The organism is Nocardia sp. NBC_01730 (genome assembly GCF_035920445.1).
In the GTDB taxonomy this organism is placed as follows: Bacteria; Actinomycetota; Actinomycetes; order Mycobacteriales; family Mycobacteriaceae; genus Nocardia.
This window is the reverse complement of record NZ_CP109162.1, coordinates 2766968-2880206: the sequence shown is the minus strand read 5'-3', so window position 1 is coordinate 2880206 and position 113239 is coordinate 2766968. Positions and strand designations below refer to the sequence as shown.

Genomic DNA, 113239 nt, shown 5'->3' with positions numbered 1-113239 from the left:
ATTCCGGGTCGGTGCCAGAGGGGCGCGAGCGAGAACATGTGGCCAGGGCTGCGGAACAGTTGCGGGCACGAGTAACCTTCTCCGATGTCGCCGAAGCGGGGACGGCCCGGCATCACCCCGGAAAGCTCGCCGCCGCACTGGATCAAGTGATCCGGCAACCTCGGCCGCAAATGGCAGGGCTTCGAGTCGAGGGACGGCACATGGGTCAGGATGTGCGTTCCGGGTTGGGTGGAAAGGAGCGCGTCCCGTGGCGATGACAGCCGATGTGAAAGATGAGCTGAGTAGGCTCGTAGTGTCGCAAGTGAGTTCCCGCAGGGCGGAGTTGTCCGCGCTGCTGCGCTTTGCCGGCGGCCTACACATCGTCGGCGGCCGGGTGATCGTCGAGGCCGAGGTGGACATGGGCTCCATCGCGCGCAGGCTGCGCCGGGAGATCTTCGAGCTCTACGGCTACGGCTCCGACGTGCATGTGCTCGGCGCGGGTGGTCTGCGCAAGACCTCACGGTATGTGGTGCGCGTGTCCAAGGAGGGCGAGGCGCTGGCCAGGCAGACCGGCCTGCTCGACGTGCGCGGTCGTCCTGTGCGTGGTCTGCCCGCGCAGGTGGTCGGCGGCAGCATCGCCGACGCCGAAGCCGCTTGGCGCGGAGCGTTTCTCGCGCACGGTTCGCTCACCGAACCGGGGCGTTCCTCGGCGCTGGAGGTCAGCTGCCCGGGGCCGGAGGCGGCGCTGGCGCTGGTCGGTGCCGCCCGGCGGCTCGGGATCGCGGCGAAGGCGCGCGAGGTGCGCGGCACCGACCGCGTCGTGGTGCGCGACGGCGAGGCGATCGGCGCGCTACTGACCAGGATGGGCGCGCATGGCACCCGGATGGTCTGGGAGGAGCGCAGGTTGCGCCGCGAGGTCCGCGCTACCGCGAACCGGCTGGCCAACTTCGACGACGCCAACTTGCGCCGCTCGGCGCGGGCCGCGGTCGCCGCGGCGGCCAGGGTGGAACGCGCGCTGGATATCCTCAGCGACGATGTGCCCGACCATCTCGCCGCCGCGGGCAAACTTCGCGTGCAGCACCGCCAGGCGTCGCTGGAGGAACTCGGCCAGCTCGCCGAACCGCCGATGACGAAAGACGCCGTTGCGGGCCGCATTCGGCGCCTGCTATCGATGGCCGACCGGCGCGCCAAAGAGCTCGGCGTGCCCGACACCGAATCAGCCGTCACGGCCGAGTTGCTCGACGACGCCTGAGCCCGCTGTCCCGGCGGCCATCCGCCGGGACAGCGCGGTTCTGACCAGGCATCCCGTCCGCACGAATGCCAGGTGCGTGTCGGTGAGGTAACGGCTGGGCATTAGGGTGAGTAGGGCATCGGAATGATCCGCCTGAAAGCTGAGGAGCGATAACGTGACTGTCCGGGTAGGCATCAACGGCTTCGGCCGTATCGGACGAAACTTCTTCCGGGCGGTGGAGGCGCAGAAGGCGCTCGGCACCACCGACATCGAGATCGTCGCGGTCAACGACCTCACCGACAACGCGACGCTCGCGACCCTGCTCAAGTACGACTCGATCCTCGGCCGGTTGCCGCAGGATGTCTCGCTCGACGGCGACGACACCATCGTGGTGGGCGACCAGCGGATCAAGGCGCTGGCCATCAAGGAAGGGCCCGCGGCGCTGCCGTGGGGCGATCTGGGCGTCGACGTGGTCGTCGAGTCCACCGGCATCTTCACCGATGCCACCAAGGCCAAGGGCCACCTCGCCGCCGGAGCGAAGAAGGTCGTGATCTCCGCCCCCGCCAAGGGCGAGGACATCACCATCGTGATGGGTGTCAACGACGACAAGTACGACGGCAGCCAGAACATAATCTCGAACGCCTCGTGCACCACCAACTGCCTCGGCCCGCTGGCCAAGGTGCTCAACGACGAGTTCGGCATCGAGCGCGGCCTGATGACGACGATTCATGCCTACACCCAGGACCAGAACCTGCAGGACGGCCCGCACAGCGACCTGCGTCGCGCCCGCGCCGCCGCGCTGAACATCGTGCCCACCGGCACCGGCGCAGCCAAAGCGATCGGCCTGGTGCTGCCCGAACTGCAGGGCAAGCTGGACGGCTACGCGCTGCGCGTGCCGGTTCCGACGGGTTCGGTCACCGACCTGACCGCCACCCTGCGCAAGTCCGCCACAATCGACGAGGTCAACGCCGCGTACCGGGCCGCCGCCGAGGGCCCGCTGAAGGGCATTCTGAAGTACAACACGGACCCGATCGTCTCCAGCGACATCGTCACCGACCCGGCGTCATCGATCTATGACGCGCCGCTCACCAAGGTGATCGACAACCAGGTGAAGGTCGTCTCCTGGTACGACAACGAGTGGGGCTACTCCAACCGTCTCGCCGATCTCATCGGCCTCGTCGGCAAGTCGCTCTGACGCGTATGGCTGTCAAGACACTCGCGGACCTGCTCGAAGAGGGTGTCGAGGGTCGGGGCGTGCTCGTGCGCTCCGATCTGAACGTCCCCCTCGACGACAACGGAAAGATCACCGATCCCGGCCGGATCGTCGCCTCGGTGCCGACTATCGAGGCCCTGGTGGCGGCGGGCGCCAAGGTCGTGGTGACCGCCCATCTCGGCCGCCCGAAGGGCGAGCCGGACCCGAAGCTGTCGCTGGCGCCGGTGGCCGCCAAGCTCGCCGAGGAGCTGGGCCGCAATGTCCAGCTGGCCGGTGACGTCGTGGGCCAGGACGCGCTCGCGCGGTCCGAGGGCCTCACCGACGGCGACGTGCTGCTGCTGGAGAACATCCGCTTCGACCCGCGCGAGACCAGCAAGGACGACGCTGAGCGCGGCAAGCTCGCCGCAGCGCTGGTCGAGCTGGTGGGCGATGACGGCGCGTTCGTCTCCGACGGCTTCGGTGTCGTGCACCGCAAGCAGGCATCGGTGTACGACGTGGCGAAGCTGCTGCCGCATTACGCGGGCACGCTGGTCGCCGCCGAGGTCGACATACTGGCCAGGCTGAGCGAGAATCCGGACCGGCCGTACGCGGTCGTGCTCGGCGGGTCCAAGGTCTCCGACAAGCTGGCCGTCATCGAGGCGCTGGCGCCGAAGGTCGACACCCTGGTGATCGGCGGCGGCATGTGCTTCACCTTCCTTGCCGCACAGGGTCTTTCGGTAGGCTCCTCGCTGCTGCAGGAGGAGATGGTGGACACCTGCAAGAACCTGCTCGAGCAGTACGCCGACGTCATCCACCTGCCGCGGGACATCGTGGTGGCCGACGCGTTCGCCGCCGACGCCGAGTCGAAGGTCGTGCCGGCACATGAGATCCCGGACGGCTGGATCGGTCTGGACGTTGGCCCGGAGTCGGTGGAGCGTTTCGCCGCGCTCCTGACCGAGGCGAGGACCGTCTTCTGGAACGGCCCGATGGGCGTGTTCGAGTTCGAGAAGTTCGCCGCGGGAACCCGCGGGGTCGCCGAGGCGATCGTGACCGCCACCGGCAAGGGCGCGTTCAGCGTAGTCGGCGGTGGCGACTCGGCCGCGGCCGTACGCGCGCTCGGGCTCCCGGAGGACGGCTTCTCGCATATCTCCACCGGCGGCGGCGCCTCGTTGGAATACCTGGAGGGCAAAGAACTCCCTGGCATCGCGGTGTTGGAGGACTGAGCATGGCACGCAAACCACTCATCGCCGGCAACTGGAAGATGAACCTCAACCACCTCGAGGCCATCGCTCTGGTGCAGAAGATCGCGTTCGCGCTGCCGGAGAAGTACTTCGACAAGGTAGATGTGGCGGTGATCCCGCCGTTCACCGACATCCGCAGCGTGCAAACGCTGGTCGACGGGGACAAGCTCCTGCTCACCTACGGCGCGCAGGATGTCTCGGTGCACGAATCGGGCGCCTACACCGGAGAGATCAGCGCGGCCATGCTCGCCAAGCTGGGCTGCGCCTTCGCCGTGGTCGGCCATTCGGAGCGGCGGCAGTACCACAACGAGGACGACGCCCTCGTGCTCGGCAAGACGAAGCAGGCGCTGAAGCACGGGATCACCCCGATCGTGTGCATCGGCGAGGGCCTGAACATCCGCGAGGCGCAGACGCACGTCGAGTACAACCTCGAGCAGCTGCGCGGTTCGCTGAAAGGCCTGACGGCGGAGCAGATCTCGAAGATCGTCATCGCCTACGAGCCGGTGTGGGCGATCGGCACCGGCAAGGTCGCCACCCCCGCCGACGCGCAGGAGGTCTGCGGCGCGATTCGCGGGGAGCTGGCGCGGCTGGCCTCGCCAGAGGTCGCCGCGGCGGTCCGCGTTCTCTACGGCGGCTCGGTGAACGCCAAGAACGTCGGAGAGTTGGTCGCCCAGACCGACATCGACGGCGCCTTGGTCGGCGGCGCGTCGCTCAAGGGCGACGAGTTCGCCACCCTCTCCGCGATCGCCGCGGGCGGCCCCCTGCCCTGATCTCGTCGAGGAACAACGCGCGACAGCCCGGTATCGCTCCTGCGATACCGGGCTGGTCGGGTTCTCGCAGACAGACAACCGCTACGAGTGGTCGACAGCGTGACCCGATGACGATGCGCGCGGCGATCTGGCTGGAGTCGGCCGGTCGGGTGGTCATGGAGATCTTCTTCGCGCCGCAGGGGGAGTAGGAACAGATCGCCGATCGCGTGGTGCTCACCCGGCAGAAGTAGGAGCTACCGGCGCTTACTGTGCGTGCAGCGTGAGACCGCTGCCGTTCTCGTTGCGCAGGGTCAGGGTGTCGGCGTCCACCGTGGCGGTGGTCTTGCCGTCCAACGCTTTCAGGACCGCCTGTTCGACCTCCATCACCTCCGGGGAGCACAGTATTTTGGTGGTGGCGATCCGGAATGTGATCTCCGAGCCCGACACGTGGGCGCTGCCGGTCATGCGATTACACCCTGTCCAGCCGGAGACGCCACTGTCCGCGGCGATGGTGAGGGCCGGTTTCGTCTCGTCGATGGTTTGCGAGCGGATTTGGGCATCAGGGGTGATGAGCGCGGTGACGAGCCACGGTGTCCCCTGCACGGGCTTGTCGGGTCGAGCGACTTTCTTGTCGATCATGGTGACGGTGCGGTTGTCGCTGTGCAGGGTGAGCTTCGCGTCGTCGAGCCGCCAGCTGGGGTCGGAATTCAGCAGGCCGCTGAGCCACTCGTCGGCGCCCTGACGATCGCCGCCGCAGGCCATCAAGGTGCCGGCCAGGCCGGAGACGCGCACGGTGTGGTCGTCGAGTGAGACCGCGCCGGTGTACTTGTTGCAGCCCGCGTCGGCGGAGACGCGGCCGTCGGTGAAGGTGACCGTGAGCGGGCCGCCGCCAGGGATCGGCGTCCCCTCGACACCGGTGGAGAGAAAGGTGCGGCCGATCGGGCTCGGCTCGTCGGAGCTCTTGTCCGGGCCGCCGCTCGAGCATGCCGCGACCGCGCTGAGGGCGAGCAGGACCGCCGGACCGAGTCGCGCGAAGTGTGCCGCCATGGGGCGATGCTACCGACGACGCGGATCCCAGCCCGGCTGTTCACCGGTTGCCGGCGTGCCAAGCGCAGCATCGAAGAGCTGGCAAGTATTAGTATCTGTTCCGTGCACCGATGCTTCCCGATCACACCGCCGCCCACCTCCTGAGCGAGGTGTAGGTTTCCGGCGCGCCACCGGCAGGTGAGCGCGCTTATCGCATCGCTGTGCACCTCGCTTCCGCGACCACCTTCCCCCTCTCGTCGCAGGAGCGCGATCCTTCATGTCCACATCTGTGTCCACGGTCGGCCGTTCTGGGCTGGTCTACCTCGTCGGCGCCGGAATGCTTTGGGGCACCGGCGGTTTGCTCGGCACGCTGTTGTACCAGGCCACCGGCCTTTCCCCCGTTTCGGTAGCCACCTGCCGACTCGCCGTCGGCGGGCTGCTGTTAGTGGCGCTGCTGGCCACCACGAGGCGGCCCTGGCCACGAAACCCGTTGGCGTGGCGCAGAGTCGGCGCGGTCGCCGTGCTCGCGGCGACCTTTCAGGCGGCCTATTTCGGCGCTGTCGCGGCCTCCTCGGTCAGCCTGGCCACTCTGATCACCATCGGCATGTCGCCGGTGGTCGTCGCTGTGCTGGAACACCTCACCGGAAGGAACGCGGTGGACGGGCGTCGCGCCGTCACGATCGGCATCGCCCTGTGCGGTCTTGCGTTGCTGGTCGGTCTTCCCTCCGGTGGGGTCAGCGCGGGCGGCTTGCTTGCGGGCGCGGCGCTGGCGTCGGCGGCCGCGGCGGCGTTCGCGGCGGTCACCGTGATCAACGCGGTGCCGGTGCCGGGACTCGACGCGATGACCACTACGGGTCTCGGGTTCACCGGCGGCGCGCTGCTACTTGCCCCGCTCGCCGCGACTTCCGGCCTGGCGTTCGATCCGACGGCAGGCAGTATCGCGCTGGTCCTGGTGCTGGGTCTGGTGCCGACCGCGGTCGCGTACACGCTCTACTTCCGCGGGCTGTCGAACGCGGGGCCGGGGATCGCCGCGGTCCTCGCCCTGCTCGAACCGCTGACCGGCGCGGTGCTTGCCGCGGTGGTGCTCGGCGAACGGCTCACGGCGTCGGGGCTGGCAGGCGCCGCGCTGCTCGTCGTGGCGCTGCTCCGCGCCGCCACGCCCTCGCGGTCGACGGCGCGGGTTCCGGACACGGCGACGGGTCGGCGCTGGTCACGAGACTAAGCTTCGGCGAGTGAACGCTGCCGCAACGACTGCTCCAGGCTCTACCTGGGCGCCGATGCGTTCGCCGGTATACCGCGCGCTGTGGATCGCCCAGCTGGTGTCGAATCTCGGCACCTGGATGCAGACCGTCGGGGCGCAGTGGATCCTGGTCGACCAACCCAACGCCGCGGCGTTGGTGTCGTTCGTACAGACCGCCATCACGCTGCCGGTGATGCTGCTGGCTATCCCATCCGGGGTGATCGCCGACCTGGTGGATCGGCGCAGACTGCTGCTCGGCGCGCAGTCCACGATGGCGGTGCTCGCGACGATTCTCGCGGTCTCGACCGCGACTGGGCACACCACCCCGGGCGTGCTGTTGACCTTGTTGTTCCTGCTGGGCTGTGGGCAGGCGCTGACCGCGCCCGCGTGGCAGGCGATTCAGCCGGAACTGGTGTCGCGTGAGCAGATCCCGGCCGCCGCGGCGCTGGGCAGCATGAACATCAACATCGGAAGGGCGGTCGGCCCCGCGCTGGCCGGTGTGCTGGTCTCGCTGTCCGGGCCGACGCTGGTGTTCGCACTGAACGCGGTGTCGTTCGGCGGGATCGTCGCGGTCCTCACCGTCTGGCGCAGGCCGGCGAAGGATCGGCGACTGCCCACCGAACGTCCGCTCGCGGCGTTGCAGGCGGGCACCAGGTTCATCCGCGCCGCACCCGCGATCCGCCGGGTGCTGCTGCGCTCGATCCTGTTCATCGCGCCGGCCAGCGCGGTGTGGGCGCTGCTCCCGGTGATCGCGCGGGATCGGCTCGGGCTATCGTCCTCCGGCTACGGCCTGATGCTCGGCGCACTCGGGCTGGGCGCGGTGTTGGGTGCCGCCGCGTTGTCGCGACTGCGGAGTCTGCTGACTCCGACGCAGCGGCTGACCACGGCTGCGATCCTGTTCGGCCTCGCGACCGCGGGCACAGCGCTGCTGCGCGTGCTGCCCGCGGTGCTGGTGCTGCTGATCTTCGCCGGGCTTGCGTGGTTGCTGGCGATGTCCACGATGAACTCGACCATGCAGCTGCTTTTGCCCGCGTGGGTGCGTGCGCGCGGGCTCTCGGTGTACTTGCTGGTTTTCATGGGCGGTCAGGCGATGGGCTCGCTGGTCTGGGGCCTGGTCGCCAACGCGCTCGGGTCGGTGTCGGCACTGCTGTGGGCCGCGGCGCTCCTCGCGGTCTGTGCGCTGAGCACCCCGTGGTTACCGATTCGGCACAACGCCGAGGAGCTGGATCTGACCCCGGCGGCGTTCTGGCCGGAACCGCAGCTGGTCGTCGAACCCGATCCCGCCGACGGCCCGGTGCTGATCCTGCGCAGCTACGACGTGCCGCAGGAGAACGTCGAGGAATTCCTGGCCGCCATGGTTTTCGTCGGCCGGTCCAGGCAGCGCACCGGAGCTATGGAATGGCGTCTCTACCGTGACGTCGGGGTGCTCGACCGCTATGTGGAAGCGTTCGTCGTGCGGTCCTGGGCCGAGCACATGCACCAGCACCAGGTCCGGCTCACCGCACGGGACCAGCTGCGCGAGCAGGCCGTCGCGAAATTCACCACCGGTGACGACGACCAGGTCACCCACCTGGTCGCCGTCGACGCGCGCTAGCAGTACCGGCGGCGACGCGGCCGAGCGGTCCTGATTCGGTGGGATTCCGCCGACCGCATACACTGTCCGGCATGCGGATGTTCCTGGATATCCTCCTGATCATCACCAGCGTGCTGCTGGTGCTGCTGGTGCTGCTGCACCGCGCCAAGGGTGGAGGTTTGTCCAGCCTGTTCGGCGGCGGCGTGCAGTCCAGCCTGTCCGGCTCGACCGTCGTGGAGAAGAACCTCGACCGCATCACCATCTTCACCGGGGCGATCTGGCTCATCGCCATTCTCGGCATCGGCCTGGAGATCAAGTTCGCCTGACCAGGCCGGTCACCACATGTCGCCGCGGCGGATTCAGTCGATGCGGGGAACGCGTCCGTCGATGTCGGTGAAGCCGTAGACCACGGCGAGATCCGCCACCTGCCAGGGCAATCCGGTGCGTGCGCGTCGCCCGGCGTCGGTGGCCAGTGCGACGACCGCGCGGCCCGGGAAGCGGGGCGTCTCCGCCTCGGCGAGGTCGAACGTCCCTTCGCCGGGCAAGGTGACCAGTCGCTGCCCGGTTGCGTCGGCCGGAACCATCTGCAGCAGTTCGGTGTCCACGATCCCGGGCCACACCGAGACGACCGTCACGTCGGTGCCCGCGAGATTGTGCGCCATGTCGGCGGTGAGCCGGTCGAGCGCGGTCTTCGCTACGCCGTATACGGCATTGTGCATATACCTGCGTGCGCCCGGGGAGGAGATGTTGACGATCAACCCGCCCGACTCGATCAGCAGCGGCGCGGCGAAGAAGCTTGCCACGTAATGTGATCGGACGCCCACGTCGAAGCTCTCATCCCACGCCGCGGGCGGCACCTCCCAGAACGGCTTGCCGAGCCAGCGTGCCGCGGCAGGGGAGTTGTAGACGTTGTTCACCAGCACGTCCAGCCGGCCGTGCTCGGTGCGGATCCGCTCGAACAGCCGCTCGACCGCGTCATCGTCCCGGTGGTCACAGACGAACGGAATCCCGACCCCGCCCGCCGCGTCGATCTCGGCGGCGGTTTCGTGCACGGTGCCCGGTATGCGCCCCTTCGTCGCCGAGCGCCCGGTGACGAACACCGTCGCGCCCGCAGCGCCCAATTCCAGCGCGATGCCCTTGCCTATGCCGCGGCTGGCGCCGGTGACTACCGCGATCTTGCCTTCGAGCCCGTCGGGTATTCCGCTCACGGTCCAGGAACATTACCGCGAAACCAGAACGCGTTCTATGTTTTGGAGGCCGGAGTGGAGTTGACTCATCGGTTCGTGACGACCCACGGCATCCGGATACACGTCGCCGAGCAGGGGGAGGGCGAGTCGGTGATCTTCTGCCACGGCTTCCCGCACACCTGGTACATCTGGCACCGCCAGCTGCCCGCGGTCGCCGCGGCGGGCTATCGCGCCATCGCGCCGGACCTGCGCGGCTACGGGCAGACCGAGGTCCCCGCCGAACTCGAGGCATACACGAATCGTGCGGTGTGCGAGGACCTGCTGGGTTTGCTCGACGACCTCGGCGCCGAGCAGGCGGTGTTCGTCGGACTGGACTTCGGCGCCGCGCTGGTGTGGGAGCTGGCGCTGCGGGCACCGGAGCGGGTGCGCGGCATCATCGTCCTGAACAACCCGTTCGCACCGCGTCCACCGCGAGCGCCCTCACAGCTGTGGGCGAAGGCGGCCGCGCGACACTTCCTGCACCTGGACTACTTTCAGGCACCAGGCGTCGCCGACGCGGAGCTCGGCGCGCGTCCGCGCGAATTCCTTGCCCGCGTGTACCACGCCCTCAGCGCCGACTACCACTACCTGGACACCTGGCGTTTCCCGGCAGCAGGCAACGGCTACCTCGACGTGCTTCCCACAGCCCCCGCACTGCCGTGGCGGTGGCTGGGCGAGGACGAATTGGAGACTCTGGCACAGGATTTCGAGCGCACCGGGTTCACCGGCGGATTGAACTGGTACCGAAGCCTGGATCGCAACTGGGAACTGACGGCCGACTACGCGGGAGCGAAGGTCACCGTCCCGGCTTACTTCCTGTACGGCGATCGCGACCCCGACATGGAAGGCTTCAGCGGCCGAGACCCGCTGACGACCATGCGTGAGCACGTCCCCGACCTGCGTGAAGTGACCGAGATCGCGAACGCGGGCCACCTGGTGCAGCTGGAACGCGCCGAGGAGGTCAACAGGCTGATCACCGGCTATCTGCGCCACCTCGTCGCGCACCCGTCCGGCATCCCGGCCTGAGTCGAAACACCTTCGCACGGAGGGCCGTTCATTGTCGGTGACCACCGCTAGTGTCTCCTGAATGAGCTATTGCCTGAGCATCTATGTCGTCGAACTGGACCGGATCAAGGGCGCCATCGGGTCCAGGGACGACAAGCTCCGGCGCATGATCGGCGGCCGGTTCAAGGCCCAGCTGACCCACGACGACGACTGGTTCGCTGAGGAGATCGCGAACGGCGCACCCACCCGCTACGACGCGGTGCGCGCCGTCATCGGGGGCGGCCCTTTCGACCCGTCATACGGGTTCCAATACGGCTATGCCTACCAAACGATCTGCCAGTTCTACGGCAGGTTCGTGGACAACCGGTACTTCTCCGCGTTCCGCGGTCGCTGGCTCGATCACATCGATGACGGGCTGGCCACGCTCGGCATCAAGGCGATCAGCGTCCGCGCCTTCATGTACCACTCGCTGCCACCCGCACTGCCCCAGCCCGACGACCTGCCCGGCTACGGCGAATGGACCCCTGAGCAATGTGCTGAAGCCCTGGTCCAGTGGGAATCGACCACGCCACCACAGCGCGAAGAGATCGACCACGAGGTGCTGGCCGCCATCGAATCCTGTATCGCATGGATCAGGGAGGCCCAGGCCCGCCCCGGTTGGGGTATCGCCGGGTTCTTCTTCTGAGCAGTGATCTACTGGTATTCCGCGGTCAGCTTCGGGTAGTCGGACCAGCAGGGCAGGGGCTGGTAGTCGAGGTAGGCCGTGAGGCGGTCGAGCAGATACTGCCAGCGGGGGCCGATGGCGCCGACGTCGGCGGGGCAGACGTGGCGGCGGGTCAGTTCGACGGTGGTGACCACGCCGACCTGGTTCATATGGACCTCGAGCAGGCAACCGTCGATGTGTACGACCAATTCGTGCGGTGCCTGGCAGTGGTCGACGCGCACTGCGATCGGACCGGAGACCGGGCCGTCGAGCGGTTCGATGGTGAGGTTGCCGTTGCCGCCGGTGACGGCGCCGAGCCAGCGGGTGAGCTGGCCGCGCTCGGTAGCCGCCGACCACACCTCGAGCACCGGCTTGCGGAAGGATCGCAGATAGTGCAGGAGCACCAGATCGCCGTCCGTTGTGTGCTCGTGCTCCGGCCGTACCTCGCCGAGCATGGACATCGTGGTCATCGCCGTGCCCTTCCGCTACTGGTCACCGTCACTATCACTGTATTTCCACTATTCCCCCGTCGAATCGAATTCCCGGGAACCCCGCGCTCCGGCGTGCCGCGGGCCCGCGTGGGTTACCTCGCCGAGGAGTTCGCCCGCCGCGGTCTCGATCTTGGTCTCGTCGAGCAGCACCGTGTCGGCAGCCGGTCCCAGCGGGACGAAACTGTCCTCGCTGGTGACCCGTGCGACGCGCCCCTCGAAACCCGCGTCGATCAGAGCGGCGCACACCGCCTCAGACACGCCGCCGCTGTGGCGGGTTTCGTCCGCGACCAGGACACGGCCGGTCGCGAGTGCGTGCTGGAGCAGATCGTCCACCGGCAGCGGCGCGAGCCAGCGCAGGTCGAGCACGCGTGCGCGGAGGCCGCGCTGGGCCAAGCGGTGCGCGACGCGCAGGCTCATCGGCACGCCGTTTGCGAAGCTGACGAGGGTCAGGTCGGCGCCGTCGCCGTAGACGCGGGCCCGGCCGATCTCGACGTGCTCGGCGGGCGTCGCGCGTGCGAGCCAGCCGTCGTCGCCGGGCCGGTGCAGGTCGCGGGTGTGATAAAGCGCGATGGGCTCCAGGTACAGACATACCCTGCCGTCCACCCTGGCCGCGGAAACACAAGTGCGCAGCATGGCCGCGGCGTCGTCGGCGCGGGAGGGGGACGCGATGATCAAGCCGGGGATGTCGCGCAGCGCCGCGATCGAGTTGTCGTTGTGAAAGTGGCCGCCGAAGCCCTTCTGGTAGGCGTACCCGGCGATCCGGACCACCATCGGGTTCCGGTAGCGGCCATCGGAGAAGAACGACAGCGTGGCCGCTTCGCCACGCAGCTGGTCGGCGGCGTTGTGCACGTAGGCGAGGTACTGGATCTCCGGGATCGGCACGAATCCGGCCAGTCCCGCGCCGAGCGCGGTGCCGAGGACGCTCTGCTCGTCCAGCAGGGTGTCGAACACGCGGCGCGCACCGAATGTCTTCTGCAACCCCTTCGTCACGCCGTACACCCCGCCTTTGCGGCCGACATCCTCCCCGAAGACGAGCACGTCTCGATCGCGGGCCAGCAGATCCGCGAGCGTGTGATTGATCGCTTGGGCGAGGGTTGTCGGATTGTCCGGCGGCGTCGCTCTGTTCGCACCAAGCTGTGCTGCGGCGCTACCCGGTGATTCTCGGCTGGGTTCCGCGCCGGCCGGGAGTGCGTTGATCCGGAGCACATCGGCGCGCACCAGCGCGGTGCGGGACGCTCCGATCGGGGCGGTCACCGCCTCGGCGGAGGTGAGTTTCGGCTCACGCCAGACGAGTTCGGCCATCGCGGTCACCCGGTGGCCCAGGTCGTGGTACCGCTCGAGGATCTCGGCGGGCGTCGCCACACCGGCGGCGATCAGCAGCCGCGCCGTCGCCGGCACCGGATCGAGCAGCAGGTCGGCGGCGATGTCCGCGGGGCGGCGGTAGGCCGCTTCGACGTCCGAACCCGCGTGGCCCAGCAAGCGAACGGTCCGCAGCCGCAGGAACGCGGGCGTGCGGCGGTCCCGAACCCACTGCGCGGCGGCGGCTCCGGCCGTCAGTGCGTCGCGCGCGTCGCATCCGTCCGCGCTGAAAAACGCCAGGCCGGGCCGATCGCCGTACGCTTGCTCGATCCAGTCCGGCGGCGTCGGCACGCTGATCCCGATACCGTTGTCCTCGCAGACGAACAGGATCGGCATCGAAATCCCTTGGTGTGCGGTGTGTATCGCGGCGTTGATCGCGCCCGCCGCCGTGGAGTGGTTCGCCGATGCGTCACCGAAACTGCACAGCACCACCGAATCCGGCGGCCACTGTGCGGACACGCCGAGCCGAGCCGCACGGTCGATCGCGAACGCCAGCCCGACCGCGCGCGGAAGGTGCGAGGCGATCGTGGAGGTCTGCGGGATGACGTTCGCCGCCGCGCTGCCGAAGACCTTGTGCCGCCCACCGGAAATCGGATCCGCCGCCGCGGCGACCACACCGAGCAACACGTCCCGGATCGGGTCGAGGCCGCGCACCTGGCGGGCCCGGTGCACGAAGAATGCCCCAGACCGGTAATGCAGCAGGGCGGGATCGGTGACCCGCAGGACAGCGGCCAGCGCCGCATTGCCTTCGTGACCAGAGGACCCGATGCTGTAGTAGCCGCGCCGGGCACTGCCGAGCCGGCGTGCCGCTAGGTCGAGATGTCTGCTCGTCGCCTGCGATTCGAACAGCGCGAGGCACGCCTCACCCGTGATCGCGCTGCCCGGCTCGATCGACTGACTCGCCGGGCGCTTCGGCTGCGGGGTGAGCGCCGAGATCGCGGTGCGAAACCGCTCGTCCAGATCCACTGCCTGATCGGTCATCGAAAGATCATCCCGTAGAACTCCGCCGGTCGGCCGACTTACGGTCAGCGCAACGCTGCCGCGGCGTCCTGATCCAGCAGCCACGTGGTGGAGTCGGTACCCATGGCGCCCGCTGCCGGAATGTCCACCGGATCCGCACCGGCGATGGCGGCGGCGACCGCCTCGGCCTTGGCCGCGCCGCCCACCACCAGCACCACGTGGCGGGCGCGGCGGATGGCGGGCAGGGTCAGGGTCACCCGGACCGGCGGCGGCTTCGGCGAATCCGTCACGGCGACAACGAGTTCGTGCTCCGCACGCACCGCGTCGGTGTGGGGGAACAGCGAGTTCACGTGGCCTTCTCCGCCCATACCGAGCAAATGCAGGTCGAACGCTCCGTGCTCGGCGAGATAGGCATGCACGGCCGCGGAGTACTCGGCGGCGGCCTCGACCGGGTCGGGGTATTCACCGTCGGAGGATGCCACCGGATGCACCCGCGCCGAGTCCAGCGGCACGTGGTCGAGCAGTACTTGCCTGGCCTGTAGATCGTTGCGCTCCGGATCGCCGGTGGGGACGAAACGCTCGTCGCCCCAGAACACGTCGAGCCGGGACCAGTCGATATCGCCGGGCGTCTTGCGCACTTGTTCGAGCAGTCCGATTCCGGTCCCGCCGCCGGTCAGCACCACCGACGCGGAGCCGCGCTCGGCTTGGGCCGCGACGACGATCGCGACAAATCGTGCCGCCGCGGCGGCGACCAGCGCGTCGGCGTCGAGATGGACCTCGACGGTGTCACTGGGGAATTCCGAATCGGTGTGGTCACTCATAGCTCACCTTCTCGATTCCGGCCAGGGCCTCCGCGTAGATATCGTCGGCATCCAGCCTGCGTAGTTCCTCGGCGAGGCAGTCGCGAGTCTCCCTGCGCGCCAGTGCGATCCGCTGATCCGGGTCGCCGGTGCGGGTGACCGTCGCGGTGCGGCCGGTCTGCGGCCGCTCGATCGCGAAGTCGACCGACGGGCGGTGTACTTCCACGCGCAGCGCGCCCGAGCGGCGGCGAACCGGGCAGCCGAGCCGGGCGGCCAGCCAGCCTGCCAGCATGTCCAGTGCGGGTTCGTTGCGTAGCCCGGACACCGTCACCGACTCCACCGGTTGGAACGGCGGTTCGTCCAACGCGGCGGCCAGCAGCGCGCGCCAGTAGGTGATCCGGCTCCAGGCCAGGTCGGTGTCGCCGCTCGCGTAGGAGGCGAGTCGCTTCTTGATCGTCGCCTGCGGGTCGGCCGCGAACGTGGCGTCGGTGATGCGCCGGGTCGCCAGACGACCCACCGCGTCCCTGGACGGGAACTCCGGTGCGCCGCGCGGCCACCAGGCGACCACCGGCGTGTCCGGCAGCAGGAACGGGATGACGACGCTGTTCTCGTGGTTGACCAGATCACCTTGCAGCCGAAGCACTATCACCTCCGCCGCGCCCGCGTCGCCGCCAACGCGGATCTGCGCGTCCAGTCGGGTCGCGGCCTCCCGGTCGCCGCGCGCGAGCACCACGACGCGACAGGGATGCTCGCGGCTGGCGTCGTTCGCGGCGTCGATCGCGTCTTCGGCCTCGGAGCTGTCCAGCGTGCACACCACCAGGGTGAGCACCCGGCCCATGGTGATCACGCCGTTGCTCTCGCGTAGCTGCACCAAGCGTTTTGTGACCTCGCCGGTCGTGGTCTCCGGCATGTCGATGATCACGGTCGCCGCCATTCGCGCCCGGTGCGGGCGAGTATCTCGTCGGCGGAGGGGGGACCCCAGGTGCCCGCTTCGTACGGCTCCGGTTTGCCTTCGGTCGCCCAGCGCTCGAGCGCCGGATCCAGAATGCGCCAGGACAATTCGACCTCCGCGTTCACCGGGAACAGCGACGGCACCCCGAGCAGCACGTCGAGGATCAGGCGCTCGTAGGCCTCGGGGGAGGACTCGGTGAACGCCTCGCCGTAGCTGAAGTCCATGTTGACGTCACGTACTTCCATGCCGGAGCCTGGCACCTTCGAGCCGAACCGCATGGTGATGCCTTCGTCCGGCTGTACCCGGATGACCAGCGCGTTCTGCCCCAGTTCCTCGGTCATGGTCTGATCGAACGGCAAGTGCGGCGCCCGCTTGAAGATCACCGCGATCTCGGACACCCTGCGGCCCAGCCGTTTTCCGGTGCGCAGGTAGAACGGGACGCTTGCCCAGCGGCGGGTGTCGACCTCGAGGGTGATCGCGGCATAGGTCTCGGTGCGCGACTGCGGGTCGAACCCTTCCTCGTCCAGCAAGCCCACCACGTGCTCGCCGCCCTGCCAGCCCTCTGCGTACTGGCCGCGCGCGGTGGTCTCGTCCAGCGGCTCGACGAGCTTGGTCGCCGAAAGCACTTTGATCTTCTCGGTCTGCAGTTGCTTGGGTTCGAAGCTGATCGGCTCCTCCATGGCGGTGAGCGCGAGCAGCTGCAGCAAATGGTTCTGGATCACGTCGCGCGCAGCGCCGATGCCGTCGTAATAGCCTGCGCGCCCGCCCAATCCGATGTCCTCGGCCATGGTGATCTGCACGTGGTCGACGTAGTTGGCATTCCAGATCGGGTCGAACAGCTGGTTGGCGAAGCGCAGTGCCAGGATGTTCTGCACCGTCTCCTTGCCGAGATAGTGGTCGATGCGGAACACCGTCTCTTCCGGGAATACCCGGTTGACCAGCGCGTTGAGTTCCTGGGCGCTTTCCAGGTCATGCCCGAAAGGCTTCTCGATCACCACGCGCCGCCACGGTTTGCGGCCCGTGTCGTCGGTGCCGGTCGGCTGTGCCATCCCGTATTCGGAGAGCTGATCGAGCACGACGGGGAACATGTTCGGCGGAATCGACAGGTAGAAGGCGTGATTGCCGCCGGTACCGCGCTCCTTGTCCAGAGTGGCCAGGGTGTCGGCGAGGACGGCGAACGCCGCGTCGTCATCGAAGCTGCCCTGCACGAATCGGATCCCCTCGGCGAGCTGGTCCCAGACCTCCTGACGGAAAGGGGTGCGCGCGTGCGACCGCACCGCGTCGAGGACGACCGCGGCGAAGTCCTCGTCCGTGTAGTCACGGCGGGCGAAGCCGACCAAGGCGAAGCCCGGGGGTAGCAGCCCCCGGTTCGCCAAGTCGTAGATGGCCGGCATCAGTTTCTTCCGGGACAGATCACCGGTGACGCCGAAGATCACCATGCTGCACGGCCCCGCGATGCGCGGGAGTCGTTTGTCCCGCTTGTCGCGGAGCGGGTTCTTCCAGGCGATCGCCGCTGGTTTTCCCGTGGATGCTGTACCAGCCATCGGTCAGCTGTTTCCGGACACGTCAGTTCCGGAGGCGGTGGCCGAGTTCAACTCTTCGGCCGTGGCGGACAGCAGCTCCTGCCAGGACTTCTCGAACTTGTCCACGCCTTCGCGCTCGAGCACCGCGAACACGTCGGCCAGGTCGATGCCGATCGCGACCAGCTTGTCGAAGACCTCCTCGGCCTCCGCGGCGGTGCCGCTGACGGTGTCGCCGCGGATCTCGCCGTGGTCGGCGACAGCCTCCATGGTCTTCTCCGGCAGGGTGTTCACCGTGTTCGGCGCCACCAGTTCGGTGACGTACATGGTGTCGGAGTAGTCCGGGTTCTTCACGCCGGTCGAAGCCCACAGCGGCCGCTGGCGATTCGCGCCGGACGCGGCCAGGTCCGTGTAGGTGGAGGTGCGCTTGCCGCCGTCGAATACGTTCTGGTACTCGGAGTAGGCCAGACGCGCGTTGGCGATGCCGGCCTTGCCGCGCAGCGCGAGCGCCTCGTCGGCGCCGATCACCTCCAGCCGCTTGTCGATCTCGGTGTCCACCCGGGACACGAAGAACGAGGCGACCGAATGGATCTTCGCCGGATCGTGCCCGGCGATCTTGGCCTTCCGCACGCCGTCCAGGTACGCGCCCATCACGGAGCGGTAGCGCTGGACCGAGAAGATCAGCGTGACGTTCACGCTGATTCCCTCCGCGATCACGGCCGTAATCGCGGGCAGGCCCGCCTCGGTGGCCGGGATCTTGATGAACAGGTTGGGCCGGTCGACGATCTTCCACAGCTCGACGGCCTGGGCGGTGGTCTTCTCCGCGTCGAACGCCAGCCGGGGATCGACCTCGATGGAGACCCGGCCGTCGACGCCGCCGGTCGCCTCGTACACCGGGGCGAAGACATCGCAGGCGGCGCGCACATCGTCGGTGGTGATGGTCCGGACCGCGGCGTCGGCGTCCGCGCCTTGGGCGGCGAGCTCTTTCACCTGGCCGTCGTAGGAGTGCCCCTGGCTCAGCGCACCCTGAAAAATCGTCGGGTTGGTGGTGACCCCGACGACGCCGCGGGTGGCGATCAGTTCCGCCAGATTGCCGGACTGGATCCGGTCCCTGGACAGATCGTCGAGCCACACGGAGACGCCTGCCGCGGAGAGGGCGGCGAGATTGTCATTCTGTGCCATGAGCGCTTATCCCTTCACGTTCTCGAGCGTGCGCTGCGCTGCGGCAACGACGGCTTGCGGAGTGAAACCGAATTCGCGGAACAGGGTCTTGTAGTCGGCGGAAGCGCCGAAGTGCTCGATCGATACGATCTCGCCCGCGTCACCGGCGAACCGGTACCACGGCATCGCGATACCGGCCTCGACGACGACACGAGCGGCGACCGCGGGCGGGAGCACCTCGTCCCGGTAAGCCTTGTCCTGTGCGTCGAACCACTCCACACACGGCATCGACACAACGCGGGTTGCGATGCCCTGCTCCTCCAGCGTAGTGCGGGCGGCGACGGCGAGTTGGAGCTCCGAACCGGTAGCGATCAGGATCACCCGGGGCGTGCCGGTGGACGCCTCGGCCAGGATGTAGCCGCCCTTCGATACGCCCTCGTAGCTGGTGCCCTCCTGGATCGGCAGATCCTGGCGGGTCAGCGCCAGCCCCGACGGGCCGTCCTGATGCGGCGGCTCGGAGACCGAGAAGTGCGAGGCGTGCTCGCTGCTGTCGCGCTCGAGGATGGTGCGCCAGGCGTATGTGGTCTCGTTGGCGTCACCGGGGCGGACCACGTTCAGGCCGGGGATGGCGCGCAGCGCGGCCAGATGCTCGATCGGCTGGTGCGTCGGGCCGTCCTCGCCGAGGCCGATGGAGTCATGGGTCCACACGTAGATCGCGGGCACCCGCATCAGCGCGGCCAGGCGCACCGCAGGACGCATGTAGTCGCTGAACACCAGGAAAGTGCCGCCGTAGGGGCGGGTCGGGCCGTGCAGGGCGATGCCGTTGAGGATCGAGCCCATCGCGTGCTCGCGGACACCGAAGTGCAGGGTGCGGCCGTACGGGTCGGCCTTCCACATGCCGGTCGAGATCGACTCCGGTCCGAAGCTGGGCTGGTCGGGCATGGTGGTGTTGTTGGACTCGGCGAGGTCGGCCGAACCGCCCCACAGCTCAGGCAGCACCGACGCGAGCGCGGCGAGGACCTTGCCGGAGGCCTTGCGGGTGGCCATGCCCTTCGGATCCGCTTCGTAGGTCGGCAGATTCGCGGCCCAGCCCTCGGGCAGGCGCCGCTCGGCGAGGCGATCGAACAGCGCTTTGTTCTCCGGATGCGCCGCAGCCCACGCGTCGAACGACCGCTGCCATTCCTGGTGGGCCTCCTGACCGCGCTCGACAGCCTTGCGGGTGTGCGCGATGACCGCATCGTCCACCTGGAAGCTCTGCTCCGGGTCGAAGCCGAGGATCTTCTTGGTAGCGGCCACCTCGTCGGCGCCCAGGGCGGCGCCGTGTGCTGCCCCGGTGTTCATCTTCCCCGGCGCCGGGTAGCCGATGATGGTACGCAACACGATGATCGAGGGTTTGCCGGTCTCGGCCTTGGCGGCGGCCAGTGCGGCCTCGATCGCGACGACGTCCTCGCCGCCCTCGACCACCTGCACGTGCCAGCCGTAGGCCTCGTAGCGCTTCGCGACGTCCTCGGTGAAGGCGATGGTGGTGTCGTCCTCGATGGAGATCCGGTTGTCGTCGTAGACCACGACGAGATTGCCGAGCTGCTGGGTGCCCGCGAGCGACGACGCCTCCGAGGTGACGCCTTCCTCGAGGTCACCGTCCGAGGCGACCACGTAGATGAAGTGGTCGAACGGGCTGGTGCCGGGCGCGGCGTCCGGGTCGAACAGGCCGCGCTCGCGCCGCGCCGCCATCGCCATGCCGACTGCCGAGGCCAGGCCTTGGCCGAGTGGGCCGGTAGTGATCTCGACGCCGTCGGTGTGGCGGAACTCCGGGTGACCGGGGGTGAGCGAGCCCCACTTGCGAAGGTTCTCCAGGTCGTCCAGTTCCAGACCGAAACCGGCCAGGTAGAGCTGGATGTACTGAGTCAGGCTGGAGTGGCCGCAGGAGAGCACGAACCGGTCCCGGCCCACCCAGCTGGGATCGCTGGGGTCTTGACGCATGACGCGCTGGTAGAGCGTGTATGCCAGCGGCGCCAGGCTCATCGCCGTGCCGGGATGACCGTTCCCGGTGTTCTGCACCGCGTCGGCGGCCAGGACCCGGATGGTGTCGACGGCCTTGGTGTCCAGATCCGTCCAGTCGTCCGGGTGGTTCGGCTGAGTGAGGGCGCGGATGTCGTCTGTGACTGACACGACCGAGGTTCTCCTGACATTGGTTTCGTCGACGGCGGTGGGTTTCTGACGGCGATGAACGCACGGCAGCGATGGCGTGCATACCGGTTTACCCAACTACCCTAGATGTGCTGCTTGACCGGCACAGCGGTAACCCGTGTTTAACGGCGGCTGTGTCCGAGGGCCGCGACGGCGGGCCGGGCCGCGAATGGCACTCATCGGACTCGTGGTGCAGAGTGGCCTCGAATGGGAGCGGTCGGGACCGCGTGCGAGGACCGGTCTGATCGGTCACGTTTCGGCAAGGGTGCGCGGGGGCGCGGGGAGAGAAGGGGGCGGCGGGGGTCTACCATCCTTTGTAGTAGTAGTCGCGCCGCACCGGGTCGGAGGGGGCGCCGGGGCGGACGGAAGTCCGGCACCGGCGCATCCGTACCGCCGGGATGGACGTGCTGCTGGTCCAGGCCGGAGGCGATGCACAGCGTGCGAGGAGAGACAGTGCGGATTGGGCAACAGCCGGGTGGCGATGGCGCACACGGCTCGTCCGCGACGGCGCTGGCCGATCGGTTCACGGGTCCCGGTCTACCGTCTCGACTCGTGCGGCGGGTGTTGGCGTACATCGCGCTGACGAAGCCGCGCGTCATCGAACTGCTGCTGGTCGCAACGATTCCCACCATGCTGCTCGCCGATCGTGGCACGGTCGACCTCCGGTTGATCGTGGTCACGCTGTTCGGCGGATGGATGGGCGCCGCGAGCGCGAACACGCTGAACTGTGTCGCCGACGCCGACATCGACAAGGTGATGAAGCGGACCGCCAAACGTCCGCTGGCCAGGGACGCGGTGCCGACCAGGAACGCCTTCGTGTTCGGTGTGCTGCTCGGCGTCGGTTCGTTCGCCTGGCTGTGGTGGCAGGCCAACCTGCTCAGCGGCTTGCTCGTGGTCGCGACGATCCTCTTCTATGTCTTCGTGTACACGCTCGGCCTCAAGCGCCGCACCGCGCAGAACGTGGTCTGGGGCGGCGCGGCGGGCTGCATGCCCGCGCTGGTCGGCTGGTCGGCAGTCACCGGCGGCATCGGCTGGCCGGCCCTCGCGCTGTTCGGTGTCATCTTCTTCTGGACACCGCCGCACACCTGGGCGCTGGCCATGCGCTACAAAGAGGACTACCGCGCGGCAGGCGTGCCGATGCTGCCGGTGGTGGCCACCGAACGGACCGTCACCAAGCAGATCGTCATCTACACCTGGCTGACCGTGCTCACCACCCTGGCCCTAGTGTCGGCGACCGGTGTGGTGTACGCAGCCGTGGCCCTGATGGCCGGAGCGTGGTTCCTGCTCATGGCCCACCAGTTGTACGCGGGCGTACGGCGCGGCGAATCGGTGAAGCCGCTGCGGCTGTTCCTGCAGTCGAACAACTACTTGGCCGTGGTGTTCTGCGGCCTCGCGGTGGACTCGGTGCTCGGCTGGGACACCATCGGCAGCTTCTTCAGCTGATCGCGCCCACGTAGCCGTCCGGCCGGATGAGGACACGGGTGCCTTCGGACGCGGCGTAGGCCGTGTGCGCGTGCCCCTCGACATCCACCACGTGCGGTCCCGCCACCGGCATCCCAGGGCGAACCACCGCGTACGCGTCCGGCCCGGCCGGGGCGGTGCTGCCGAACGACAGCAGCGTCGCGTGCGGTCCGCGGAACAGGTCGAACAGCCGGACCGGTCGTCCCGCTTCGTCTTTCAGCGGCGCGTCCGGTGCGCGATCGCCTGCCGCCAGCGGCTCGCGCGCGGCCCGATCGCGGTAGCTGATATCCAGCTGCTGGGTCTCCGGTCCGCGCCGCATCGCGTCCTCGTCGCCGTCGACCAGCTTGTCCAACAGTTCCGAGCTCAGACCGAGTACCCGGGCGGCCACCGTCCTTCGCTCGGATTCATAGCTGTCCAACGGTGCGTCGTCACCTGCGAGGGCGGCGGCCAGCTTCCAGCCGAGGTTGTAGGCGTCCTGGATGCCGGTGTTCATCCCCTGTCCTCCGGTGGGCGGGTGCGCGTGCGCGGCGTCACCTGCCAGAAAGACGCGGCCGTCGCGGAACCGCTTGGCCAGTCGGACATTCGGCCGCCACACCGTAACCCAGCTGAGCTCGGTGAGGGTGATGTCGTCGCGTCCGTAGTAGCGGTCCATGTACTTCTGAAGCAGTGCGAGGCTCGCCTGCGCGTCGCCGGTCGAGGGGGCGGCGAACTGGAACTGGCGCCCACCGGGCACCGGCGACAGGGCGATGCCCTCCATCGGCCGGTCGGCGGTGGCGAACCAGTAACCGAACTCGTGGTCGAGTGCGTCGGCCCGCACGTCGCCGAGCAGCATCTGGATCGACTCGTCGGTATTGCCTTCGAACGGAATGCCCAACGTCTTGCGCACAGTGCTCCTACCGCCGTCGGCACCGACCAGGTAGGCGGCGCGCACGGTCTCGCGTGCGCCGTCGCGCTCCAGCGTCGCCGTGACGGCGCACGCGTCCTGGTCGAAGGCGACCAGCGTGGTGCCGAGTTCGACGTGCACGCCGAATTCGGCGAGCCGATCGCGCAGGATGCCCTCGGTCCCGGACTGGCCGAGCACCCACGGATTCGGGTAGGGGGCGGTGGGCGTCGGCTCGATCGGCTCCCACATCCTGCGCTCGGTGACGAACTCGCCGTCGAGGTGGACGCGCATCGCGGGTATCGGCATCCCGGCCGCGCGCACCGCGTCGAGCACGCCCAGGTCGTCGAACACCTCCAGCGTGCGCGGCTGGATGCCGTCGCCGCGGGAACCGGCGAAGAACGTCGCGGCCTTGTCGATGATCCGGACCGGGATGTTCCGGCGAGCGAGGTCGAGAGCGAGAGTGAGGCCGGTGGGGCCGGCGCCCGCGACGAGGACGAGTCGAGTCATGGATACTCCCAGTGAAATTAAATTCAGTGAATGAGTTTTCAGTATGAGAGTTGGTACGTTTCCGTGTCAAGGAGGTGGTGCGGGTGTCCCTGAGCCGCAAGGAGAAGTCGGCCGAGACCGAGCAGGCGCTGAAGGCCGCCGCGCTGCGGCTGTTCGCCGAGCGCGGCTATCTGAACACCAAGATCACCGACATCACGACGACCGCGGGCCGGGCGGCGGGGTCGTTCTACAACCACTTCGCCAGCAAGGAAGAACTGCTTCAAGCGCTACTGAGCGACCTGGCCGCGGTGGGTGACGAGCGCGCGGAGAAGCCCGACCACAACCCGGACTTCAGCGACCCGGAGGCGGTGCGCTACCACGTCGCCGGGTATTGGGGCTTCGCGCGGGAACATGCGGCGGTGCTGCGCGCGGTGAATCAGGCGGCCTTGGTCAACGACGACTTCGCCCGCATGGTCGCACGGTTCGGCAGTCAGCAGCGCACGGACATCATCGACCACGTGGCAGGCTTCGCTGCCGAAGGATTACGGCTGCCGAGCACGCCCGACGCCAGTCTGGCGATGATGTTCCTGCTCACCCAGAGCCTGCTGGTCGCGGTCGAGGACGGCACCGTCGACCTGACCGACGAACAGGCGGTGAACGGCCTGACTCGCTTCGTCTACCGCGGACTCACCGGGCGAGATTACTGATCGGCGGTGGGCAATCAGCGACTTGCCCACCGCCGCAATGCTTTCCGACCGCGGCTCAAGGGAGCAGAACGATGGAACCCGTGGTCTTGCGGCCCTCCAGGTCGCGATGGGCCCGCTCGGCGTCGGCGAGTGGGTAGGTGGCGCCGATTCGGATGTTCAGCGAGCCGTCGGCGATGGCGCCGAGTACATCGCCCGCGCGCCAGGTCAATTCGGCGCGGTCGCGGATGTAGTGCGCGAGGGTCGGGCGAGTGACGAACAGCGAACCGGCCGGGCCGAGTCGTTGCAAGTCGAATGGCGGCACGGGGCCGCTCGCGGCGCCGAACAGGGCGAGCGTGCCGCGGACGCGCAGCGAGGCCAGGCTCGACTCGAAGGTTGCCGCACCGACGCCGTCGTATACCGCGGCCACGCCGACGCCGTCGGTGAGCTTGCGTACCTGGTCGGCGAGATCGTCGCCGTAGCGCAGCACCTCGGCGGCGCCCGCCGTGCGGGAGAGGGTCTCTTTGTCGTCGGAGGACACCGTCGTGATCACCCGGATGCCGCGTGCCGTGGCCAGCTGGGTCAGGATCAGCCCGACACCGCCCGCGCCGGCATGCACCAGAACGGTTTCCCCTGGCTCCGGCTGGTAGATCGACTCGAGCAGGTAGTGCGCTGTCATGCCCTGCAGCAGCGCCGAGGCGGCAACCGGAGCCTCGACTCCGTCCGGCACCGCGATGGCGACGGCGGCGTTCACCGCCACCTTCTGCGCGTAGCTGCCCGGCGCGGCCGCCCACGCGACCCGGTCGCCGACCGCGAACTCGGACACGTTCGCGCCGATCCCGGTGACGACGCCGGTGCCCTCGGCGCCCGGGATGTACGGGACGTCCTGCGGGTAGCGTCCGGTGCGGAGGTAGGTGTCGATGAAATTGACGCCGATCGCCTGCGTGTCGACCAGCAGCTGGTCCGGCGCGATGCGTGGATCGGGGACGTCCACGTACTTCAGGACCTCGGGACCACCGTGTTCGGAAACCTGAATGGCGTGCATGAGTTTTAGTTGTACACCCGAACGGCTGGACTGCTTTCTACCGGTCGGTAAACTCCGTTGCCATGAGTACTCGAGCCGCCACGGCCCCAGCGAAGATGTCGGGTGCCCTCGTGGAGTCCGTCAAGGGATTCGTTGCCGATCACGGCGGTTCCGCCACGGCCGTGCTCCAGCCCCTCGGGCGCATCGGCGTCCGCGTCACCCTGGTAGGTGCCGACGGCGTTCTCGGTGACCGGGTCGTCGCCGACCTGGACACCGCCAAGGAGCTTGTCGGCTTCGTCGACGGCCTGACCGAATCCGACGAATGGGATCGCGAGCTCACTTCGGTCGTCACCCCGCGTCGAGGCCACTGGGCCGAGATGGCGGGCTGGGTCGCCCGACAGACCCGTTTCCCCAAGGCTCGCAACGAGGACTGAGCGGTGCACAATCGAGTTATGCGGCTGTCCGGCCGGATCGGCGCAGTGTTGGTAGCCGGCTGGGCAGCCCTTGTCGCCTCGGTGATTCCGGCGGCCGCGCAGGAGCTGTCGAATGCCTTGCGCGCCTGCACGCCCGGGGACTATCCGCCATATTCCGTCGGTGACGGTCCGGATGGTTACCGTGGCGTCGACGTCGATCTCGCGGAGGAATTCGCGGCCGTGCTCGGCCGCCCGATCGAGTTCGTGCCGGTGACGTGGGCGACGCTGAAAACGGATTTCGCCGAGCTCCACTGCGATGTCGCGGTCGGCGGCATCTCCGATCAGCCGTCCCGTCGCGAATTCGCCGACTTCTCGATCACCTACGGCACCGACGGCAAGACGCCGATCACGCGCCGTTCGAGCGGCACCGACTACTCGACGATCGAGCAGATCAACCGTCCCGGTGTCCGAGTGATCGCGAATCGCGGTGGCACGAACGAGGAATTCGCGCGCAAGAACTTCCCGGACGCGCAGCTCGCCCTGTGGCCCGACAACCTGACGATCTTCGGCGAGATCGAGCAGGGCCGTGCCGACGTGTTCGTTACCGACTCGGTCGAGGGCCGCTACCGCGTGCGTCAGCACCCGGACCTGCAAGTGCTGCACCCGGAGGCGCCGTTCGACTCGTTCGGCAAGGTGCTCTTGGTCCGCAAGAACGACCCGCTCTTGGCCGCCGCGCTCAATGCCTGGTTGGCGACACAACTCGCGACCGGCTCGCTTGACCGGCTATTCGACGAGTGGATCGGGCCGAACGCCTCCGCCGGCTGAGGGATCCGCCGCCGCGGGTCGGAGACTTCAGAGCCGTCACGTTTCGCTGTTGCAACCAACACGCCGAATCCGAGCTGGGTAAGGCTGGGATGTCGCGGTCGGCGACGGGTCGATCCCGAACAGTGGCCTCTGGCGCGGCGGAAGTGGAGGAAGGCATCTCGCGCGAAGCGATCCGGAGTATGCCTGCCGCTGGCGCGCTGGCGAGGACGACGCCGGCGGCCAGGGTGCGGGCGTGATGGTAGCTGTGGCGAAGTGCCTCAGCTCCATGCGCACCGATGCTGTCTGGCGTATCGCAACGAGGTCACCGGCAAAATCCCAGCATCGGACGCCTCGGAGGCGAACAGAAGGGCGGGGTGCGGCTGTCTGGCTGAAGGGGCTTGCGTAAATCGCCCGAGATCTTACACTCAATTAGTGTGCCGTCATTCAGCGGCACAATGAGCAAGTGTACGTACTTGCGGCGGTTGGTTCGGACAGCCCGCTCCCGTCGAACGGATTCATATGGCAGCGAAACCATCGGACTGGTCATTCGAGCGCAAAGGCACCGAGTGGGTCACCGACGAGGAACGCAGGGAAAAGCCGCGTGCTCTGTTCTGGCCATGGGCTGCCACGAGCTGCAACGTGATCCTGGTGTCGTTCGGTCCGTATGTGACTGCGCTCGGCCTCGACTGGCACCTTGCGGCGCTGGCCGCGGCAGTGGGCGCGGTCTTTTCCTTCGGCCTGCTCGGCCTGGTGTCGCTGGCCGGGCAGCAGGGCGGAGCGGTGACGATGGTGGCAGGCCGCGCGGCATTCGGGTTCCACGGCAACAAGATCCCGACCTTGCTCAGCTACCTTGCGTTGGTGGGTTGGGAGACGTTCTCGGCGGTCTTGGCGGCCCTCGCGGCGCGCACCGTGGCGCATCGCCTCGATCCGGACATGGATACCGATCCGGTCATGGTCGTCACTCTGGTCATGGTCATCCTGGTGACCACGGTGGTCGGAATCTACGGCTGCCACGTGATCTTGCGGATCCAGAAGTGGTTTGCCCTCATATTCGCCGGGCTGTCGGTCGGCTACTTCGTGCTGACGCTACCCAACATCTCCTTTGCGGTACATGGCCAGGCGAGCGTGGGTGCGTTCGCAGGCGGTGTCATGCTGGTCGCCAATGCGCTCGGCCTGAGCTGGATCAATTGCGCGGCCGACTACACCCGATACCTTCCTCGTGAGTCCAGTAAACGCGCACTGGTCGGCTGGACCACGCTTGGCGGTACCGCACCTGCCATCGTTCTGATGGGGTTCGGGACGTTGTTGGCCGCAGGGAACCCGGACGTCGCGGAGCAGGCCGCGACCGATCCGGTGAGTGCCCTGTCGGCCCACTTGCCCACCTGGTTCCTGGTGCCGTATCTGGCCCTGGCGTTGGTGGGGTTCGTGTCCGGTTCCATTATCGGTCTGTACTCCTCAGGGCTCGCACTGCAAACGTTGGGCGTCCGGATCCCTCGGCATTTCACCGTGTTGGTCGATGCGGTTCTGATCGCCGCCGCGGGCGGGTATGTGGCCTTCGCCGCGCCGGGCTTCTTTGCGCCATTTCAGGCGTTCCTCACCACGACCGGGGTGGTGATGGCCGCCTGGACGGGCGTGTACGTCGTCGACATATGGCAACGCCGTCGTCTGGGGTACGACCGGGTGGCTCTCTACAGCCTGGTCGGCGGCTATGGCCGGGTGAACATCGCCGGGGTCGGCTGCCTGATCGTTGCGACGATTGTCGGCCTCGGCCTGGTCACCTCCCCCGATTCGCATATCGGCCCGCTACTGGGCTACCTGTTCACGCCGGCGGCCCGCGCGGGAAGCCTGGGCAGCAGCAACCTCGGTGTGTTCGTCGCCCTCGTCCTCGCGACCGTGGGGTACGCGGCATTTCACCGGGTGCGCCCGCTCTCGCCGACCCCGAACGCGCCCGAGCAGCCGAAGATCGTGCGACGGAGCAGGTCCGAGTCACAGCCTCATCAGCTCCGGCCAGGTGACCGAGTAGGCGCGGATGGGGTCGGTGTGCTTCCGGATGGTCACGCCCTGGCTGTTGTCGGCCAGGCCGAGGCGGGTATCGACCTTGCTGATCGGCTGAACGATAGCGAACGCCGAGCGCAGCACCAGCTCGTCGCCGTTGACATGGGGGATGGTGGTGGCGGAGTGGATGATATGCCGAAATAGCCGAACCCGGGCTCGGGCCGACGCCAACCCGCCGCGCCCGATCGCTTCGACTACGGGGCGAGTGGATTATTTCGGGTGACGATCAGGGGGTCGGTGGGGGTGAAGGGGAGATCAGGGAGTTCGTCGAGGGTGATGCCGAATGTCGCGGCGAGGACTTTGCGGGAGTAGGCGCTCATCGAGGCGCGGTAGCCGATGTCGGCGGGTGTCGGTTGGTCGAAAAATATCAACAGGTGAATTCGGGGTGAGTCGACGACCTCGATGTGGTGGGGGTAGGCGCGGGGGATGAAGTACACCTCCCCTTCCTGCACGGTGTAGGTGTCCAACGTCCCGTCCGGATCCATGATCGTCATACGCGCGGAACCTTGGTGGACGTAGCCCATTTCGGCGGTGATGGGATGCCAATGTGGTTCGCGCATGCCGTCTTCCCGGACTCGCAGCGAGTACATCGAGATGTCGTGCAGTGCCGGCCAGAACTGTTCGCGGGCGGTGCGCGCGGAGCCGACCGGCGAGTCCACCGTCGTCGGCATCGCTTCGAGGGCGAAGTGGTGTGGGTCGCCGAAATGGGCGGCAGACGGGATGTCGGGATCGCCGTCGCGTTGCGCGATGAGCCTGGCGGTGGTGCTGCGCCGGATCTTGGTGAAGTCCGCGGCAGACAGGTCGTAGGTATTGCCGAGCACGGAGTCGGTCATCGCACCGAGGGCAGCGCTGAATCCGAAGTCCTCGGGTCGTTCATGGCGGAACGCCAGGATGAATTCCGCGTCGGTGTCGCCGATGTTCTCGACGTGGTGCAGGGCGCCGGAATCGATGTGGAACATTTCCCCGGCGCTCACCAGGAACGAGGCGAAGTTACTGCCGTTGTCCAGTACCGATACCAACGCTTGCCCGGCGGTGCAGTAGGTGAGTTCGGTGGCATTGGCGTGCCAGTGCGGTTCGCGAATCGCGCCGGGCGCCAGCGTGAGTCGTTTGATCGAGAGCCCACTGAGGATCGGAAAACTGTCGGCGGTGAGTCTGGTCAGCGAACCGAGTTCGCTGCGGTAGACCTCTTCGCCCTTCAGCAGCGACGCGACATGGATCGACGGATTGCACACGGTCCCTCCTTGCTCGCGGGTTCGAGATCGTTCTGGTTCGATTCTGCGCGCCCGGGCTCCCCAGTAGAGCGTGTTGGCGCCATCAGTGCGCCGGGACCACGAACCGTTGCGCTTGTCGGGCAGCGCTGACCGTTCGTGAAATCTGCGAGATAGCCTTGTCGACGTGCACGCCGGAGCCGATTCGATGGCAGCTCCGAGTTCGTGACCTAGTGTGATATCGAGCGAGTCGGTCCGTCGCACGAAGTCTTCAGCGCCTCGATTGCGAGAGGCAAGGTCCTGTTCCGGGTGGTATAGGAGAGCAGTAGCGACGTCCAGCCTGGCCGATGAGCAACCGGCACCGAATCCGTTCGGCTACCTGCTCCGCCACGCGACGACCGTATACAGAGGGTCTACACGATGTACGTTCGGATTTCGCGGTCTGCACGATCGTGGCCGCGCAATCAGTCCAGGAGCGGGGCGCCGATTACCACGCGGTCACCGGACTGCCCGGGCTGCCGAACGAGTGCTTGTTCCGCGAACCGTGCGGGAGCGCGCGAGATCAGGCTTCGTCCGAGCGATTCCGCAGCTGGTCGATCGCCCAGTACATCAGCCCGCCGGCCCCGATGAGGTAGAGGACACTCGCAACGACCACCATGATGCCGTAATCCGATGCCCAGTGGGGGATTTCGACCACCGCGGCCAGCGCGGTGACCACCATCATCACGCCGAGGACCAGCGCGACCGGTGCGAGTAGCGCGAGGTCCGGGTCGCGCTGTCCGGGGTGTAGATTTTGGCTCATAACAATGGCCTCCAGTTGGGAGTTCTACTGTTCGCGGCAGATGACCATGGGTCGCGGCGAGTGGTGCAGCAGGTTCTGACTGGTCGAGCCGACCAGTAGCCCGGTGAGACGGTTGTGCCCGCGGCTGCCGGTCAGCACCAATTGCGCGTTCTCGGCGTGCTCGAGCAGTGCCTGCGCGGGCAAGCTCTTCTGGACCACCTTGGTGACCGCGACGTCCGGATACTTCTCGCTCCATCCGGCCATGCGCTCGGACAGCAGTTCCTTCTCCCGCTGGGCGAGGGTGGTCGTGGCGTCGGGTACCGGAGTCCACTGCAGCAGGTCCGGGTCGTTCCAGGCGTGCAACGCGATCACCCCGACGTCGAGCGCCGAGGCCAACTCGAATGCCTCGCCGATCGCGGCGGAGCTGCCCGGGCTGCCGTCCACGCCGACCAGCACAGGCCGCCGATCCGGCAGCGGATTGTTGGTCTTTCCGCGCCATATGGCCACGGGGCAGGTCGCCTTGTTCGCGACCATGAGCGCGGTGGACCCGAGGAGGAGCGTGCTGAACCGGTCGCTGACGTTCGCGGCCAGCACGACCATGCTTGCGGCCGCGCTGCGTTCGATCAGTTTGCGTGCGGGAATGCCGGCTTCGACGATCTGCTGAATCTCCACCCGCGGTTGATCGCCGCGTACGGCCGCGAATGCCTCTTCGACCTTGCGCTGCGCCGCGGCGCGTAGTTCGGGAAGCAGATCGGTCTCCGCCAACGCCGCCGCGGTCACCGGATGGTCGAGCGCGGGAGCGACCCCGAGCAGCACCAGCGGGACACGCTGACGGGCCGCGAGGTCGCCTGCCCAGCGTGCTGCAGCCAGTGCCGTGGCGGTGCCGTCGACTCCGACGACGATCGACCGGTGGTCGGCTGGCGTGCTCATCTGTTCTCCGGTTGATCGTTTCGACTGGGTGCCCTTTCACACTGGCAGCCGGAAACTGCGGACAACGGGGTCGCCGGACACCGATGCCAAGTACTTAAGTCACAATTCGGACTTATCTCGCAAACCGGGCGATGGCTCGCAGGACGGCGGTGCGCATGGCCGGGCTGCCGGTATGTCCGGAATTCTCGATGACCTGGAGCTCCGCGTCGGGCCACGCCTCGGCGAGCTGCCAGGCGGTGTACAGCGGGCCGCTCAGGTCGAGTCTGCCGTGGATCAAGACGCCGGGGATTCCCGCCAGCCGATGTGCCTCGCGCAGCAGTTGCCCGTCCTCGAGCCAGGCGGCGTTGGCGAAGTAATGCGTGCAGATCCGCACGAAGGCCAGCTGCGCCGCGTCCGGTTTGGCGCTGTATTGTCCTGGGCTGCCGAGGTTTTCGTGCGCGATCACGGCGTCCTCCCAGGCGCACCACCGCCGCGCCGCCAAATCGCGTGTCGCAGGGTCGGGGCTTTCGAGCAGACGACGATAGGCTTCGACGAGATCGCCGCCGCGGTCGGTGACGGGCACGCCGTCGCGGAAGGTCTCCCACTCCTCGGGCAGCAGCCGCGCGACCCCGCGATAGAGCCAGTCGATCTCTGCGGGTCTGGTCATCGTGACGCCGACTAGCACGATCCCGCTGACCCGCTCCGGGTGACGCTCGGCGTAGGCGAGGATCAGCGTGGAGCCCCAGGAGCCGCCATAGAGCAGCCATCGGTCGATCCCGAGGTGCTCGCGCAGCCGTTCCATGTCGGTGATCAGATGGTCGGTGGTGTTGTCCGCCATGTCGACCGCTGGGTCGGAGGCATGCGGCAGGCTTTCCCCGCAGCCGCGCTGGTCGAACAAGACGATCCGGTAGATGTCCGGGTCGAACGACTTGCGTGCGCCGCGCCGTCCCCCGCCGCCGGGACCGCCGTGCACGACCAGCGCCGGTCTGCCGGTCGGGTTGCCGCTTGTCTCCCAGTAGATCCGGTGGCCTTCACCGACGACGAGCAGTCCGTGGTCGTAGGGCTCGATGTCGGGAAATGGCTCGGGGGCTTCGGTTTTCGGCTCAGGCGTCGGCACGTACGACCACGGTACCCGCGGCGGGCGGTCAGGCCGCCTGTGTCGCAGTATTCGGTACCGGCGCTCCGACCCGTTCCCTGGTGCGCAGCGAGGCCCACAGTGCGGCGGTCGCGGCGGTGCAGGCCGCAGCTCCGCCGACGTGCACGACGACCAAGGCCGCGGGAACGTCGGTGAAGTACTGCACCACGCCGACCAGCGCCTGCGACCAGACCAGCGCGAGCAGCGCGAACAGGCGGGTGCGTACCGCGGGCGTGATGCCGACCGCGAACAGGCCGAATGCCAGGCCGACCAGCAGCGCGAGATACCCGACCAGCAACTGCGAGTGCAGGTGCACCAGCGTGACGATCTCGATCTGCAGACGCTCGACGGGACGCTCGATGCTCTTGTCGCCCGCGTGCGGCCCCGCCGCGGTCACCATGGTGCCCGCGATGAGCACGGCGCTCAGCGCGACACCGCTGAGCCCGGTGAGCCAGCGCAGCGGCGCGGGCGCCCGTACGGTGTCGATGCCGTCGTCGGGTTCGCCGATCTTCGCGTACAACACCACCGCGAGCCACACCATCACCATGGACGCGAGCAGGTGCATCGAGACCGTCCACCACAGCAGGCCCGTGCGCACCGTGATGCCGCCGATGATCGCCTGCACGACCGTGCCGCCGGGCATCAGCCACGCGTATACGAGCACTTCGCGGCGGCGGCGCGCACGGGTCACCGCGAGCACCACCAGCGCGGCGCACAGCGTGACGGCGAAAGTGAGCAGCCGGTTGGAGAACTCGACGGCCTGGTGGACGGCCGAAACCTCCGAGACCGCGACCGGGGTGAAACTGCCCGGGAAGCACTGCGGCCAAGTCGGGCAGCCGAGGCCGGACGCGGTGACCCGGACGACGGCGCCGGTGACCGAGATACCTGCCTGGGAGAGGATGACCGCGACCGCGGTCAGGCGCTGCACCCGCAGCGAGGGCAGCGGCAGCTTGTCGACGAGTCGAAGAAACGCGCGATACAGCACGTCGAGAATGGTAGCCGGGGCCGATCGGGTGCCGGCATCCGGTCTACTACATTCCGTCGTTGGATGAGTCAGTGGAAGCGGAACAGCCGGGTCGCGAGGACGCCGGACGCGCCGCCCCAGACCGCGAGCACAGCCAGCCCGAACCAGTCGACGCTGCTGCGCATCGAATCCTCCAGGGTGACCGCCAGCGCGCCCGAGGGGATCAGCCGGGCCAGCACGTTCACCGCGGTCGGCAGGTCGTCGGAGGCGAACACGATGCTGGCGATGCCGAGCATGACGAACCAGAGGATGTTCGCCAGCGCGAGCACGACCTCCGCCTTGAGGGTGCCGCCGAGTAGCAGCCCCATCGCCGCGAAGGTGGCGGTGCCGAGCGCGATCACACCGGCGCCGAGCAGCAGGCCAACCGGCTCGGGACGCCAGCCGAGCGCGAAGCCGATCACGCCGAGCAGAATCGCCTGCAATACGACGACGATGAGCACCGCCGCGCTCTTGCCCGCGATGACCCCCCAACGCGGCAGCGCTGTCGCGCCGAGCCGTTTGAGCGCGCCGTAGCGCCGGTCGAAGCCGACCGCGATGGCCTGGCCGGTGAACGCGGTCGACATGACGGCAACCATCATCACCGCGGGCACGATCTTGTCCACCCGATCCGTGCCGAGATCGCCGAACGGCAGCAGGCTCAGGCCGACCAGCAGGGTGATCGGAATGAACATGGTGAGCAGCAGCTGTTCTCCGTTGCGCAGCAACAGGACCAGCTCCAGCCGGGTCTGCGCGATCATCATCGCGGCGCGCGAGCTCGGGCGCGGGGCGGGCGTGAAGGTGCCCGGCGCGAAGCGGTTGGCGGTCAGGTCGTGCTGGCTCATCCGCGCAGGTCCCGTCCGGTCAGTTCCAGGAAGACGTCTTCGAGGCGGCGCTGATCGATCCGGATGTCGGTGGCCAGAACGTTCATCCGCGCGCACCATGCGGTAACTGTCGCGAGCACCTGCGGGTTGATCTCGCCCTCCACCAGATACGTGCCGGGCGCGGTCTCCCTGGGCGCGAATCCTTCGGGTAGAGCCGTTGTCAATAGTTCGAGGTTCAGTTTCGGCGGAGCGCAGAATCGCAGCTGTCCGGCCGCACCGTGCGCGGTGACCTCGGCGGGGGTGCCGGAGGCGACGATGCGGCCGTGATCGATGATCACCAGCTGGTCGGCGAGCTGCTCGGCCTCGTCCATCATGTGCGTGGTGAGCACGACGGTCACCCCATCCCTGCGCAGGGCATCGATCAGCTCCCAGACCATCAGCCGGGCCTGTGCGTCCAGGCCCGCGGTGGGTTCGTCCAGAAACACGATCTCCGGCTTGCCCACCAGCGCGCAGGCCAGCGCGAGCCGCTGCTGCTGGCCGCCGGACAGGCGACGGTAGGGCGTGCGGCGGTTGTCCTGCAGCCCGAGCGTGCGCAGCAGCCACTCCGGATCGAGCGGATCGGCGGAGTACGCGGCGACCAGGTCGAGCATCTCGCCCGCCCGCGCACCCGGGTACGCGCCGCCGCCCTGCAGCATCACGCCGATGTGAGGGCGAAGCCGCTCGGAATCAGCGACCGGGTCCATGCCGAGCACGCGCACAGAACCAGCGTCCGGCGAGGCGAATCCCTCGCACATCTCCACCGTGGTGGTCTTGCCCGCGCCGTTCGGACCGAGCAGTGCGAGCACCTGCGCCCGTTCAACCGCGAAGGAGAGGCTGTCCACCGCCGTGGTCTCGCCGTAACGCTTGACGACGCCATCGACGCAAACGGCGGGTTCGGTCACGACTCCGCCTCGCTGGGGCTCGGCTGCGTCGCGCCCGTTGGTGCTGTGCTTATGGCTCCCTCGCTGCGCTCGGTCACGATGTCACACCGTAAGAGGCGGGCAGCTGTGACGGAGCCGACACCCCTGTCTGCCCCCGCCAGGGCAGCGCGTTGCGGGTGATGACGACGAACAGTACCCCGACGATCACGGTGGCGATCGCTGCGCCGACGATCTGGAATACCTCGAGGTCGGCGCCGCGCGGCATCAAAATCACGCTCACGACCGCCGAAAACGCCACGGCCGGAAGACGGAACACCGGCCGGGTCGCCCACGCGGCCAGCGGCACGATCGCCCACAGCAGATACCAGGGTTGCACCACCGGGAAGAGCAGCACTATGGCGCCGAGCGCCACGCCGAGCGCACCGACCGGATGCAGCCGTCCGGTGCTGGTGGCGACCAGCATGCGCACGGTGAAGAAGCCCGCGACCAAGGCCGCGATCGGCCGGGTGATGCTCAGTAGCGCTGTGGTGTGGTCGCCGAGTCCGAGCAGCACTCCGCCGAATCCGGTGATGATGCCGAGCGCCGTCGGCAGCGACATCCAGCTGCGCACCGCGTTTGCGGTGTTCAGGGTGTAGATCCACCCGAACCCGAGCCCGCTCACCGAACTGATGAAAAGCGTCGTGCCGACGGCGATCGCGCCGAGCATGGCGGCCGCGATCGCGACCGTGCGCAGCGACGCGCCCCACCTTCTGGCCAGGGCCATGCCGACGAAGCCGAGCGCGATGATCGAGGTGAACTTGATCGAGGACGAGAGCGCGATGATGACCGCCCCGGTGATCAGCCACGCGTAAGCGCGTCCGTCGAACGGGTGGGTGTCCTCGATGGCGCGCAGACAGAACTCCGACCCGGCCAGCATCAGGCCGAGCATCAGCGCGTCATTGTGCACACCGCCGACCAGGTGGAACAGCACCAGAGGGTTGGCGGCGCCGAGCCACAGCGCGCTCACCGGCGCGACACCGCAGCGCACCGACAGTCGCGGCAGTGCCCAGACGATCAGCGCGACGCCGCCCAGTGCCAGGATCCGGTGCACCCAAACGCCCGCGATGATGTTGTCGCCGGTGAGCTCGGCAATGCCACGGCCGATCCAGAGGAACAACGGGCCATAGGGTGCGGGGGTATCGCGCCAGATGGTCGGGACGTTGTTGGTGAGGACGTTGTCGATCCCGAGTCCCGCGACCGGGCCCTCCTGGTAGGGATCGATGCCGCGCGCGGCGATCTCGCTCTGCGCGAGATAGGAATACACGTCGTTGCTGAACAGCGGCGGGGCCACGCTGAGCGGGATGAGCCACAGCAGTAGCGTGCGATCCAGCTGCGAGCGGGTCAGCCGGTGGATGGGGGAGCCGCCGATGCCGCCGACCGCGAACCGGCCCAGCAGCAGCCAGGCCAGTACGACGACGACGGTGCCGGTCATGCACATGGCCAGCGAGCCAGTGTGCGCGCGGGCGAAGATGCCGAGCACGCGGACGCCGGAGGTCGGATTCTGGTGTACCGGCTGCGCGCCGATACCGAGCGCGCTGATCGCCATCAGCACCGTGCCGGTCGCGCCCATCAGGCGGATCCGGTCGAGCTGGACCAGCTCCTTGCGGTCGAGGCCGGGCACCTCCGACTCGTCGCGATGCAAGACCGCGATCGTGTGATCGGCCGCGGGTACGTCGAGTCCGAGTGCCCGGCGCGTGAACGCCAGTGTGCTGCGCCGTGCGCCCTCCAGTACCGCCACGAGACGAAGCCTAATGCTCCCTCCCGTCGCTCTGGCTCGCCCGTCGCTCTGGCTCGCGTGCCTGTCTCTCCCCGGGAGGTCGTCAGGGCACGGCACGATGGCCCGAGATGTTCCGCCCACAATCGGCAAGGAGTTCGAAGCCTGCGGTGAACCTCGATGAAAGTCGGCCGTCGGCCACCGCGAGATCCCTGCCGCGCAGCCTTCCGCATCGTGTGCGAACAGCGCCCTTCGACCGGCCGACCTGAGCGGGTTCACCGACCTGTGTGCTGAAACGGTCGGCGCTTTCGGCGCGGGATGCTCGGCTGGCGCTGTGTGATACGTCACTCCGATGCTGGATCGGGTTCACCTCGGACGCATGGCGTTCGGACTTTGGCCAGTCCGGCGGCTTCTCGGCTGTTCGACCGCAGGTCGAGCGGCAAATTAGTCAGGTCACCCTTATTGGATTTCGGGAACGAATTCCGCCACACTGATGTTGTGAAAACCGTGGGTTTGCGGAACAACGACGAAGGGGCCGGTCGCAAGGCTGGTGCCGGGTCGTCTGCTGCTCATGTGGCGGTCGGTACCGAGGGGCACACCCGTGCGGCCATCGTCCAACTGCTGCTGGAGGAGGGGCCGATCACCGCGACCGCCATCGGGAGCAAGCTGGGCCTGGCTCCGGCCGGCGTGCGCAGGCACCTGGACGCGCTGATCGACTCCGGTCAGGCTCGGGCGAGCCGATCGGCGCCGTGGCAGCAGAAGGGACGCGGGCGCCCAGCCAAGCAGTATCAGCTCACTGCCGCGGGGCGCGGCCAGCTCGGCCACGCCTACGACGACCTGGCCGGTGCGGCCATCCGGCAGCTCGGGGAGATCGGCGGCGAAAAAGCCATCACCGAGTTCGCGCGCAAACGGGCACGCACTATCGTGGCCGGGATCGAACCCGTCGGCCAGCACCCTGCCGGGGAGCAGAACGCCGCGGACACCGAGGCCAAGGCTGAGGAGATCGCCGAGGCATTCACCGAAGCCGGGTTCGCCGCCACTACCCGGAAGGTGGGCGCGGGCGTGCAGATCTGCCAGCACCACTGCCCGGTCTCGCACGTCGCTGAGGAATTCCCGCAGCTGTGCGCGGCCGAACTCGAGGCGTTCCGCGAGCTGCTCGGCACCCATGTGCAGCGACTGGCCACGATCGCCAATGGCGACTGCGCGTGCACCACGCACGTGCCGCTGCTGGTGTTGCCGATTGCCGAAAAGAAGACGTCAGCACAAACCGCTGCACAGCCCGCAGCGGTACGAACGAACGACTCCGGAAGGAGTGCCGAATGACGACGACCACCGACCAGGTGCAACCGCTCACCCAGGAAGAGACCATCGCTTCGCTGGGCAAATACGGTTACGGCTGGGCCGATTCGGATGTGGCCGGCGCCAGTGCGCAGCGAGGTCTGTCCGAGGCGGTTGTCCGTGACATCTCGGCGAAGAAGAACGAGCCGGTATGGATGCTCGAGCAGCGGCTCAAGGCGTTGCGCATCTTCGATCGCAAGCCCATGCCGAATTGGGGCTCCAATCTCGACGGCATCGATTTCGACAACATCAAGTACTTCGTGCGCTCGACCGAGAAGCAGGCCGAGAGCTGGGAAGACCTGCCCGAGGACATCAAGAACACCTATGACAGGCTCGGCATCCCCGAGGCGGAGAAGCAGCGCCTGGTCGCCGGTGTCGCCGCGCAGTACGAGTCCGAGGTCGTCTACCACCAGATCCGCGAGGACCTCGAGGCCCAGGGTGTGATCTTCCTGGACACCGACACCGGCCTCAAGGAGCACCCGGAGATCTTCCAGCAGTACTTCGGCTCGGTGATCCCTGCGGGTGACAACAAGTTCTCCGCGCTGAACACTTCCGTGTGGTCGGGCGGGTCGTTCATCTACGTGCCGCCGGGCGTACACGTCGACATCCCGCTGCAGGCCTACTTCCGGATCAACACGGAGAACATGGGCCAGTTCGAGCGGACCTTGATCATCGTCGACGAGGGCGCCTACGTGCACTACGTCGAGGGCTGCACCGCGCCGATCTACAAGTCGGACTCGCTGCACTCCGCGGTTGTCGAGATCATCGTGAAGAAGGGCGGACGCTGCCGCTACACCACTATCCAGAACTGGTCGAACAACGTCTACAACCTGGTCACCAAGCGGGCCAAGGCGGAGGCGGGCGCGACCATGGAGTGGATCGACGGCAACATCGGTTCCAAGGTCACCATGAAGTACCCGGCGGTCTGGATGACCGGCGAGTACGCCAAGGGCGAGGTGCTCTCGGTGGCGTTCGCCGGCGAGGGCCAGCACCAGGACACCGGCGCGAAGATGCTGCACCTGGCACCGCACACCTCCTCGACCATCGTGTCGAAGTCGGTGGCGCGCGGTGGCGGCCGTGCCTCCTACCGCGGCCTGGTCCAGGTGAACAAGGGCGCGCACGGCTCCAAGTCGACCGTGAAGTGCGACGCGCTGTTGGTCGACACGATCAGCCGCTCGGACACCTACCCTTACGTCGACATCCGCGAGGACGACGTGACCATGGGCCACGAGGCGACCGTCTCGAAGGTCTCCGAGGACCAGCTGTTCTACCTGATGAGCCGCGGCCTCACCGAGGACGAGGCGATGGCGATGGTGGTGCGCGGCTTCGTCGAGCCGATCGCCAAGGAACTGCCGATGGAATACGCACTGGAACTGAACCGGCTCATCGAGCTGCAGATGGAAGGGGCCGTTGGCTGATGGCGACTGGCGTGATTGGAGCGGTCGAGGGCGAGAACCCCACGGCCAAGCCGATTCAGAACCCGGGCGCAGGGGCCGCGACCAACAAGGGCGAGGTCTTCGCCTCGTACGACGTGGACGCCTTCGAGGTGCCTTCCTCGCACGACGAGGCGTGGCGGTTCACTCCGCTGCGCCGCCTGCGCGGGCTGCACGACGGCACCGCGGTCCGGGACGGCCGGGCCACGGTCGAGGTCACCCCGATCGCCGGTGTGAAGGTCGAGACCGTGACGCGCACCGACCCTCGCCTCGGCGAGGCGGGGGTGCCGTCGGATCGGGTTGCCGCGCAGGCTTATTCGGGCTTCGAGTCGGCCACCATCGTGTCGGTCGGCGCGGAGACCGAGGTCGCCGAACCGGTCGTCGTCACGGTGACCGGCCCCGGCGAGGGCAAGACCGCCTACGGCCACCTGCAGATCAGGCTGGACAACTTCGCGGTCGCGACCGTGGTGATAGACCAGCGCGGCAGCGGAACCTATGCCGAGAACGTGGAATTCGTGCTCGGTGACAGCGCGAAGCTCACCGTCGTAGCGGTTCAGGACTGGGCCGACGACGCCGTCAACGCCACCGCACACCACGGCAAGCTGGGCCGTGATGCCACGCTGCGGCACATCGCGGTCACCCTCGGCGGCGATCTGGTGCGCCTCACCGCCACCGTGCGCTACGACGGCCCCGGCGGCGACGCCGAGTTGCTCGGCCTCTACTTCGCCGACGCCGGCCAGCACTTCGAGCAGCGTCTGCTCGTCGACCACGCGGTCCCATACTGCAAGTCGAGGGTGCTGTACAAGGGCGCGCTGCAAGGCGACCCGGCTGAGTCCGATGGGCGCTCCGCAAGCTCCGCGCACATGCCCAAGGGTGACGCCCGCACCGTGTGGGTGGGCGACGTGCTGATCCGCGCTGCCGCCGAAGGCACCGATACCTTCGAGGTGAACCGCAACCTGGTGCTCACCGACGGCGCCCGCGCCGACTCGGTGCCGAACCTGGAGATCGAGACCGGCGAGATCGTCGGCGCCGGACACGCCAGTGCTACCGGTCGTTTCGACGACGAGCAGCTGTTCTACCTGCGGGCCCGCGGTATCCCGGAGGACGTCGCCCGCCGCCTGGTGGTGCGCGGCTTCTTCCACGAACTCATCCAGAAGATCGCGGTGCCCGAGATCCGGGAGCGGCTGGAGTCGGCCATCGAAGCCGAACTCGCCGCGATCGGCGTCTGAAAACCGAACTACCCACCCCGCAAAGGAATTCGAATTCGATGACCACCCTGGAAATCAAGGACCTGCACGCCGAGGTCGCCAACCCGGACGAGTCCGGTGAGCCCATCAAGATCCTGAATGGTGTGAACCTCACGGTGAAATCCGGTGAGACGCACGCCATCATGGGTCCCAACGGTTCCGGCAAGTCGACCCTGTCGTACGCGATCGCCGGGCACCCGAAGTACACGGTGACCCAGGGTTCGATCACCCTCGACGGCGAGAACGTGCTGGAGATGTCCGTCGACGAGCGCGCACGGGCCGGTCTTTTCCTGGCCATGCAGTACCCGGTCGAGGTCCCCGGTGTCTCGATGTCGAACTTCCTGCGCACCGCCGCCACCGCCGTGCGCGGCGAGGCCCCCAAGCTGCGGCACTGGGTCAAGGAGGTGAAGGAGTCGATGAGCGAATTGGAGATCGACGCCGCCTTCGCCGATCGCAGCGTGAACGAGGGCTTCTCCGGTGGTGAGAAGAAGCGCCACGAGATCCTGCAGCTGGGCCTGCTCAAGCCGAAGATCGCCATCCTGGACGAGACCGACTCGGGCCTGGACGTCGACGCGCTGCGCGTCGTCTCCGAGGGGGTGAACCGTTATAAAGAGCGGGACAATGGGGGCGTCCTTCTGATCACGCACTACACCCGCATTCTGCGCTACATCCAGCCGCAGTTCGTGCACGTGTTCGTCGGTGGGCGCATCGTCGCCGAGGGCGGCGCCGAACTCGCCGAAGAACTCGACGCCAACGGCTACGTCCGCTTCACACAAAGCTCACCCACCCCGTCGGCTTCGCCGACTGCCGTCCCCCAGTCCGCTATCGCTGGAGCCTGACATGACCGCTACGGTCCGCACCCTCGACGTCGCCCGTATCCGGGCCGACTTCCCGATCCTGAGCCGTACGGTTCGGGACGGGAAACCGTTGGTGTACCTGGACTCCGGCGCGACTTCGCAGCGGCCGCTGGCCGTGCTCGAGGCGGAACGGGCCTTCCTGATCACCAGCAACTCGGCGGTGCACCGCGGCGCGCACCAACTCGCCGAGGAGGCGACCGACGCCTACGAGGGCGCGCGGGTCGATATCGCGCGGTTCGTCGGTGTCGACGCGGGCGAGATCGTGTTCACCAAGAACGCCACCGAATCGCTGAACCTGGTGACCTACTCGTTCGCCGACAACCGGTTCCCCTACCACGTCGGCCCGGGTGACGAGATCGTCATCACCGAGCTGGAGCATCACGCGAATCTCGTTCCCTGGCAGGAACTCGCGCGCCGCACCGGTGCGAGGCTGAAATGGTTCGGGATTACCGACGACGGCCGGATCGACCTCGATTCCCTCGAATTGTCGCCCGCCACCAAGGTTGTCGCGTTCACCCACCAGTCCAATGTCACCGGCGCGATCACCGATGTCGCGGAGTTGGTCCGCCGGGCACAGGCCGTCGGCGCGCTGACGGTGCTGGACGCCTGCCAGTCGGTGCCGCACATGCCGGTCGACTTCCGCGAGCTCGGCATCGACTTCGCCGCGTTCTCCGGGCACAAGATGTTCGGACCTTCCGGTGTCGGCGTGCTGTACGGCCGCCGGGCGCTGCTGGAGGAGACTCCACCGTTCATCTCCGGTGGCTCGATGATCGAGACCGTCACCATGGAGCGCAGCACCTACGCGCCGCCGCCGCAGCGGTTCGAGGCCGGTGTGCCGATGACCTCGCAGGTAGTCGGATTGGGCGCCGCCGTGCGGTATCTGGAAGACATCGGCATGGAAGCGGTAGCCGCACATGAGCACACGCTCGTCGGTGCGGCGCTGGAGGGTCTCGGTGCGATCGACGGCGTCCGCATCATCGGCCCGACCGAGAACGTGGATCGCGGCGGTGCCGTGTCGTTCGTGGTCGACGGCATCCACGCACACGATGTCGGGCAGATTCTCGACGACGAAGGCGTCGCGGTTCGCGTCGGTCACCATTGCGCTTGGCCGCTCATGCGACGGCTGGGGATTCCGGCCACCGCGCGTGCGTCGTTCGCGGCCTACAACACCCTCGACGAGGTGGACGCGCTGGTCGCCGCGGTGCGGAAGGCCCAGACATTCTTCGGAGTTGCATAGAACATGCGCATGGAGCAGATGTACCAGGAAGTGATCCTGGACCATTACAAGCACCCGCACCACCGCGGGCTGCGGGAGCCGTACGGTGCCGAGGTGCACCACGTGAACCCCACCTGCGGCGACGAGGTGACCCTGCGCGTGCGGCTCGACGACAACGGCGACGTCGCCGACGTCTCCTATGACGGGCAGGGCTGCTCGATCAGCCAGGCCGCGACCTCGATCCTCACCGACCAGGTGATCGGCCTTCCGGTTCAGCAGGCTCTGAAGGTTGTCGACTCCTACACCGAGATGATCTCCAGCCGTGGCACCGTCGAAGGCGACGAGGAGGTGATCGGCGACGGGATTGCTCTCGCGGGAGTGTCCAAGTATCCGGCGCGGGTGAAGTGCGCGCTGCTCGGGTGGATGGCGTTCAAGGACGCCGTGATCCGGATCGGCCCCGCGAACGCCGTGGGTGACATCAAGGAAGAAGCGAAGCGTCCGATGGGAAACGGGGAAGCGTCATGAGTGACACACCGGCCACCGACACGGCCGAGCAGGTCGACGCGGCCGAGCAGGTCGAGCTGTCCGCCGAGGATCTCGAGCTGCTCGAGGACATCGAAGAGGCGATGCGCGACGTCGTCGACCCGGAACTCGGCATCAACGTCGTCGACCTAGGCTTGGTCTACGGTTTCCGCGTCGAGGAGGACAACACCGCCGTCCTCGACATGACCCTCACCTCCGCGGCTTGCCCGCTCACCGACGTCATCGAGGACCAATCGCGCAACGCGCTGGTCCGCAGCGGATTGGTGGAGGACCTGAAGATCAATTGGGTCTGGATCCCGCCGTGGGGCCCGGACAAGATCACCGAGGACGGTCGCGAACAGCTGCGCGCCCTCGGGTTCACGGTGTAATCGCCGAGCCGACAGCGGCCGCCCGCATTCGCGACCTTTGCCGATATCGTCGAGACCAACATCATCAAGGTGTAACCGGACCTGCCGTTGACGACGCTCGCACCGCTGGGGTGTGCCGTACCCGCACCGCGATCCCCGATCGCGCTGAACTCGCCCCGGTTGTCATCGGGCAGCCACCACTGGTAGCCGTAGCCGAACTCGGGTCGATGCGAGCCGACGATAGGCCGGCCCGGCCGCAGGTGTGCGGCATCGGCGGTAACCGATGCGCGTACCCACGCTTCCGAAACGCGCCCGGCACGGCTCCGTCCCCCGCGTCCACGTCGCAACCAGTACAGGAAATGTCCTTTCCGACACTCGGATTGGCGTGACAAGCGCTACTGAAACAGACGTTGTGGCGTGGCGAGCTGATAAGGCGAAGACCTGGAACATCGACCGCATGGACGCCGCCGCGGCAGCCAATCGGGCCGGCCGAAGCCGAGCATCCTGGTCATCAACCCCGAGAAGGCTAGCCGGATGCAGCAGTCGGTGTGTTGTCTGGTCAAGATCATGGCATCATTGGGCGCCACCCACTATGTCGAGGTAGGTCCAGGAAGAATGCTCAGTGGGCTGTGCCAGCGCACGCTCCCCGAGGCCACCGTATTCCGCACAGATGACGGGGGTCCACCATCGCTGCCTCGACAGATACGCGCCCCAGGGAGAGTTCCATGACCGAGCAGCCGATCACCTTGCTGCTACCCGGGCAAGGCAGCCAGCACACCGGCATGGCACTGGACACCTACCGCCACCAGCCGGAATTCGCGGCGACGATCGACGAATTCCTCACGCTGATGTCCGAGGAAGGGGGCGAGCCCAAGCGGCGCTGGCTTTCTGATGACCCCGAGGCCGATCTCGATGACGGACGGGTCTCGCAGCCCCTGATCTTCGCGATCGAATACGCCTTCGCCACCCTGCTGATCCGGGCCGGAGCGAATGTCGTCGCGCTGCTCGGCCATAGTGTCGGTGAACTGGCCGCCGCCACAGTGGCGGGGGTTTTCGATGTGCGTTCGGCCGCACGAATCATGGCCGCCCGATCGCGCGCGCTGGACCTCGTGCTGCCGGGCGGGATGTTCGCGGTCGCGGCCGATCCCGACGCCGTCCTGCCACAACTGCGTGCGGAATGGGTGCGGGCTGGGGTCACGATCGCCGCGGTGAACGGCCCCCGCCGCACCATCGTCGCTGGCCCGGACCCGGATGTGCGCACGGCGGAATCGATGCTGAGCGCGCGAGGGTTCGTCACGATGTCGGTACCGGCCCGACAGCCGTGGCACAGTCCGTGCATGGCCCACGCCGCGACCGTGTTCGAGCGGTCCATCGCGGCCGAGCGACTGCACGAGCCGAAACTACCGATCTGGTCGGGCAGGACCGGACAGAGACTGCGCCCCGACGAGGCGACGAATCCGGAATTCTGGGCCGCCCAGATCGCGCATCCGGTGCTGTTCTGGGACGCGCTGTCGGATCTACTGGCCCACCGTAGCTCGATTCTGATCGAAACCGGCCCGGGAACGGGGTTGTCGGTCCAAGCCATGTCTCATCCTGCTGTCCGCGAAGGTCGAAGCAAGATCGTCCCGATAAACCAGGGGCCGGGTCAGCCTGCCGCGCAGGTGTGAAAGTCTCGGTAGTTGCCGCCCGCCGTGCCGGCCGAACTGGCGCGACCACGGCGCCGCGACACCGGCGGGGGCCGTGATCTCGCGCTCCGCGGCGCCTGCGAACGCCCGGTGGACCACATTCTTGCCCGGTCGTAGGGACGCTTCAGCAGTGGCAGGACCGTGCTCTACTGATCGACCGTCAGGCCCTTCGTCTCTAGGATGGCCGCCAGATTCGAGACCTGGATGGGTGTCTCACCGTTTCTGTAACGTTCGATGTACGCCGCCTCTGTGGCGTCACGTTCCCGGGAGGCGGCGATCGCGAAGGGGACTTCGTCGCGTCGCACTACGACGACTCCGTCGCAGTCACCCTTCACGACGTCGCCGGGGTAGATGACCTGGCCACCGAACACGACGGGCTGGTTGATCGGGCCGAGCGTCTCCTTCACGGTCCCCTCTATACACACGTGCTTCGAGAACACGGGGAATCCGAGTTCTCGGATTTCACGGGTGTCGCGCACGCCACCATCGGTGACGAGCGCGGAGATGCCTCGGGCGACGCAGGCGTTGGCGAGGACGTCGCCGAATTGCCCGGCCGGTTGGTCTCCGGACGCCACGATGAGTACGTCGCCGCGCTGCGCATAGCTGATCGCGACTTGCAGCATGACGTTGTCGCGGGGATGGCAGACAACGGTGAACGCGGATCCGCAGAACGACATGTCGCGGTCGAGGGGTTTGATGCCCGACTCGAGAGCGCCCTTGCGCCCCTGGGCCTCGTGGATGGTGGCTGCCGAGAAGGTGCCGAGCTCATCGATCCGCGTCGGGTCGGCGCGGTCGATCTTTGTGGTGACGTGAACCATGGTGACTCCGTGGTGGTCGTAATGCGGTCAGCTCAGGGCCGCAATGGATTTCGCGATTTCGGTGGCGGCGGCGCGGAGTATGTCTTCCGAGGTCGCGAAGGAGATGCGGAAGTACGACGGTGTTCCATAGGCGGATCCCTGGATCGTCGCGACGGACGCGTAGTCGAGCAGATACCGGACGACGTCCTGGTCGTTCTGCAGGATCCGCCCGTCCGGAGTCCGCTTACCGAGTAGCCCGGCACACCCGACGAACAGGTAGAACGCTCCCTGTGGCAGCACCGGTGCGAGTCCGTCCACGGCGGAGAGCAGGTCGAACACGATGTCGCGCCGCGCGCGGTAGCGCACGTTCGATTCGGCGACGAACGTCTGGTCTCCCGAGATCGCCTCGGCCGCGGCGGCCTGACTGATCGAGGACGGGCAGGACGAGCTCTGCGATTGCAGCTTGTTGACAGCTGCGACGAGCCCGGGGTTGCCGACGCCGTACCCGAGACGCCAGCCGGTCATCGCGTAGGACTTGGATACCCCGTTGATGAGGAAGATCTGATCGCGAAGATGGGGCGCCACGGACAGCAGACTCGGGCTGGGCGCGTCGGTGAAGATGATCTCGTCGTAGATCTCGTCGCACATCACGCTCACGTGTGGGTGGCGTTCCAGCACGGCGGCGAGAGCCGAGAGTTCCTCCTCGCTGTACACCGCGCCGGTCGGGTTGGCGGGGCCGTTGAGGATCACCCACTTCGTGGCGGGAGTGATAGCCGCCTCCAGATTCTCAGCGGTGAGCAGGAAGCGATCCGATTCGGGGCAGTCCACGACGACAGGGGTGCCGCCGTGCACGGTGACCATGTCGGGGTACGACACCCAGTATGGGGACGGGACGACAACCTGGTCGTCGTTCTCGACGGTCGCCATCAGCGCTAGGAAGATGATCTGCTTGGCCCCGCCGCCGACGGTGATCTCGCTGTCGCTGAACTCGATGCCGGTGCGGTCGAACATCCGTGTCGCGATCGCTTTCCGAAGTGTGGGAATCCCGTTCACGGCAGTGTATTTGGTGAGCCCGGAGTCTATGGCCGCGACCGCGGCGGCCTTGACGTGATCGGGGGTGTCGAAGTCCGGTTCACCGACGGTCAGGTCAAGAATCTCTCGTCCCGACGCACGCAGCTCACGAACCCGTTGCGCGGCGGCGACGCTCGGAGACTCGCGCATACGCTCCACACGCGTGGCGGGGGCGAAAGGGGACATTGTTCCTCCTGGGATTGTCTCGTGCTTTGCTATTCGGGATCACACGACGCTCAGAACGTCAGCAGCACCTTCGCGGACGACTCGGCATTCTTGGCCACGGCGAAGGCCTCGAGCGCGTGCTCGACGCCGAACTCGTGGCTGATTACCGGCTCGACGACGAGGCTTCCGTCCGCGAGAGCCTCGAGCACAGCGTCGATCTCGTCGTTGAACCGGAAGGATCCGACGACGGCGAGTTCGCGTGTGATGACGAGAGAGAGCGGTGAGGGTTGGAGTCCGGTCGGCAGCAGCCCGAGGAGTACCACCTGACCACCTCGCGTTGCTCCGCGAATAGCGGATTCGAGTCCGTGCCGGTTGCCGGAGCATTCGATGACGACGTCCGCGTCCACGGCGGCGATCGCCTCCGTGTTGTCGGCCTTCAGCGTCGTCGTCGCTCCCAGTTGACGTGCGATGGCGAGTGGGTAGTCGTGGACGTCCACGTCCACGGCCGCGATCGCGCGAGCACCGGCACGGCGCAGCACCGATACCACGAGGGCACCGATCGGACCGCTGCCGACAACGAGTGCGGTTTTCCCGGCGACCTCACCTGCGCGCGATACCGCATGCCACGCGACGGCGGCCGGTTCCGCGACGGCGGCCGTTCGCAGTGACAGGTCCGGCGGCAAGGCCCGGAGCATCCGCGACGGCAGCACCGCATAGCGGGTGAAGGCTCCCTCTGTGTGGGGGAACTGCGCCGCACTACCGAGGTATGTGCATCCGGGTGAGAGGTTGGGGCGATCAGCGGGATATCGCGGGCTGTCGCCGCCTGGTGTCGCCGGGTGCACAGCGACGCGGGTTCCTGTTGTGGGTCCGCTGCCGTCGGCGGCCTGCCGGACCACTGTGCCCACCACTTCGTGTCCAAGTATCATGGGCGCCTGCAGAATTGATTCTCCTGCGGCCCCATGGGTCCAGTAGTGCAGGTCGGACCCGCAGATACCGCCGTAGGCGATCTCGACGACTGCGTCGGGTGATTCGGGCCGCCGCAGTGGTATGGATTCGACGCGCAGATCACCGGCGGCATGTGCGACGACGCCCAGTGTCCGAGTGGGCACGTCGATATCGGTGGTGGGCATAGGGCGGCCTCAGTGGTTCCGGCGGACGAATTCGAGTCCGCCGGGCACCTGGAAGGTCGGTGTGATCTCGATCAGGCCCAGGTTTACGTGGCGCGGCACGTCTATGGCGTACTCGACGGTGTCTGCGATGTCCTTCGTCGTGATGGATTCGAAGCCCTCGTAATAGGTGTCCCAGGCTTCCTGCATCGCTTCGGGGGTGCCGCCGAGGTTGCGTCCGAAGATTTCGGTCTCTACCCGGCCCGGGCAGATCTCGGTGACCCGGATGCGTTTGCCGATGACGTCGTTGCGGAGCTGTCGCGAGATCTGGTGGATCGCGGCCTTGGTCGCGTGATAGGCGGTGTGTCCGTAGAAGTTGTAGAGACCGGCAATCGAGCTGATGTTGACGATGTGGCCGAGGTCGCGTTCGACCATGCCCGGCATCAGCAGCCGGCAGAGATGCAGAACTGCGCGGAGATTGACGTCGACCATGGCGTCGACCGTTTCGGGGGACGCGTCGAGGATGTTCCCGGTCGCGGATACCCCAGCGTTGTTGACCAGGACGTCTACCTCGAGGCCCGCGACTGCCCGGGTCAGCGCCGTGGTATCGGTGATGTCGACCGCGAGCGGGATCATTCCGGTATCGGCGGCCACTTCATCGAGCCGCCCGGCGTTGCGGGCGACTCCATAAACGGTGAGGCCACGCTTGGTGAGCATCTCGGTGACCGCGGCACCCATTCCTGTGTTCGCTCCGGTGACGAGGGCGGTTCGGTAGTCGTCAAAAGGCATGACACTTCCTTGTTTCGGGGACAGAAGTCGGAGTCGGCCGGCCTTCACGTGATCGGAGGCCATCGGGCCGGATCCCGGTGCGATCCGTCAGAGCGTGTCGCGCAGCGGCATGTGCGCCCGGTCGGTGACGGTACTGACCGCGGCGAGCGTGCCGAGTGCGGTGAGGACGGCGTAGACAGCCGGGACATAGATGCCGAACTGCGGGATCAGCCATGTCATCAGCAGCGGTGCGGTACCGCCGAAGATGGCCGACGAGATGTTGTACCCGAGGCCGTAAGCGGAGTATCGGACGCGGGTCGGGAACAGTTCGACGATGAGAATGTGGATCACTGCGGTGTGGCCGGCGAAGATCACGGCCATGATGCAGGCGCCGAGCACGGCGAGTGCGAAGTTGCCGGTCGCGATGAGGGCATAGCAAGGGATGGCGCCGATCGCCATCGCGACCGCGGCACCGGCGATCACTTTTTTGCGTCCGAGTCCGTCGGACAGTGCGCCCATGAATGGAATCGCGACGCAGATCGCGACCAGACTGGCGGCGGTGACGAGCAGGGCGGTGCCGGTGGAGAATCCGATCTTGTCACCCTTGAGGAACGTCGGCATGTAGGAGAAGAGGACGTAGTAGCCGGAGCCATTCATCAGCGGGATGAAGAGGGCGAGGAGCATGGCCCTGCGGTGCTCGGGTGTGGCGAATGCTTCCTTCAGCGGGTTGCGCGACAGTCCGCCGGATTCCTTGAGTTTTCCGAAGTTCGGGGTGTCGCTGATCGCGCGGCGGATGTACCAGCCGATCACTCCCATCGGGATCGCGATGAGGAAAGGAATCCGCCATGCCCAGCTCCCGAATCCGCCGCCGTGGATGGCGGTCGTGTTCAGCCACGGGGACATCGTGAACGCGACGAGGGTGCCGGTGAGCAGCGCGAGGAAAGAGGCGATCTGGGCGTAACTGGTGATCAGTCCGCGTTTGCCCTCGGGGGCGTGCTCGGCGAGGAATGTCATCGCGCCGGCAGCCTCTCCTCCGACCGAGAATCCCTGTGCCAGTCGCAGTGCGATCAACAATGTGGGTGCTGCGATCCCGATGGCGGCATAGGTCGGCAGGACGCCGATGCCGGCTGTCGCGACGCTGATAAGCAGGATGACGAACACGAGCATCTTCTGGCGACCTATTTTGTCGCCGAGAATGCCGCAGACCACGGCGCCCAGGGGTCGAACGAAGAATGAGATCGCGTATCCGGCGAAGACGAGCATCAATGCGTCACTCGACTTGGAGACGTCGAAGAACACAATGGCGAGTGCCGTCGCCATGAAGGCGAAGATGCCGTTGTCGTAGAGCTCGACGAAGATGCCGACACATCCTGCGAGTACGACCTTGCGGATCGGGCCGGGCCGCACCCCGTGGTCAGGCGCGGAACCGGTGGTGGCCGGAGAGATTGTGTCGGTCATGCGTACTCCAGGTGGCTGGGCGGGCTCGAAAGGTCGGCGGAAGGCAGAGGTGGGGTATTCGCTGTGGTGTGGATAGGAATGCGGAGGCTGTCGAACGCGATCGCCACACGTGCACGCAGCCGGTCGATCGAGGCCTGCTGCTCCCGGTAGCGGCGAACCGCGTCGGACACGGTGACGCGCTGGAATCGGACTCGCTGGCCGGGGCGGGCCTGCCCGAGCTGAGACAAGCTGGTCGTGGTGACGACCGCCAGGACCGGATAGCCGGCCGTTACTCCCCGGCCCCGGTGCAGGACGAGCAGTTCGTCGCCGGCGGGTACTTCGACGGCCCCGATGGGAACGCCTCGGGAGAGGACCTCGGTCCGGCTCTCCCGCTGCGGGACGGCGCCACCGGGATCGGATCGAGTGAGCCGGAGCCCGATGTGATTGCTGTTGGCACCGATCACGAACGGGGTGTCGAACAGTCGCTCGGCAGTGGCGCCGAATTCGCCGATGTCGGGTCCGTCCGTGACATCGATCGTCCAGCTGCCGGTGAACGCGGGCCGTCGAGCGCCGAGCCGGAACAGAGGAATCCGGAAATGCGGGTGGTCGATCAGCGGTCCGTCGACATCGACGGTGACGTCCTCGCCGGCCGCCAGTTGCCGGCCGAAACCGAGAACCGAGTCGGGAGCGCAGCTGCCGAGCAGGTAGCTCGCGGATATCGACCCGTGCACGGCGAGGTAGACCCGGAGCCCATCGTGGATTCCCCCGACGGTCAGTTCGGCTCCCGCGTTCCAGACAAACGGTTCCCACTGGACGCGCGTGACACCGCCGACACGGACGTCGGCAGGCGCACCCGTGACCGCGACAAGCAGGTCGGTGCTCGCGACGGCGCCGAAGTCCATGGCTACCAGTTCGAGCAGCGGCGCGGTGCGCGCACTTCCGACGAGTGCGTTGGCGACTTCGGCGCTGTACTGGTCGAGGGCGCCACCCGTCAGCTGCCCGATCCCCGACGCACGCGGGCGGCCCAGATCCTGGATCGACGTGATCCCCGGAACTGTCACGGTGATGTGCTCAGCCATGGCGAACCCCCTCGTATCGGGACCAGTCGTCGGCCGGAATCGGGTAGAACCGGAACGTGTCGCCTGGTCGATAGTCCGACAACGGCTCGGTGGTGGGGTCGACGATGGTGAGCGGGGTTCGGCCGATCACCGGCCACCCTCCCGGTGCCGGCCGCGCGGAGACGACCGCCTGGTGACCGGCCACTGCCACGGCTCCCGCAGGCACGTGGGGGCGCGGGACAGTGCGCCGAGGCACGGGCCGCGGAAAAGCGGGGCCGTCCAGCATCGGCGCGCCCCCTGGAGATCCGAAGCAGCGCATGGTCAGTGGGGACGATCCGTGTACGCGAATCACTTCGTCCGGGGACAGTTCGAGGTGATGTGCCACCTCATGGAGGTCCGGCCCGTACTCGCCGCCGTAGACCACGGGGATGTCGAAATGCCGAATCCGGTGGGGCGCCGCCGTCCCCGAATGGAGGACCAGATTCTCGAGCAATCGACGAATGTCATCGTGACAACTTGCCGCGCAGTCGAATTCGACGAGCAGTGCGTCGTATGTCGGAATGACACCGGTGATCGCGAACCGGTCCGCGTAGGCGTCGAGTGCGGCGGCGACCGCGTGCACGACCCGCCAGCATTCTTCCCGGTCGGCGTCGGGGGTGGTGACGCGCACCGCGGAGTCCCCGCAGTCCGCGACGATGAACGCGGCTTCCGTTACGCCGGACATGAGTCGGCTTTCCTACCGGCACGATCCGCGAGGACCTCGGGCAGCGGAACGATCTCGACACCTGCGTCGGTGAGGGCCGCCCGAATCGCCTTCGCGTTGCGCACAGCGTCGGCGTTGTCGCCGTGCAGAAGTAGGGTGTCCGCCTCGACGGGGACCGGCGTACCGTCGACGGCCTCGACGAATCCTTCGGTCACCAGTTGCACCGCGCGCCGGACGAGCGCCGCGGCATCGTGGATGACGGCGCCCGGCTCCGATCGGGGCACGAGCGTGCCGTCGGCGCGGTAGGCGCGGTCGGCAATGGCGACGATGCCGACACGAATTCCCTGTTCACGAGCACGGTCGGCCAACTTGCCGTCCTGCGCGAGGACGATCAGGCTCGGGTCGAAAGACTGGATGGCATCGACCACGGCAGCAGCGTAGTCGGCGCGGGTCGCCACCAGGTTGCCCAGCCGGCCGTGTGGTGCGACGTGCGACAGTGCGGTTCCGCGCGCGACGGCGATGGCGTGCAGCGCGCCGAGTTGGTACAGGACGTCTGTCCGCACCTCGTCGGCCGAAAGGTCCATCGTCCGCCGACCGAAACCGACCAGATCAGGAAAGCTCGGATGTGCGCCGACCCGAACTCCGCGAGCGACGCAGTTCCGCACCGTCCGGTCCATCGTCTGCGGATCTCCCGCGTGGAAGCCGCAAGCGACATTGGCGGAGGTGAGTATGTCGAGCAGTGCGTCGTCGTCGCCCATCGTCCACGCGCCGAAACTCTCCCCGACGTCGGCGACGAGATCGATCTTCAGTGCCATTGATGATGCCTCCGCGAGGTGAGGAAACTGCGAGCACCGTTTGTGTGAACTTCCGGTGTGTAACGGACGCTACGCAGGTTCTCTCGTGGGCGGGTAATACCTGTTTCAGGTGACGCGATAACGAACCTCTATGGTGTCTGAACAGCGACTATGCGGATGACCGCTGTTGTCGGCGGCGAATTCGGTACGGCGGAGTTTCCGCCTGGCAACAATGCGGAAATCATCGCGTGCGACGACGTCGCTTCGAGGAAGGTGAACCGAAGTGGATACCCGACGCTTGTTCTCGTTCGTTCGTATCGTGGACGCTGGCAGCATCACCCGTGCCGCGGACATTCTGCACATCGCGCAGCCGGCGCTGAGCCAGCAGATGACGGCGCTCGAAGCCCACTTCGGTCAGCAACTGTTGATCCGGCACAAGCAAGGCGTGGAACCTACGGACGCGGGGCGCGCGCTGTACCGTCACGCCCAGATCATTCTGCGTCAGGTGGAGAGTGCGCAGGCGGAGGTGAGTGTCGTCGGCCGCGAGCTGGCGGGCGGTGTCTCGGTCGGGCTTGCCCCGTACAGCACGGTGAACGCGATCGCCCTGCCACTGCTCATCGCGGTGCGTGAGCAGTACCCGAGCATTCTGTTGCACATCAACGAAAATTTCGGTGGCGTGCTCAGCGAGGCGATGATGACCGGCCGGATGGATATGGCCCTGCTCTACGACACCGGTCCGATCAAAGGCGTGACCTTCGAGCGACTCCTTACCGAGGAGCTGATGGTCGTCGCCCCGACGGGTACCGGGCTCCCCGGTGACACGGGGGCCGCGGTCTCGATCGAACAGCTGGCGGGCCTGCCACTACTGCTGCCGGGCCCGATGCACACGATCCGGAAGGTCGTAGAACAGGCCTACGACCACGCCCTCGAACAGGCGCGTGTCGTCGGGGAGGTGGAGTCGGTGACATTGATGGCGCAGGCGGTGCGAAAAGGGCTGGGCGCCACCGTGTTACCGCTGTCGGTGGCGCGGCGCATCATGTCCGTCGACAACCTCGAACTGCGCCGCATCGAACCGGCGATCACGGTTCAGGTATCGCTGGGCACACCGACGAACCAGCCGCTGTCCAAACCGGCCGAGTCCGTACGCGAGCTGCTGCGCACCGTCGTCGCCAACTACATCAGAGCCGGCACAGAGCGCGGAACTCAATAACCACGCTCGATGTCGATGGTCGCGAGCAGCGGCTTCCCCGCGGCGAACCGTTCGACATTGGCCGTCACGTGGTCGGCGAGCACCGCGGTGAGACCTGCTGCAGGATTCGCGACGTGCGGGGTGATGACCGCGTTGGGCAGCGTCCAGAGCGGGTGACCCTCCGGAAGCGGTTCCGGATTGGTCACGTCGAGGGCGGCGCCACCGATCGAGCCGTCAGCCAGCGCGCGCACCAGTGCGTCGGTGTCGATCAGCGAGCCACGGGCCACATTGACGATCCAGGCCGTCGACTTCATCCGAGCGAGGGCGTCCGCGTCGACGAGGTGTGCCGTTGCCGATGTCGCGGGTGCGGCGATCACGAAATGATCTGCTCGCGACCAGATTTCAGCCGTCCGAGTCGCGTCGGCCGTCTCGGCCGCGCCGGGCACGGGGCCGCCGGAGCGGGTCACGGCCAGTACCCGCGCGCCGAACGCGGTGAGCAAGGGAATCATCGCCCGGCCGATACCACCGCAGCCGATGATGGCGACCGTCGAGCCGTGCAGCGTCCCGACCCGAGGGTCGAACTCCGCCTTGCGCCACGATGTCGCGCGCACCTGCCCGGTCAGTGCACGCACCCCGGCGAGCAGGAGCAACACGCCGTGCTCCGCGACATTCCGCGCGTACGCGCCGGCCGCGGACGTCCAGATGCGGCCGTCATCGACAATTCCGGCGGAGATCCACGGTTCGACGCCGGCCGCAGGCAACTGCACCCAGCGCACCGTGGCGGGAAGGTTGTCGGGAAACGTGCCCGGTCCCCGCGCCCATACGACCGCGTCGGCGTCGGCGAGCGGTACGAGGATGCCGCCGCCCTGCTCGATTCCCCGGACAAGGGACGAGTCTCGATGGGGGCCGAGGTGGATTCGAGGGGGACTGGTGTTCGGCACGGTTTGCTTTCGATCTCGGTGGGCTGTGGACGGTGCTGTCATACGACCGCGGTCAAGCCGCCGTCGACGTACAAGATCTGGCCGTTGACGAAGTCCGCCGCCGAGGAGGCGAGGAAGAGCAGCGCACCGACGAGTTCCTCGGGACGCCCCCATCGGCCGGCCGGAGTGCGCCTGGCGAGCCAGGCACTGAACGCGTCGTCGTGCACGAGTGCCTCCGTCAGCTCCGTGTCGAAGTAACCGGGCGCGATCGCGTTGACCTGCAGCCCGAGCGGACCCCAATCCGCGCACATTCCGCGAGTGAGCATCTTCAGACCGCCCTTGCTCGCCGCGTACGGCGCGATACCCGTCCGGCCCAGCTCGCTCTGTACGGAGCAGATGTTGACAATCTTCCCGCGTCCACGGTCGACCATGGCGCGGGCGAACTCGCGTCCTACGCAGAAGGCGCTGAAGAGGTTGGTGTCCAGTACACGTCGGAAGTCGTCATCGGAGAAATCGAGGAGCGGGCTCCGATGCTGGATTCCGGTGTTGTTCACCACAATGTCCACGGGACCGACGTCGGCCTCGACTTGCTTCGCCGCAGCAGCCACCTGCCGGGAATCCGTCGCATCGAACGCGCAGATGTGGACGACGCCACCGGTGCTGTCGGTGATCTCGTCCCGACTGCGCTCGAGTGACGCGGAATCACGGCCGTTGAGCACGACCACCGCCCTCGCCTCGGCGAGCCCGGTTGCCAATGCGTAGCCGATTCCACGGCTCGATCCGGTTACGAGGGCAACCTTGCCCTCGACGTCGAAACTCCGATGGGCACTCATCGCGCCACCTTTCGGTCTGCCGTCAAGAAGTCGACCGCCAACCGTGCGATCTCGCCAGGCGCCGCCCCGACATCCACGACAATTCCGAACTCGTCGCGCTCGAGAGGTTCGAGCAGTGCCAGTTGCGACTCCAGCAGGGCGGGCAGCATGAAGTGGCCGCTTCGGGCGGACATCCGCAGCCGGATCGTGTCGGGCTCGCCGTTGAGGTGCACGAAAGCAACCGGCTCGGAAACGTTGCGGATAACGTCCCGATAGCGTCGACGCAACGCGGAGCACGCCACCACACACCTACCGCTTCGCGACTGTATCCAGTCGCGGACTGCCTCGAGCCACGGTGCCCGGTCCTCGTCGGTCAGCGCGATGCCCGCGGCCATCTTCTCGATGTTCGACCGGGGATGCAGGTCGTCGGTATCCAGGAACTGAGCGGTCGTCATGCCGGCCACCTGCCGCGCGATCGTCGTCTTCCCGGAACCTGTCACACCCATCACCACGATGTGGGGTTGCCGATCGCTACGCATGAATATCCTGTCCGCCGTGTGGAGATTGCAGATCGACCATGCCCGAACCGATCGGACCCGGGCAATGGTCGGGGGGATACCGGTTCCCGAGGTCGTCATAACGAAATACGAGGGATAGCTGCCTGTCGGGCTCATTCACCCTTCGCGTCGGGCAGCGGTGGTGGTGCCGATCGGTAGGTGGCCGGGGTCGCCGACAGGTTGATGGGGTTTCGGCACAAAGAGACGTCGCCGCCGTCCCCGCGGGGGAGTTCGACGATGGGGTCGAGGCCGAGTCCGGTCGCGAGGTCGAAGGCGCCGGCGATGTCGTTGACGGTGCCTGCCGGGACACGTACCCGTGCCAGCGCCGTAGCCCAGCCGGCGGCCGTGCCCGAGGCGAGGCGGCGTTCCAGTTCGGTACGCAGTAGGTCCCGGTGCTGGACACGGGCGGAGTTGGTAGTGAACCTCGGATCGTCCGGGAGGTGTGGTGCGCCGAGCACATCGCACAGCGCGGCGAACTGGCGGTCGTTGCCGACGGCGAGGACCAGGTCGCCGTCGGCGCAGGAAAGCAGCTCATATGGGGCGATGCTGGGATGGCGGTTGCCCATCCGGGTCGGCACCATGCCAGCCGAGGTGTAGGCGCTGGCCTGGTTGACCAAGGCCGCGAGCAGACAGGACAGCAGGTCGATGTCGACCCGCTGGCCCTCGCCGGTAGCTCTCCGGTGGTGGAGTGCGGTCAGGATGCCGGTGGCGGCGAACAGGCCGGCTATGACGTCGACGACGGCGACCCCGACCTTCTGGGGCTCGCCGCCGGTGCCGCCGGTGACGCTCATCAGCCCGCCGAGTGCCTGAATCAGCAGGTCATAGCCGGGGAGCGCGGCTCCGGGGCCGCGGCCGAAGCCGGTGATCGAGCAGTAGACGAGCCCGGGGTTGGCCGACCGGAGCTGGTCGTAGTCGAGCCCGAACTCTGCCATGAGGCCGGGGCGGAAGTTCTCGACGACCACGTCGGCGCCGGCGGCGAGTCGCCGGGCCTCGGCGAGATCGTGCTCGTCGGTCAGGTCCAGGACGATGCTGTCCTTGTTGCGATTGACCGCCTGAAAGTAGGTCGCCTGCCCGCGCTCATCGTAGGGCGGACCCCAGGAGCGGGTGTCATCGCCGGTGCCGGGGCGTTCGACCTTGGTCACCGTGGCACCGAAATCGGCGAGCTGCATCGTTGCGAAGGGCCCGGCCAGGATCCGCGAGAAGTCGAGAACCCGCAGGTTGTGCAGAGCTTCGGACATCAACTACCTCGAATCTTCGATTTTCGAAAATCTAAGATTCATACGGTAGGGTGTGGATCAGCCCAACGTCAAGGAGGCCCCCATGCTCGCTGCAGCAGCCCTGCAAGATTTTCTTTCCATCGACACGATGCTCTCTGACGAGGAACGGGACATCCGTGACACGGTCCGGGCGTTTGTTCGGACCCGGGTTGTGCCCGCGGTCGGAGACTGGTTCGACGAGGGCCGAGTGCCTCGCGAACTGATCAGCGAGTTGGGCAAACTCGGTGTGCTGGGAATGCACCTGGAGGGCTATGGCTGTGCTGGGACGAGCGCGACGGCCTACGGGCTGGCCTGCCTCGAGCTCGAGGCAGGCGACAGCGGGATCCGCAGCATGGTGTCGGTCCAGGGCTCGCTGGCGATGTTCGCGATCCACCGGTGGGGATCGGAGGAGCAGAAGCAGGAGTGGCTGCCGCGAATGGCCGCCGGTGAGGCGGTCGGCTGTTTCGGACTGACCGAACCGGACTCGGGGTCGGATCCGGGATCGATGCGCACCTACGCTCGCCGTGATGGCGAAGACTGGATCCTTCGCGGGCAGAAGATGTGGATCACCAACGGCTCGCTGGCCGATGTCGCCGTGGTCTGGGCGCGCACCGAGGAGGGAATCCGGGGATTTCTGGTGCCCAAGGGCACGAAGGGCTTCACCACCGTGGACATCCACAAGAAGCTGTCGCTGCGCGCGTCGGTCACCTCGGAGCTGGTCTTCGATGAAGTGCGGCTGCCCGCTGCGGCGACGTTGCCCGAAGCGACCTCGTTGCGCGGTCCACTGTCATCACTGAACGAGGCCCGCTACGGCATTGTGTGGGGTGCGGCCGGTGCGGCGCGGGCCTGCCTGGAGGCCGCCGTGGACTACAGCACTACCCGGGTACAGTTCGGCAAGCCGATCGCGTCCTTCCAGATCCAGCAGCAGAAGCTTGCGGCGATGGCGCTGGAGGTCAACCGGGCAGTCCTGCTGGCGCTGCAACTCGGCCGGCTCAAGGACGCGGGGCGGCTGCAACCCGAGCAGGTCAGCATGGGCAAGCTGGGCAACGTCAACGCCGCACTGGAGGTTGCCCGCACCGCCCGGCAGGTGCTCGGCGCGAACGGAATCACGTTGGAGTACCCGGTCATCCGACACATGGCCAATCTCGAGTCGGTGGTTACCTACGAGGGCACCGCCGACGTGCACGCCCTGGTGATCGGGGGCGCGCTGACCGGGATCCAGGCTTTCCGGTAGCCGCGGCTACCGATAGAGTCGCGGCGATGATATTGCGCCAGGACGGTCCGGGAACGACGGCCCAGCATGCCCTCGACGGGCTGCGCCGGGCGATTGTGGCGGGGGAGTTCCGCCCGGGACAGCGAGTCCTGCAGGAGGAGATCGCCGAAAGCCTGGGTGTCAGCGTGGCTCCGGTGCGGGAAGCGCTGCGCGCGCTCGAGCAGGAGGGCCAGGTGGTGTACCGGGCCCGTCGTGGCTACTTCATCACAGAGTTGCGCGCCGGAGACCTCGTGGAGATCTACGCGTTGCGACAGCTGCTGGAGGAGCGGGCAGTGCGCCGGGCACTGCCCACGTTGGACGACGATGCCATGGAGCGGATCGCGCTGGCCGCGCGCGACTGTGCCGAGGCGGCTGGGTGCGGTGACGTCGCGGCCGAGCTGGCGGCGAACCGCCGATTTCATTTCGGGATGCTGGAGTCGCCGGATCAGCCGCACACGATGCGCCTGATCCGGCTGCTCTGGGACTCCACAGAGGCGTACCGGGCGATGTACTACAACTCGCCTGAGGAGCGGGCCACCACTGTGGACGCGCATGAGAAAATTCTCGATGCCGTCCGCCGCCGTGCCGTGGACGAGGTGGTCGCCGAACTCGACGAACACCGGGACCGCGCGTTGCAGGTGCTGACGGCGATCTTGGAAGCTGGTGACTGAATCGCCCGCCGCGCCCTGCCGAGGTGGCCGTAGAAACCCGCGGCCCCGTCTGTATGTTCGATTCGGTGCGGACCTGGGCGCCGACACCGAACCCGAACATGTGGTCCTCGCCGGGAAGTTCCCCGGAGAGGTGAAGCGCCTGGCCGAGACCGCGTAAGACCACGGCGCTTCCGGGCCGGGCAGCAGTCGATGACGCAGGAAGAACCTCAGCGCCGACAAGCGCTGAGACTCACGCAACGGTATCCGCACAATCCTCGATGATCTCTACACGCAGCGACCCCAGCCCGGAGATTTCGCCGACGAGGTGATCGCCGACCTCGGTCCACACGCCGGTCGACAGCCCAACACCAGCCGGAGTGCCGGTGAGCACGACATCTCCCGGTTCAAGCGTGATGTGCTCGCTGATCCGGGCGACTAGTTCCGGTACTGACCAGATCATGTCTTTCGTGTTGGCGTTCTGCCGGAGTTCGCCGTTGAGGTGGAACCGCAGCTGCAGGTTTCCCTCGTCGAGGAACCGTGCGGGCACGATGCCGGGCCCCAGGGGACAGCTGTCGTCGAACGCCTTGCCGCCGAACAGATCGAACTTGGCCAGATGTTTCGGATGGCGCTGCCAGTCGCGCGCCGACAGATCGAGGCCGATGGTGTATCCGGCGACGTAGTCGCGAGCCTCTTCGACCGCGATGCGCCGACCGCGCTTGCCGATTACGAACGCCAGCTCGAGTTCATAGTCGAATTTGCTCGACTGAACGGGATAACGCACGGACCTACCCTGGCCGACGAGGGTTGTGGTGGGCGGTTTGAGGAAGAAGACCGGGATGTTGGCGTCCTTGGTGAAGTCGGTGTGGCCGCCGTCCTGCGTCAGGTGGTCGTAGTAGTTCGCGCCGGTACAGATGACCTTGTTCGGATAGCGCAACGGCGTCAGCCAGTCCTCGAGTCGGCTCGGCGCGTTGACTTCGGCGCAGGTCAGCACACCATCGGTGAGGTCACGGGCAGCCCGCAGCAAAACCGGTTCGGTGTCTGTCCAGTGCGCGAACACCGTCATCAGCCCGGCTGCGGGGTTCGGTGCGAGAACTTCCGGGGCGAGGTCGGCGATCCGGTAATGCCTGCCATCCATGCTGAGTACTGGGGTCGGCGAGTCGTCGACACGGATCGTCGCGAGGGAGAATGTCATCGTGAGTTGTCTCTTCACTAGGAGCCGGTAGGGAGCGAGCCGGCCGATGCCCACCGGTCGAGCAGTTGGTCGACGGTCAGTGCGGGATCGGCGAGCAGCGCCCGGCCGGCGTTCCGGACTTCGCGGCGTTGAACTGCATCGAGATACTCCACCGGGGACGTGCCATCGATGCGGGCCAGCGCGAGCGCCGGCAGCAGGGCCGTCACCCGCGTGCCGAACGCGGTCGGTGATTCCCAGTCGATATGGCGTGCGTGCTCTTCGGCCAGTGCTTGCGCCGCAGCGCGCAGTTCGGCGGCGTGAGCCGGCAGCTTGACCGACTTGATGAGCAGGTGGTTGAGGCAGAAGGCGACGTCGAAGGCCGGGTCCCCGAACCACGCGCACTCCGCGTCCAACAGCACTGGGCCATCGGGACCGAGCAGAATGTTCTTCGGACTGACATCACCGTGCGCGACGGCGAGGTGTGTGCTCGCCGTCGTCCTGGCCAGTTCGGTGAACCGTTCCAGCAGATCCGGGTGCATTTCTGCGGTGACCCGCAGGAACGGCTCGATGCGCAAGGCGTCGAAGTTGTCATCAGTGGCGAATCGGAGCGCGCTCTGCGAATCAGCGGCGCTAGCCGAGTGCAGTCGGCCGACGAGGTCTCCGACCGCTCGCGCGACCGCAACGTCCACGTGCCCGCCGAGCAGTTCTGCCTTCCACACCGGGTAGCGCTCCGGCGGTAGGAATTCCATCGCGAACAAGCCCGCCTCGGCGTCGTGGGCGATGACCTGCGGCACGTGACCCGGGCACACCGGGGCGGCGAACTGTAGCCAGTCGTACTCGACCTGGTTTCGCGAGACGGGGGCGAGCCACTCGTGCGCGACCTCGAGCTGTGCCAGAGCTCCTTTGACACACACTGTCCTGGTCGGCAGGTCCACTTTCCATAGATCCGACGAAACTCCGCCGGTCAGCGGGGTCAGCTCCGCATACTCCTCGGCGCGCAGTAATCCCTGCCTGCGCAGGAACTCGCGCACTCCCGCGCGAGGGTCTGGTGCGGTCACGGGGTCAACTCGGCGGCGGGAAACGAACCGGGCAAGGGGAGCGGGCTGAATCGCAAGTCGCTATCCTCCGCGATGCGAATCAGCTGGTTGTACTTGGCCAGTCGTTCCGACGAACGTACCGACCCGACCTTGATCTGCCCCGCGGCGGTGCCGACCGCGAGATCAGCGAGGAAGTCGTCCTCGGTCTCACCGGAGCGCGCCGACACCACGGAGACGTAGTCGGCGGCGTCGGCCGCGGAAACAACCTCGAGCGTGCCGGTGAGCGTCCCATTCTGGTTGACCTTCACGAGGACACCTGTCGCGCACCCCTTCGCGATCCCTTGGGACAGGCGATACGGGTTCGTCGTGAACAGGTCGTCGCCGATGAGCCGCACCCGATCTCCGAGCCGCGCGGTCAGCGTGTGCCATCCGTCCCAGTCTTCCTCGTCCAGCGCGTCCTCGATGGACACGATCGGGAAGTCGTCGACCCAGGACGAAATGATATCGATCATCTCCGCCGCACCGACCCGACGCCCTTCCCTGCGCAAGTGGTAGTCCCCGGTCGTGCCGTCGTACAGGGACGCGGCCGCGACATCGATCGCGATGGCGACATCCACACCCGGTTCGAGTTCGGCGCGTTCGATCGAGGCCATGAGCAATTCGAGTGCATCCCGTCCGGTGCGGCAGCCGGGGCTCAGGCCGCCTTCATCGGCGAGCAGCGTCGGCAGGCCGCGTTCGGCACACACCACCGTCGCCGCGTCGCGGACCCGCGCGGTGAGCCGGATCGCCTCCAGCATCGAGGTCGCCGCGATCGGCACGGCAAGAAAGTCCTGGACGTCCATCCCGCGTCCGGCATGCAATCCGCCGGACAGGATGTTCACCATCGGCATGGGCAGTGCCGGCTCGGCGACACCGGCGAGTTCGGCGATCCGGCGGTAGAGCGGCTGCCCGGACACCTTCGCCGATGCTCGGCAGATCGCCAGTGAGGTGCCGAGTACGGCGTTGGCGCCGAGCCGGGACAGCCCGGGCGTGCCGTCGACTTCGCGCAGCAGGGAGTCGCAACCCCGCTGGTCCATCACGTCGTGCCCGCGCAGCGCGGCGGCGATCTCTCCGTTGACATGTTCCACCGCGGACAGCACGCCTAGGCCGTTGAAGAACGCTTCGTCACCATCACGAAGCTCATGCGCTTCGTGCGTGCCGGTGGACGCACCGGACGGCACCGAGGCGCGGGCGACATCGCCGTCTCGGAGGACCACCTCGACCTCGACCGTGGGTCGTCCACGGGAGTCGAGGACCTGTCGGCCGCGCACGCTGCTGATCGCGCTCATAAAGACACTCCATGCCGGATTGTTGAAGGTTGATTACAGGAATAACGCGGTGTTTCGCCGCGCAACACCCGGACGACTTCCTCCGCTGCGCTGCGGCGGAGTTCGACGACCGAGGCGTCCGAGGAGAACGCGATGTGCGGGGTGATCACCACGCCGGGGTGCTCCAGCAGTTCAGCGGGCACCGAAGGTTCCTCTTCGAGCACGTCCAGGCCGGCGCCGCCGAGGTGGCCGGCCCGCAGTGCGGCAACGAGGGCTTCGGTGTCGACCAAGCCGCCGCGGCTGACGTTGACCAGCAGCGCCCCGGGCCGCATGAGTGCCAGTTCGCGGGCACCGATGAGGTGGCGCGTCACGCCGGTCAGCGGCGCGTGCAACACCACGACGTCGCTGTCGGCGAGGAGTTCGTCGAACTCGACGACCGGCACGGCGCCCGTATCCGTGGCAGAAGGATCGCTGACCACGACGCGGGCGCCCAGCGCGCGAAGCTTCGCCGCGCTCGCTCTGCCGATTCGCCCGAACCCGACCACACCGCAGGTCAGAGAAGACAGCCGACGCGGCCGGGCACCGGCCGGGTCCCAGCGCCCGGCCCGCACCGCACGGTCGGCGACGACCAGCCCTCGCGTCCAGGCCAGCACCAGCCCGACCGCATGATCGGACACCTCCTCGACGCAATAGTCGGGAACGTTGGTCACCAGCACACCGTGGTCGGTCGCGGCGGCTACCGCGATGTTGTCGAGACCGACGCCCATGCGGGCGACGACCCGAAGCGCCGGGGCGTCGGCGATGGCGGCAGCCGACACCGGCGCCCAGCACGTGAGTATCGCCGCCGGCCGATGCTGTGCTACAAGCGCTTCGATCGCAGCGGCGGGCGCCGGTTCCGGCGGTCCGCTGACGAGCCGGAAACCGGCGGATTCGATTACCGCGCGTTCTACGCTGTCGTCGGGCCACGCTCGATCGGTGAGCAGCACCGTGCTGCTCTGGTCCTCGGTCATCGCATGTGTACTTTCTCTGTCGCTTGTTGTGGGGTGACTCGCGCCTGCGGGAGTTCCTCCTCGACACACAGCAGGCGTTGCTCGCCGAGCCCGGACACCTGCGCGCTCACCACGTCGCCGACCCGGACGAACCGTCCATGGTGGACGCCGAACCCAGCGGGTGAACCGGTGCACAGGACGTTGCCCGGCCGCAGGCCTGTGTGCTGGGACAGGTATGCGATTTGGTGCTCGATATCGAACAGCATGTCCTCGGCGGTGTCGTCTTGCATCACGATGCCGTTGACGGACAACCGGAGGCGTAGCTGGGCAGTATCGGGCACCTGCCATGCGGGCACGAACCACGGCCCGAGCGGCAGGGAACCCGGCATGCCCTTGGACTGGATCCAGTCGCTGCCGAGGGCGGGCAGATCTTCGCGCACCACCAGGGAACGGACGGTCAGGTCGTTCGCAACGCAGTAGCCGGCGATGACGCTCGCCGCGTTCCCCGGGGAGATCCTGCGGGCGGGCGCGCCGAAAACAACCGCGATCTCGACCTCCCAGTCGAGGGTCTCGACGCCGGGTGCGATCGACAGGTTGCCGATGGGACTGCCGACCCGCTCGGAACTGGTCAGGCATACATAGGGCTCGCCTGTCCGGCGCCGGCGGTGCAGTGCTTCGAGTGCGGACGCCCGTCGCGCGGGAGCCCTCGGCCCGTCGGCGCCGTCATCGGCGTACGTGGCGGCTTCCACGACCTGGCGAACGTAGTTGCCGATTGTGCAGAACGTTTGCCGAGGCTGAATCGGTGCCTGCACGAGCAATGAGCCGATGTCGTCGCCACGGGCGAGGACGAGTTCCCTGGTCTCGGTGAGAGTAGTCAGGTCGCGCAGGTCGGATTCGTGATCCGGCCAGCACTCGAGAAGTTCGGTGAGTGATCCGACTCGACCGAGTGGCCACTTGTCGGCCCACTCGCGCAGCGGCAGTGCACGTCCATCCGCGACCAGCCATGGCAGCGACTCGCCATCGCCGCGACTCGCCTGTGCCAGCACGATGCCCGCCGGTGCCGCATCGCCATCCGAGTCGAATCCGCCGCGACTTGCCAACTCCGCGGTGTTCGCCTTCCACTGCACTGCCATGTGCTAACGATAGCACTCAATGCGCTCGCATCCCTAGCCATTTTTCTCTCTCTTCTTTAAAAATGAACGAAAGCTGCGTCGATGCCGAATGGAGTGGGCTAGAATGTTGTGCTATCGATGGCACAAAGGAGTGAAACAGTGAGAGTGCGGCGTGTAGTGGCCGGAAACGATGCGCGGGGGAAGTCGGTCCTTCTGTCGGACGGCGCCGTCCCGAACAGCCACGACTTCGAGTCCATGCCCGGTCAGGCGCAAGCCCGCGTCTGGTTCACCGCAGGGCCACCGGTGACGACACCTCCCGGGAGCGAGCCGACGAGCAACACAGGTCCGGTCGTTCCCGGCTTCGGGGGAGCGAGCTTCGTGATCGTGCAGTACGCGCCCGATTCGGTGGTCACCGACCCGCGCTTCGACGCCGAGCGTGCCGGCGAAGTCGCCACCTACGCACCGGACATCGCAGAGGCCTCGGATCCCGCCGAGCCGGGCATGCACCGCACGCCGAGCGTCGACTACGGCGTGGTGCTCGACGGCGAGATCTGGCTCGAACTGGACGACGGCACGCAGACCCGGCTCACCCGCGGCGACACGATCGTCCAGATCGGCGGTCGGCACGCGTGGCGAAATAAGACCGACCGGCCCGCGGCAGTCGCTTTCGTCATCACCGGGACCGGCGGCTGACCCACGGCGGAAAGCGCTCTCTACCAATGGAGAGAGCGCTTTCCGGAAGCCCGAAGTGGCCTGCTGGCCACGTGATCAGGCAACGAGGGTTTCCGAACCGACCACTAAACGACCGGCGAGCGCAGTCGCGCGAGCGCGAGAGTGGTGCGGGAGAGTTCGTCGAGGAGCACCGTGCACGCCGCGGCGGCAGGCTCTCCCGGGTCGAACACACCGTCCACGAGGTACTGCGCGAAGTTCGACAGTGCGACCTGATCGGTCAGCGGCAGCATCCGAAGGGCGGTCAGGACGGGCTTGAGCAACTGGACGGCCCGCATACCGGCGGAGATTCCTCCATAACTGACGAAGCCGACCGGCTTGAACGCCCACTCGTCGTGTAGATAGTCGAGCGCGTTCTTCAGCGAGGCGGGGAAGCCGTGGTTGTACTCCGGCATCACGAATACCAGGGCGTCGCACGATTCGACGGTCCTGCTCCACGAGCGCGTGTGTTCGTGGACGTAGTTCCGCGCCCGGGGATGATGGGGTTCGTCCATCATGGGCAGGGCGAGTTCGGCGAGGTCGGTGACCTCGACCGTGAAACGCCCGTCCAGGCGGCACCGTTGCGCGAACCAGTCCCCGATGGGCTTGCCTGCGCGTCCCGGCCGCGTGCTCGCGATGACGACTTGCAGAGTTGCTGGCATGACAAAACCTTCGTGTTCGACATTGCGGCAAATCCCGTGGCGGGGAAGGCCATACCCGAGTTCGGCACGGCCTCCGTGCGACACGGCTTGTTCAGGGGATGACGACGTAGTTGCTGAAACCACCGCGGCGGTCCTTCAAGCCGGAGATTGCGCGGTTGACCGCTGTCAGCGGGAACCGCTCGTGTTCGAGGTAGGAGAGGTCGAGTGTGCCGGTCTCGACCATGTGCGCCAGTTCCTGGCCCTGCGCGGTGCTGAACCAGTTCGATCCGATGAGCTGCACCTGCTCGTCCATCAGCCACTTCATGTCCACCGGTACCCGGTCGGCCACCCCGCCGACGTTGACCACTTTCCCGCCGCGGCGGACGCCGTGAATCGAATCCAGCATCGTTTCCACCGAGGCCCTGGCGCCGAGCGCGCTGATCACGAAGTCGGCGCCTTCGCCGTCGGTCAGTGCTTTGGCCCATTCGCCCGAGGGTTTGTCGCCGAGTGCGAGAATCTCGATCCGGTCCGGCGCCAAAGACTTGACCCGGTGCAGCAGTTCCGCGTCTCGCCCGGTGCCGAGCACTCGCGCTACCCCGAGGGCTAGCGCGAGCACTGTCGCCGCGACGCCGAGAGTTCCGGTGACGCCGTCGATGAGACCCACCATGCCGGGTCCTGCGTCGGCCATGCGAAGGGCGCCGTAGGACGTTCCGATGTAGCCGAGCCGGCCCGCCTGCTCGAAGGAGATGTTGTCCGGCAACTTCACCAGCGATTGCTGGGGTGCGGTCATGTATTCGGCGAAACCGCCGTAGGGGTAGAGGTCGAAGATCTTCTGACCATCGGGTGAGGTGCTGAAGTAGCCGTTGAGGGTGAAGTAACGGCACCGGCTGAGCTGACCGCCCCGGCAGGAGTAGCAGCTACCACACGAGCGCAGCGGGTTGACGTACACCCGGTCGCCGGGTCTGGTCCTGATCACCGCCTCGCCGACTTCCTCGACGACCCCTGCTGCATCCAGACCGAAGATCGCGGGGAATTTGGCCAGCGGCTGCTGGGGAAACCAGGTGGGCCAGTTGCTGATCACATTGGCCATATTCGGCACGATCCCGCAGGCCTGCACCCGCACGAGAACGTCTGTTGGTCGGGGTTTCGGCACTTCGATCTCATCGATCGACATCGGCTCGCCGATCGCATGCAGCCGGGCCGCGCGCATCAACGCCATTGGTGGTGCTCCTTCATTTCCGATTCTGGGAGGGCGGGCCGGTCGGCCCGGTAAAGATCGCGTCGAAGCGGACGGTGGTCCTACCCCTGGTAGCTGTCTTCGAGGTCGATGTCGAGCATTCCCATGATGCGGACGCCGGAGTTGTACCAGGCGACGGTCAGCACGAGCTCGACCATCTGCTTGTCGCTCAGGTGCGCCGAGGCTTCGGCCCAACACTTGTCGGTGACGTCGACTGCCACGGTGGACTCTGTGGCGAGCCGCATTACCGCACATTCGGCCTCATCGAAGAGGTCGGAGTTCTCGAAGTCGGCGACGGCGGCCAACTGCTCCGGCGTGACACCGGCCTTCTGGGCGTGGGATTGGTGATGCGCGATCTCGTACCGCGACCGGGTGGCATGGCCGACCGTCAGGATCGCGAGTTCGCGAAGTTTCGGGCTCAGTTCCGAGCCGTCCCTGAGCGCGTTGGCGTAGGACAGGAACGCGTCGAGCAGTACCGGTGCGTTCGCCAGGGCAGCAAAGATGTTGGCGGTCGGCACCTTTCGTTCCGTCTCGAGGCGATCCCAGAGCTCTTCGGTGTCTGCGGTGGCGCCCGTGCGGGAGAGGTAGGGGACTCTTGCCATGGTGGTTCTCCTGGATCTGCGCTGGGTCAGTTCGCGCGTTGCTCGAGCAGGAATCGTTCGAGCGTCATCGGGTTCTGCGGGGTTTCGGGCGCCTTCTGCGCGACGTCGTCGAACGCCGACGCCTCGAAATACCACTTCTCGAGTGCAGGGAGACCCCATCGGGCGTTGGTGCTCAGCGAGGCGGCGTCCCAGCGCACCGGTTCGGTCTCGATGTCGATGGTCTGGTAATGACTGTTGAACACCTCGACCCGATGCCCGTCAGGGTCGCGGAGGTATACGAAGAGCATTCCGCCCGGTCCATGCCGTCCGGGCCCGCGTTCCACCGAGTCGCCGTAGCCGAGGTTGCCTGCGAAGTCGCACGCGGTAAAAATGTCGCGGCTTTCGGAGACGGTGTAGGCGAAGTGATGCATCCGGGGGCCCTCGCCTGTGACGATGGCCAGATCGAGGCAGGTGCCCTTCCGGTACATGAACGCACCGAGAAGGGTCTCGCCGTGGGTGAGGTATTCCGAGTTCCGGAACCCGAGTGCGCTGTAGAAGGCGCACAGCTGGTAGGTGTCCGGCGCAAGGATCTGGTAGTGGTCGAGTCGCTGGGCGTGTGCGCCCGTGAACGCCTCGAACTGGATGTGCATCCGCGGCCGGGTCTCCATGGTCGCGCAAAGCTCCAGCGGTGTCCCGATGGGATCGCTCACGTGCAGGGTTCGGCCCTGATGCGGCGCATCGACCCATTCGGCCGAAAGGTCGCGCTCGCGGAAGTAATCGTAGGCGGCGTCGAGATCTTCGTCGAAGAACACCCGGAATCCGATCCTCCGGCACGTGCCGCGATCTTGTGCCTGCTCGAGTACGAGGCTGTGGTGACACGCCTCCTGTAAACCGCGCAGGTAACAGACAGAATTATCTTCTTCGGTGACTACGAGGCCGAGAACGTTCACGTAGAAGTTCCGGCTCTCGGCGAGATCGGCGACGGTCAACCGGATATGACTCGACCGGCTGATGTTGAACGGTGGCCGGAGGTTAACGGGAGGCAACATCGGGCGTCGTACTCCAATCGGTGTTTCAGGTGCTTGGCTCGTGGTCCTGGGGCGGGGCGGAGTATCCGCGGAAGTGCCTGCCCCGTTTGGCGTCTCCGTCTCGGCTGAGGTCGTCCGGCGGCGCTCAGGCATCCGCTCGACCGGGTGCGGCGCGGATCCTCGAGGCGGCTCAGCTCGGCCATGCCGGGGGATCGGCCGAACAAGAGTCGGTGGTGCTATCGATTGCACGCGACCGTTCGGTCGGTTGATGGTTTTGATAGGCATCTTTGCCTCCGATTGCCGAGTCCCTGCCGGGGCGGTGTTGCGCTGTTGCCCGCTCGCCCAAAGGGAACGTGCGCGGTCATCGCAACCGATCTGGGATAGAGTCCCGAATGATGATGAGACTATAACTATGAATCTATAACGTCAAGCGAGCAAACGGCTGCGGCCGGAACTTTGTAGTCGTCGTCCATGCCCTTGGAGGTTTTTTGCTCAGCGCTCATGCGGTGGGCACGTCTGAGGGGCATGCTCGGTGGTGACAGGCCCGGCCCCGGAGTCCTGGAGTAGCTCAACCGGGGTTTTGGAGTGGGCTTTTCAGCTGCCCTTCCGGCGCGGTTGGCGGCTCACGTTCGCAGGAGGAGCGGTACTGCCCCGCACGATCAGCACCCCTGGGGACACCGAGGTGTAGGCGGTGTCATCGTCCGGTGCGGTGCTCAACCTGCGCATGAGCCACAATCCACAGCCTGCCGCCACAGCTTGGATCGGCAGCTTTATCGTGGTGAGTCCCGGTCCCCACCAGGAGAATCCGGGCTCGTCACCGAAGCCGACGACCGACAGATCCCTGGGCACCGCGACGTCCATCAGGTGAAGCTCTTCCAGTGCGCCAAGTGTGAGTTGGATCGATCCGAGCGCGATCGCGGTCGGTGCGGACGGCCCCGCCAATAGCTGGCGCACCGCCTGCCGGCCGTGCTCGATCGAGGATGGCGGCCCCAGTTCGAAACGGCCGGCTCGGCTGGGCAGGTTGCCCTCGGAGAGCGCGCTGCGAAAGCCTTTCAGGCGTTGTGCACCGGTCGGCAGCTCGGCTGGGCCGCCGACGTAGCCGATCCGGGTGTGTCCCTGTTCGACGAGGTGAGCGCCGGCTTGCCGCAGGGCCTCGAAGTCGTCCACGCCGAACCACTGCGCCCCGAGCGCCGTATGTTTGCGCAGTAGCTGCACGTGGGGGATGGCTTGGAGCAGTTTGACCGATTCGCCGTGCGGACGCGCGGTCGGCACGATGATGATGCCTGCCACGCGGCTCGCGGACAGCTCACGCAGGTGGCGTAGCTCCATCATCCGGTCGTCATCGGTTTCCGACAGGATGAGCTGGAAGCCCTGCGCCGCCATGTCCTTGGACAGCTCGTGGGCGATGGTGGAGTAGAAACTGTTCCGGATGTCGGGAATCACCAGCCCGACCACGTTGCTGGCGGCACCGCGCATCATCCGCGCGGCCCGGTTGGCCACGTATCCCATCTCTGCGGCCGCCTGGCGGACCCGAAACTTGGTCTGCTCGCTGATGCGATGGTCGTCGGCCAGTGCCCGTCCCACCGTCGACACGGAGAGCTGCAAGCGTTCGGCGATATCCCTGGTGGTGATCACTGGCTGCCCGATCCTCCGAAGTTTTGTACGGAAGATCTTATGCTAGCGATCGCACGCCACGCGGCTGTGTGAGGTGTGGCCAGTGAACTGCCCGACCGGCTTTCGTGCCAGATTGTGCCATAGGCGGAAACCCTCGACTCGGAAACATCGCATCGGAATGCGACTTGTGAAGGGGGGCAAGGGAAAGTCTCGGCGCCCAGCGCGCCGATTTCCACGGCTGTGCGACTCGTTGCTTTGGCTGGGACGCGCTGAAACCCCACGTGGCTGTTGCGCGTCCTGAATGGGCACCTCCCGGTTTCGGTGATGATGACTGTGCAGCGAATGCTAACGATAGCATCGTCGTTCATCAGGTCAAGGGCTTCTTGACGCGTGAATCGGTGGCCACGTGCGTCCGGGCGGGGTCGTTTCTGCCGGGCGCCGAAATAATTTCGTCGTCAGGTCTTGACGTGACGCGCGCAACAGTTGATGCTGGCTGCCATCCACGACTGTGCGGCGGACCGTTGACTGCAACGCGGGCCAGTCGTTCTTCCCAGCGAACCACCCCCATCCGGTTACGGCCGGGTTGCCGTGTGCCGTTCTTCGGTCGTTCTCGCTCAATCCACCAGATCTGCCGCGGTCCACCGCGGCCCTTTTCGACAGGGAGACATCCATGATCAACGCGGCGCCCGCTGGCGTGGGCAAGGTGCCTACTCGTGACAAGGCGGAACTCCGCCGTCCCCTCGTGCCCAAACTCGTAGTCGCGACCGGGTTCCTGGTGATGGCGATGTCGTTCATGGTCAACGCCATGGACCGGCAGGTGTTCGCCCCGCTGCTGCCGACCATTCGCGCGGAGTACGGGTTCACGCTGCCGGAAGGCGGGCTGCTCGCCACCGGCTTCACTCTGGGCATGGCATTGGCCGGACTACCGGCCGGATACCTGGTGGACCGCTTTTCTCGCAAGACGGTCCTGGTGGTCAGCATCGTGATCTACTCCCTCGGCACGCTGGCCACCCCGCTGGCATCGGGTTGGGTCGATATGTCGGCTTACCGGATCTTCTCGGGCTTCGGCGAGGGTATGCAGGCCGCGGCTCTGTTCGCGGCGGTCGGCGCGTATTTCGATCACCGGCGCGGTCTCGCCCTTGGCGGCATCGGCGTCGCCTTCGGGTTCGGGGTCTTCCTCGGCCCGCTCATCGGCGTCCGCCTCGCGACCAGTTATGACACCTGGCGGGCGCCCTTTGTCGTCTTCGGTCTGTGTGGGCTCACCGTCGCGCTGATCGCCGCGTTCTCGGTCAGCCGACGGATGACCGAGCGGGCGGTCGAAACGACGGTCAGCACCGCGACCTTCGATTACATGCCCGCGTCTCCGTACAACCGCAACTCCATCGCGCTGGCGATCAGCTCGGCAGTCGGTGGTGTGGTTCTCTATGGATTCCTCGGTCTCTATCCGACGTTCTTGGTCAACCAGCTGCACTTCACCACCGGCCAGTCCGCGCTTGCCCTGAGCTTCGTCGGCGTCGGCGGGGCCGCAGGCCTGCTGGGTGGCTGGCTCGGCGATCGGGTAGATCAGCGCAACCTGCTGATCGGCAGCCACCTGGTGCTCTCGGTGCTCGGCATTCTCATCTACCAGGTGCAGGGCACGCTCGTCTGGCAGTGCGTGTTCGCCTTCCTGATGGGTGTCTTCGGGACCGGTTTCGTGTTCCCCAACAGCAACAGCGCGATGCAGCGGGCAGTGCGGCCGCACCAGGTCGGACGTGGTGCCGGGCTGTTCATCACCAGCTACTACGTGACCGCCGCGTTCTCCGGCTTGCTTTTCGCCGCTTCAGTGGCCGGTTTCGGCTGGCGTCTTGCGGGGTTGTGGCAGGTCACGGCACTGCCGCTGGTTGCCGTCCTCGCATTGGCTTTCGTACGAACCGCCCAGTTCAACAACGCGGTCGGGCAGGCCTCGCACTGACCGCACTGGTCTGTTATCGGACGACCCTCGCCGACCATGTCGGGCGAGGGTCGTCCTGTTCCTGATCAGGAAGCCTGCTCACCTCGTCGGAGCCCGACGAGCCCGGCTTCGACCTTGCGTAGCAGCGCCACGGCCGGCTCGAGGTCCGTGGCATCCCCGGCCGCCGCGGAGACAAGCTCGGCCCACTCCGTGCGCACCAATGCATAGTTGCTCGTCCCGCGGGCAGTTGGATAGATCTTCACCTCGCGGCCATCCTCCGCGCTGCTGCGCCGCTCGATGACCCCTTTGTCCTCCAAGCCACGGAGCACCGTGCTGAGGTTGCTGCGCTGCAACCCGGACGCGTGCGCGATCCGGCTCGGTATCGTGCCCGGGTGGCGATGCAAATAGCGCATCACGATCCCTTCGGACGGCGAGAGTGACACCGCCTCCTTGCTGGAGTAGCCACGGAACTGGATCTCGCGGGAGATGATGAGCACGAGGTCGGCGAAGTCGGCCCACAGATCGTCGGAGGCATTCGAGGCGCGCCGCCGGCCATTACCGGCTTGATCATCTCCCACAACTCTCATCGTACTACTTGATAACTCATAGTTATTTCTCGATAGCTAGCCTGTCGTGAAGCGGGGAAGTGTGCGGCTGCTGATCGCGAGTAGCACCACGATCGCCAGCTGGACGCCGACCGCGGCGGCGAACGCGTGCGCGGTCCCGCTCGGGGCAAGGGCGAGGTACAGGCTGCCTAACGTGGCGACGCCCAGTGCGAGGCCGCTCTGCTGCAGCGTGATGAGCGCGCCACCACCGATGCCGCCCATGTGCGGGGGAACGTCGGCGAGCACGACTCGGAAGAGGCCGGTGAACAGCAGCGACTGTCCAGCGCCGATCAGGGCCATGGGTCCGGCGAGGTCGAGCAGTGACACGCTTGGCCACCCGGTGACGATGACGGCGATGAGCGTCGCCAGGCCGACGGCCTGCACGCCGCCGCCGACGGCCAGCGCGCCGCGCCCGAACCGGCCGATAAGACGTGGGCTGACGACGGAGCCGAGCAAGAACAGCACAGCCATGGGCAGGATGGCCACGCCACCGGTCAGGGCGTCGGCGTGCAAGCCGTCCTGGACGGTCAGGGCGAAGACGAACATGAAGGCGCCGAAGCCGATGCTGAACGGCAGGATCATTGCCAGGCCGCGCCACATCGACGGCAGGCGCAGCAGCGACGGCGGAAGCAGGGGTACTTCGCCGCGTCGCTCAGCCCGCTGCTCGACGAGGTAGGTCGCGACGCCGAGCGCGGCAGCGGCGGCGAGCATGGTCCAGGTCCAGGTCGGCCAGCCGAGCGTGTGACCCTCGGTCAACGGCACGAGCAGCGCGGTCAGGGTCGCCGCGAAGAGCACGGTGCCGGGCAGGTCGAGGCCGGCCGGGTGCTCGGAACGAGTGGCCGGCACGACGTGGCGGGCAACGAAGAACACTATGAGACCGATGGGCACGTTGATCAGGAAGACCGGCCGCCATGAGGTACCGGCGATGTCGGCGTGGACCAGCAGGCCACCGGCCAGTTGGCCGACGACCGCGGCGATTCCGGACGTCGCGCCGTAGAGGGCCAGAGCGCGTGCTTTTCGCTCGCCATCGAGGGTCGCGTGAGCGGTCGCGAGGACCTGGGGCACGAGCAAGGCGGCCGCGGCGCCCTGTAGCAGCCGCGCGCCGATCAGCAAGCCGATCGTCGGCGCGAGCCCACAGGCCAGGGATGTGGTGACGAACCCGATAAGACCGATGAGGAATATGCGGTGCCGTCCATACCGGTCGCCGAGTCGCCCGCTGAGCACGAGCAGCGCGGCGTAGGCGGTTCCATAGCAGGCGACGACCAGCTCCAGCGCAGGTGCGGACGCATGCAACGACTGGTCGATGGTATGCAGCGCGACGTTGACGATGAAGAAGTCCGCGATGGGTAGAAACGCGCCTGCCAGCAGTGTGAACAGGCCGACTGGATGCAAGCCGCCCGCTTGCGCCGCGGAGCGCGGTGTCCAGCGGCCGATGGGAGCTGCCTGGGATTGGTCCAACAATGTGTTCATCAGCCTCAACCGTCCTAGATAGTTATAATCCAATAATTATTGTCTCATAACTGACTGGCCGGATAGGGGGTGTGATCAATCCCATTGCCGGGCCTTTGGTCGGTTGGGCACGCATGGTCTCGTGGATCTCCGGGCGTCTCTCCATAGCGTCACGTCACGACGCTCGCTGCGGGAGTGGGAGGTTCTGCCAGTACCTGGCACAACAGGGTCTCCCACCCCAGATCGTTCCGCGGTTTCCTGGACGAGAAGGCCGAACCAGGCCGCTCGAAGCTCGATCCGATCACCCTTGAAGGAGCGCTGTGATCACTCGATCCGGTACGGCGCCGCCCACATCCACGACAAGGAGAAATAAGCGATGAAGCACATTCAACTGAGGGATCTCGACGTCGCGCGCATCGGCCTGGGTGCGATGGGGATGTCGTTCGCCTACACCGGAGCGGGCACCGACGACGCCGAATCGATCCGCACCATCCACCGCGCCCTCGACCTGGGCGTCACCCTGATCGACACTGCCGAGATCTACGGGCCCTTCAGCAACGAGGAACTCGTCGGCCGAGCCATCAAAGGCCGCCGCGACGAGGTCGTGCTCGCCACCAAGTTCGGCATGGTCTCACACGCCGCTGGCGGTCCCGGCACGCTCGACAGCAGCCCGGACAACATTCGCACCGCGGTCGAAGGCTCTTTGCGGCGGCTGGGCACCGACCATATCGACCTGTATTACCAGCACCGTGTCGACCCCGAAACCCCTATCGAAGACACTGTGGACACTCTGGCCGACCTGGTCACAGAGGGCAAGATCCGCCACATCGGTCTGTCCGAGGCCGGTGTGAACACGATCCGCCGCGCCCACTCCGTGCACCCGATCACCGCCCTGCAGTCGGAATATTCCCTGTGGACCCGGGACCCCGAACCCGAGGTGTTGCCGCTGTTGCGCGAGCTGCGCATCGGCTTCGTGCCCTACTCACCGCTCGGCCACGGCTTTCTCACCGGCATGATCCGCTCGACCGAACAGTTCGACCCCACCGACTTCCGCGCCACCAACCCACGGTTCACCGGCGAGAACTTCCAGCAGAACCTGCGCATCGCCGACCAAGTCGCAGCCGTCGCCGCCGACGTGGACGCCACACCCGCGCAGGTCGCGCTGGCCTGGCTGCTGGCCCAAGGCGACGATATCGCCCCGATCCCCGGCACCAAACGAGTCGCCCGCGTCGAGGAGAACACCGCCGCCGACCGCATCGAGCTGACCGGCGAACAGATCGACAAGCTCAACAACCTCACACCACCTGCGGGCGACCACCACAACGAGCAACAGATGCAGATGATCGACCGCTGATGGTCGAGGCTGCCGTCTGCGCGACAATGCGGGCGGCGCCGCACCGAAGTGGATCTGCACATGCGAGCGTGGGGGACCGGGCGAGCGAGTCGCCTTCGCCCATAGAGGTAGTGCAGCAGAGCCGCCGCAGAGCGTACGGTAGGCACTATGTGCCGCCTGTTCGGCTTGCACGCGGGGCGCGCCGTCGTGACGGCGACGTTTTGGCTGCTGGACGTGCCCGACAACCTGTCCGTCCAAAGCACGCGGAATCCCGACGGCACAGGCCTGGGTGTGTTCAACGGTGACGGCAAGCCGGTGGTGAGCAAGCAGCCGATCGCGGCGTGGAAAGACACCGCATTCGCCTGCGAAGCCCATGAATTGACGGGGACGACGTTCATCGCCCACGTTCGGTACGCGTCCACCGGGGCGCTCGATGTTCGCAACACACACCCGTTCCTGCAGGACGACCGGATCTTCGCGCACAACGGTGTAGTCAGCGGGTTGGACGTGCTCGACGCACGGCTCGCGGAGCTACGCGCCGCCGATCTCGTGCTGGGGCAGACCGACAGCGAGCGGGTATTCGCGTTGGTCACCTCGTCGATCAGGGCAACCGGGGGCGATGTCGAGGCGGGCCTGCTGGACGCGATGAACTGGCTGGCGTCGAACGTGCCGATCTATGCCGTCAACCTGTTGCTGAGCACCGCGACGGATATGTGGGCGCTGCGGTATCCCGAGCCCCACAGGCTGTATGTGCTCGATCGGCGCAACCCGGTCGAGTCGGCGGGCTTCGATCTGCAGACGTGGCGCATCCACGCGCGGTCGGAGCATCTCGATAGGCAACCGTCCATCGTGTTTGCGAGTGAGCCGATGGATGATGATCCGGCGTGGCGACTTCTCGTTCCGGGCACGCTGGTGCACGTCGATGCCGACCTGATGCTTACTGAGCGTGTGGTGTTGCCCGAGCCGCCACGACACCAGCTCACGCGCGCCGACCTCAGCCCGACCGCTGCGGCGTCACAGCACCCGGCGTCGGCGCGGTAGTCGCGATGCGGTATGCCCGCGGCCGATCCCGGCGGCGGCCGATACCAGGTGGGCCGCGGTATTGCGCAGCGCGATGCCGGGCCGGGTACCCGGTAGCAGCGGCCCGGGCGAAACGAAATCCCTGCTGTTTCGAGTCCACCATCGGCCGGTGGCGGGTCTCATACCGGCCGAAGGCCGTCGCGACGTCGGTCGGGACTGGCTCAACTCTTCGGCGAGCCGGTAGGCACCCGCGATGGCCAGAGTGGTTCCGTCCCCGAACAGCGACACCGCTGCCGCCGCGTCCCCGACCAGCCCGATGCGCCCGGTGGACCACCGCGGCAGGCGGACCCGGCTGATCGAGTCGAAATGCAGATCGTCGGCGGCGTGTACCTGGTCGAGTAGTTGGGGCAGCCGCCACGAGCCGTCGGCGAACGCCTCGTCAACGAGCCGCTTGTGCTGGTCGAGATCGCGGTGGTGGTAGCCCGGCACTGCGTCACGCCGGAAGATGAACGCCGCCAACGCATGGCCCTTGGTCGGGTGCACCGCCCGGCCCGGGGTGTTGTAGATGACCACCTCGGAGTCGTCGCCGAACGGCGCGTCGATCGGCAGTGTCGCCACGTACATGCCTGCGTGGCGGAGGAATTCGACTTCTGGCCCGAAGACCAGCCGCCGCACCGTCGAGTGCAACCCGTCGGCGCCGATCACCACGTCGAACCGTGCGGGCCGCGCCTGGGCGAACGTCACGTCCACGCCCGCCTCGTCCTGGGCCAGGGCGGTAATCGTGTCGCCCCACAGGAATTCCACCTGCTCGCGTCCCGCGTCCAGTGGAAGAATTCGTCCAGTTACTGCGGAGGGGATGTCAATGGCGGCTGAGACCCTCAGGGCCGACGCTCGTGGCAACCGCGATCAGATCGTCGCGGCAGCCCTGGTTCTGTTCCGGGACAAGGGCATCGACGTATCGATGAAGGAGGTCGCCGACCACGCCGGCGTGGGCGTCGGCACGCTGTACCGCCGCTTCCCCGACCGCGACGCGTTGATCTCCGCTGCCGCGCACGCCTATCTGACCGGGCCTGGCCGACCGGGCCGCGACGGCGGCACGCGAGGAAGCCGACGCCTGGTCGGCGCTGTCCCGCTTCCTGCGCGAATGCGTCCTGGCAGGTGTCGGCGCGTTCGCGTCCTCTGTGGAGCCCGCCGTGCATGCGCGGATTCAGGCCGACCCCAGCCTGACTCAGGCGCGCACGGTCGTCTCCGAACTCATCGCTCGTCTCACGGCACAAGCCCATGCCGATGGCGCACTCCGTCCGGACATCACCCCCGCCGATCTCGCGCGCATGATGACCTTGCAGATCTACATCCGCCCCGACGAGGATCACCCTGCGGCAGTGCATCGCCTCATCGACGTGCTCATGGACGGGATGAGGGTGCGCTATTCCTGAACGTGCGCACTCTCGCCAGTCGGCGACATCCGTCCTCGGGTCGTCGTCTCAAAAATATCTCATAATGAGGCGGACTGATCGGTAGTCGGTATCAGATGCCGGTACACGGTGGCGCGCGATACGCCTAGTTCGGCAGCGATCTCTTCGATGGTGTGCTCGCCGGAGTTCCGCATGCTTCGGGCGGATTCCACCATCGCCGCCGTCATCGCGCCCGGGCGGCCACGGCCGGGCGGGCGGGGTGTCGGCTACCTGTTCGGTATGGGGCGCCTTGCGTCGAGGTCGAGCCGACCCCAGCAGGCGTTGCACACCATCGAGTACGGGATCAGTTGGCGCCCGCTGGGGGCGTTCCGATGATCGTGTTGCTCCGCGACGCCGGGCACGATTCCGACGACACCGCCGACAAGAGGCGGAAGTCGCCAGTTCAGGAATAGCGCAATGTTGGCTGGGCGATTCGAACCGCGTCAGGGAAGCCGGGGCGGCGGAAGCGGCGAAGGCTCAAATCGGGGAACGAGTGCGGTTCAGCCCACTCAGCACCGACCGGTTGGATGTTTTACGATCGCGGTACCTGCTAGTAGCTCGGGAAGACCTATGCTGTGCACATCCATCGAAACGCGCCAGGTCGAAGCCGTTGACGCGATCAGCGCGATCGAATGGGATGGCCTTGTTCCGCCGGGTGATCTGTTCTGCAGCCATGCCTGGCTGCGTCATCTCGATGAGGCAGCAGGCCCGCGTCCGGTCCTGACGATCAGCATCGGTAACCGGCTCACCGGTGCGACGGCGCTCTGGGATGGCGAGCAAATGCCCGGGCTGTTCCATCTACCGGATTTCTTCCCGGAGCTTCCGGGGCCTTGGGACCGCCCGTTCGTCTGGCTCGGCGCCCGTCGGTCGGTGCGCAACGGACTGATCTGCACGGCCGGGCCGCAACGGTCGTCGACGTTGTCTCACCTGCTCGCCGGCACACTCGCTCACGCCCGTGAGAACGAGCGGGCCGGGGTGGTGATGCCGTATCTCCCGGTGAGTGCCGCGAGAGAACTCGGGCGCGCGCATCCCGCCGCTCACGTGCTGCTGCATTCGGCCGAGGCTACGGTCGCGGTGCCTCCACACGGAACTGCGGACTTTGTCGCGCATGCGGGCGGACACAACCGCAAGCGGCGACGCCGAGAGCTCCGGGACTTCACCGCCGCCGGCTTCACCCTGGAATGGGTTGATCTCACACCCGAGATCGAGGCCGCGATCGCACCGCTGATCGCGAGCACCCGTCGCAGATACGGCAACGGCCAAGGCGTTGTGTGGATGCTTCGTGTTTTTGCTGCCCAGCGTCGAGTAGGTCTGCACGACCACGCAAAAGTCTTGCTGTGCTATCGAAATGGCAGGCTGGCCACTGTTGCCGTATGTTACCGGCATGGCGACAGCCTGCACGGCCGGTATTTCGGCTCGGACGAGGCGGCGAGCAGAGACGGCTACCCGTATTTCGTCACCACTTGTTATGCCCCCATCGATTACGCCGCACGTAACGGGTTACCTCGGCTTTTCCTGTCGACGTCGTCACTGGAGGCGAAGATCCGCCGTGGTGCGACGGTGGAACCGCTCGCGGCTGTGGTGCTGCTCGACCATGATGAACTCGACGTCGAACGTGTGCGTGCGCACAACAGGGACTTGGCGCGCGGTTACCGTGACCGATTTCCCAAATACTTGTCCTCGTTGAGCCGTGACTGGCTCGATTTCCTGTCCTGATCCGAACGAAAGGCCCGCCGAATGCTGCACCTGGTCTACCGGTTTCGACCGACCGTAAAGGCCCGAGCAGATCTGGCAGCGTTCTGGCAGTGGATCGCAGACCGTCAGCTCTGGTTCTATGCCGACCTGGACATGGTGCTCGGCACCCGGTGGTACACGGTGACCATCGGTGACGATGTGCATTGCCTCGAGCATCACGTCACTTTCGCCGACGAAGCCGAATGGGGCCGCTACCGTCGCGAAATCAGCGCTCGGTCCCGTGATCCGGAATGGGAGAAACGGCGGACCGGTCAGGACGAGTGGTATGAGATCCTCGACGCCCGAATCCTCACCGACCCGATGATTCCCGTCCCGCTACCCGCACCGGAGCAGCCCGGACCGGGATCGGACGCGGCGGCCCTCGCACTGCGCAGCCGGGTCCTGCTCGATCGGGCCCGGTTCGTCACCCTCGCCACCAGTGGGCCTGCCGGTCCTTGGTCGTCCACCGTCAACTACGTCGTGTTGCACCAGCCGCTGCGGCTGCTGTGGTACTCGCTGCGTGATGCACGGCATTCGATGAATATCGCCGGCTCGCCGCAGGTCGCGGGCTCGATTTTCCTGACCGGGCTGACCGGCTCCGACGCACCGTCGGGCATACCGATCGACGGCGCCCAGTTCACCGGAGAATGCCGCGAAGTCACCGCGGACGAACTGCCTGCCTACTACGACCGCTACTACGAATCGAACTTCCCCGATCCCGCGGTCCGTGCCGAGTGGATGCTGCCGTTGGACGAATTCCACACCGACGGCCCACGCCGGTTCTACCGCCTCGATATCGACCGGTGGTGGCTCTACGACGCACAACGTTGGACCGAGGACAAGCACGACACCAGAATCGAAGTCTCCGTCGCCGCCATCGACCGGTGACACCTCGGCGACACGACCGATCAGCCGGACGGCACGACGACGCGCATCGAATCCGGGCAGAGGCCGATTCCTACCCGAGGCGACGGCCTATCCTTTTCGCAGGTGAAGCGCGGTCGCCCGAGCGGCGCCGTGAGATTCCTCTGCGAGCTTGCCGGTCTCGGGGTGCCGGTTCATCCGACCGTCATTTCACCCATCTCGGACCAGCCGGTGGCGTCGATGGTCTGGCTGATGATCTTGGGGGTCGAATGAAGTGCCTGCGGTAGTTGGTCCATCGCAGCTTTGTTGAAGCCGGGCCACTATCTGGACGACGGCACACGCGGCAGTCCGTCATGCGATAGTTTCGCAGCTCTAACTCATAAGTTAGGCTTGACGAACTTGCTCCGTCGATGAAGGTTGGGCTCCACCGCATGATGTCTCGTCGAGTACGCCTGTTCTCCGCAGCAGTGACCGCGTGCGCCTTGGGTTTCGCGGTGGCATCTTGTAGCGGTGGCAGCACAGCCAGGGACGGTCGGCCGGTGGTGCTGACCACGTTCACAGTGCTGGCCGATATTGCGCAGAACGTGGCAGGCGAGCACCTGGCAGTCGAGTCGATCACCAAGGCGGGCGCGGAGATCCACGGCTACGAGCCGACTCCTGGCGACATCAAGAAGGCATCGAAGGCCGACCTGATTCTGGACAACGGCATGAACTTGGAGGCGTGGTTCGCCCAGTTCATGTCGGATGTGCAGGTGCCTCACGTGGTGGTCAGCGAGGGTGTCGCGCCGATCGCCATCGGCGAGGACGCCTACCGGGGGAAGCCGAATCCGCATGCGTGGATGTCGCCGCTGAACGTGCTCACCTATGTCGACAACATGGTGCGTGCGTTCGGCGAACTCGATCCGGGTCACGCTGCCGACTTCCGGGCCAACGGTGAAACCTACAAGACCGAGTTGCGCAAGGAGCACGACGAGTTGGTCGGGACTCTCAACACGCTGCCGCCCGGTGAGCGCGCTCTGGTGACCTGTGAGGGCGCATTCTCCTACCTGGCCCGCGACGCCGGTCTGAGCGAGAAGTACATCTGGGCGGTCAATGCCGAGCAGCAGGCCACGCCGCAGCAGATCGCCTCGGCGATCGACTTCGTCCGCCAGCGCAGTGTGCCCGCCGTGTTCTGTGAATCCACCGTGTCCGATGCCCCGATGCAGCGAGTGGTCGAAGCCACCGGCACAGCGTTCGGCGGTGTGCTGTACGTCGATTCGCTGTCGGAGGCCGACGGCCCGGTACCCACATACCTGGCGCTGATCAGGCACGACGCCGACATCATCGGTTCCGCGCTGACGGGCACACGCCGGTGAACGCGTCCGCCGTCGAGGTCCGCGATGTCACCGTCCACTACGGTGATGTCCTCGCGCTGGATCGGGTCGACCTGACGTTGGCGCGAGGGCGGGTCTGCGGCTTGATCGGGATGAACGGATCCGGCAAATCGACCTTGTTCAAGACCGTCATGGGCCTGGTCAAGCCTGACCGCGGGAGCGTGCTGATCAACGGGCGGGCGCCGCTCGAGGCCCGTCGCGCGGGCGCCCTCGGCTATGTGCCGCAGGCCGAGGATGTCGACTGGAGTTTCCCACTCTCGGTCCATGACGTCGTGATGACCGGCCGCTACGGGCAGATGGGCTTCACCCGCCGCCCCCGCCGCGGCGACCGCGCGGCGGTCGCCGCGGCCCTGGAACGAGTGGAGCTCACAGACCTCGCCGACCGCCAGATCGGGCAACTGTCCGGTGGCCAGAGGAAGCGCGCCTTCGTGGCTCGTGGCCTCGCACAAGGTGCGACGATCCTGCTCCTCGACGAGCCGTTCGCCGGCGTCGACAAGCGCTCGGAGGCCACCATCACCACGCTGCTTCGCGAACTCGCGGACGACGGGGCCACGATCCTGGTGTCCACTCATGATCTGCACGCGCTGCCCGGTCTGGCCGACGAGGCGGTGCTGCTCATGCGCACCGTCCTCGAACACGGCGACCCCGACTTCGTGCTGCGGCCGGAGAACATGGCAAGGGCCTTCGGTCTCGACGTCATGAACCGGGTGTGAGACAGATGAGCTTGATCGAATTCTTCGTAGCTCCACTGAGCTACGAGTTCATGGTGCGGGCGCTGGTCACCACCGTGACGGCCGCCACCGTATGCGCGGTCCTGTCCTGCTGGCTGGTGCTGATCGGCTGGTCACTGATGGGCGACGCGGTCTCCCACGCGGTCCTGCCGGGGGTCGTGCTCGCGTACATCCTCGGGGTGCCGTTCGCGGTGGGCGCGATAGTGTTCGGTTTCCTGGCGGTCGCGCTGATCGGGGTGGTCCGCGATACCAGCCGGGTCAAGGAGGACGCCGCAATCGGCATCGTGTTCACCACATTGTTCGCGTTCGGGTTGGTGCTGGTGTCAGTGACGCCGAGCCAGACCGACCTCAATCACATCGTCTTCGGTAATCTGCTCGGCGTCAGTCGTGCCGACGTGATCCAGATCGTTATCCTGGCTGTGATCACCCTCGCCGCGCTGGCGCTCAAGCGTCGCGACTTCACCCTCTACGCCTTCGACCCCACCCACGCCCACGCGATCGGGCTCAACCCTCGGCTGCTCGGCACCGCATTGCTCGGCCTACTCGCGCTCACCTCCGTGGTGGCGTTGCAGGCCGTCGGTGTCGTCCTCGTGGTCGCCATGCTGATCATCCCGGGCGCGACCGCATACCTGCTCACCGACCGATTCAGCCGTATGCTGGTGATTGCGCCCACCGTATCGGTGTGCTGCGCGGTGGCCGGCCTGTACCTCAGCTATCACCTCGACACCGCCTCGGGCGCGATGGTTGTGGTCACGCAAGGGACCGCGTTCACCGTCGTCTACCTGTTCGCGCCACGTCACGGTGTGATCGGTCGCCGCGTCGCCGCCGCTCGCCGCCGCCGAACCCGTGCCGAGGTCGCTACTCGCGGATGAACGTGGATCCAGGCTCGCGGCGGCCTTCGCCCGGCCGCATCGCGCCGAACCGATGGTTTGGACAGATCGGGTGAACTGGACGAGGATCTGAGCCCGGAGCCGGTTCGACACGGGGAGAAGCACATGTCACTGACGCGCAAGGCTGCCCTCGGTGTCGTGGTGGCGTCCGCCGCTACCTGCGCAATGGTCGGGAGCGTCGCAGGGGAAGCGCGTGCGGCCGGAAATTACTATGGCGCGCTTGCTCTTTCGTCGAGCACCGGAGCTGTCGCGTCGGCGGTGAACTATCCGGACGCCGCCGCAGCGGAGACCGCGGCGCGCGACCAGTGCGGTATCCGCGACTGTCGGGTGGTCGTGCAATTCTGGAACGCCTGCGGGTCGGTGGCCCGCGCGATGAACCTGCGTGGTGTGCGGGAATCGGGACGGGCGTTCGCCACGCCGACCTATGCGTTCATCGCCGGCATCATGGTGATGAACGTGGTCGGCTCGGCCAAGTCGCTGTTCGGGGAGGCGCCGGTCGCCGAGAGCGCGCACTATGAGATCCGTGCCGAGCAGGTCGGCCTGAGCGCGGCGGCTCTGGCGTTTCTGGTGTTGCGCGCGTTCTCCTCCGGATGTACCGCATTGACCGGTGCGGAAGCGATCTCGAATGGTGTACCGGCGTTCCGGAAACCCAAGGCGCTCAACGCGGCCCGCACAATGGCGGCCGCCACTACAGAGCTCGCTGCGGTTGAAGGCGCGCCTGCTGTTCGAACCAAGGGTGATGGTGACCAGCGTGCCGTGGCAGCTGCGGTCGTCGAAAAGGCGCGACCTGTCGCGAGTCGAGCACAGTCCCGGCGAAGTACGCAGAGGAATTACCGGTTCGCACCCCGCACCGAAGTAGCGGGCGGCCGTCGATACCACCGACTACCGCACCTTGCGGTGCGGCAACAAGGCCATCGGTCTCCTCCGGCAAGGGGCTGAGCTACCGATCGGTCCGTCGGGTGTCTTTGTCTCGACGGGCGGCGTGGTTACGGAGTGTCGTTGTCTGCCGCGGGTGGGCTGGTGTCGGTCACGCGCGGTAGCTGGACCGGCAGTCGGGCGAAACGCATGCGGCCCGGTCTCCGCAGCGGCGATGATGCGAGAGTGGACGAGAAGACGTACGTGCGGTCCCGGCAGGCGCTGCACGCGACGGCGGAATTGTTGATCGCGGGCCCGCAGTATCGGGAGTTCGGCACCATCCGGCTGCGGATCGTGCACGGGGGATTCGGCGGCGTGCGGTGGCCGTTCTCGGTCCTCGGCACCGAACTGAGGTGGCCGGAAGGACGGGCGCGACTACAGGGGACTTTCCGAGCGGTGGCACAGGCGGCGGGCTTCGAACCGGGAGCGCCGGAGGGGGCCTACGCGCACACGACGGGCATCGACCCCGATGCGGCGCTCGAGGTCGACATCTCGGCAGCCGGGTTGATCGAGGCGTGGTTTGCGCTGGGGGACAGGGCCTTACGCTGTCTGGAGCCGGATGTGACGCCGGTGCTGTGGCCGGAGCACTTCGATCTGGCGAGCACGGTCACCGAGGTGAACTATGGGGTGTCGCCGGGTGATGACGCTCACCCCGGTCCGTACGCCTACGTCGGGCCACAGACACCGCGCACGGGTGACTTCTGGAACGCCCCGTTCGGCGCGCTGCGTCCGCGCGACGAGGTGAACACCGTGGCAGCACTGCTGGAGTTCTTCGAGGAAGGCCGGGTCCGCGCGGCGCAGGGCTGAGGTGCCGACTGCTCCGATGGACGGCTACCCGGGCGCTGTCGCGCGGTCCTTCGCGGACGTGTCGCGCGCCAAAGCGTGCAGGTAGTCGGACGTCGATCGGTTCGCGGGAAAGTACGCTTCGACGGCGATCTCATCGAGTGTCACGTCGAACGCCGCACCGAATGTCGTGATGGTGTTGAAGAAGCACAGTTGCGCATCCCCGTGCCGAATGCGGATTGTCAGTGCGATGTCGGCTCGGTCGAGGCGGACGGGTTCGGTGGGCGCGTACGCGCTCAGTTCGTCGTACAGCGCGCCGAGCTGGGGGTCTCCGGTCTGCGCCGCCTGGCGGGCCAGCCGAGGGAGCAGAAATGCGCGCACCTGGTCGAGATTGTCCAGGCGTGCCGCGAAACCCTCTGGGTGCAGGCCGATCCGCATAAGGTTCACCCGCGGCTCGCACAGCGCGGGATCGATGCCGTCCAGGAAGATCCGGGCGGCCGCGTTGGCGAACAACAGATTCCAGCGGCGGTCGACCGCCAGCGCCGGATACGGCTCATGGCCGGAGAGCACTCGGCGCACGGCCGCGCGCGCGTCGGCGAGATCGGGGTCGTCCAGCGGCGTGTGCCGGTAGGCAGGCGCATGCCCGGCCGCGACCAAGAGCCGATTTCGTTCGCGCAGCGGAACGTGCAGCTGTTCGGCCAGCCGCTCCAGCATCGGCGGGCTCGGGATGGTGCGGCCGGTCTCGACGAAGCTGACATGCCGAGCCGAGGTGCCCGCGCGCAACGACAGTTCGAGCTGGCTGAGCCCGCGCCGCCTTCGCCATTCACGCAACTGTTCGCCGACCGGGCGATTGTGGTTCACTACGCCAGTATCGCCACATGGGCGACCGAGCCGCCATTACATGCCTGGTAATCGACAGTGCGCGGCCCAGGCTGCGACGGTGACGGCATGACAAACGACACCCCCGCCATCCGAAACAAGAACCTCGTCCTATACGTCCTCGCGCAGTTCGCCGAGGGCGACCTCGCGGCCCTGCGCGCCGCGCTGCACGAGGACTTCCGTGAGCACAGCCCCGGAAACCCCTCCGGTCGAGACGCGTTCGTCGAATTCGTGGCCGGCTCCCCGGTCGCGAAAGCTCGGATCGACGTGAAACGCGTCATCACCGACGACGAGTACGCCGTCGTGCACTACCACATGATTCCGGAGGACGATCCGCGCGGCGTCGCCGTCGCCGTCGTCGACGTCTGGCGACTGGTCGACGGAAAGATTACCGAGCACTGGGATGTGCTGCAGCCGGTGCCGGATCCGGACCTGATCCCGCACGGCATGTTCTGACGTGGTGCGCTGGTGGCCGTCTCCGGCGAGACGGCCGCGGCGGATCAGCGTGCGCTTCGTGTCCGGCACGAGCTCCGTGCCCGGCTCCGGTGTCAACGGGATCCGACCCGCAAGGTCACGCGCCCTTGCGTGCCGCGGACTTCTTGGCGGACTTCTTCGCGGGCGCCTTCTTCGCCGCGCTCTTCGATGCGGTGCTCTTGGACGCGGTGCTCTTGGACGCGGTCTTCTTCGCCGCCTTCTTCGGCTCGGCCTTCTCGGAGCTCTCGCCGGTCGCCGAACGGCGTCCGCTCGCCTCCAGGCTGCGCTGCAACGCGGCGACGAGGTCGACCACCTCGGCGTCCATCGCGCTGGGCGCAGCCTCGGGCTGCTCGGGCACCTTTCCGGTGCCGCTGGCGATCGCCTCGTCGAGCAGGCGCTTCAGCTCGATCTGGTACTCGTCGGTGAACTGGTCCGGGTCGAAGTCGTCGGACATGGTCTCGACCAGTGTCTCGGCCATCTTGATCTCTTGCGACCGCGGTTCGGCGACGCCGTCCAAGGATTCGAAGTCGACGGCGCGGACCTCATCCGGCCACAGCAGCGTCTGCAGCACCAGGATGCCGTCGCGGACACGTAATGCCCCAAGCCTGGTCTTCTGGCGAAGCGTGAAGTGCACCAGCGCCGTGCGGTCGACCTGCTCCAGCGTCCTGGCCAGCAGCACGTATGCCTTCGGCGTGCTGGAATCCGGTTCCAAGTAGTAGCTCTTGTCGAAGAGGATCGGGTCGATCTGCTCGGACGGCACGAACTGCAGCACCGGGACCTCGTGCTTCTCCGCCGCCGGCAGTTTCGCGAAGTCCTCGTCGGTCAGGATGACCTTGTCGCCGTCGGGCGACTCGTAGGCCTTGTCGATATCGGCGTACTGGACGGACTGACCGCACACAGTGCAGACACGGTCGTACTTGATCCGACCGCCGTCCTTGGCGTGCACCTGATGGAATCGGATGTCGTGGTCCTCGGTGGCCGTATACACCTTCACCGGGACGTTCACCAGCCCGAATGCGATCGAGCCCTTCCAGATCGATCTCATGCCCTCCATCATCGCCGAACCACTACGACCTGCGCGAGTGAACCGGAATCCCGAGTGTCGCGGCGGCGACACGCCGTCGCAGCTGCCAGGGGAGGGCCGTGAACAGCGAGCGCATCGCCGCGACGGTGCCGTTGAGGTCGGTGCGACCTGAGAGATACGCGCGTTGCGCGGCCGGAGACAGCATGAAGAACGTGTCGAAGAACAGCGGGATGTCCGCGGGCGGCAGGGCCAGCAGCGTCCGAAGTCCGGCGGCGCGCAGATGGTGGACCGCTCGCGCGGAGGTGGGCCACACGTCCTGGCCCGCCGCCACCATATCGGCCGCGGCCAGCGCGGCGGCGACGCTGTACCCGGTGGCCGGATGCAGGAAACCGCCCGCCGCCCCGAACGCGTGGCGGCTGGGTCGTCCGCCCTGCACCGGGAACCGAACCCGCTCGACCGGCTCGGTCCCGGTGAGCCGGATGCCGCGGGAGCGCAGTCGATGGTGCAGGCGCTCACGCAGCTCGGCGCTCGCCAGCGCCGGGCGCCCCGCCAGACAGGTCTCCTCCAGCAGCATCCGACCGCCGCCCAGCGGGACCGCGTAGAGGAACGAGCGCGGCGCGTCGGGCGGGGCGCCATGGTCGGCGCGCCAGTCCATTAACAGCGTCTCGAGGCCCGCGCAGTGCTCGGCGTCCAGGATCAGTCCGTAGGCGGTCTGCTCGGCACGGGTGGGTGAGCGGGCGACGCCGCGCGCGTCGATCACCCGGCCGGCCGTGAGTGGCGGGCCCGACGCGAGGGCCACGCTGTCGCGTGCGATGTCTACCGCCCGGTCCGCGATCACCCGAGCACCGGCCAGACGCAGGGAGTCGCGCAGCCGCGCGGTGTCCAGCACGACATATGCGCGGTCTACGTGGTGCGCGTGAGTTCCCCAAGCCATCGGCCGACGCACCGTCGCGGCGACGGCCTCCGGAGCGAGCCAGTCCGGCAGCTCGTCGGCCCACGCCGCGTAGGTGGTCGCCCACGGGCGGTCCGGCAGGGGATCGACGACGGTGACCGTGAGTCCGCGCGCCAAGCCGCGGTGTGCGAGGGCACGACCGGCCGGGCCGAGCCCGCAGACGACGAGGTCCGGTGTCACGCCGTGCCCCGGCCCGGTCGCGCCGTGCGGGGTGCGCCTCGGTGCATCGTCTGGTCCGCCCCTTTCGCTCGCTCGGTGGTCGGAGCCTATCCGCCGCGTTCGCTCCGACGGGCGCTCCCGTAGGCGTTCGATACCGGCGCTGTGCGAGCGAGCTCATACCGGCTACCGCCGCGGGAATCAACTGCGAGCGAGGTCGGTCCGATTCTCCCGCTGAGCCGACGCGGGCTCCGCCTGTCGTCGGAAACGGTGAACGAGCGAACCCTTCGGACCCGGCGGGTCTGGTGTTCGAAATCGCCGTTCGGCTGTCGTCCGTGATGACTCGGCGAACCTCCATCCTCCGGTGCACCAGCGGTGGACAACGGATCGCGCTCCCCGAAGGAATATCGTTCGCCCGTCGGCATCGTGCGGAATGTGTTCTCGCTCACTGGGATTTCGCCCTGCGTTGCTAGGATTCCTGGGCGCTGGCGCACGCACCCGGCCCCGGTGTCGAGGGCAGGATGTGTTCGGCGTACCGGTGTGCTGTCGTGGCGCGCCGGGCAGGTTGGCCGAACCGGCGACACCGCGGGAGTCCGAGGACGGTGCGGCGGAACGAGTTAGGGGAAACGCAGTGTTCGAGCTGACCATACGGCGCAGCCGGTGGATCCTGGGCGCGTTCGCGGTGCTCGCACTGGTGATGGGCACGCTCAGCGCGACATTGTTCGACAGAGTGCATGGCGGGGGCTACATCGACCCCGGCAGCGAATCCAGCCAGGCGGCAGCGGTCCTCCGCGACACCTTCGGCCAGGCCACGCCGAACCTCGTGCTGCTGGTGCAGACGCGCGAGTCGGTGGACGACGACGCCTCGGCCACCGCCGCGACGAAGCTGGTCACCGAGCTGACGTCCGTGGCAGGCGTCGCAGGCGTCACCTCGTACTGGACCGACAGGTCACCCCGGCTGCGCAGCGCCGACGGTACCAAGGGCCTGATCATGGCCGGCATCCTCGGCGAGGAAGCCGAAGTCGAGAAGCGTGTCGGCGATCTCGCCGACCGGTTCGGCGGCACGCACGGCCCGCTCGAGGTACGGGTCGGCGGCTACGCGATGCTGCTGCACGAGACGGTGCAACAGAGCGAGAAGGATGTCGTCCTCGGCGAGTCCATCGCCTTCCCGATCGCGCTGGTCGCGTTGCTGCTTGTCTTCGGCGGTCTGGTCGCGGCCGGCCTGCCTCTGGTCGTCGCCATGGTCACGGTGCTGATCACCATGGGCGCGTTGTGGCTGATCGCGAGCGTCACCGACCTCGCGGCGACCGCGACCGACGTCGCCGCCCTGCTCGGGCTCGGCCTCGCGATCGACTACAGCCTCCTGATCATCAGCCGCTACCGCGACGAACTGGTCGCCGGGCAGCAGCCCGCGGCCGCGGTGGTCGCGACGATGCGCTCGGCGGGCCGCACCGTCGTGTTCTCGGCCGCCACCGTCGCGGTCGCGCTGTCGGGTCTGCTGTTCTTCCCAATGCCGGCCGTGCGTTCCATGGGGTACGCGGGGCTCGCGGTCGCGGTGATCGCGGCGACAGTCGCGCTGACCGTGCTGCCCGCGATCCTGTTCGTGCTCGGCGCCAGAATCGACAGCGGCCGGTTGTGGTGGTTCCTGCGCGCCGCGCGGCCCGCCCCTGGCGAGGGTGCCTGGCATCGCCTCGCCCGGTTCGTGATGATGCGGCCGGTGCCCATCGGCGTCGCGATCACCGGGCTGCTGCTCGTGCTCGGCGCGCCGTTCCTCGGCGTGAATCTCGGCTTCCCCGACGAACGTTCGCTACCGGAGTCGATGAACAACCGCCAGGTCACCGAGACGATCCAGCGCGATTTCGCCGCCACCGAGCAGAACGGGCTGTTCGCCGTGCTGCCCGAGAGCGCTTACAGCGCAGCGGGGTTGGATGCATACGCCAGGAAGCTGTCGAATATCGAGAACGTCCACCGGGTCGATACCGCCACCGGCAGCTACAGTCACGGCGGCCTGCTCGCCGCACCCGCCCTGGCCGATGATCGCTTCCGCGCGGTGAACGCCGCCTACCTCGCGGTGGTTCCGGACACCACCGATCCCGTTGTGCTGGACCGGATCGCGGGCGACATTCGTGCCGTACCCGCCGCCACACCGGTCTTGGTCGGCGGCGTGGCGGCGGCGAACGCGGACGCGATCGACTCGGTGATATCGGCGCTGCCGTACGCGCTCGCCTTCGTCGTGCTGATCTTGTTGATCGTGCTGTTCGTGCTCACCGGAAGTGCGGTGCTGCCGCTGCTCGCGGTAGTGCTCAGCGTGCTCAGCCTGACCGCGACCTTCGGCGCGCTGGTCTGGATCTTCCAGGACGGGCACCTGTCCGGGCTCCTTGGCTTCACCGTCACCGGTGACCTGCCGCCGACGGTGCCGGTCCTGTTGTTCGGTGTGGCGTTCGGCCTCGCCATGGACTACCAGGTGTTCCTGCTGGCCCGCATCCGCGAGGAGTATCGGCGCACCAGATCCAACGCGCTGGCCGTCACCTCGGGACTGGAACGGATCGGCCGGATCGTCACGGCGGCGGCGGTGCTGATTTCGGTGGTGTTCCTCGGCTTCCTCGCCTCCGACATCACTTTCATGAAGGCGTTAGGCATCGGCTTGCCGCTCGCGGTGCTGGTGGACGCGACCCTGGTGCGCGGATTCCTGCTGCCCGCGGCCATGGAGTTGCTGGGCGATTGGAACTGGTACGCGCCGGAACCGTTGCGCAAGCTGCGCCGGCGCTTCGGCATCGAGGAGGGGCCGTCCGCACTCGTGACGCCCGATCGAGCGGATTGGCGTCAGCCCGTCCGGCTCTGACCCGCGGTCCGGCACGCCGACGCGCTCGACGCGCCGGCGTGCCGGTAGGGCGGTTGCCTGCGTGTGGACGGATCGTCACAGTCCGCCGGTGGACAGCAGCCCGCCGTCCACCCGCACCGTCTCGCCGGTGATCCACGCGGCCTCGTCCGAAGCCAGGAACCCGATCAGCCGCGCCACGTCCTCCGGAGATCCGAGCCGCTTCATCGGGTACACGCTCGCGGCCTGCTCCTCGTCGGCCGAGTACAGCGCGTTGGCGAACTTCGTCTTGATCACGCCGGGAGCGACCGCGTTCACCCGGATCTTCGGCCCGAGTTGCCAGGCGAGTTCTTCGGTAAGGCGGATCAGTGCGGCCTTGGACGCGCCGTAGGCCGCGATCACGCCGGTGGAGCGGATACCTGCCACGCTGGCCACGTTGACCACGGCGCCGCCGTGGTCGCGCATCCACTCCCTGAATGCCTCCTGGACATAACCGAGCGCCGCGACCACGTTGACGTCGAAGATCTTGCGCACCGCGTCCAAGTCGGCCTCCATCAGGGAGCCGAACACGGGGTTGATGCCGGTGTTGTTGATCAGGACGTCCAGCGAACCGAACTCCGCGACCGCGCGCTCGACCGCGGCCGCCCGATCCTCCGCGACGCCGGAGTTGCCTGCCAGCGCGATGACCTGGCCCGGGTGGCCCAAACCGCGCAACTCGCCGGCCGCCTCCTCCAGCGGTTCCTTCTTGCGTGCGGTGATCAACACATTCGCGCCGCGGTTGAGCAGCTCCGCCGCCACCGCCTTGCCGATGCCCCGGCTGGCTCCCGTGACCAGAGCGCTCTTGCCAAATAGATCGGTACTCATGCCATGGCACGCTAGCGCAGCTGTCGGCGCATTCCGTTACCGCCGTCACATGCGCGAGGCTGGGTGGCGCGGCGGCCGTTCGTCCCGGGTAAAATCGGTGGTTCTTGTGCGCGTCGGGTCGCACAATCGAGCAGCAACCGTCCAGCACCATCAATCCGCGAGGAGAAGTTTGTGATCACCGCGACCGACCTGGAGGTCCGGGCCGGCGTCCGCACCCTGCTGTCGGCCCAAGGACCGGCGCTGCGGGTGCAGGCAGGCGACCGGATCGGGCTGGTCGGGCGCAACGGTGCCGGCAAGACCACGACGCTGCGTATTTTGGCGGGCGAGGGCGAGCCGTACGCGGGAAAGATCCTGCGTTCCAGCGATATCGGTTACCTGCCGCAGGATCCGCGTGAGGGCAACCTCGACGTGCTGGCCCGCGACCGGGTGCTGTCCGCGCGCGGCCTGGACACGCTGATCCGCGACATGGAGAAGCAGCAGGCGCTGATGGCGGAGGTCGCCGACGAGAAAGAGCGGGAGAAGGCGGTCCGCAAGTACGGCAGGCTCGAGGAGCGCTTCTCCGCGCTCGGCGGCTACGTGGCCGAGAGCGAGGCGGCGCGCATCTGCCACAGCCTGGGCCTACCCGACCGAGTGCTCGGCCAGGCGTTGCGCACCCTGTCCGGCGGTCAGCGCCGCCGAATCGAATTGGCGCGCATCCTGTTCGCGGCCTCCGACGGCAGTGGCGGTCGCTCGGACACCATCCTGCTGCTGGACGAACCGACCAACCATCTCGACGCCGACTCGATCACCTGGCTGCGCGGCTTCCTGCAGAACCACGACGGCGGGCTGATCGTGATCAGCCACGACGTCGAGCTGCTGGCTGACGTGGTCAACAAGGTGTGGTTCTTGGACGCGGTGCGCGGCGAGGCCGATGTCTACAACATGGGCTGGAAGAAGTACCTGGACGCCCGTGCCACCGATGAACAGCGCCGTCGGCGCGAACGCGCGAACGCCGAGAAGAAGGCGAGCGCGTTGCGCGCGCAGGCGGCCAAGCTCGGCGCGAAGGCCACTAAAGCCACTGCGGCGCAGAACATGGCCAAGCGCGCCGACCGCCTGATGGCGGAACTCGACGATGTGCGCGTCGCGGACAAGGTCGCCAGGATCAAGTTCCCCGAGCCCGCGCCCTGCGGCAAGACGCCACTGATGGCCGAGAACCTGACCAAGGTCTACGGCTCGCTGGAGATCTTCACCGGCGTCGACCTGGCGATCGACCGGGGCAGCCGGGTCGTGGTGCTTGGGCTCAACGGCGCGGGCAAGACCACGCTGCTGCGCCTGCTGGCCGGGGCGGAGCAGCCGACCGCGGGCGCATTGGTGCCTGGGCACGGTCTGAAGGTGGGGTACTTCGCCCAGGAGCACGACACCCTGGACGACAACGCCACCGTGTGGGAGAACATCCGCCACGCCGCCCCGGACGCCGGCGAACAGGATCTGCGCGGCCTGCTCGGTGCGTTCATGTTCTCCGGTCCGCAGCTGGAGCAGCCTGCGGGCACCTTGTCCGGCGGTGAGAAGACCCGCCTTGCGCTGGCCGGTCTGGTCTCCTCGGCGGCGAACGTGCTGTTGCTGGACGAGCCGACGAACAACCTCGATCCGGTGTCGCGGGAGCAGGTGCTGGACGCGCTGCGCACCTACGCGGGCGCGGTCGTGCTGGTGACGCACGACCCGGGCGCAGCGGAGGCGCTGTCTCCGGAACGGGTGATTCTGCTTCCGGACGGGACGGAAGACCACTGGTCGACCGAGTACCTGGAACTTATTCAGCTTGCGTGAGTTTCATCACATGAACCTGTTGATCATGGCCTGCTGAGTGCTTAGCCTGGAAAGACGCTGCTCGGCGACTCGGAGGAAGCCATGAGCGACAGGCCCACACAAGGCAAGACCACATTGGGTAAGGGCACACGTGTCACCGGGAAGTCACGCGACCGCCTACAGACCCAGCTGAAGAAGCAATACGAGGCGGGTGCGAGCATCCGGTCACTGGCGCGGTCCACCGGCCGTTCCTATGGCTTCGTCCATAACGTGCTGGTGGAGTCGCATGTGCAGCTCCGCAGTCGGGGCGGAGCCAATCGCCGCAGGAGGCAGTAGTGTCCCGGGAGATGCCAAACCGGCGTCGGTGCTGAGATTTTCGCCGGAGAACAGCCCAGGCAAGCCGGTGGTGGTGTTTTGCCGGTGTGCACACCGCGCGGGAGTTTCTGCGCCTCGACGCGGTGGACGAGCTTCGGCTGCTGCTTTTCCGGTGCTGGCCGTCGGCTGTTCGATGACGTCGCGCTGCGGCAACTGCGGCTGGTGGATGCCGTTCCATTCCGGAAGTCGGGTGTGGTGCTGCGGATCTATCGCCGAAATCAGTAGCCCGCCACCATGCCGTCGCCGTCGACCAGGAGGTTGGCCAGGCTGCGGAAGATCGGCAGGCCGGTCTTGATCTCCAGGTAGGCGAACTGGCCCTGTGGGTTGACCTCGAGGAAGTAGTACTCGCCGTCGCGGCCGAGCCGGATGTCGAGGACGCCGAAGGAAAGGCCGAGTGCGCCCATCAGCGTCGCGAGCGACTTGCTCACCGCGGCGGGCAGGTGGTCGGGCACGAAATCGACCGACGTGTCCAGGCGGGAGTCGACCTTGCCGACCCCGGCTTGCGAGTCGATGCGCACAGTCCATTCGACGCCGTCCACCCAGACCACACGCAGGTCGCAGGTGGCGTCGACGTAGTCCTGGAAGGTGGTCGGCGCCGAACGGATCGCCGCGAGCCTGCCGAAATCGTCTCTGGTGATGATCCTGGTCTCGGCGAACTCGGCCCGGCTGGTGCCGGTGCGCTTGTAGACCACTGGGCCCGGCCGAGATTCGACGAAGGTACGCGCCTCCTCCGGGTCGTTGGTGATCAGCGTCTCCGGCACGGTGAACCCGGCCCGCAGCGCCGTCTCCAGCTGCACGATCTTGCGGCCCGCGGTACGGTCGGCGCCGGGATCGTTGACCCAGCAGGCCGGGATCGACCAGAGCAGACCCTGGATGAACCCGTCGCATTCGGACTGGCGAAAATCGTTGTCCGAGGCGCGTACCCCCGCGGGCACCTGGGCGGGATGCGGGCGCCGCCACCACACCGATTGGACATCGTCGAGTCCCATCAGGTGTGAGAGCGAGCGCGCGGTACCGAGCCGGTCCAGCCGGAAACTGCCGGCCTCGCGCGGAAAATCGCGTAGGTCGAGTCGAATCGGGCTGAGCCCGTGGTGTTCTCGTAACGTCGCCGCCATCGCGGAGCCGTGCAGATCATCGGATTCGGACACGATCAGGACCGAACCCTTCCGGCGCGCCGCCATGTGCCGGCCGTTCAGTCGAGACTGTCGCAGTTGATGCCGTCGTCGCTGCCGTCGGACGATTTGGTCTGGCAGTAGGTGAACGTCGCGCCGTTCGACCCGGGGCAATCGACGAGTTGCATGCGGTCCGCCCAGATTTCGGTGAGCTGGCGGAGTTGGTCGTCGCCCAGCGCCTCGGACGGCGACTCCGGGATGGTCATCGGCCGATCGACCAGGTCGATGCGCAGTCGGCGGGTGAAGTCGGCGGTGGCGCCCGCGCGGATGTCCACGAGCACCGGACGGCCGTCTTGATCGGGGTGTGGCGCCACGGAATCCACCACCCGCAGCACGTCGGACCGACAGAACGTCCATGTTCCCTCGGCGACGCGCACGGTGATCTCGCGTTCCGATTCCGCCACCAGCAGCCCCTGGAGCGGAGGAACGCGATCATACTTCGGCGCGGTCCCGGGAAGGCGGATTCCGTCGGTCATAGCCGTTTCTCCGATCTGCTCACGATTTGCCACGACCCCCTGGCGTGTGAGCGATCATATCGCGGGAAGGCTGACGATCGGCTCGGATCGAGAGATTTCACGGCCGGTGGCAAACCTAATTCCGGTGTGAGAGGCGCTAGCGCCGAAAGTTTTTCGGCAGGCCAGGAATTGTTACGGCGCAATCTTCTAGCTATCTGAACGCGGCGCGAGATCGGTGCTCATAGCTCGGGATTGGCGGCCGTGTGGCCGTGCGTGCCGTCGGTGGATGCCGAGTAGGCCGGGGCGATCGGCGAGTTCGGTGCGGTGTTCGCCCGGTGACGCGACAAGTTTGCGGGCGGACGGATAGGGCGGTCCGAGGATCACGGCATCCGCGCTGCGAACATCCGCCTGCGGCGCCGTTGTTCCGAGTGGCGCCGGCGGATATATCCCAGCTACGGTGGCCGGCCGCTCAGCGTCGGTTCGTGTTTCGTTCGGCCCACCAGGCTGGGGCGTCGACGAAGTGGTTGTCGAACTCTTCCTGGGATGCCGCGAGATCGGCGAGCGTGGATTCGCCCTTGGCAATCCGGTCCAGCAGCCGGAAGTACTCGAAGCGCTGTACGCCGGGCATGAGCGCGATCATGATCCGCGCCGCGCTGTCCGGCGTTGCGCCGAAAGCGTGCGGCATGAGCTTCGGCACGACGATCGAGCCGCCGGCGCCGACCGTCACGATCCGATCGCCCGCCAGTAGCTGCAGTTCCCCCTCCGCGATGTAGAACAGCTCGTCGGACTGAGTGTGGTAGTGCGGCGCCGCACCGTCGGCGCCGCAGGCCATGGTGACCTCGAGGGTGCTCAGTGCGCCTCCTGCCTCCTCGGCGTCGATCAGCAGGCGCATGGTGACCGACTCGGCGCCCAGTGTCTCGGCGTCCTGTGCTTGGCGGATCGCGACGCCCTTGCGAGGGGTGGTGATCATCTCGGACTCCAGCTAGTTCGGTGATTTATAATTCGCTATCAAACTATATACCGGCGAATAGAATCTTGTCCATGACGGAGCGGATACCGGATCCGATCGACGCGATCGTGGCGCAGTGGCGACGCGAACGACCGGATCTCGACCTGGAGGCGATGGCCGTGATCGGCCGTCTCGGACGGCTGATGGTGGTGGCGCGGCGCGAGATCGAGGCGGTGTTCGCCAAGCATGGCCTGCAGCGCGGCGAGTTCGATGTGCTTGCGGCCCTGCGCCGTTCGGGCGAGCCGTTCGAGCTGAACCCATCGGTGCTCGCCGCCACGCTCATGCTCTCGCGCGCGGGAATGACCGGACGGCTGGACCGGCTGGAGGCGGCCGGGCTGGTGCGTCGCATCGCGGACGCCGGAGACCGCCGCGCGATCCGGGTCGCCCTCACCGATGCCGGGCGGGAATCGGTCGACATCGTCGTCGCCGAGCACACCGCGAACGAAACCAGGTTGCTGTCTGTGCTTGCCCCGGGCGACCGGCGCGAACTGGACCGGATTGTGCGGGTGCTGCTCGGCAGCATGGAGCCGGGCGAGTAGCCACCAGGGCGTTCTGCCGTCGGATCTCGCTTCCGCGTGGCGAAACGCGTGTCGCGATGACGTAACCCGTTACTCGGGACGCGCTGTGCCGCAGGGATCTACCTTGGGATTCCGTACCGAAGGTCGGTGCGGTGCGCGAGGAGGTCACGATGATCGACATCATCACGTTCCGTGGCACCGGTGAGCCGCGGAACCATGACGGCGCGCCTGCGGGCATGTTGCACTACGTCACCACATTGCTCGACACCGACCGGTTCAGCTCGTTCGAGCCGGACTGGCCCGCCTCGGTAGGCCCTGCGCCGAACGTAGGGGGTCCCTCGCTCGACACTTCGGTGCGGCTTGGCGTCGCCGCGGGGGTGCGGGCGATCCAGGAGTCACCGAATATCTGTGGGCTGCTGAGCTATTCGCTCGGCGGGATCTGCGCGAGCCGGATCCTGGAGGGCGTCCGATCGGGAAAGTACAAGAACACCGATGGCACGCCGCTGGAAATCGCGTTCGCGGTGAACATCGCCAACCCGCTGCGCCGAGCGGGCGAGTCGGTCGGAAACCTCTGCGCGCCCTCGACTTTCGGCCTGCATGGTCAGCGCGGCTCCTGGCCCGCCGCCGTGGCTGTCCGCGAGTACGCGAACCCTGGCGACATCATCACCGCCTCCCCGGCGGACTCGCCGCTGCGCATCATCGACGTCGGAGTCTCGCCGTTCTCCTTCGTCGAGGGTGCTCGCATCGGTGACGTCGCGCCGTTGATCTTCGCCGAACTGCTCGAAGTGCTGATGCGGGACCCGATCGCCAACCTCGATCGCTACGCCACCGCGGTCCGCGGCGTCGTCGGCTATCTGACCCCGCCGCCCGACGGACAGCATGTGCTCTACGCGGCGCACACCATGCCAGGCACGAGTACGCTCTGGACCACGCACGCCGCGGAGTACATCAACACGACGTACTGAAGACTCCCTCCGCTACCACTGACGCTCCCCGCTTCTCGCCCAGATCTGCAACATGACGACTGATTTCGCATGCACATGGGTAACTCCATGTACTCACATGGAAGTAGCTTGCGATTGGCATCGTTGTCAAGAGCCGCGTTGGAGGTAGTTGGTTTCATTGGGCCGCTGAGCTGCGAATACATTGAAGACCCACCCCATTCCGGCTGTGATACCGACTGCTAGCGTTGGTGTGTGCGAGCGTCGTTGGTTGACGTCAGCCATTAAATGGCGGGTTTGATGACAAGTAGCGACGGCTGGCTAGCAACCACGCCGGGCACGTGCGATCATCAGCTAGATGTGGCGGTTCGTCGTTGAGACTGCCCAGCCCCGCGCCCAGGCCGCGCGGACCTCGTCGACCCGATCACGATGTTCTCGGCCACCGAAGCCTGAATCTTCCCAACTGCTGGCCTTCCTGCTCAAGGACTACGACCAACAGACCGGATCATCCCGGTCTGCGCTCACGTCATCCGCTTCCCCGGTGTGGGCTTGGTCCGCGAACCCTACGACGCGACCCCCGACAACTCGAAGAACCGGTACTATGAGATCCAACTGCCCGATTTCTCGCGGGTAATGCTCGAACGGCGCATCCCGACCCTCGAACCGATGACCGACGGGACCACTCCGCTGTTCCAGTCCAGCACGGGCCGCGTGCGCGACCCGACCAACTTCAACGACCAATGGCGGCGCGTCAGGGTCGCGCTCGGCATCCCCGACTCGATCACCGCGCACTCGTTCCGCAAGCTCATGGTGGACCTCGGCTTCGACGCCAGCCTGTCCGCGCGGCTCCGTTCTAACGCGGTATCTTGTCGAGTGAGATCGTCCGAGCAATGAATGATCTCGGGCTCGGCGGGATTGCTTGTGTCGAAACATGGGATTGACGCGGCCGTATGACCGCGACCCGTGCTGTGTGCGCTCGAATCCGTACACGTTGGGGCCACTTACGATCAGGGGTATGGCAGTCGAATCTTCGGACGCCCTGGTGGTGAGCGTGCTGGATCTCTTTGTCGACACGTCGACTTGGCTGGACCTGGCCAAGCGTCGCGACGGCCAGCGGTTGATCCGACTGTCTTGAGTCAAGATCATGGCAGGAACTGGCTGGTCACAAGTGGCCCGTTCCCAATGAATGAGACCACTCGGTATTAGAGTCCCGTTGGCCCTGGTGAGGGCTGGAAGGGACACTGAGGGACATGGCAGGACGTAAGCGGCATTCCGCGGAGGACATCGTGCGGAAGCTGCGCCGTGCCGACGAGCTCGCTGCCGCTGGGCAGACGGGTGAGCAGATCGCTGCTGATCTGGGAGTGTCGGCGGCGACGTTGTATAACTGGCGCCGCCAGTACGGCGGGGTGGACACCGATGCCGCGAAGGAGCTCAAGGAACTGCGTGAGCAGAACGCGAGGTTGAAGCGGCTGCTGGCGGACGCGGAGCTGGAGAAGGACGCGCTGCGGGAGATCGCGAGGGAAAATTTTAGGCCCGGCCAGCAAGCGGCGGGCTGTTGACATGCTCAAACAGGTGATGGGCATGTCGGAACGGTTCGCGTGCAAGGTGGTTGGGCTGCATCGGTCCACGTATCGGCAGCTGCCAGCTGCGCAGACCCCCGCCGATCCGGATGTCGGGTTGCGGGTCTGGCTGCGTTCCTATGCCACGAAACATCAAGGGCACGGGTTCCGGCGTGCGTGGGCGGCGCTGCGGTTCGATGAGGGCTCGCAGGTGAACAAGAAGAGGGTGCACCGGCTCTGGCGGGAGGAAGGCTTGCAGGTGCGGGCGCACTCGCCACGCAAGCGGGCGGGGTGCTCGACTACGCCGCTGGTTGATGCGGATGCACCGAAGGTGGTGTGGGCGTTGGACTTTCAGTTCGACTCCACCACGGATGGGCGCGCGGTGAAGATCGCTTCGATGATCGACGAGCACACCCGTGAATCGCTGCTTCACCTGGTGGAGCGCTCGATCACCGCCGAGCGGCTGGTGGCCGAGTTGCAGGAGGTGTTCACCGCGCGCGCTGGGCCACCGAAGGTGCTGCGTATGGACAACGGTCCTGAAATGATTTCCCATGCGCTGCAACAGTTCTGCGCCGACCGGGTAGGGATCGTCTATATCCCGCCCGGCACGCCGTGGAACAACGGCCATATCGAATCGTTCAACCGGCGGTTACGCAGCGAGTGCCTCAACCGCAACCACTGGACGAGCCTGCTCGAGGCCCGCGTCGTGATCGGCGACTTCAAGGACGAACACAACCGACGGCATCGGCATTCGGCGCTGGGCTATCTGACCCCTGCCGAGTACGCTGCCCGCTGCAGCCACACCCACCACCCCGTGGCCTGCAGCATCAACTGAATCCGGACGAAACAACCCGGACTCCAATGCCGGGTGGTCGCCTTATCGGGGACTGGTCACAAGGTTGGTGCCGGGACGCAAGACCGCTTTCAGACTGCGCGCTCATAGCCGATGGGTGTGTGGTTACCGTGGCAGTCGTGGGCGCGCGAGGAGCACTGTCCGGAAGGAACCGGGGATCTCAGTGGTGCCGCTGGCACGGTGCTGTAGATCAGTCCTTCCTTTGCCGGAAACCGAGTAGGGATCTGCGGAGACCGCTGAACGCATAGCCGGCCGCCCACACTGAAATCAAAATGAGAACAACGAACATCGGTAGCCAGCTGTCCTTATGGTGATCGACGCTCCACCAGACCCCTGTAAACAGAATCGCGCAGATGAACAGCAGGATGTCGCGCAAGCCGCCGCTATAGGAGGCGGCCGCTCTGCGCAGCGGCCGGTATCGGTTAACGGTCGCGACCAGGTCGTCGATGCGACTATCGATGCTCCGTTGGAGTTCGGCTCGCCGCTCCACCTCCTCTGGAGGTAGGCGGTCCAGCAGTTCCATATCCTGCTTGATCGTCTTGCGGACATCCGGGCCCCTCAGATATCCCACCGCTGCACCGAGAGCCAATCCACCGGCGATGGGCGCGATCCCCACAGCAAGGTCAGCTACCGCGGACATGCTTCGCCCTCCCTAGCCACCCCAGCAATATCGCGGCAAGCACCAGTGCCTCGAATACTGGGTAGGCGGCGAGCCGATCGCCCGGCCGTGGGTGGTGGCCGAAGACGACGGATTCACCGTTCACCAGCATGCGGTCGACCTCGGTGTGCGGGATGCCTGCGGCCTCGACGATGTTTTTGACGGTCTGATGCGGACGGATCGGCCGGAGCTGTGCCGCGCACCGCGCGGCGAAGGGCACGAAGTCGTTCAGCTCGGCATACACCCGCGGTTCGACACTTGCGGTCACAGGACCATTGTCGCCCCGACACACAACAACAGTCATCATCCGGTGCTGACCGAACGCATCCGCGCATGTCCCCACCTGCCGCTGATGGCGTTGAACCAACGCAGGCCGACGCCGAATACGGCTGGCGACCGGGCCGGGTCTACTTTCCGGACACTTCGGCCAATCGGGGGCAGATACGTCAATGTTCCGTCTCGTTCGTTGGGCACCATGGAGTCCGTCCCGTTATTGCGCGGAAATGTTGTGAGGAGGCGGGAATCCGTGAGAGTTGCGACTTTTGTCTTCACGTCGGGGGAAACGTCGTGGGCGACGGATCGATGTGGAAGACTCGATCGTGGCGGGCGGCTCCAGACAGGCGGAGACCCTCGTAGGTGACGAGATGCCTTGTTCTCGTTGCCGGCTATCAGGATCTGGTACTTCGAAACCCCTTGCTGGTCTGGTTCATGAACCGGACGGGCGAGGGTGAGTCACACGTCAAGTGACCGACTACGGAGGAGATAGCCATGGCGAGTACGCAACAGGCAATGCCGGCCAGACGGCCACGAAAGGGCAAGAAGAGCGGGCCGGTGACCGAGTATTGCGCCTTGTGGCATATAAAGCCCGGACATGCCGAGCAGGTGATCGATGAGATTGCGGCGGGCCTGTCGAGCCGGGGGGACGTACGGGACATGTACAAGAAGATCGGCGTTCACGACGCCAGGTATGTGGTCCTCGACAACGGTACACGGCTTCTCATCACGATCAGCTTCGACCTGGATTTCGACCCCTACTTCGACGACGCCATCGCATCCCTCGTCGGCGGCGACAAGAGCCAGATCAAGTTTGACTGGATGAATCATCTTGTGGAAGCACCCGAAGGCGGCTACGACTCCATGTCGTGGGAGGCGTTCAAGAATTGGCTGGTCGAGACCCAGACGGAAGCCGACATCTTCGCCAATACCAACGACGCGACCGTGCAAGAGATCGACAAGGCGCTGCGTGTGCAGCAGGCGTTCCAACAGGTGCTCGACCACCCCGAGGCCGCGCAGGCACTCCAGCACCCGGCGTTGAAGCCGCTGCTGGAGGAAGCGGCGGGCTGAACCCGCACAGCGGAACGGTTGGCGGAGGCCACCGGTTATGGAGACGAACGTATCCATGGCAACAGTAGAAGAGCCTGTCGTGCTCGAACTGGATGATATCCAGAACGGGGCCATACATCCGCGGCCCTCGCCGTACGTCGGCGCCTATATTGTGCTGCGCATCGACGACCGGCGCGCCGGTCGCGAGCTGTTACGGAGGCTGATTCCCGCGCTCGCCGACGCCACGAGCCCGATGGATCCAAGCCACCAGGCTTGGGTCAGTGCCGGACTCAGCTTCCAGGGCCTCGAGGCGCTGGGTGTTCCGCAGGACTCGCTCGACAGCTTCCCCCTGGCGTTCCAGCAGGGCATGGCCGCGCGTGCGGCAGAACTGGGGGATGTCGGTGACAGCGCCCCCGAAAACTGGGAGAAGCCGTTTGGGACCCCGGATGTCCATGTCGGGCTCAGCGCGCTCTCCCCCGACACGGCGCGGCTCGAGCCCGTACTCGCGCGCGCCCGGACGGCGTTTGAGGAACTCTCCGGGGTCACCGCCATATGGCACCTGGATTGTCACGTGCTGCCCACGGAGAAAGAAGCTTTCGGGTTCCGGGACGGCATCAGCCATCCAGCAATTGAAGGCAGCGGCATTCCCGGATCGAACCCCCAAGAGAAGCCCCTTAAGGCGGGCGAGTTTTTGCTGGGCTATGAGAATGAGCGGCATGAACTGTCTCCGATGCCGCGGCCCGAGGTCCTGGGTAAGAACGGCACCTACGTCGCTTTTCGGAAGCTGCACCAACGTGTTGCGGCGTTTCGCCAGTATCTGAAAGCGAACTCCTCGAGCCCGGAAGAGGAAGACTTTCTGGCGGCAAAGATGATGGGGCGCTGGCAGAGCGGCGCGCCGTTGGCGCTGTGTCCAATGCGCGATGACCCCGAGTTGGGTGCCGACCCGAAACTCAACAATGATTTCCTCTACAAGAATGATCCGCAGGGCTTGAAAACACCCGCCGGCTCGCACATTCGACGTCTGAATCCGCGCGACTCGGACATCAGCGGCTTCGCGCGTTTTCATCGCATGATCCGGCGCGGCACCAGCTACGGCCCGATGCTTCCGCCCGGGGTCATCGAGGACGATGGCGCCGAACGAGGGTTGGCGTTCGTCTTTGTCGGCGCGAACTTGGAGCGGCAATTCGAGTTCGTCCAGTCGGAGTGGATGAACAAGGGGCAGTTCTTTCATGGCCCTGCCGGCGATAAGGACCCGATCGCGGGCGCGAACAGCGGAAGCGATCACTTCACCATCCCTCAACAGCCGATCCGTCGGCGGCTACAGGGTTTGCCGGCTTTCGTCGTCACACGGGGAGGTGAGTATTTCTTCGTGCCCGGCCTGCGCGCCCTGCACTGGTTGGCCGATCTCGAGACCTGACGAGGAGAACGCAGCGATCTGACGCTCCCTGGCCCGCCCGCAATTCCCGAACGATGGTCGGTGCCTGCGCTGGGTGAGATCGCGCTCCACCAGAGTCTTGTCGATGGTCTGAAGGAGTTGGTGAGAAATGTCTGACCATAATTCCGGGCCTCGGGCCTTAGCAGATCCCGTCGTGGACATCACCGACGTCTACGCTTTCCCCAGTCCGGAACAGCCCGGCCTTCTGGTCCTGGTGCTCAACGTGTTTCCGAACGCAGAACCAGCCGCGCTGTTCTCCGATGCGGTCGACTACCGATTCCGGCTGCGGCCGGTCACGATCCCGCGCGGAACGGCAGCCGCGTTTGCCGTCGGCGAGAAGGAGTACACCTTCAGCTTCCGTTTCGCAGGCCCGGTCGAGCACCAGGCCGGCTCGCCGCTCGCGCAGGAAGGCACCTGCACCGCCTCGACCGGCCAGACCGCGTCCTTCCGGGTGAACGACGAACAGGGTGGAAAGGCTCACGGCCTGCGCGCCTTTGCCGGACGGCGGATGGATCCATTCTTCTTCGACGGCGTCAGGGCGGCGCAAACGATAATGACCCGACAGCTGGCGTTTGTCAGCCCCGGCGACAGCAGGCAGTACCGCCAAAACGTCCTCAGCATCGTCGTCGAACTCGACATCGCCACGACTTTCGGGGCGGACGCCGGACCGCTGTTTGCCGTCGTCGGCGAAACGATGATTCCTGGGCCGATCACGGTCCGTCTCGAGCGCTTCGGCCGCCCCCTGATGAAGAGCGTCGTCCTTGGCGCAAAGGACTTCGATACCGTCAACCGGGATCTGGATATTCGCGATCTGTATAACCAGGAGGACCCATACAACCTGGGGCCGACATACCTTGGTGCGTACCGGGCGCGGATGAACGCGAATCTCGGCTTCTGGGATGGCCTCGACCACAAGACCGACTGGCCGCCGGACGCGCACGGCACCCACCCCCTGACCGAGCTGCTGTTGGCCGATTTCATGGTGATCGATGTGTCGAAGCCGTACGCCGAGGATAGCTACTTCGAGATCGAGCGGGCGTTGCTGAAGGGCGCCAGCCATCAGAGCTGTGGTGGCCGAAGCCTCAATGACGATGTCGCAGACACCATTGTGACGACGCTGGTCAATGCCGGCAACGGCGCCCGGATCAGCGACGGTGTCGACCAACAGGCAGTTCGGGCCTCTCGCACCTTCCCATATCTCGTTCCCCCGGAACTGAACCCTCCGGCCAAGATCGAGCTTTCCCTTGACAAGTCCGGGTGAGGACGGTGATGACGAGACGCAGCGACCCGGCAACAACCGGCGGGGTGATCGATGGCGAGTTACCAACGACGGCAGGTGCTCTCGCGCTGGCGAATCTGCAAGCGCAGATCGACGGCCAGCAGCGGATGGCCCTCGCGGGAGGGCTCGATGTTGGTGGTCGAGCCGAGCTCTTCGAACTAGTGGCGCTGCGGGGGCACATCCTCGGTTGCATCGCAGACTACGAATGGGCGCAAGCCCGGGCCGAACAGCTCACGCACGATCGCCCGGCTGACGGCGCAGCCCTTATTGCTCGTGCCCGGGCGCGCGCGACATTCCATCGCTTCACCGATGCGCTGGGTGACCTCGATGAAGCCCGGCGGCTCGGAGCAGATCCCGCCGTGGTGGATGCCGAACACGCCGCGATCCTCCAGGCGGTCGGACGCTACGACGAAGCCCTCACATTCATGCGGGAGGCTGTGAAACGCCGAGCTGATTTCGCCTCTGTCGCGGCGCTGGCTTCGCTCTGCGCTGAGAGCGGGGATGTGGCCACGGCCGAGCATCTATTCGACGAGAGTCGGGATCACTACCGGGGGGTCTCGCCGATTCCGCTGGCGCAGCTCTACTTTCGGCGCGCCAAAATGTGGCTCGCGCAGGGGAATCTCCCACTTGGGCACAGTTGGCTCAGCGCCGCGCATCGCCGCCTTCCGGCCTACGCCCCCGCGCAAGGCCATCTGGCCGAAGTCGAGGCGGCCCTCGGCGAGACCGACTCCGCGATCGCCCGGCTGCACCCGCTGACGATCTCCTCCGACGACCCCGACTACCCGGCACAACTCGCCCGCATACTGAGCGAGGTCGGCCGCGTAGAAGAGGCTCATGAGTGGCGTGCCCGGGCGGCAGCCCGCTACAACGAACTGGTCGCGCGACATCCCGAGGCCTTCGCCGACCACGCGGCGGAGTTCTGGCTCGACGCAGGTGCCAACCCTCATCGGGCACTACGGCTCGCGAAGAGGAACCTCGAGGTCCGCCAGACACCACGGGCCCATGAGCTCCTCGCTCGCGCCACGCGTGCAGTTGACGGCGCTCGGGCCGGAGACACGAGATAGGCGTAGCGGACGTCATCGTTATCGGTGCCGAACCGGCCAGTATGTTCGCCACACAAGCAACGGTGCGCCCTCATTGGGGCATCATCTCTTCTGCAGACCGAATAGTTAGGGTTGTTGCCTCCCGGTTCCGGTGGGTGCATGGCCTTGTTCGCGTGCCGCATTCCACGCCAACCTAATTCACGGTGAGTCGCCGCAGTTCCGCCTGGTTTTCGCGCTGCCGGAACTGCTCGCTGACTGGCTGCTCAACAGCGATGGCCCCGCAGCACCGCGGGTGCGCGACATCAAGCCAGGCATGCTGTCCTCGATCGTCGTCTTCCAAGGCAACCGACTCCTGCGCTTGCTGTACCAGCCGCACCGCGCCGCCAGTGAGTCCGACACATCGGCGGACAAGGTGCAGCTTCGAGTGTTTATCCTGCACTGTGGCCAACCGGCCGTGTCGCCGATCTGGACGACACCGATGATGTTCGCTGGCGGTCAGCAGGCGGGTAGTCATACCCGAACGCTGCGAATGTCCTATGCCGCTTATCGAGCGGTTTTCCGCTGGTCACAGTTGGTTAAAGGCTGCGCTGGGTACTCGATCGTCGATCGCCTGGTGCGGCCTGATCGTGTCGTAGATGCTCCGGAAGCGGTGAACCTCCATATCCAGGGCATCGCCGTCGGCGATCACACCACGGAACAGGTGCTCGTATTTCAGGGTGCCGAAGAACCGCTCGATCACACCGTTGGTCTGTGGCGCCCGGACCCGGGTGCGGACGTGCCGCAGGAGCGGATCCGCTCCTGCGAACGCGGTCTTGAATACCTCGCCGCGGAAGCAGGGGCCGTTGTCCGACACCACCGCGATCGGCGCCGGTGCCATGCCGAGCACCTCGCCGGCCGGACCGATGACCTCGGCCAGCCCACGGTCAGTCCGTAAATCGGCTAATCCGAGCACCCGCTCGGCCTCGGTGACGGCAAGCTGTAAGCAGGCCAGCGCGTCGGCGCCGCGAGCGGTCGGAGTAACCGTGATGGCCAGGCAGTATTTTGTGGCGTAGTCGATGACCGCGCAGATCCGCCAGATGCCGCCGCCGGTGGTTTCGAATTCGCTGAAATCCGTTTGCCACACTCGGTTGCGTTGCGTTGGTGGATCGCGGAACACCCTGCGCCGCAACATCGCCCATGATTTCCGGTCGGCGCGATAGCCTCGCGGCAACAGCAACCCGCGCCGCCGCAGGGCCCGCTGCGCCGTCGAAGTCGACACCTCGTAGCCGTCAGCATTCAGCGACAGACGGTCCTGCCTTCGAGCACGGGCGATGCGGTGACGCCGACAGGAGTCGAGTCTTGAGTGAGCGCAGCGAGCGATCATTGGGCACAGCCGGGCCGCTCACTCGTGCTGGAGCCGAGCGGCACCGATGCTGGCCGTCACTGGACGGCCGCCGGACACTGCCGCTGTGGGGCACGTAGTGCTGCATCCAGGGAACCGAATTCCGGATCGATGGCGCACTCATCGGCCTGGCCGGGCGGCACGTCGATACCCCGACCGGCAACGGTGGTGTCGGAGGGCGACCCGATCCGGTGGGGGCGTGCCGCATAGAGGGTGATGAACTGGTGCATGGCAAGCGAACTCACGATCATCCGGGTGTCAGGAGATGTTCACGGGCGGCGACGGGCGGAAAGTGACCGGTAGCGCGGTCAGGGCCCGGTGGAACGGTCCCGGACGCCACACCAGGTCCGCTCGCGTGGCGGCGAGTTCCATATCCGGGAGCGCGTCCAGGAGCTGGTCGATCGCGTCTTGGACGATCAGGTAGGCGATGGTGCGGGCCGGGCAGGCGTGTCGGCCGACGCTCCAGGCGAGGTGGGAACGGTTGCCGGTGTGGTCGCCGGAAACGATGGTGGGGTCGGTGTTGGCGGCGGCGAGGCTGATCAGCACCGGCTGATGCGCCGGCAGCCAAGTCATGCCGGTGAGGACGGGGGTGCGGGGGTAGGTGGTGCAGAAGTTCGCCATCGGCGGGTCGTGGAACAACACCTCGTCGAGCGCGTCTCTGCTCGACAGGCTGCCGCTGACCAGGCCCCCACCGAACCGTTCATCGGTCAGCATCAGCAGAACGGTGTTGGTGATCAGGTTGAACTGGGCTTCTCCGCCCGCGCCGTAGAAACTCATCAGCTGGGCGAGTACTTCGGTCTCGTCGAGCTGATGGGGGTGGGTGAGCAGCCGTGTAGTGGCATCGTTGCCGGGATGCGCTTGTTTGAACCGTCACGGGTAAGGGACCGGCTTCAGTTTCAGACCAGCGCCGGTCGGCGTGGCGATAGTTGAGCGTAGTAGGCGGCCTCGTACTCGGCTGGGGTGAGGTAGTCGAGCCGGGAATGCAGGCGGGCGTTGTTGTACCAGTCGCACCATTCCATCAGCGCGTACTCGACATCGGATATTGTCTTGAATGGGCCGTGCCGGCGCACGACCTCGGTCTTGAACAGGCCGATGATCGTTTCGGCGAGTGCATTGTCGTAGGCATCTCCGACCGATCCGATCGATGGTGAAATACCTTGGAGTGCAAGGGATTCAGTGAAGTTCACCGATACATATTGCTCAGGCTCAACCGGTGGACGCAACACCCGAGGTCACGGAGGGTGTTATGGGAAGGCCATCGGACTGGATGCGGGAGGTCACCGGGCGAGCGCTGATGCGGTCGCCGGGCGCTCCCGGGATGCAGCGTTCAGTAGAGCGACTGTTCTGGGACAAGGTCGCCGAGGGCCTGCTTCCGGCGGAAGCTGGTGTCGCAGTAGGGGTATCGCCTGTCAAGGGCAGTCGATGGTTCCGAGATGCTGGCGGGATGTCACCGTACTCGTGGCCTCGTCCTGGCGGCCGCTACCTATCTTTCGCCGAACGCGAGGAGATCGCGCTGCTCAAAGCCCAAGGCAACGGCGTACGCCAGATCGCGCGTGTGCTCGGCCGCAGTCCATCGACGATTTCGCGTGAGTTGCGGCGCAACGCCGCCACTCGGGGCGGGAAACTGCATTACCGCGCGTCGGTGGCGCAGTGGAAAACCGAACTGTTCGCCCGCCGACCCAAGACCGCGAAACTCGTGGATAACCCGCGACTTCGCAACTACGTCCAGGCGCGCCTGGCGGCACCGATCACCGACGAGCGCGGCAACACCGTCAAAGGCCCGATGACGCGAGCCTGGACCGGCCGCAACAAGCCCCATCGCGCCGACCGGCACTGGGTGCAGGCGTGGAGTCCTGAGCAGATCGCCAAGCGGCTGCGCATCGACTTCCCTGATGATGAGTCGATGCGGATCAGCCACGAAGCCATCTACCAGGCGCTATATATTGAAGGTCGTGGTGGGCTCAGCCGTGAACTGATCTTGAACTTGCGGACCGGGCGCGCGTTGCGGATGCCTCGGGCCCGCTCAAAACGTGTGGCCTGGGCGCACGTCACCCCAGATGTGTTGATCAGCGAACGTCCCGCCGAAGCCGACGATCGCGCGGTCGCCGGGCACTGGGAAGGTGACCTCATCATCGGCACCGAACGGTCGGCTATTGCCACCCTCGTCGATCGGAGCACTCGATTCACGATGCTGGTTCACTTGCCCCGCGAACGAGGATGGGGCACCAGTGCGCCGGTGAAGAACGGTCCCGCGCTCAGCGGTTACGGGGCGGCCTCGATGAACAAGGCTCTCGCGGCAGCGATCGGGAAACTGCCTGCGCAGATGGTGAAGTCGCTGACCTGGGATCGGGGGAAGGAGCTGTCCGCGCACGCGGCGTTGACGACCAAGACCGGTGTCGCGGTATTCTTCGCCGATCCGCATAGCCCATGGCAGCGCGGGACCAATGAGAACACGAATGGCCTTCTGCGCCAGTACTTTCCGAAAGGCACTGACCTGTCGCGTTGGAGTAAGCGCGACTTGGCTGCAGTCGCTCACGCACTCAACACGCGACCGCGGAAGGTCCTTGGATGGCGTACTCCGGCCGAGGCGATGGAACAGCATCTACAATCGCTTCAACAACGAAACGTTGCGTCGACCAGTTGAATTCGCCTTGAGACCCCGCGTCGGAATGATGTATCAGTCCGGGCTCGACGGGATGCCCGTAGTAATCTCGCCGCCATACGGCCATGTTGACTGCTTTGGACACCAGCGGTGTGGTTTTCGACGCCGAGACGTTCCAGCCGACGATCGCACGGGAGTAGGCGTCGAAAACGAACGCCACATACGCCCACCCTGTCCCCCGCATTCCGCGTAATTCTGGTCGCCTGGAGCCGCGATTTGGGTCCTGAACTGCGTGGACATGGGTGAGTGCGCCGGGAGACCGTGTCTCTAGGCGTGGGTGTCGGTGCTGGTCAGGGGGTTGGGGTGAGTTCGATGATCTGCTTGGGTGCAGGGATGTCGAGCTTGGCGAGTAGGTCGCGTTGGGGCTTGGTGGGTTCGGTGGTTCGGCGGAAGGTGCCGGTGGGGCCGGTGAAGGTGCCGACGTGGAGGCGGTCGAGTTCGCGGCGGGCATTGAACCAGGTTGTGCCGGTGGTGGTTTCGGTGATGCGGATGAGCAGCAGCGCGAGCCAGCAGAGGATGACGTGGGCGCGGATGCGTTCCTCGAGGCGGTGGTAGACCGGTCGCAGGTCGAGGACCTGTTTCATGTCGCGCCAGCCGCGTTCGACTTCGAGGAGCTGCTTGTATCCCAGGGCGATGTCTTCGGCAGACAGTTTCGGGTCGCTGCAGCGCAGCAGGTACTTGCCGTCGAAGTTGGCTTCGGCCTTGACCTTCGCGGCGTCGATGCGCAGCTTCCCGCTCGGGGTGACGCGCAGGAAGCGGGTCAGTCCGGGCTTGGCTGAGATCTTGCCGCGCAACTCGCCGCGTTTGAAGTCCGACAGGGTGTCCGAGCCGTCGATCAGCTCGCCCAGCTGGGCGACGAGCTGTTCACGCATGTGCTTGTCACGGTCGGCGGCCTCGGGGTTGTGGCAGATCACGAACCGTTCCGACTCGCTGATGCGGACTTCCTTGACGCGCATGTTCTCGGCGATCTCGAGGTAGCGGCCTTG

108 protein-coding genes and 6 pseudogenes (2 of these 114 cut by a window edge) are annotated in these 113239 nt (G+C 66.7%); 53 read left to right on the top strand and 61 right to left on the bottom strand.

Annotation, left to right across the window (positions count from 1 at the left end; translation table 11 throughout):
• The 5 genes from OHB12_RS11155 to tpiA form a co-directional block, all read left to right on the top strand.
• Window positions 1–257, top strand: the end of a protein-coding gene (locus OHB12_RS11155; protein WP_327118702.1) for a gluconeogenesis factor YvcK family protein. Its footprint begins 790 nt before the window's first position; 257 of the gene's 1047 nt are visible here — the last part of the coding sequence; its start codon lies off the left edge, out of view; its stop codon occupies window positions 255–257.
• On the top strand, window positions 254–1231 hold the full coding sequence (gene whiA / locus OHB12_RS11150; protein WP_327121015.1) for a DNA-binding protein WhiA: 978 nt from the start codon (window positions 254–256) through the stop codon (window positions 1229–1231). The genes OHB12_RS11155 and whiA overlap by 4 nt, the downstream gene beginning before the upstream one ends.
• A 154-nt stretch (window positions 1232–1385) precedes the next feature.
• Window positions 1386–2405 (top strand): type I glyceraldehyde-3-phosphate dehydrogenase, encoded by a 1020-nt coding sequence (gene gap, locus OHB12_RS11145; RefSeq protein ID WP_327118700.1) that lies wholly within the window; start codon window positions 1386–1388, stop codon window positions 2403–2405.
• Window positions 2406–2410: 5 nt separating this feature from the next.
• Entirely contained in the window at window positions 2411–3625 is a 1215-nt protein-coding gene (locus OHB12_RS11140; protein WP_327118698.1) for a phosphoglycerate kinase, read from the top strand.
• A 2-nt stretch (window positions 3626–3627) separates the two neighbouring features.
• Window positions 3628–4413: a triose-phosphate isomerase gene (gene tpiA / locus OHB12_RS11135; RefSeq protein WP_327118696.1), complete on the top strand. Its 786-nt coding sequence runs from the start codon at window positions 3628–3630 to the stop codon at window positions 4411–4413.
• 243 nt (window positions 4414–4656) lie between these two features.
• Here the strand turns inward: tpiA and OHB12_RS11130 are convergent, their stop codons facing one another.
• Complete coding sequence (locus OHB12_RS11130; protein ID WP_327118694.1) at window positions 4657–5439, bottom strand: META domain-containing protein; 783 nt, start codon at window positions 5437–5439, stop codon at window positions 4657–4659.
• Between the two features lie 256 nt (window positions 5440–5695).
• On the opposite strand from OHB12_RS11130, the gene OHB12_RS11125 reads away from it, so the two are divergent.
• From OHB12_RS11125 to secG, 3 genes are all read left to right on the top strand, one after another.
• Window positions 5696–6640, top strand: a complete 945-nt coding sequence (locus tag OHB12_RS11125; RefSeq protein WP_327118692.1) for a DMT family transporter — start codon at window positions 5696–5698, stop codon at window positions 6638–6640.
• A gap of 10 nt (window positions 6641–6650) precedes the next feature.
• The gene (locus OHB12_RS11120; protein WP_327118690.1) at window positions 6651–8252 is read left to right on the top strand and encodes an MFS transporter; all 1602 of its coding nucleotides are present in this window, start codon (window positions 6651–6653) and stop codon (window positions 8250–8252) included.
• Window positions 8253–8323: 71 nt separating this feature from the next.
• Window positions 8324–8557: a preprotein translocase subunit SecG gene (gene secG, locus OHB12_RS11115; RefSeq protein WP_327118689.1), complete on the top strand. Its 234-nt coding sequence runs from the start codon at window positions 8324–8326 to the stop codon at window positions 8555–8557.
• 33 nt (window positions 8558–8590) lie between these two features.
• Here the strand turns inward: secG and OHB12_RS11110 are convergent, their stop codons facing one another.
• Window positions 8591–9439 (bottom strand): SDR family NAD(P)-dependent oxidoreductase, encoded by an 849-nt coding sequence (locus OHB12_RS11110; RefSeq protein WP_327118688.1) that lies wholly within the window; start codon window positions 9437–9439, stop codon window positions 8591–8593.
• Between the two features lie 54 nt (window positions 9440–9493).
• Here OHB12_RS11110 and OHB12_RS11105 point away from each other — a divergent pair, with 54 nt between their 5' ends.
• Both OHB12_RS11105 and OHB12_RS11100 read left to right on the top strand, forming a co-directional pair.
• Window positions 9494–10483, top strand: coding sequence for an alpha/beta fold hydrolase (locus tag OHB12_RS11105; protein ID WP_327118687.1), 990 nt, complete (start codon window positions 9494–9496; stop codon window positions 10481–10483).
• Between the two features lie 61 nt (window positions 10484–10544).
• Complete coding sequence (locus OHB12_RS11100; RefSeq protein WP_327118686.1) at window positions 10545–11147, top strand: DUF7691 family protein; 603 nt, start codon at window positions 10545–10547, stop codon at window positions 11145–11147.
• 8 nt (window positions 11148–11155) lie between these two features.
• On the opposite strand, the gene OHB12_RS11095 is transcribed toward OHB12_RS11100, so the two are convergent.
• Genes OHB12_RS11095 through tkt form a run of 7 tightly spaced genes read right to left on the bottom strand, consistent with a single transcriptional unit; the run spans window position 11156 to window position 20577 of the window.
• Window positions 11156–11635: a hypothetical protein gene (locus tag OHB12_RS11095; RefSeq protein WP_327118685.1), complete on the bottom strand. Its 480-nt coding sequence runs from the start codon at window positions 11633–11635 to the stop codon at window positions 11156–11158.
• Window positions 11636–11683: 48 nt separating this feature from the next.
• A complete protein-coding gene (locus OHB12_RS11090) occupies window positions 11684–13996 on the bottom strand; it encodes a transketolase C-terminal domain-containing protein (RefSeq protein ID WP_327118684.1) in 2313 nt (770 codons plus the stop codon).
• 44 nt (window positions 13997–14040) lie between these two features.
• On the bottom strand, window positions 14041–14796 hold the full coding sequence (gene pgl, locus OHB12_RS11085) for a 6-phosphogluconolactonase (RefSeq protein WP_327118683.1): 756 nt from the start codon (window positions 14794–14796) through the stop codon (window positions 14041–14043).
• A complete protein-coding gene (opcA, locus tag OHB12_RS11080) occupies window positions 14789–15697 on the bottom strand; it encodes a glucose-6-phosphate dehydrogenase assembly protein OpcA (protein ID WP_327121013.1) in 909 nt (302 codons plus the stop codon). The genes pgl and opcA overlap by 8 nt, the downstream gene beginning before the upstream one ends.
• A complete protein-coding gene (gene zwf / locus OHB12_RS11075) occupies window positions 15694–17271 on the bottom strand; it encodes a glucose-6-phosphate dehydrogenase (RefSeq protein ID WP_327118682.1) in 1578 nt (525 codons plus the stop codon). Before zwf ends, opcA begins: the two co-directional genes overlap by 4 nt.
• Before the next feature lie 3 nt (window positions 17272–17274).
• Window positions 17275–18429 carry a transaldolase gene (gene tal / locus OHB12_RS11070; RefSeq protein WP_327118681.1) on the bottom strand — a complete coding sequence of 385 codons (1155 nt, stop codon included), beginning with the start codon at window positions 18427–18429 and terminating at the stop codon, window positions 17275–17277.
• Between the two features lie 6 nt (window positions 18430–18435).
• Window positions 18436–20577, bottom strand: coding sequence for a transketolase (gene tkt / locus OHB12_RS11065; RefSeq protein WP_327118680.1), 2142 nt, complete (start codon window positions 20575–20577; stop codon window positions 18436–18438).
• 471 nt (window positions 20578–21048) lie between these two features.
• On the opposite strand from tkt, the gene OHB12_RS11060 reads away from it, so the two are divergent.
• Window positions 21049–22038 carry a heme o synthase gene (locus tag OHB12_RS11060; RefSeq protein WP_327118679.1) on the top strand — a complete coding sequence of 330 codons (990 nt, stop codon included), beginning with the start codon at window positions 21049–21051 and terminating at the stop codon, window positions 22036–22038.
• Here the strand turns inward: OHB12_RS11060 and OHB12_RS11055 are convergent.
• Window positions 22031–23446, bottom strand: coding sequence for an FAD-dependent monooxygenase (locus OHB12_RS11055; RefSeq protein WP_327118678.1), 1416 nt, complete (start codon window positions 23444–23446; stop codon window positions 22031–22033). The genes OHB12_RS11060 and OHB12_RS11055 overlap by 8 nt on opposite strands.
• 50 nt (window positions 23447–23496) lie before the next feature.
• Between OHB12_RS11055 and OHB12_RS11050 the strand changes: the two genes are divergently transcribed.
• Window positions 23497–24132 (top strand): TetR/AcrR family transcriptional regulator, encoded by a 636-nt coding sequence (locus OHB12_RS11050; RefSeq protein ID WP_327118677.1) that lies wholly within the window; start codon window positions 23497–23499, stop codon window positions 24130–24132.
• A gap of 55 nt (window positions 24133–24187) precedes the next feature.
• Here the strand turns inward: OHB12_RS11050 and OHB12_RS11045 are convergent, their stop codons facing one another.
• Window positions 24188–25153 carry a quinone oxidoreductase family protein gene (locus OHB12_RS11045; RefSeq protein ID WP_327118676.1) on the bottom strand — a complete coding sequence of 322 codons (966 nt, stop codon included), beginning with the start codon at window positions 25151–25153 and terminating at the stop codon, window positions 24188–24190.
• A 62-nt stretch (window positions 25154–25215) separates the two neighbouring features.
• Here OHB12_RS11045 and OHB12_RS11040 point away from each other — a divergent pair, with 62 nt between their 5' ends.
• From OHB12_RS11040 to OHB12_RS11030, 3 genes are all read left to right on the top strand, one after another.
• Window positions 25216–25566, top strand: coding sequence for a hypothetical protein (locus OHB12_RS11040; RefSeq protein ID WP_327118675.1), 351 nt, complete (start codon window positions 25216–25218; stop codon window positions 25564–25566).
• 3 nt (window positions 25567–25569) lie between these two features.
• Window positions 25570–26370: a transporter substrate-binding domain-containing protein gene (locus tag OHB12_RS11035; RefSeq protein ID WP_327118674.1), complete on the top strand. Its 801-nt coding sequence runs from the start codon at window positions 25570–25572 to the stop codon at window positions 26368–26370.
• A 498-nt stretch (window positions 26371–26868) separates the two neighbouring features.
• Window positions 26869–28548: a purine-cytosine permease family protein gene (locus tag OHB12_RS11030; protein WP_327118673.1), complete on the top strand. Its 1680-nt coding sequence runs from the start codon at window positions 26869–26871 to the stop codon at window positions 28546–28548.
• Window positions 28549–28598: 50 nt separating this feature from the next.
• On the opposite strand, the gene OHB12_RS11025 is transcribed toward OHB12_RS11030, so the two are convergent.
• From OHB12_RS11025 to mptB, 8 genes are all read right to left on the bottom strand, one after another.
• Window positions 28599–29636: a cupin domain-containing protein gene (locus OHB12_RS11025; protein WP_327118672.1), complete on the bottom strand. Its 1038-nt coding sequence runs from the start codon at window positions 29634–29636 to the stop codon at window positions 28599–28601.
• A 538-nt stretch (window positions 29637–30174) separates the two neighbouring features.
• The gene (locus OHB12_RS11020; protein ID WP_327118671.1) at window positions 30175–30414 is read right to left on the bottom strand and encodes a phage holin family protein; all 240 of its coding nucleotides are present in this window, start codon (window positions 30412–30414) and stop codon (window positions 30175–30177) included.
• A gap of 24 nt (window positions 30415–30438) precedes the next feature.
• The gene (locus OHB12_RS11015; protein WP_327118670.1) at window positions 30439–31323 is read right to left on the bottom strand and encodes a universal stress protein; all 885 of its coding nucleotides are present in this window, start codon (window positions 31321–31323) and stop codon (window positions 30439–30441) included.
• A 112-nt stretch (window positions 31324–31435) separates the two neighbouring features.
• A complete protein-coding gene (gene pip, locus OHB12_RS11010; RefSeq protein ID WP_327118669.1) occupies window positions 31436–32419 on the bottom strand; it encodes a prolyl aminopeptidase in 984 nt (327 codons plus the stop codon).
• Window positions 32420–32447: 28 nt separating this feature from the next.
• A complete protein-coding gene (locus OHB12_RS11005; RefSeq protein WP_327118667.1) occupies window positions 32448–33422 on the bottom strand; it encodes a COX15/CtaA family protein in 975 nt (324 codons plus the stop codon).
• A gap of 68 nt (window positions 33423–33490) precedes the next feature.
• Window positions 33491–34282: an ABC transporter permease gene (locus tag OHB12_RS11000; RefSeq protein ID WP_327118665.1), complete on the bottom strand. Its 792-nt coding sequence runs from the start codon at window positions 34280–34282 to the stop codon at window positions 33491–33493.
• Window positions 34279–35202: an ABC transporter ATP-binding protein gene (locus OHB12_RS10995; protein ID WP_327118663.1), complete on the bottom strand. Its 924-nt coding sequence runs from the start codon at window positions 35200–35202 to the stop codon at window positions 34279–34281. Before OHB12_RS10995 ends, OHB12_RS11000 begins: the two co-directional genes overlap by 4 nt.
• A 73-nt stretch (window positions 35203–35275) precedes the next feature.
• Window positions 35276–36958 (bottom strand): polyprenol phosphomannose-dependent alpha 1,6 mannosyltransferase MptB, encoded by a 1683-nt coding sequence (gene mptB, locus OHB12_RS10990; protein WP_327118661.1) that lies wholly within the window; start codon window positions 36956–36958, stop codon window positions 35276–35278.
• A gap of 474 nt (window positions 36959–37432) precedes the next feature.
• Here mptB and OHB12_RS10985 point away from each other — a divergent pair, with 474 nt between their 5' ends.
• The 8 genes from OHB12_RS10985 to OHB12_RS10950 all read left to right on the top strand — a co-directional run bounded on the left by OHB12_RS10985 (window position 37433) and on the right by OHB12_RS10950 (window position 45582).
• On the top strand, window positions 37433–38257 hold the full coding sequence (locus tag OHB12_RS10985; protein WP_442800010.1) for a helix-turn-helix transcriptional regulator: 825 nt from the start codon (window positions 37433–37435) through the stop codon (window positions 38255–38257).
• Window positions 38254–39690, top strand: a complete 1437-nt coding sequence (gene sufB / locus OHB12_RS10980) for a Fe-S cluster assembly protein SufB (protein ID WP_327118659.1) — start codon at window positions 38254–38256, stop codon at window positions 39688–39690. The genes OHB12_RS10985 and sufB overlap by 4 nt, the downstream gene beginning before the upstream one ends.
• Window positions 39690–40934 carry a Fe-S cluster assembly protein SufD gene (sufD, locus tag OHB12_RS10975; protein WP_327118657.1) on the top strand — a complete coding sequence of 415 codons (1245 nt, stop codon included), beginning with the start codon at window positions 39690–39692 and terminating at the stop codon, window positions 40932–40934. The genes sufB and sufD overlap by 1 nt, the downstream gene beginning before the upstream one ends.
• A gap of 38 nt (window positions 40935–40972) precedes the next feature.
• On the top strand, window positions 40973–41791 hold the full coding sequence (gene sufC / locus OHB12_RS10970; protein WP_327118655.1) for a Fe-S cluster assembly ATPase SufC: 819 nt from the start codon (window positions 40973–40975) through the stop codon (window positions 41789–41791).
• Window position 41792: 1 nt separating this feature from the next.
• On the top strand, window positions 41793–43046 hold the full coding sequence (locus OHB12_RS10965; protein WP_327118653.1) for a cysteine desulfurase: 1254 nt from the start codon (window positions 41793–41795) through the stop codon (window positions 43044–43046).
• Between the two features lie 3 nt (window positions 43047–43049).
• On the top strand, window positions 43050–43550 hold the full coding sequence (gene sufU, locus OHB12_RS10960) for a Fe-S cluster assembly sulfur transfer protein SufU (protein ID WP_327118651.1): 501 nt from the start codon (window positions 43050–43052) through the stop codon (window positions 43548–43550).
• Window positions 43547–43936 carry a metal-sulfur cluster assembly factor gene (locus OHB12_RS10955; RefSeq protein WP_327118649.1) on the top strand — a complete coding sequence of 130 codons (390 nt, stop codon included), beginning with the start codon at window positions 43547–43549 and terminating at the stop codon, window positions 43934–43936. The genes sufU and OHB12_RS10955 overlap by 4 nt, the downstream gene beginning before the upstream one ends.
• 704 nt (window positions 43937–44640) lie before the next feature.
• Entirely contained in the window at window positions 44641–45582 is a 942-nt protein-coding gene (locus tag OHB12_RS10950) for an acyltransferase domain-containing protein (RefSeq protein WP_327118647.1), read from the top strand.
• Window positions 45583–45746: 164 nt separating this feature from the next.
• Here OHB12_RS10950 and OHB12_RS10945 read toward each other — a convergent pair whose 3' ends face one another.
• The 8 genes from OHB12_RS10945 to OHB12_RS10910 all read right to left on the bottom strand — a co-directional run bounded on the left by OHB12_RS10945 (window position 45747) and on the right by OHB12_RS10910 (window position 53520).
• Complete coding sequence (locus OHB12_RS10945) at window positions 45747–46418, bottom strand: 4-carboxy-4-hydroxy-2-oxoadipate aldolase/oxaloacetate decarboxylase (protein ID WP_327118645.1); 672 nt, start codon at window positions 46416–46418, stop codon at window positions 45747–45749.
• A 27-nt stretch (window positions 46419–46445) separates the two neighbouring features.
• Window positions 46446–47654 (bottom strand): aspartate transaminase, encoded by a 1209-nt coding sequence (locus OHB12_RS10940; RefSeq protein ID WP_327118643.1) that lies wholly within the window; start codon window positions 47652–47654, stop codon window positions 46446–46448.
• Between the two features lie 50 nt (window positions 47655–47704).
• Window positions 47705–48763 carry a zinc-binding dehydrogenase gene (locus OHB12_RS10935; protein ID WP_327118641.1) on the bottom strand — a complete coding sequence of 353 codons (1059 nt, stop codon included), beginning with the start codon at window positions 48761–48763 and terminating at the stop codon, window positions 47705–47707.
• A gap of 9 nt (window positions 48764–48772) precedes the next feature.
• Complete coding sequence (locus tag OHB12_RS10930) at window positions 48773–49528, bottom strand: SDR family oxidoreductase (RefSeq protein WP_327118639.1); 756 nt, start codon at window positions 49526–49528, stop codon at window positions 48773–48775.
• A gap of 87 nt (window positions 49529–49615) precedes the next feature.
• The gene (locus OHB12_RS10925; RefSeq protein ID WP_327118638.1) at window positions 49616–50965 is read right to left on the bottom strand and encodes an MFS transporter; all 1350 of its coding nucleotides are present in this window, start codon (window positions 50963–50965) and stop codon (window positions 49616–49618) included.
• Complete coding sequence (locus tag OHB12_RS10920) at window positions 50962–52023, bottom strand: biotin-dependent carboxyltransferase family protein (RefSeq protein WP_327118637.1); 1062 nt, start codon at window positions 52021–52023, stop codon at window positions 50962–50964. Before OHB12_RS10920 ends, OHB12_RS10925 begins: the two co-directional genes overlap by 4 nt.
• A complete protein-coding gene (locus OHB12_RS10915) occupies window positions 52016–52726 on the bottom strand; it encodes a 5-oxoprolinase subunit B family protein (RefSeq protein WP_327118636.1) in 711 nt (236 codons plus the stop codon). The genes OHB12_RS10920 and OHB12_RS10915 overlap by 8 nt, the downstream gene beginning before the upstream one ends.
• Entirely contained in the window at window positions 52714–53520 is an 807-nt protein-coding gene (locus OHB12_RS10910; protein WP_327118635.1) for a LamB/YcsF family protein, read from the bottom strand. The genes OHB12_RS10915 and OHB12_RS10910 overlap by 13 nt, the downstream gene beginning before the upstream one ends.
• 277 nt (window positions 53521–53797) lie before the next feature.
• On the opposite strand from OHB12_RS10910, the gene nac reads away from it, so the two are divergent.
• The gene (gene nac, locus OHB12_RS10905; RefSeq protein ID WP_327121008.1) at window positions 53798–54709 is read left to right on the top strand and encodes a nitrogen assimilation transcriptional regulator NAC; all 912 of its coding nucleotides are present in this window, start codon (window positions 53798–53800) and stop codon (window positions 54707–54709) included.
• On the opposite strand, the gene OHB12_RS10900 is transcribed toward nac, so the two are convergent.
• The 4 genes from OHB12_RS10900 to OHB12_RS10885 all read right to left on the bottom strand — a co-directional run bounded on the left by OHB12_RS10900 (window position 54703) and on the right by OHB12_RS10885 (window position 58215).
• Complete coding sequence (locus OHB12_RS10900; RefSeq protein WP_327118633.1) at window positions 54703–55671, bottom strand: D-isomer specific 2-hydroxyacid dehydrogenase family protein; 969 nt, start codon at window positions 55669–55671, stop codon at window positions 54703–54705. The genes nac and OHB12_RS10900 overlap by 7 nt on opposite strands.
• The gene (locus tag OHB12_RS10895) at window positions 55668–56441 is read right to left on the bottom strand and encodes an SDR family oxidoreductase (RefSeq protein ID WP_327118631.1); all 774 of its coding nucleotides are present in this window, start codon (window positions 56439–56441) and stop codon (window positions 55668–55670) included. The genes OHB12_RS10900 and OHB12_RS10895 overlap by 4 nt, the downstream gene beginning before the upstream one ends.
• The gene (locus OHB12_RS10890) at window positions 56438–56959 is read right to left on the bottom strand and encodes a gluconokinase (protein WP_327118629.1); all 522 of its coding nucleotides are present in this window, start codon (window positions 56957–56959) and stop codon (window positions 56438–56440) included. The genes OHB12_RS10895 and OHB12_RS10890 overlap by 4 nt, the downstream gene beginning before the upstream one ends.
• 131 nt (window positions 56960–57090) lie before the next feature.
• Window positions 57091–58215 carry a CaiB/BaiF CoA transferase family protein gene (locus OHB12_RS10885; RefSeq protein ID WP_327118627.1) on the bottom strand — a complete coding sequence of 375 codons (1125 nt, stop codon included), beginning with the start codon at window positions 58213–58215 and terminating at the stop codon, window positions 57091–57093.
• An 82-nt stretch (window positions 58216–58297) separates the two neighbouring features.
• Between OHB12_RS10885 and OHB12_RS10880 the strand changes: the two genes are divergently transcribed.
• Together OHB12_RS10880 and OHB12_RS10875 are read left to right on the top strand one after the other, a co-directional pair.
• Window positions 58298–59467, top strand: coding sequence for an acyl-CoA dehydrogenase family protein (locus OHB12_RS10880; protein ID WP_327118625.1), 1170 nt, complete (start codon window positions 58298–58300; stop codon window positions 59465–59467).
• 26 nt (window positions 59468–59493) lie between these two features.
• Entirely contained in the window at window positions 59494–60156 is a 663-nt protein-coding gene (locus tag OHB12_RS10875; protein WP_327118623.1) for a GntR family transcriptional regulator, read from the top strand.
• Between the two features lie 229 nt (window positions 60157–60385).
• Here the strand turns inward: OHB12_RS10875 and OHB12_RS10870 are convergent, their stop codons facing one another.
• Genes OHB12_RS10870 through OHB12_RS10850 form a run of 5 tightly spaced genes read right to left on the bottom strand, consistent with a single transcriptional unit; the run spans window position 60386 to window position 65772 of the window.
• Window positions 60386–61327 (bottom strand): fumarylacetoacetate hydrolase family protein, encoded by a 942-nt coding sequence (locus tag OHB12_RS10870; protein WP_327118622.1) that lies wholly within the window; start codon window positions 61325–61327, stop codon window positions 60386–60388.
• Window positions 61328–61344: 17 nt separating this feature from the next.
• Window positions 61345–62364, bottom strand: coding sequence for a phosphotransferase family protein (locus OHB12_RS10865; protein WP_327118621.1), 1020 nt, complete (start codon window positions 62362–62364; stop codon window positions 61345–61347).
• On the bottom strand, window positions 62361–63671 hold the full coding sequence (gene eno / locus OHB12_RS10860; protein ID WP_327118620.1) for a phosphopyruvate hydratase: 1311 nt from the start codon (window positions 63669–63671) through the stop codon (window positions 62361–62363). The genes OHB12_RS10865 and eno overlap by 4 nt, the downstream gene beginning before the upstream one ends.
• A complete protein-coding gene (locus tag OHB12_RS10855; RefSeq protein ID WP_327118619.1) occupies window positions 63668–64660 on the bottom strand; it encodes a C-terminal binding protein in 993 nt (330 codons plus the stop codon). The genes eno and OHB12_RS10855 overlap by 4 nt, the downstream gene beginning before the upstream one ends.
• Complete coding sequence (locus tag OHB12_RS10850; protein ID WP_327118618.1) at window positions 64657–65772, bottom strand: fumarylacetoacetate hydrolase family protein; 1116 nt, start codon at window positions 65770–65772, stop codon at window positions 64657–64659. Before OHB12_RS10850 ends, OHB12_RS10855 begins: the two co-directional genes overlap by 4 nt.
• Window positions 65773–65910: 138 nt before the next feature.
• Here OHB12_RS10850 and OHB12_RS10845 point away from each other — a divergent pair, with 138 nt between their 5' ends.
• On the top strand, window positions 65911–66444 hold the full coding sequence (locus OHB12_RS10845; protein ID WP_327118617.1) for a cupin domain-containing protein: 534 nt from the start codon (window positions 65911–65913) through the stop codon (window positions 66442–66444).
• Between the two features lie 104 nt (window positions 66445–66548).
• Here OHB12_RS10845 and OHB12_RS10840 read toward each other — a convergent pair whose 3' ends face one another.
• The 5 genes from OHB12_RS10840 to OHB12_RS10820 all read right to left on the bottom strand — a co-directional run bounded on the left by OHB12_RS10840 (window position 66549) and on the right by OHB12_RS10820 (window position 71581).
• Window positions 66549–67121 carry an NADPH-dependent FMN reductase gene (locus OHB12_RS10840; protein ID WP_327118616.1) on the bottom strand — a complete coding sequence of 191 codons (573 nt, stop codon included), beginning with the start codon at window positions 67119–67121 and terminating at the stop codon, window positions 66549–66551.
• Window positions 67122–67212: 91 nt separating this feature from the next.
• Window positions 67213–68319, bottom strand: coding sequence for an alcohol dehydrogenase catalytic domain-containing protein (locus OHB12_RS10835; protein ID WP_327118615.1), 1107 nt, complete (start codon window positions 68317–68319; stop codon window positions 67213–67215).
• An 80-nt stretch (window positions 68320–68399) separates the two neighbouring features.
• Window positions 68400–68939 (bottom strand): carboxymuconolactone decarboxylase family protein, encoded by a 540-nt coding sequence (locus OHB12_RS10830; RefSeq protein WP_327118613.1) that lies wholly within the window; start codon window positions 68937–68939, stop codon window positions 68400–68402.
• Window positions 68940–68965: 26 nt separating this feature from the next.
• Window positions 68966–69967 carry a VOC family protein gene (locus OHB12_RS10825; RefSeq protein WP_327118611.1) on the bottom strand — a complete coding sequence of 334 codons (1002 nt, stop codon included), beginning with the start codon at window positions 69965–69967 and terminating at the stop codon, window positions 68966–68968.
• A gap of 573 nt (window positions 69968–70540) precedes the next feature.
• Window positions 70541–71581, bottom strand: coding sequence for a LacI family DNA-binding transcriptional regulator (locus OHB12_RS10820; protein ID WP_327118609.1), 1041 nt, complete (start codon window positions 71579–71581; stop codon window positions 70541–70543).
• Between the two features lie 649 nt (window positions 71582–72230).
• On the opposite strand from OHB12_RS10820, the gene OHB12_RS10815 reads away from it, so the two are divergent.
• Window positions 72231–73511: an MFS transporter gene (locus OHB12_RS10815; protein WP_327118607.1), complete on the top strand. Its 1281-nt coding sequence runs from the start codon at window positions 72231–72233 to the stop codon at window positions 73509–73511.
• Between the two features lie 65 nt (window positions 73512–73576).
• Here OHB12_RS10815 and OHB12_RS10810 read toward each other — a convergent pair whose 3' ends face one another.
• Window positions 73577–74077 carry a MarR family winged helix-turn-helix transcriptional regulator gene (locus tag OHB12_RS10810; RefSeq protein WP_327118605.1) on the bottom strand — a complete coding sequence of 167 codons (501 nt, stop codon included), beginning with the start codon at window positions 74075–74077 and terminating at the stop codon, window positions 73577–73579.
• A gap of 36 nt (window positions 74078–74113) precedes the next feature.
• Window positions 74114–75565: an MFS transporter gene (locus OHB12_RS10805; protein ID WP_327118603.1), complete on the bottom strand. Its 1452-nt coding sequence runs from the start codon at window positions 75563–75565 to the stop codon at window positions 74114–74116.
• A gap of 355 nt (window positions 75566–75920) precedes the next feature.
• On the opposite strand from OHB12_RS10805, the gene OHB12_RS10800 reads away from it, so the two are divergent.
• Both OHB12_RS10800 and OHB12_RS10795 read left to right on the top strand, forming a co-directional pair.
• Window positions 75921–76898, top strand: a complete 978-nt coding sequence (locus OHB12_RS10800) for an aldo/keto reductase (RefSeq protein ID WP_327118601.1) — start codon at window positions 75921–75923, stop codon at window positions 76896–76898.
• A gap of 147 nt (window positions 76899–77045) precedes the next feature.
• Complete coding sequence (locus tag OHB12_RS10795) at window positions 77046–77918, top strand: class II glutamine amidotransferase (protein ID WP_327118599.1); 873 nt, start codon at window positions 77046–77048, stop codon at window positions 77916–77918.
• On the opposite strand, the gene OHB12_RS10790 is transcribed toward OHB12_RS10795, so the two are convergent.
• On the bottom strand, window positions 77892–78797 hold the full coding sequence (locus OHB12_RS10790) for an FAD-dependent monooxygenase (protein WP_327118596.1): 906 nt from the start codon (window positions 78795–78797) through the stop codon (window positions 77892–77894). The two genes, OHB12_RS10795 and OHB12_RS10790, sit on opposite strands and share 27 nt — an antisense overlap.
• Between OHB12_RS10790 and OHB12_RS10785 the strand changes: the two are divergent.
• A pseudogene (locus tag OHB12_RS10785) lies at window positions 78754–78930 on the top strand (helix-turn-helix domain-containing protein); the annotation flags it as partial. The gene OHB12_RS10790 and the pseudogene OHB12_RS10785 sit on opposite strands and share 44 nt — an antisense overlap.
• A gap of 37 nt (window positions 78931–78967) precedes the next feature.
• Entirely contained in the window at window positions 78968–79333 is a 366-nt protein-coding gene (locus OHB12_RS10780) for an SbtR family transcriptional regulator (protein ID WP_327121006.1), read from the top strand.
• Between the two features lie 59 nt (window positions 79334–79392).
• Here the strand turns inward: OHB12_RS10780 and OHB12_RS10775 are convergent, their stop codons facing one another.
• Window positions 79393–79506, bottom strand: a complete 114-nt coding sequence (locus OHB12_RS10775; RefSeq protein WP_327121004.1) for a helix-turn-helix domain-containing protein — start codon at window positions 79504–79506, stop codon at window positions 79393–79395.
• On the opposite strand from OHB12_RS10775, the gene OHB12_RS10770 reads away from it, so the two are divergent.
• From OHB12_RS10770 to OHB12_RS10760, 3 genes are all read left to right on the top strand, one after another.
• Complete coding sequence (locus OHB12_RS10770; protein ID WP_327121812.1) at window positions 79481–79687, top strand: hypothetical protein; 207 nt, start codon at window positions 79481–79483, stop codon at window positions 79685–79687. The genes OHB12_RS10775 and OHB12_RS10770 overlap by 26 nt on opposite strands.
• A 234-nt stretch (window positions 79688–79921) precedes the next feature.
• Window positions 79922–81067: a peptidogalycan biosysnthesis protein gene (locus OHB12_RS10765; RefSeq protein ID WP_327118594.1), complete on the top strand. Its 1146-nt coding sequence runs from the start codon at window positions 79922–79924 to the stop codon at window positions 81065–81067.
• A 21-nt stretch (window positions 81068–81088) separates the two neighbouring features.
• Window positions 81089–81973 carry a pyridoxamine 5'-phosphate oxidase family protein gene (locus OHB12_RS10760; protein WP_327118593.1) on the top strand — a complete coding sequence of 295 codons (885 nt, stop codon included), beginning with the start codon at window positions 81089–81091 and terminating at the stop codon, window positions 81971–81973.
• 170 nt (window positions 81974–82143) lie between these two features.
• Here the strand turns inward: OHB12_RS10760 and OHB12_RS10755 are convergent.
• A pseudogene (locus OHB12_RS10755) lies at window positions 82144–82254 on the bottom strand (antibiotic biosynthesis monooxygenase); the annotation flags it as partial.
• Window positions 82255–82359: 105 nt separating this feature from the next.
• Between OHB12_RS10755 and OHB12_RS10750 the strand changes: the two are divergent.
• From OHB12_RS10750 to OHB12_RS10725, 5 genes and pseudogenes are all read left to right on the top strand, one after another.
• On the top strand, window positions 82360–83304 hold the full coding sequence (locus tag OHB12_RS10750) for a metal ABC transporter substrate-binding protein (protein ID WP_442800008.1): 945 nt from the start codon (window positions 82360–82362) through the stop codon (window positions 83302–83304).
• Complete coding sequence (locus OHB12_RS10745) at window positions 83301–84035, top strand: metal ABC transporter ATP-binding protein (RefSeq protein ID WP_327118591.1); 735 nt, start codon at window positions 83301–83303, stop codon at window positions 84033–84035. Before OHB12_RS10750 ends, OHB12_RS10745 begins: the two co-directional genes overlap by 4 nt.
• A gap of 5 nt (window positions 84036–84040) precedes the next feature.
• Window positions 84041–84925 carry a metal ABC transporter permease gene (locus OHB12_RS10740; protein WP_327121001.1) on the top strand — a complete coding sequence of 295 codons (885 nt, stop codon included), beginning with the start codon at window positions 84041–84043 and terminating at the stop codon, window positions 84923–84925.
• A 123-nt stretch (window positions 84926–85048) separates the two neighbouring features.
• Window positions 85049–85627: pseudogene (locus OHB12_RS36240) on the top strand (DUF4189 domain-containing protein); the annotation flags it as partial.
• Window positions 85628–86044: 417 nt separating this feature from the next.
• Window positions 86045–86665 carry a hypothetical protein gene (locus OHB12_RS10725; protein ID WP_327118588.1) on the top strand — a complete coding sequence of 207 codons (621 nt, stop codon included), beginning with the start codon at window positions 86045–86047 and terminating at the stop codon, window positions 86663–86665.
• A 24-nt stretch (window positions 86666–86689) separates the two neighbouring features.
• Here OHB12_RS10725 and OHB12_RS10720 read toward each other — a convergent pair whose 3' ends face one another.
• Window positions 86690–87502: a helix-turn-helix domain-containing protein gene (locus OHB12_RS10720; protein ID WP_327118586.1), complete on the bottom strand. Its 813-nt coding sequence runs from the start codon at window positions 87500–87502 to the stop codon at window positions 86690–86692.
• An 87-nt stretch (window positions 87503–87589) separates the two neighbouring features.
• Here OHB12_RS10720 and OHB12_RS10715 point away from each other — a divergent pair, with 87 nt between their 5' ends.
• Window positions 87590–87976: a nuclear transport factor 2 family protein gene (locus OHB12_RS10715; RefSeq protein ID WP_327118584.1), complete on the top strand. Its 387-nt coding sequence runs from the start codon at window positions 87590–87592 to the stop codon at window positions 87974–87976.
• Between the two features lie 115 nt (window positions 87977–88091).
• On the opposite strand, the gene ku is transcribed toward OHB12_RS10715, so the two are convergent.
• Window positions 88092–89039 carry a non-homologous end joining protein Ku gene (gene ku, locus OHB12_RS10710; protein ID WP_327118582.1) on the bottom strand — a complete coding sequence of 316 codons (948 nt, stop codon included), beginning with the start codon at window positions 89037–89039 and terminating at the stop codon, window positions 88092–88094.
• A gap of 22 nt (window positions 89040–89061) precedes the next feature.
• Window positions 89062–90150 (bottom strand): lycopene cyclase family protein, encoded by a 1089-nt coding sequence (locus tag OHB12_RS10705; RefSeq protein ID WP_327118580.1) that lies wholly within the window; start codon window positions 90148–90150, stop codon window positions 89062–89064.
• A 607-nt stretch (window positions 90151–90757) separates the two neighbouring features.
• Between OHB12_RS10705 and OHB12_RS10700 the strand changes: the two genes are divergently transcribed.
• Window positions 90758–92968 (top strand): MMPL family transporter, encoded by a 2211-nt coding sequence (locus tag OHB12_RS10700; protein ID WP_327118578.1) that lies wholly within the window; start codon window positions 90758–90760, stop codon window positions 92966–92968.
• 75 nt (window positions 92969–93043) lie between these two features.
• Here OHB12_RS10700 and OHB12_RS10695 read toward each other — a convergent pair whose 3' ends face one another.
• A complete protein-coding gene (locus OHB12_RS10695) occupies window positions 93044–93808 on the bottom strand; it encodes an SDR family oxidoreductase (RefSeq protein WP_327118576.1) in 765 nt (254 codons plus the stop codon).
• A gap of 171 nt (window positions 93809–93979) precedes the next feature.
• On the opposite strand from OHB12_RS10695, the gene OHB12_RS10690 reads away from it, so the two are divergent.
• Both OHB12_RS10690 and OHB12_RS10685 read left to right on the top strand, forming a co-directional pair.
• A complete protein-coding gene (locus tag OHB12_RS10690) occupies window positions 93980–95611 on the top strand; it encodes an ABC-F family ATP-binding cassette domain-containing protein (protein WP_327118574.1) in 1632 nt (543 codons plus the stop codon).
• Window positions 95612–95692: 81 nt separating this feature from the next.
• Window positions 95693–95926: a helix-turn-helix domain-containing protein gene (locus OHB12_RS10685; RefSeq protein ID WP_327118572.1), complete on the top strand. Its 234-nt coding sequence runs from the start codon at window positions 95693–95695 to the stop codon at window positions 95924–95926.
• Window positions 95927–96183: 257 nt separating this feature from the next.
• Here the strand turns inward: OHB12_RS10685 and OHB12_RS10680 are convergent, their stop codons facing one another.
• The 3 genes from OHB12_RS10680 to OHB12_RS10670 all read right to left on the bottom strand — a co-directional run bounded on the left by OHB12_RS10680 (window position 96184) and on the right by OHB12_RS10670 (window position 98475).
• Window positions 96184–97113: a hypothetical protein gene (locus OHB12_RS10680; RefSeq protein WP_327118570.1), complete on the bottom strand. Its 930-nt coding sequence runs from the start codon at window positions 97111–97113 to the stop codon at window positions 96184–96186.
• Between the two features lie 44 nt (window positions 97114–97157).
• A complete protein-coding gene (locus OHB12_RS10675) occupies window positions 97158–97613 on the bottom strand; it encodes a hypothetical protein (protein WP_327118568.1) in 456 nt (151 codons plus the stop codon).
• A gap of 448 nt (window positions 97614–98061) precedes the next feature.
• The gene (locus OHB12_RS10670; protein WP_442800082.1) at window positions 98062–98475 is read right to left on the bottom strand and encodes a cupin domain-containing protein; all 414 of its coding nucleotides are present in this window, start codon (window positions 98473–98475) and stop codon (window positions 98062–98064) included.
• Window positions 98476–98633: 158 nt separating this feature from the next.
• Here OHB12_RS10670 and OHB12_RS10665 point away from each other — a divergent pair, with 158 nt between their 5' ends.
• The 4 genes from OHB12_RS10665 to OHB12_RS10650 all read left to right on the top strand — a co-directional run bounded on the left by OHB12_RS10665 (window position 98634) and on the right by OHB12_RS10650 (window position 102454).
• On the top strand, window positions 98634–99140 hold the full coding sequence (locus tag OHB12_RS10665; protein WP_327118566.1) for a MarR family winged helix-turn-helix transcriptional regulator: 507 nt from the start codon (window positions 98634–98636) through the stop codon (window positions 99138–99140).
• Window positions 99141–99289: 149 nt separating this feature from the next.
• A complete protein-coding gene (locus OHB12_RS10660; protein WP_327118564.1) occupies window positions 99290–100084 on the top strand; it encodes a hypothetical protein in 795 nt (264 codons plus the stop codon).
• A 525-nt stretch (window positions 100085–100609) separates the two neighbouring features.
• On the top strand, window positions 100610–100954 hold the full coding sequence (locus tag OHB12_RS10655) for a hypothetical protein (RefSeq protein ID WP_327118562.1): 345 nt from the start codon (window positions 100610–100612) through the stop codon (window positions 100952–100954).
• A gap of 356 nt (window positions 100955–101310) precedes the next feature.
• Window positions 101311–102454 (top strand): IS3 family transposase gene (locus OHB12_RS10650; protein WP_327114188.1). Its coding sequence is split into 2 segments (ribosomal slippage): window positions 101311–101576 and window positions 101575–102454, totalling 1146 coding nucleotides; the frame shifts between segments, so codons are not numbered across the junction.
• Window positions 102455–102662: 208 nt separating this feature from the next.
• Here OHB12_RS10650 and OHB12_RS10645 read toward each other — a convergent pair.
• On the bottom strand, window positions 102663–103112 hold the full coding sequence (locus tag OHB12_RS10645) for a hypothetical protein (RefSeq protein ID WP_327118560.1): 450 nt from the start codon (window positions 103110–103112) through the stop codon (window positions 102663–102665).
• Entirely contained in the window at window positions 103096–103398 is a 303-nt protein-coding gene (locus tag OHB12_RS10640; protein ID WP_327118558.1) for a hypothetical protein, read from the bottom strand. The genes OHB12_RS10645 and OHB12_RS10640 overlap by 17 nt, the downstream gene beginning before the upstream one ends.
• Before the next feature lie 500 nt (window positions 103399–103898).
• Between OHB12_RS10640 and OHB12_RS10635 the strand changes: the two genes are divergently transcribed.
• The 4 genes from OHB12_RS10635 (at window position 103899) to OHB12_RS10620 (ending at window position 108231) form a co-directional block, all read left to right on the top strand.
• Complete coding sequence (locus OHB12_RS10635) at window positions 103899–104474, top strand: hypothetical protein (protein WP_327118556.1); 576 nt, start codon at window positions 103899–103901, stop codon at window positions 104472–104474.
• A gap of 55 nt (window positions 104475–104529) precedes the next feature.
• The gene (locus OHB12_RS10630; RefSeq protein ID WP_327118554.1) at window positions 104530–105870 is read left to right on the top strand and encodes a Dyp-type peroxidase; all 1341 of its coding nucleotides are present in this window, start codon (window positions 104530–104532) and stop codon (window positions 105868–105870) included.
• A gap of 127 nt (window positions 105871–105997) precedes the next feature.
• Window positions 105998–107149 carry a DUF4331 family protein gene (locus tag OHB12_RS10625; RefSeq protein ID WP_327118552.1) on the top strand — a complete coding sequence of 384 codons (1152 nt, stop codon included), beginning with the start codon at window positions 105998–106000 and terminating at the stop codon, window positions 107147–107149.
• Window positions 107150–107157: 8 nt separating this feature from the next.
• Window positions 107158–108231: a tetratricopeptide repeat protein gene (locus OHB12_RS10620; RefSeq protein ID WP_327118550.1), complete on the top strand. Its 1074-nt coding sequence runs from the start codon at window positions 107158–107160 to the stop codon at window positions 108229–108231.
• A gap of 544 nt (window positions 108232–108775) precedes the next feature.
• Here the strand turns inward: OHB12_RS10620 and OHB12_RS10615 are convergent.
• The 4 genes and pseudogenes from OHB12_RS10615 to OHB12_RS10600 all read right to left on the bottom strand — a co-directional run.
• Window positions 108776–109468, bottom strand: a complete 693-nt coding sequence (locus OHB12_RS10615) for an integrase core domain-containing protein (protein ID WP_327118548.1) — start codon at window positions 109466–109468, stop codon at window positions 108776–108778.
• A gap of 161 nt (window positions 109469–109629) precedes the next feature.
• Window positions 109630–109836: a hypothetical protein gene (locus OHB12_RS10610; RefSeq protein ID WP_327118546.1), complete on the bottom strand. Its 207-nt coding sequence runs from the start codon at window positions 109834–109836 to the stop codon at window positions 109630–109632.
• Window positions 109837–109849: 13 nt separating this feature from the next.
• Window positions 109850–110455: pseudogene (locus OHB12_RS10605) on the bottom strand (cytochrome P450); the annotation flags it as partial.
• A gap of 32 nt (window positions 110456–110487) precedes the next feature.
• Window positions 110488–110796 (bottom strand): annotated as a pseudogene (locus tag OHB12_RS10600) (integrase core domain-containing protein); the annotation flags it as partial.
• Window positions 110797–110858: 62 nt separating this feature from the next.
• Here OHB12_RS10600 and OHB12_RS10595 point away from each other — a divergent pair.
• Entirely contained in the window at window positions 110859–112235 is a 1377-nt protein-coding gene (locus OHB12_RS10595; protein WP_327120998.1) for an IS30 family transposase, read from the top strand.
• A 4-nt stretch (window positions 112236–112239) separates the two neighbouring features.
• Here OHB12_RS10595 and OHB12_RS10590 read toward each other — a convergent pair.
• Both OHB12_RS10590 and OHB12_RS10585 read right to left on the bottom strand, forming a co-directional pair.
• A pseudogene (locus OHB12_RS10590) lies at window positions 112240–112425 on the bottom strand (DDE-type integrase/transposase/recombinase); the annotation flags it as partial.
• A gap of 118 nt (window positions 112426–112543) precedes the next feature.
• On the bottom strand, window positions 112544–113239 hold the final stretch of the coding sequence (locus OHB12_RS10585) for an IS1634 family transposase (protein WP_327115706.1). Its footprint extends 1014 nt past the window's final position; the window shows 696 of its 1710 coding nt (coding positions 1015–1710); its start codon lies off the right edge, out of view — the gene reads right to left on this strand; it ends in the stop codon at window positions 112544–112546.

What these genes read in the sequence shown, in the direction of transcription:
- whiA (WP_327121015.1), top strand. Translation starts at nt 254, where the DNA reads ATGACAGCCGATGTGAAAGATGAGCTGAGTAGGCTCGTAGTGTCGCAA.
- OHB12_RS11140 (WP_327118698.1), top strand. Translation starts at nt 2,411, where the DNA reads ATGGCTGTCAAGACACTCGCGGACCTGCTCGAAGAGGGTGTCGAGGGT.
- tpiA (WP_327118696.1), top strand. Translation starts at nt 3,628, where the DNA reads ATGGCACGCAAACCACTCATCGCCGGCAACTGGAAGATGAACCTCAAC.
- OHB12_RS11130 (WP_327118694.1), bottom strand. Translation starts at nt 5,439, where the DNA reads ATGGCGGCACACTTCGCGCGACTCGGTCCGGCGGTCCTGCTCGCCCTC.
- OHB12_RS11125 (WP_327118692.1), top strand. Translation starts at nt 5,696, where the DNA reads ATGTCCACATCTGTGTCCACGGTCGGCCGTTCTGGGCTGGTCTACCTC.
- secG (WP_327118689.1), top strand. Translation starts at nt 8,324, where the DNA reads ATGCGGATGTTCCTGGATATCCTCCTGATCATCACCAGCGTGCTGCTG.
- OHB12_RS11100 (WP_327118686.1), top strand. Translation starts at nt 10,545, where the DNA reads ATGAGCTATTGCCTGAGCATCTATGTCGTCGAACTGGACCGGATCAAG.
- OHB12_RS11095 (WP_327118685.1), bottom strand. Translation starts at nt 11,635, where the DNA reads ATGACCACGATGTCCATGCTCGGCGAGGTACGGCCGGAGCACGAGCAC.
- OHB12_RS11090 (WP_327118684.1), bottom strand. Translation starts at nt 13,996, where the DNA reads ATGACCGATCAGGCAGTGGATCTGGACGAGCGGTTTCGCACCGCGATC.
- pgl (WP_327118683.1), bottom strand. Translation starts at nt 14,796, where the DNA reads ATGAGTGACCACACCGATTCGGAATTCCCCAGTGACACCGTCGAGGTC.
- zwf (WP_327118682.1), bottom strand. Translation starts at nt 17,271, where the DNA reads ATGGCTGGTACAGCATCCACGGGAAAACCAGCGGCGATCGCCTGGAAG.
- tal (WP_327118681.1), bottom strand. Translation starts at nt 18,429, where the DNA reads ATGGCACAGAATGACAATCTCGCCGCCCTCTCCGCGGCAGGCGTCTCC.
- OHB12_RS11055 (WP_327118678.1), bottom strand. Translation starts at nt 23,446, where the DNA reads ATGACTCGACTCGTCCTCGTCGCGGGCGCCGGCCCCACCGGCCTCACT.
- OHB12_RS11045 (WP_327118676.1), bottom strand. Translation starts at nt 25,153, where the DNA reads ATGCACGCCATTCAGGTTTCCGAACACGGTGGTCCCGAGGTCCTGAAG.
- OHB12_RS11040 (WP_327118675.1), top strand. Translation starts at nt 25,216, where the DNA reads ATGAGTACTCGAGCCGCCACGGCCCCAGCGAAGATGTCGGGTGCCCTC.
- OHB12_RS11030 (WP_327118673.1), top strand. Translation starts at nt 26,869, where the DNA reads ATGGCAGCGAAACCATCGGACTGGTCATTCGAGCGCAAAGGCACCGAG.
- OHB12_RS11020 (WP_327118671.1), bottom strand. Translation starts at nt 30,414, where the DNA reads ATGAGCCAAAATCTACACCCCGGACAGCGCGACCCGGACCTCGCGCTA.
- OHB12_RS11015 (WP_327118670.1), bottom strand. Translation starts at nt 31,323, where the DNA reads ATGAGCACGCCAGCCGACCACCGGTCGATCGTCGTCGGAGTCGACGGC.
- OHB12_RS11000 (WP_327118665.1), bottom strand. Translation starts at nt 34,282, where the DNA reads ATGAGCCAGCACGACCTGACCGCCAACCGCTTCGCGCCGGGCACCTTC.
- sufB (WP_327118659.1), top strand. Translation starts at nt 38,254, where the DNA reads ATGACGACGACCACCGACCAGGTGCAACCGCTCACCCAGGAAGAGACC.
- sufD (WP_327118657.1), top strand. Translation starts at nt 39,690, where the DNA reads ATGGCGACTGGCGTGATTGGAGCGGTCGAGGGCGAGAACCCCACGGCC.
- sufC (WP_327118655.1), top strand. Translation starts at nt 40,973, where the DNA reads ATGACCACCCTGGAAATCAAGGACCTGCACGCCGAGGTCGCCAACCCG.
- OHB12_RS10965 (WP_327118653.1), top strand. Translation starts at nt 41,793, where the DNA reads ATGACCGCTACGGTCCGCACCCTCGACGTCGCCCGTATCCGGGCCGAC.
- sufU (WP_327118651.1), top strand. Translation starts at nt 43,050, where the DNA reads ATGCGCATGGAGCAGATGTACCAGGAAGTGATCCTGGACCATTACAAG.
- OHB12_RS10955 (WP_327118649.1), top strand. Translation starts at nt 43,547, where the DNA reads ATGAGTGACACACCGGCCACCGACACGGCCGAGCAGGTCGACGCGGCC.
- OHB12_RS10950 (WP_327118647.1), top strand. Translation starts at nt 44,641, where the DNA reads ATGACCGAGCAGCCGATCACCTTGCTGCTACCCGGGCAAGGCAGCCAG.
- OHB12_RS10945 (WP_327118645.1), bottom strand. Translation starts at nt 46,418, where the DNA reads ATGGTTCACGTCACCACAAAGATCGACCGCGCCGACCCGACGCGGATC.
- OHB12_RS10940 (WP_327118643.1), bottom strand. Translation starts at nt 47,654, where the DNA reads ATGTCCCCTTTCGCCCCCGCCACGCGTGTGGAGCGTATGCGCGAGTCT.
- OHB12_RS10935 (WP_327118641.1), bottom strand. Translation starts at nt 48,763, where the DNA reads ATGCCCACCACCGATATCGACGTGCCCACTCGGACACTGGGCGTCGTC.
- OHB12_RS10930 (WP_327118639.1), bottom strand. Translation starts at nt 49,528, where the DNA reads ATGCCTTTTGACGACTACCGAACCGCCCTCGTCACCGGAGCGAACACA.
- OHB12_RS10925 (WP_327118638.1), bottom strand. Translation starts at nt 50,965, where the DNA reads ATGACCGACACAATCTCTCCGGCCACCACCGGTTCCGCGCCTGACCAC.
- OHB12_RS10920 (WP_327118637.1), bottom strand. Translation starts at nt 52,023, where the DNA reads ATGGCTGAGCACATCACCGTGACAGTTCCGGGGATCACGTCGATCCAG.
- OHB12_RS10915 (WP_327118636.1), bottom strand. Translation starts at nt 52,726, where the DNA reads ATGTCCGGCGTAACGGAAGCCGCGTTCATCGTCGCGGACTGCGGGGAC.
- OHB12_RS10910 (WP_327118635.1), bottom strand. Translation starts at nt 53,520, where the DNA reads ATGGCACTGAAGATCGATCTCGTCGCCGACGTCGGGGAGAGTTTCGGC.
- OHB12_RS10900 (WP_327118633.1), bottom strand. Translation starts at nt 55,671, where the DNA reads ATGACAGCACCGTCCACAGCCCACCGAGATCGAAAGCAAACCGTGCCG.
- OHB12_RS10895 (WP_327118631.1), bottom strand. Translation starts at nt 56,441, where the DNA reads ATGAGTGCCCATCGGAGTTTCGACGTCGAGGGCAAGGTTGCCCTCGTA.
- OHB12_RS10890 (WP_327118629.1), bottom strand. Translation starts at nt 56,959, where the DNA reads ATGCGTAGCGATCGGCAACCCCACATCGTGGTGATGGGTGTGACAGGT.
- OHB12_RS10885 (WP_327118627.1), bottom strand. Translation starts at nt 58,215, where the DNA reads ATGTCCGAAGCTCTGCACAACCTGCGGGTTCTCGACTTCTCGCGGATC.
- OHB12_RS10880 (WP_327118625.1), top strand. Translation starts at nt 58,298, where the DNA reads ATGCTCGCTGCAGCAGCCCTGCAAGATTTTCTTTCCATCGACACGATG.
- OHB12_RS10875 (WP_327118623.1), top strand. Translation starts at nt 59,494, where the DNA reads ATGATATTGCGCCAGGACGGTCCGGGAACGACGGCCCAGCATGCCCTC.
- OHB12_RS10870 (WP_327118622.1), bottom strand. Translation starts at nt 61,327, where the DNA reads ATGACATTCTCCCTCGCGACGATCCGTGTCGACGACTCGCCGACCCCA.
- eno (WP_327118620.1), bottom strand. Translation starts at nt 63,671, where the DNA reads ATGAGCGCGATCAGCAGCGTGCGCGGCCGACAGGTCCTCGACTCCCGT.
- OHB12_RS10855 (WP_327118619.1), bottom strand. Translation starts at nt 64,660, where the DNA reads ATGACCGAGGACCAGAGCAGCACGGTGCTGCTCACCGATCGAGCGTGG.
- OHB12_RS10850 (WP_327118618.1), bottom strand. Translation starts at nt 65,772, where the DNA reads ATGGCAGTGCAGTGGAAGGCGAACACCGCGGAGTTGGCAAGTCGCGGC.
- OHB12_RS10840 (WP_327118616.1), bottom strand. Translation starts at nt 67,121, where the DNA reads ATGCCAGCAACTCTGCAAGTCGTCATCGCGAGCACGCGGCCGGGACGC.
- OHB12_RS10835 (WP_327118615.1), bottom strand. Translation starts at nt 68,319, where the DNA reads ATGGCGTTGATGCGCGCGGCCCGGCTGCATGCGATCGGCGAGCCGATG.
- OHB12_RS10830 (WP_327118613.1), bottom strand. Translation starts at nt 68,939, where the DNA reads ATGGCAAGAGTCCCCTACCTCTCCCGCACGGGCGCCACCGCAGACACC.
- OHB12_RS10825 (WP_327118611.1), bottom strand. Translation starts at nt 69,967, where the DNA reads ATGTTGCCTCCCGTTAACCTCCGGCCACCGTTCAACATCAGCCGGTCG.
- OHB12_RS10815 (WP_327118607.1), top strand. Translation starts at nt 72,231, where the DNA reads ATGATCAACGCGGCGCCCGCTGGCGTGGGCAAGGTGCCTACTCGTGAC.
- OHB12_RS10810 (WP_327118605.1), bottom strand. Translation starts at nt 74,077, where the DNA reads ATGAGAGTTGTGGGAGATGATCAAGCCGGTAATGGCCGGCGGCGCGCC.
- OHB12_RS10805 (WP_327118603.1), bottom strand. Translation starts at nt 75,565, where the DNA reads ATGAACACATTGTTGGACCAATCCCAGGCAGCTCCCATCGGCCGCTGG.
- OHB12_RS10800 (WP_327118601.1), top strand. Translation starts at nt 75,921, where the DNA reads ATGAAGCACATTCAACTGAGGGATCTCGACGTCGCGCGCATCGGCCTG.
- OHB12_RS10795 (WP_327118599.1), top strand. Translation starts at nt 77,046, where the DNA reads ATGTGCCGCCTGTTCGGCTTGCACGCGGGGCGCGCCGTCGTGACGGCG.
- OHB12_RS10770 (WP_327121812.1), top strand. Translation starts at nt 79,481, where the DNA reads ATGGTGTGCTCGCCGGAGTTCCGCATGCTTCGGGCGGATTCCACCATC.
- OHB12_RS10775 (WP_327121004.1), bottom strand. Translation starts at nt 79,506, where the DNA reads ATGCGGAACTCCGGCGAGCACACCATCGAAGAGATCGCTGCCGAACTA.
- OHB12_RS10765 (WP_327118594.1), top strand. Translation starts at nt 79,922, where the DNA reads ATGCTGTGCACATCCATCGAAACGCGCCAGGTCGAAGCCGTTGACGCG.
- OHB12_RS10760 (WP_327118593.1), top strand. Translation starts at nt 81,089, where the DNA reads ATGCTGCACCTGGTCTACCGGTTTCGACCGACCGTAAAGGCCCGAGCA.
- OHB12_RS10750 (WP_442800008.1), top strand. Translation starts at nt 82,360, where the DNA reads ATGAAGGTTGGGCTCCACCGCATGATGTCTCGTCGAGTACGCCTGTTC.
- OHB12_RS10740 (WP_327121001.1), top strand. Translation starts at nt 84,041, where the DNA reads ATGAGCTTGATCGAATTCTTCGTAGCTCCACTGAGCTACGAGTTCATG.
- OHB12_RS10715 (WP_327118584.1), top strand. Translation starts at nt 87,590, where the DNA reads ATGACAAACGACACCCCCGCCATCCGAAACAAGAACCTCGTCCTATAC.
- ku (WP_327118582.1), bottom strand. Translation starts at nt 89,039, where the DNA reads ATGAGATCGATCTGGAAGGGCTCGATCGCATTCGGGCTGGTGAACGTC.
- OHB12_RS10695 (WP_327118576.1), bottom strand. Translation starts at nt 93,808, where the DNA reads ATGAGTACCGATCTATTTGGCAAGAGCGCTCTGGTCACGGGAGCCAGC.
- OHB12_RS10685 (WP_327118572.1), top strand. Translation starts at nt 95,693, where the DNA reads ATGAGCGACAGGCCCACACAAGGCAAGACCACATTGGGTAAGGGCACA.
- OHB12_RS10675 (WP_327118568.1), bottom strand. Translation starts at nt 97,613, where the DNA reads ATGACCGACGGAATCCGCCTTCCCGGGACCGCGCCGAAGTATGATCGC.
- OHB12_RS10665 (WP_327118566.1), top strand. Translation starts at nt 98,634, where the DNA reads ATGACGGAGCGGATACCGGATCCGATCGACGCGATCGTGGCGCAGTGG.
- OHB12_RS10660 (WP_327118564.1), top strand. Translation starts at nt 99,290, where the DNA reads ATGATCGACATCATCACGTTCCGTGGCACCGGTGAGCCGCGGAACCAT.
- OHB12_RS10645 (WP_327118560.1), bottom strand. Translation starts at nt 103,112, where the DNA reads ATGTCCGCGGTAGCTGACCTTGCTGTGGGGATCGCGCCCATCGCCGGT.
- OHB12_RS10635 (WP_327118556.1), top strand. Translation starts at nt 103,899, where the DNA reads ATGGCGAGTACGCAACAGGCAATGCCGGCCAGACGGCCACGAAAGGGC.
- OHB12_RS10630 (WP_327118554.1), top strand. Translation starts at nt 104,530, where the DNA reads ATGGCAACAGTAGAAGAGCCTGTCGTGCTCGAACTGGATGATATCCAG.
- OHB12_RS10625 (WP_327118552.1), top strand. Translation starts at nt 105,998, where the DNA reads ATGTCTGACCATAATTCCGGGCCTCGGGCCTTAGCAGATCCCGTCGTG.
- OHB12_RS10620 (WP_327118550.1), top strand. Translation starts at nt 107,158, where the DNA reads ATGACGAGACGCAGCGACCCGGCAACAACCGGCGGGGTGATCGATGGC.
- OHB12_RS10595 (WP_327120998.1), top strand. Translation starts at nt 110,859, where the DNA reads ATGCGGGAGGTCACCGGGCGAGCGCTGATGCGGTCGCCGGGCGCTCCC.